This window comes from Pseudomonas tumuqii, assembly GCF_013184545.1.
Taxonomy (GTDB): Bacteria; Pseudomonadota; Gammaproteobacteria; order Pseudomonadales; family Pseudomonadaceae; genus Aquipseudomonas; species Aquipseudomonas tumuqii.
This window is the reverse complement of the sequence record NZ_JAAOJA010000002.1, coordinates 283,952-399,294: the sequence shown is the minus strand read 5'-3', so window position 1 is coordinate 399,294 and position 115,343 is coordinate 283,952. Positions and strand designations below refer to the sequence as shown.

Here is a 115,343-nt window from a genome sequence, read left to right as displayed (position 1 = left end):
GCCAGGTGCGCGCCTTCGTCAGCGTCGCCGGCAACCCGGTGCTGTCCTCGCCCAACGGCCGACAACTGGAACAGGCCCTGGAGCAGCTGGAGTTCATGGTCTCGGTGGACTTCTACCTCAACGAGACCACCCGCCACGCCCATATCATCCTGCCGCCGACCGGGCCGTTCGAGCACGAGCAGTACGACCTGGTGTTCAATCTGTTCTCCGTGCACAACATGGCCAAGTACGCCGAGCCGCTGTTCGCCCACCCGCCGGGCACCCGCTCCGACTGGGACATCTTCAGCGAGCTGAGCAAACGCATCGAACGGCGCAAGATGGCCAACAAGCCGCTGCAGCAGCGCCTCAAATATGAAGTCAACGCGCGACTGGGCGAGTTCCTCACGCCCCAGCGCATCCTCGACCGGGGCTTGCGCACGGGGCCCTACGGCAGCGGCGGCGGCTGGCTGCAGCGGCTCAACCCCTTCGCCCGCAAGGGCCTGTCCCTGGCGCAGCTGAAAAAGCACCCCCATGGCCTCGACCTGGGACCGTTGCAGCCATCGCTGCCCGGCCGGCTGTTCACCAAAGACCAGAAGATCGACCTGGCGCCGGCGCTGCTGGTGGCCGATCTCGACCGGCTGTGCCAGCGCTTCGCCGAGCAGGCGGCCAAGCCCGGCCTGCTGCTGATCGGCCGGCGCGACCTGCGCACCAACAACTCCTGGATGCACAACAGCTACCGGCTGGTGAAGGGCAAGGACCGCTGCGCGCTGTTCCTCCACCCGCAGGATGCCGCCACCCACGGCCTGGGCAACCGCGACCAGGCGCGGCTGGCATCGGCCAAGGGCGAGTTGCTGGTGACGGTGAAGATCACCGAGGACATCATGCCCGGCGTGGTCAGCCTGCCCCACGGCTGGGGCCACCACCGCCCCGGCATGCGCATCGGCATCGCCCAGGCCCATCCGGGCATCAGCATCAACGACATCACCGACGAGCAACTGGTCGACACCTTGTCGGGCAATGCGGTGCTGAACGGGGTGCCGGTGACGCTGCAGCGCTACGAGGAGGCCGAGGCGTGGATCGCCCCCTGAAGAGGATCGGCCGCAGGATCCCGCCCAGCGACCGCTGGTCGGAAAGCTTTCGCCGCGGCATGCTCGCCCCAGATTGGTGCAACCAGCCGCTGCCCAGGCAGTCGCACAGCACCCGGCCCAGGTGCTGCCCCTTGGCCTGACGGCGTTGTCACTCGCTCGAAAGCTGCGGCCGTCATCGTCACGAACACGATAACGGCCATTATCAACGTAACAACCCGGCGCGCACCTGTAACAATGATGAAACAGTCGCCAGCGGATAGCTTCTCAGGCGACGCAACGGCCTCGGCCTTGCCCCGGAAAAGCTTCTACGCTGATTTCAAAGCTGACCGTTATTGTCTGTCGTATGGTGCATTCATGCCTGTTGGGCGGCGCATCATTGCCTGTGGTTGACGGTGTATCACTACCTGTCGTTGCAGTGCATCAGGGAGGCAATTTCCATGCGCCCCATCTGTTTCATGTTCGTGTTGCTCTGGGTGTTCTGCCCCGCCATGGTTCAGGCCCAACCTGCGCCTTCCGCTCCTGAGCGCTATGCCCCGGACCGTGTATTGGTCAAGTTCAAACCCGGTACGGCCGCGGCGCAGATTGCCGAAGCCCATCGGCGCGCCTCCGCAATCGTGCTCGACAGCATTGCCGCTATCGATGTCCAGGTCGTGGGGGTTGCCGCCGGCTCGGTGATCGCCAAGGTGGCGGCCTACCAGGCCAATCCGAACGTGCTCTACGCCGAGCCCGACTACCACCGCCTGCTGGTGGTGCCCAACGAGGAGCCCGGCCCGACACCCGTCGGCGGCGGCAATTATTTCGAGGAACAGTGGTACCTGCATAACACCCGGCAAGCCCACACTTACGTGCAACGCACGCCGTTCGGCGCCAGCCTGCAGAGCACACGCGGCACCGCCGATGCCGATATCGACGCGCCCGAAGCCTGGGACATCAGCCGGGGACTCGCCACCAGCGATCCCGCCGGTTACGCCACGCCCAAGGTGGCGGTGCTGGACAGCGGCGCCGACTGCGCGACCCTGGAACTGAACGGCAAGTGCCTGGAAAAAGTCGACTTCGTCGGCAATCAGGCCTGGGATAGCTGTCCCGCGTCGGAGCCTGCCTGCGACAACCTGGGCCATGGCACCTTCACCGCTTCCGAAATCGTCGCCAACACCAATAACGGCCTGGGCATTGCCGGCGCCGGCTGGCACACCGCGGCGGGTATCTTCAAGGTCTGTTACATGGAACTGCTGACCGATGGCGTGAACCTGTTCTTCGTCGGCCTCTGCCCGGTTTCGGCTTCGGCGGCCGCGATCATCGAGGCGTCCAGCGACCGCATGGCGGACGGTGCGCGGGTCAGAAGCCAGTACCACGTGATCAGCATGAGCTACGGCAGCGACTGGATCGATGAAAATGGCGGGGTCAGCCCCACAACTCCGTCCAATGCCGAATGCGATGCCGTGCTATTTGCCAATCAGCAGGGCGTGGTCGTGGTGGCCGGCGCGGGCAACAATGGCGACACTCAGCGGCTGTACCCGGCCGCCTGTACCGATGCCAACGGCGAATCGACGGTGATCGCCGTGGCCGCCTCGGACCACAACGATTACCGCGCCAGTTTCTCCACCTACAGCCAGATCAACGATCCCTGGGTGTCACTTGCCGCGCCGGGCCAGAGCATCATCGGCATTCTGCCGGATGCCCACTGCGGCCTGGCATCCGGCGTGGACAGCTGCGTCGACTGGTGGGACGGCACCTCGATGGCGGCGCCTCTGGTGGCCGGCGGCGCGGCATTGGTGTGGACGGACCTCTACGCGGCACTGAACGCCAGCGGGCTTTCATCCGAACAGGACCTGAAGCCAGACACTTGCCTGTGGGACGGTCTGCCCTGCAACCAGGTGGTGCGCCAGCGCCTGGAAAACGGGGCCGACAAGACCGGCGCCCAGGGCCAGAACATGCAGGAATGGACCCGCCATGGTCGGCTGAATCTGCACGGCGCGCTGACCACAGGCGACCTGGCGCCACCGCCGGAGCCCGTGATCCCCGCTGCGCCAGCGGCGCTCGGCGTACAGCTGGTGACCCTGGCGCAAGGCAACCAGGCGCTGCAGCTGGACTGGAGCCATGATGGCGTGGACGTCACCGGTTTCGATATCGAGCGCAACAGCCTGCACAAGAGTGGAAGAATCACCTCGACTACCGTCATACCAGTGAGCAGCGGCGCAACACGCAGCTATACCGACGATGTGGGCACCGGCCGCTACAGCTACCGTGTCCGCGCGCGCAATGGCGAGCAGGCGTCAGCCTGGAGCGCCATGTCCGCTGCACTGGCTGTGAGTGACGGTGGCGGCGGTGGCAAAGGCGGCGGCAAGCCCAACAAGTGATAGACGGTGCGGCGTTAAATAAAGGCGGGTTGTCGCTTCGCTCCGAAGCCGCCCTACCGACCGAGCGAGCGAGCCGCTCGATCTGGTGCAATCCGCGGTCCGTAGGGTGTCACTCGCCGCAGGCAGTGCACCATGGGTTCATCGGCGCGGCACAAAGCTGACTATCGCTGCGCTCCTAAGCAACCGCCCGGACCGTCCTACGTCAGCCCTGCGGTAGATTCAGCTCGCCAAAGCGCGCGCCAGAGGAGTTGCTGGCATGAAACCGGCTAGCCTTTACCCATATCCCTTTGCCTTTGTCGAACTCATAACCGAATCGCATGACAACCACCTGACTGCCAGGTCAAATATTTGTTGACCGAAAAGTCAGAAATCTCTAGATTTAGCCCATGCCAAGCCGCGTCAAAACGCCGCACTCACCTGCAATGTCGTTTTGCTAAAGCCTGATACGAGAACAATAAAGTGCCTGGAGGTCGTCCTTGATCCAGTTTTTACTCAACCGGGAGCTGCGCACCGAGCATGCCCTGGACCCCAACGTCACCGTGCTCCAGTACCTGCGCGAGCATGTCGGCAAACCTGGCACCAAAGAAGGCTGCGCCTCCGGCGATTGCGGTGCCTGCACCGTGGTGGTCGGCGAACTGGATGGCGAACGCGTGCGTTATCGCACGCTGAACTCCTGCCTGACCTTCGTCTCCGCCCTGCACGGCAAGCAGCTGATCAGCGTCGAAGACCTCAAGCACCAGGGCCAACTGCACAGCGTGCAACAGGCGATGGTCGACTGCCATGGTTCGCAGTGCGGCTTCTGCACCCCGGGCTTCGTCATGTCGCTGTTCGCCCTGCAGAAGAACAGCAATGGCTTCGACAAGGCCGACACCCTGGAAGCCCTGGCCGGTAACCTCTGTCGCTGCACCGGCTACCGACCGATTATCGATGCCGCCGAGCAGGCCTGCTGCCAAAAGCAACCTGATCAATTCGATGCCGCCGAAGCACAGACCGTGGCCCAGCTGAAGGCCATCGCCCCGCGCGAAACCGCCGAACTCAATAGCGGCGACAAGCGTTGCCTGCTGCCGCTGACCGTCGCCGACCTGGCCGACCTCTACGCCGCCAATCCCGAGGCGCGCCTGCTCGCTGGCGGCACCGACCTGGCGCTGGAAGTTACCCAGTTCCACCGCGAGCTGCCGGTGATGATCTACGTTGGCCATATTGAAGCGATGAAGCGCGTGGAAGTGACCGCCGAGCACATCGAGATCGGCGCCGCCACCGCGCTGTCCGATTGCTACGCCGCCCTAGCCCAGGACTACCCGGACTTCGACGAGCTGCTGCACCGTTTCGCCTCCTTGCAGATCCGCAACCAGGGCACCCTCGGCGGCAATATCGGCAACGCCTCGCCGATCGGCGACGCCCCGCCGCTGCTGATCGCCCTCGGCGCGCAGATCGTCCTGCGCAAGGGCAACGACACGCGCAGCCTGGCGATCGAGGATTATTTCCTCGACTACAAGGTGACCGCTCGCCAGGAAGCCGAATTCATCGAGAAGATCCTGGTGCCGCGCGCCCAACATAATCAGGCGTTCCGCGCCTACAAAGTCTCCAAACGCCTGGATGACGACATTTCCGCGGTCTGCGCCGCCTTCAACCTGCGTATCGAGGATGGCGTGGTGCAAAGCGCGCGCATCGCCTTCGGCGGCATGGCCGCTATTCCCAAACGCGCCGCCGCCTGCGAAGCCGCGCTGACCGGCGCCGCCTGGTATCCGGGGGTGATCGAGCGCGCCTGCGCCGCCCTGGCCGAGGACTTCACCCCGCTCAGCGACTTCCGCGCCAGCAAGGAATACCGCCTGCTCACCGCACAGAACCTGCTGCGTAAATTCTTCCTCGAGCTGCAAGCTCCCGAAGTCGAAACCCGGGTGACCGCCTATGTCTAACCACCACAACACACCGAAAACCCAGGCCGAACTGGCCGAACTGTTCCGCGCCGACATCACCACCGGCGTCGGCCGCAGCGTCAAGCACGAGAGCGCGGACAAACACGTATCCGGCGAAGCCGTGTATGTCGACGACCGCCTGGAATTCCCCAACCAGTTGCACGTCTATGCCCGCATGAGCGACCGCGCCCATGCGCGCATTGTCAGTATCGACACCGCGCCCTGCTATGCGATTCCCGGCGTGGCCATCGCCATCACCAGCAAGGATGTGCCCGGCCAGCTGGACATCGGCCCGGTGGTCGCCGGCGACCCGCTGCTGGCCGACGGCAAGGTGGAATACGTCGGCCAGGTAGTGCTGGCGGTCGGCGCCGACAGCCTGGAAACCGCGCGCAAGGCGGCCATGGCGGCGATCATCGAATACGAAGACCTGGAGCCGGTGCTGGACGTGGTCGATGCGCTGCACAAGAAGCATTTCGTCCTCGACAGCCATCAGCACAAGATCGGCGATGCCGCTGCCGAATTGGCGACTGCGCCGCAGCGCCTGCAAGGCAGCCTGCATATCGGCGGCCAAGAACATTTCTACCTGGAGACCCAGATTTCCTCGGTGATGCCCAGCGAAGACGGCGGCATGATCGTCTACACCTCCACGCAGAACGCCACCGAAGTGCAGAAATTGGTGGCCGAAGTGCTCGGCGTGCCGATGCACAAGATCGTCATCGACATGCGCCGCATGGGCGGCGGTTTCGGCGGCAAGGAAACCCAGGCCGCAGGCCCGGCGTGCCTCTGTGCAGTGATCGCCCACCTCACCGGGCGGCCGACCAAGATGCGCCTGCCGCGCATGGAAGACATGAGCATCACCGGCAAGCGTCACCCCTTCTATGTCGAATACGACGTCGGCTTCGACGACGACGGCCTGCTGCACGGCATCCAGATCGAACTGGCCGGTAACTGCGGCTACTCGCCGGATCTGTCTGGCTCGATCGTCGACCGCGCGATGTTCCACGCCGACAATGCCTACTACCTCGGCAACGCCACCATCAACGGCCATCGCTGCAAGACCAACACCGCGTCGAACACCGCCTACCGCGGCTTCGGCGGCCCGCAAGGGATGGTCGCCATCGAGGAAATCATGGACGCGGTGGCGCGCAAACTGGGCAAGGACCCGCTGCAGGTGCGCAAGCTCAACTACTACGGCAAGACCGAGCGCAACGTCACCCATTACCACCAGACCGTCGAGCACAACATGCTCGCCGAGATGACCGCCGAGCTGGAGGCCAGCAGCGAGTACGCCAAGCGCCGCGAGGAAATCCGTGCCTTCAATGCCAAGAGCCCTGTATTGAAGAAAGGTCTGGCACTGACCCCGGTTAAATTCGGCATCAGCTTCACCGCCACCTTCCTCAACCAGGCCGGCGCGCTGATCCACATCTACACCGACGGCAGCATCCACCTGAATCACGGCGGCACCGAGATGGGCCAGGGCCTCAACACCAAGGTCGCCCAGGTGGTCGCCGAGGTGCTGCAGGTGGACATCTCGCGCATCCAGATCACCGCGACCAACACCGACAAGGTGCCGAACACCTCGCCGACCGCGGCAAGCAGCGGTGCCGACCTTAACGGCAAGGCCGCGCAGAACGCCGCCGAGACCATCAAGCAGCGCCTGGTCGATTTCCTGGTACGCGAATACAAGGTCACCGCGGAAGACGTCGAGTTCCGTAACGGCCAGGTGCGCGTGCGCGGGCTGTTCCTGTCCTTCGAGGAAGTGATCCAGAAGGCCTACTTCGCCCAGGTCTCGCTGTCTTCCACCGGTTTCTACCGCACGCCGAAGATCTTCTACGACCGTGACAAGGCCGCCGGCCGCCCCTTCTATTACTTCGCCTACGGTGCGGCTTGCGCCGAGGTGATAGTCGACACCCTGACCGGCGAATACAAAATGCTGCGCACCGACATCCTGCACGACGTCGGCGCCTCGCTGAACCCTGCCATCGACACCGGCCAGGTCGAAGGCGCCTTCGTCCAGGGCATGGGCTGGCTGACCATGGAAGAGCTGGTGTGGAACGGCAAAGGCAAGCTGATGACCAATGGTCCGGCCAGCTACAAGATCCCGGCCATCGCCGACATGCCGCTGGATCTGCGGGTCAAGCTGGTGGAGAACCGCAAGAATCCGGAAGACACGGTGTTCCACTCCAAGGCCGTGGGCGAGCCGCCGTTCATGCTCGGCATCGCCGTGTGGTGCGCGATCAAGGACGCGGTGGCCAGCCTGGCCGACTACAAAGTGCAGCCGAACATCGATGCCCCCGCCACCCCCGAGCGGGTGCTCTGGGGCGTGGAGCAAATGAAGAAATTGCAGCAAACGGCCAAGGCCGCGGCGGCAGTCGAGATCGAACCGGCGTAACGCCAACCACCTTGGTGGATGTGCTGCGCGACATCCACCCTACGGGCCGCTCCGTAGGGTGGAAAACCGCGAAGCGTTTTCCACCAGGGTCGCGAATGAAGAACAAAGCAGGTGTAGAACAATGACAAAACACACCGAACCGAATAGCCAACCGACCCCGTCGGTACCGGTTCCGATACTGGACCCGTCGCCAAGCAACTGGCGCCTACCGCGCCCGGGACAACTGCCGCCAACCTGGAGGCTGAGCAAATGAGCTGGATCAGCGCCCTCGCCGAGCTGCAGCAGCAAGGCCTGCCTTGCGTGCTGGTGACTATCATCGAAGAGCGCGGCTCGACCCCGCGCAACGCCGGCTCGAAGATGGTGGTCACCAGCGACCGCATCTACGAAACCATCGGCGGCGGTCACCTGGAATACAAGGCGATGGAGCTGGCCCGCGAAATGCTTGCCACGCGCAGCCAGGACACCCGCCTGGAGCGTTTCAACCTCGGTGCCAGCCTCGGCCAATGCTGCGGCGGCGCCACCGTGTTGCTGTTCGAGCCCATGGGCCAACCCCAGGCGCAGATCGCCGTGTTCGGCGCCGGCCATGTCGGCCGCGCCCTGGTGCCGCTGCTCGCCAGCCTGCCGTGCAAGGTGCGCTGGATCGACTCGCGGGAAAACGAGTTTCCCGAGCAGATCCCCGCCGGGGTGGACAAGGTGGTCGAGGAAGAGGTGATCGACGAGGTCGGGCGCATGCCGGCCGGCAGCTACTTCATCGTCATGACCCATAACCACCAGCTCGACCTGGAGCTGACCGCGGCGATCCTCAAGCGCAACGATTTCGCCTACTACGGGCTGATCGGCTCGAAGAGCAAACGCGCCAAGTTCGAACACCGCCTGCGCGATCGCGGTTTCCAACCGGAGGTAGTGCAACGCATGCGCTGCCCCATGGGTTTGCCTGAGGTGAAAGGCAAGCTGCCGATCGAAATCGCCGTGTCCATCGCCGGTGAGGTGATCGCCACCTACAACGTCGCCTTTGGCCAGGACGTGAAAAAAGGCGAGACCAGCGTGGCCAAGCTGCTGCCCCATTCGCGCCGCGCCCAATAACACCGCATTACCCGTGGTGCGCACGGCGCACCCTACACGACCATCTCCGTAGGGTGCGCCGTGCGCACCGAGAGTTACCCGCGCAGCGTTCCTTACGCCAGGATCACGAAATCGAGACACGACAAACATGACCAACACCCTCAAAGCCTACCGCGCCGCCATCCTGCACAGCCTCGCCGACCCCGCCGTGGTCGGCGTCGAGCAGTCCTATGAATATTTCGAGGATGGTGTGCTGCTCGTCGAAGATGGCCAGATCGCCCGCGTCGGCCATGCCGCCGAGTTGCTGCCGACGCTCAAGGGCGTCGAGATCAGCGAATACCGCGACGCCCTGATCACCCCCGGCTTTATCGACACCCATATCCACTACCCGCAGACCGGGATGATCGCCTCCTACGGCGAGCAGCTGCTGGATTGGCTGAATACCTACACCTTCCCCACCGAGCAGCAGTTCGCCGACAAGGCCCACGCCGCGGACGTGGCCGGCATCTTCCTCAAGGAATTGCTGCGCAACGGCACCACCACCGCCCTGGTGTTCGGCAGCGTGCACAAGCAATCGGTGGACGCCTTCTTCGAAGCCGCCCAGGCGCTGAACCTGCGGATGATCGCCGGCAAGGTGCTGATGGACCGCAACGCCCCGGACTACCTGACCGACACCCCGGAATCCGGCTACTCCGAGAGCAAGGAGCTGATCGAGCGCTGGCACGGCAAGGGCCGCCTGCACTATGCCGTCACCCCACGCTTCGCCCCGACCAGCAGCCCGGAACAACTGCGCCTGGCCGGCAAGCTGCTCGGTGAGTATCCGGATCTGTATATGCACACCCACCTGTCGGAGAACCGTCAGGAGATCGAATGGGTCAAGCAGTTGTTCCCCGAGCGCAAGGGCTACCTGGATGTCTACGACCACTTCAAACTGATCGGCCCGCGCGCGGTGTTCGCCCATGGCGTGCACCTGTGCGACGAGGAGTGCCGGCGCCTGGCCGAAACCGGCTCGGCTGTGGCCTTCTGCCCGACCTCCAACCTGTTCCTCGGCAGCGGCCTGTTCGACCTGAACAAGCTGGAGCAGCACGGCGTGCGCGTCGGCCTGGGCACCGACGTCGGCGCGGGCACCAGCTTCAGCCAGCTGCAGTCGCTGAACGAGGCGTACAAGATCATGCAGTTGCAGGGCAGGAAGCTCGACCCGTTCAAGTCGCTGTACCTGGCCACCCTGGGCGGCGCCGAGGCGCTGTACCTGGACGACCAGATCGGCAACTTCAAAAGTGGCAAGGATGCGGACTTCGTGGTGCTCGACTACAACGCCACGCCGCTGATCAGCTACCGCATGCAACAGGCCAAGAGCCTGGCCGAGAAGCTGTTCGCCCTGTGCATGCTCGGCGACGACCGCGCGATCAAGGAAACCTTCGCCGCGGGCGTGTCGGTCCACGCACGCGATTGAGACAACCCGTGGGAGGCGCTTCAGCGGCGACTGTCGCGGCTAAAGCCCCTCCCACAGCGACGCGCCCTACCCGCGTAGTCCGGATGCAATCCGGGGCAAGATCGGCAACGCTCCCCTGACTTCGGGCTACTGCTCAGGCGTCACTCGCCGCCAATGAAAAGCCCCGAGGCTCACGCATCGGAGCTTCTCTTGTCCAAGCCGGAAATCAGCGATTGGCAGCGCCGCGGCCCGGCTTTTTCTTGCCGGTCTGCAACAGGTGCGAGAACACCGCGTGCAGGTCGTCGGAGGCGCTCTCCTCGTCGAGGTTGAGCTTGCTGTCGATATGATCCATGTGATGCATCATCAGGCTCACGGCCTTGGTCGCATCGCGAGCCTCGATGGCATCGATCAGCTGGTTGTGCTCGTCGTAGGAGCAATGCGAACGGCTGCCGCTTTCGTATTGGGCGATGATCAAGGAAGTCTGTGACACCAGACTGCGCTGGAAGCTGATCAGCGGCGCATTCTTCGCCGCCTCGGCCAGTTTCAGGTGGAACTCGCCGGACAGGCGGATACCCGCACCACGGTCACCACGGGAGAAGCAGGCTTGCTCGTCCTTGACCATCTGCCGCAGTTCGGCCAGTTGCTCGGGCGTGGCATGCACCACCGCCAATTCGGTAATCGCACGCTCGACCATGCGCCGCGCGTAGAAGATCTGCCGGGCTTCTTCGACGCTGGGGCTGGCGACCACCGCACCACGATTGGGTCGTAGCAGCACGACGCTTTCATGGCCCAGGCGCGACAATGCGCGGCGGATGATGGTGCGACTAACGCCGAAGATTTCGCCCAAGGCCTCTTCGCTCAGCTTGGTACCAGGCGCCAGGCGCTGTTCGAGAATGGCGTCGAAGATATGCGCGTAGACGACATCGTCCTGAGTCCCGCTATGGCTGCTTTTTCCGGTACCCGGCTGTTTCTTGAGAGGCTGCAATTGCTCGTTCATTCTGGCTCGCGTTAAAGAGGTTCGGCCTGTTTCCCAGACTCTACTGCTGTTCACCCGGTGACTGGCAAGCAGTATGTGGCGAAAAACAGAAAAAATACCGGCGCATTGTACACAATTTGATCAATTCGTATACGACATGTACGACCATCGCGATGCCGCGCAGCAATGCGCGACCAGCCCTGCCGAATGTTGCCTGCGCAGCCAACGCGGCCTGATACCACTAAATTTATTTCTTATAAAAAACGATATTGCTGCAGAAAAATCAGCTTAAGGCGCCATTGATCGCACTTGTAGTCGCGCTGAAAACACTCGCCGCGAGCTGCCGAAAAATCTCGGCCAGGAACTTTATCTGGATGTTTTTAATAGATTTTTAAATATACCAAGGCTGCAAGTGCCGCACTCAAAGCAGTGCAGCACTGCCTGGTATGACATTGATCTGGCATCCGACCGAGAATAGAAAACATTATTTGCTTTTTTTGTATACAACCTCATAATCGCGCCAGTGTAGCTTTCTGACCTTATGGTCAACAAATGAGCCAGTGAGCGCACCTAAACGCACCACCTACCTCAGAGAGCCGAAGCGTGCGCAATAACGACTCTGGGTGGTACACAACAAGAGAGATGAGGAGTACCCACTGTGGAAAGCGCTAAACAAGAACAACAGGCGACTCACGTCCAGGGGTTGGTCAACCCTGGCCTGCTCGAACGGTTTTTCAAGCTGAGCGAGCACCGCACCACGATCAAGACCGAACTGCTCGCCGGCCTGACGACCTTCGTCACCATGGCCTACATCATCTTCGTCAACCCCAGCATCATGGCCAGCGCGGGTATCGATCACGGTGCGGCCTTCGTCGCCACCTGCATCGGCGCGGCCCTGGGTTGCTTCCTCATGGGCCTCTACGCCAACTGGCCGGTCGGCCTGGCCCCCGGCATGGGCCTGAATGCCTTCTTCACCTATACCGTGGTAGGCGAGATGGGCTATAGCTGGCAGATTGCGCTGGGCGCCGTGTTCATCTCCGGCGTGCTGTTCATGATCATGAGCCTGTCACGCATTCGCGAATGGTTGCTCAACAGCATCCCCACGAGCTTGCGCTTTGCCATGGGCGCCGGGGTCGGCTTGTTCCTCGGGCTGATCGGCCTGAAAACCGCCGGCATCGTCGTCGACAGCCCGGCCACCCTGCTGACCATGGGCTCGTTCGGCGAACCGACCGCACTGCTGGCCGCTGTGTGTTTTCTGCTGATCGCGGCGCTCAGCCACCGCAACGTGTTCGGCGCCATTCTGTTCAGCATGCTCGGCGTCACCGCCGTGGGCTGGGCCATGGGCCTGGTCGAGTACAACGGTCTGGTGTCGATGCCGCCAAGCCTGGCGCCGACCTTCCTGGCCATGGACATCGCCGGCGCCTTCAACGTGGCGATGATCAGCGTGATTCTGGCCTTCCTCTTCGTCAACATGTTCGACACCGCCGGTACCCTGATGGGGGTGGCGCACCGCGCCAACCTGGTCGACGAGGACGGCAAGATCCAGAACCTGTCGAAAGCATTGAAGGCCGACAGCACCTCCAGCGTGATCGGCGCCATGGTCGGTTGCCCGCCGGTGACCAGCTATGTGGAAAGCGCCTCGGGCGTTGCCGCCGGTGGACGTACCGGGCTGACCGCGGTCACCGTCGGCATACTGTTCCTTGCGGCGATGTTCTTCGCCCCACTGGCCGGCATGATTCCGGCCTTCGCCACCGCCGGCGCGCTGATCTATGTGGCGATGCTGATGATGAGCGGCATGGCGCATATCGACTGGAAAGACCAGACCGATACCATCCCGGCGATCGTGACCGTGGTGATGATGCCGCTGACCTTCTCCATCGCCAACGGCATTGCCCTGGGCTTCTTGACCTATGCCACGCTGAAGCTGCTGACCGGCCAGCGTGACAAGGTTTCCGTCAGCCTGTATGTGTTGTGCATGATCTTTATCGCCAAGTTCGCCTTCCTTTAGGCTATGCCCCAATCTGTAGGAGCCAGCTTGCTGGCGATGCTTTTGCGCTGCTTGCCGAACCAGATCGCCAGCAAGCTGGCTCCTACAAGGGATTGCTGCATGCAACAGGTAACCATAGCCTTCCTTTAAGGCAAATTAGGCAGCAACGAGCCCCGGCGCAATAGACCGGGGCTTTCCCGTATCTGGAGTGAGTGCAATGAGTCTGGAAACCTGGCTGCTGTTCAGCAGCGCCGCGCTGATCGTGATCCTGATCCCCGGGCCCCTGTCGCTGCTGATGGTCAGCAACAGCCTGAACTATGGCCTGCGCCGCTCGCTGCCGGCGTTTCTCGGCGGGGTATCGGCCTCGATCTGCCTGCTCAGCGCCTCGGCGCTTGGCCTCGGCGCCCTGCTGCTGGCCTCGGAGCAGTTGTTCAGCGCCCTGAAGATCGTCGGCGCGCTCTACCTGTTCTACCTCGCCTGGCAGAGCTGGCAGGCCTCGCGCCAGGCCGCCAAGCCGGTCAGCAGCGAGGAGCAAGCGGTCAATCCGGGCTTTGTCGCCATGTTCTGGAAGGCTTTCGGCCTGGGCGCCAGCAACCCCAAGGACATCCTGTTCTTCGCCGCCTTCCTGCCGCAATTCATGAGCGCCGAGCGGCCGATGCTGACCCAGCTGCTGGTGATGATCGCCACCTGGGCGGTGCTCGATCTGAGCTGCAAACTGTTCTATGGCCTCAGCGCCCATGGCGCGGCGCGCTACCTGCGTTCGGGCAAAGGCCAGGTATGGTTCAACCGGGTCAGCGCGGCCCTGTTTGGCGGTGCTGGTGCGGCCTCGTTGCTGAGTCGCTGATGCCAAACGTGTAGCGGCGCACAGCGCACCTTCTGCCCCCGTGTTACCCAGCAACGCTGCTGGAACCAACCGCACTACCGTCGAAGCAGCGCCATCAACCGGCAAGACGCTGGCGAAACAACGCCTGATGCTCACGGCACTGCTGGGCCGCCAGCAGGAACACGCCATGGCCGCCGCGCTCGAACTCCAGCCAGGTGAAGTCGACTTCCGGGTACAGGGCGCTGACATGCACCTGGCTATTGCCGACTTCGACGATCAGCAAGCCCTTGTCAGTCAGATGATCGGCCGCCTCGGCCAGCATGCGCCGTACCAGATTCAGTCCATCCTCGCCGCAGGCCAGGCCCAGGGCCGGCTCGTGCTGGTATTCGGCCGGCATATCGGCGAAATCCTCGGCATCGACGTAGGGCGGGTTGGATACGATCAAATCGAAACGCTGCCCCGGCAAACCGTCAAAGCCATCACCCTGCACGGTGTAGACACGCTCATCCAGCTGGTGCCGCTCGATATTCTGGTTGGCCACCTCCAGCGCCTCATACGACAGGTCAGCCAGTACCACCTCGGCCTCGGGAAATTCGTAGGCACAGGCGATGCCGATGCAGCCGGAGCCGCTGCACAGGTCGAGAATCCGCGCAGGTTCCTCGGGGAGCCAGGGATAGAAATGTTGCGCGATCAGCTCGGCAATCGGTGAGCGGGGGATCAGCACGCGCTCATCGACGATGAATGGCAGGCCACAGAACCAGGCCTCGCCCAGCAGGTAGGCAGTCGGTACGCGCTCCTCGATGCGCCGCTTGAGCAAGGCTTGCAGATGCGCCTGCTCGTCGTCCTCCAGGCGGCAGTCGAGGTAGCTGTCGGCGATCTCCCAGGGCAGATGCACCGCACCCAGCACCAACTGGCGGGCCTCGTCCCAAGCATTGTCGCTGCCGTGACCGAAGAACAGTTCTTCGCGATTGAAACAGCTGACAGCCCAGCGGATGTAATCACGCAGGGTCCGTAAACGGGTAGGCACTGCAGTCACAAGAGTCTCTCCTGGCAAAAGTTGGCGCAGTTTAGCCGAACCGCCCGCACTGCACGCGGGGACGAAAATAAATCTGTCGAGCCGAGTTCCAGCCACTGCCTGCGCGCCAGGGGCTTCGATATAATTTGTAACGACTTCTTAACCCTTCCCTACCCTTCCTTCCGAGATCCACCCCAAATGGTCATAGAACCCTTCTCGCTCACGGGCTTGCTCGTGCTGGCGATATTCCTGCTTGGCATGACGCTTATCGTTTTTGAAGCACAATTGGAGATGGATAAATTCAAACCGGCCATGTTCATGCTGTCCGGCTTGATCGTAATCGGCGCCCACTACGCCATCAACGACCCCAACGGTTTCCAGTATTTCCTCCACGCGCAAAGCGAGACCAAGGAAGAACTGTTCGGCCTGATCGCCTTCATGGCATTCATGTGGATGGTGGTCGAACTGCTCAACGAGCGGAACGTGTTTACCGCGCTCAATGGCTACCTCATGCGCAAGGGCCTGGGTGCCAAAGGCATGTTCTGGGCCACTGGTGCCCTATCGGCGCTGCTCTCGCCGTTTCTCAACAACATCACCACCGCGATGATCTTCGGTAAAACGGTGAAAAGCATCTCCACCAACCAGCGTTACACCCATGTGGCGCTGTGCAACATCGTCGTGGCGTCCAACAGTGGCGTGTGGTTTCTCGGCACCTCGACCAGCCTGATGGTGGTGCTGGCGGGCAAGATCAGCATCGCCGGGCTGTTGCTGTTGATTCCCTCGGCACTGATCGGCTGGCTGCTGTGCGCCGCCACCCTGCATTTCTTCTATTTGCGCAAGCTTGATGGCAAGGATCTGATCCACCTGGCCGACCCCTCGGAAACCGGCCTCAAGCCCGGAGGCGCAGGGCTGGCCATCGTCGGCTTCTTCGCGGTGGTCGGTGCGGTGCTATGCAACATCCTACTCAAGGTCAGCATCGAATTCGCCATCGGTATCGGCCTGGGCCTGGTCGCACTCTATGCCTGGTTGCTGATGCGCCGCGGTATCGAACTGCCCTGGCAGGATCAACTGCAAAAGGTCGAATGGAACGCCCTGCTGTTCTTTATCGGCATCATCACCTCGGTTGCCTGCCTCAACCATGTCGGCTGGCTGACCTATATCTCGCAACTGTTCGAGGTCATGAGCCCAACCGGGGTCAACGTGATTCTCGGCATGGCCTCCGGGGTCATGGATAACGTGCCGGTCGAAGCCGCGGCCCTGATGTCCAACCCGCAACTGGGTCTCGATCAGTGGGCACTTAACGCCTTGATGGTCGGGATTGGCGGCTCGTTGACCGTGGTCGGCTCGGCCGCCGGGGTCATGGCCATGTCGCTGGACAAGAGCTACAGCTTCGGCGTGCACCTGAAGTTCCTGCCGGCCATCCTGGTCAACTTCCTCGGTTCACTGGGCATCTGGTACCTGCAGTTCCAGCTATTCGGCCTCTATTGACCAAACCGCGCCCGGCGACCTGCCGGGCGCTCACTCCCGGGCGCTCACTCGGTTTTCTTGCGCCGCGGCGCGCGCGCGGATGGCTCATTCGGCTCGCGCTTGAGCTCGCGAAACACCGCGATGGAAATCGCCAGAGCGAACAACAACCAGAAATGTGCGGAAAATAGTGACAACAAATCCATAAGCAACTCCTTTTGCGTAAGACTCCAGCCCCTCTGGATAGGTTCGATTCTGTTCGTCGCCGCGTTAGCGCGCAAGGCTGCGCGCCGAAGAGGTTCACAGCAGCGTCACACAGGCGGACAATGGACACTGTCGTCCGCGCCAGCGAGGAGTTAGGTCATGTCTCATCCGCAAACACTGTTTCAGCTCACAGGGCGCAGCCATGCCCCCGCCACCCTGGGCAATGCGACCCTGCTGATCATCGACGCCCAGGAGGAGTACCGCAGCGGCGTGCTGCAACTGCCAGGGCTCGATCCGGCGCTCGCGGAGATCGCCAAACTGCTGACCGCCGCGCGTAACACCGGCGCCTCTATCGTCCACGTCAAGCACCTGGGCATTCCCGACGGCCTGCTCGACCCCCGCGGCCCTCGCGGCCACCACCTGCCTGAAGTCGCACCGCTGCCCGGTGAGATCGTGGTGGAGAAACGCATGCCCAACGCCTTCTCCGGGACCGATTTACATGACCAGCTGCAAGCGCTTGGTCACCTCGACCTGATCGTCTGTGGCTTCATGACCCACTCGAGCATCAGCACCACGGTGCGCGCGGCCAAGGACTATGGCTATCGCTGCACGGTGGTCGATGCCGCCTGCGCCACCCGCGACCTACCGACACTGGACGGCAAGGTCATCAGCGCCGCCGACATGCACCGCGCAGAGATCATTGCCCTGGCTGACAACTTCGCGGCGGTGGTGGCGCAAGCCAGCTCCCTGATCTGAACCCAGACCAGGTCACAACCTGCGGCCATGCCTGGCATGCCGCCGGAACCACCACACCATCTACCGGTCATACCGCCGATACCCACTGAGGAAATCGGAATGAAATTATCCGATGGTTTCGATGCTCGCCGCCTGCGCCCACGCGGCCCGGGTAACTGGCGCATGCGCCTCGCAGCCATACTGGCAGCCCTGTTTGCCGCCTTCGGCGTGCTGTTGGCGATGGCCGGTGCAGCCAGCCTGCTCGGCCGGGCGCCAGCGCTTGGCGCGCTGAACGATTCGACCGGCGCAGCCGCGGTACTGCTGGTATTCGGTTTGTTCCTGCTGTGGGCCGGCATCGCGGTGTGGCGCCTGTGTCGACGCCGCCTGCGTCGTCCCAGCAACTTGAGCATGGCCCCCCACCTGATGAAGAAACGCGACTGAACCTTCCTTCGATCAAGGCAGCACGAAAGCCTCAGAGGTTGTGAAAATATCGAGCGTCGTAGCCAGGCCGTCTCCAGGTCTTCGCCGTAAGGCGCGTTACGGCGTTTGCAGGCGGCCGCAGTAGGTGAGAGTTTTTTCACAAGCGCCCAGCCTTGGTTACACTAGCGGCCTTCGCGGAGGCCCAGATGCAAGACGACAGCAGAGACGATAACGACAGCGCCCTGTTCAAGGCCGAGTTGCGCGGCGTCAAGCCGATCAAGCACGACCGCGCCGATACCGGCAAAGCCAAGCCCGACCGCAAACAGCTGGCCAGCCTGCGCCAGGCGGCGACCGTGCGCATGGATACGCTCAAGGTCGATGGCCTGTCCGATCAGTTCGTCATCGACGTAGGCGCCGAAGACCCGCTGTACTGGGCCGCCAATGGCGTGCAGGAAGGCCAGATGCGCAAGCTTAAACTCGGCCAGATCAGCTTCGATGGCAGCCTTGACCTGCATGGCATGACCGTGGAAAAAGCCCGCGACACCCTGTGGGAGTTCCTCGCCGAAGCCACCAAGCTGGAAGTGCGCTGCGTGCGCATCACCCACGGCAAGGCCGTGCGCATGGATGGGCGCAAACCGATGATCAAAAGCCATGTCAACACCTGGCTGCGCCAGCATCCCCAGGTGCTGGGGTTCACCTCCTGCGTGGCCAAGCATGGCGGCACCGGTGCGGTTTACGTGATGCTCAAGCGCACCATGATGGATGGCCGCGACGAATAGGCGGCGCAGGCTCTTATAAGGCTCTGCAGCCGTTAGCTGCTGAGCCAGACCGCGACCTTGTACGAGCAGCAGGGCCGACGTTTCGCTGGGCGGCACCCCGCTTTATCCGCGAAAATCTTCGAAACGCTGACACCGCTGTGGCAGTCTGTCGCGCGCGCTCTTGCCAGCGCGGCGGCTGCGCCCTACCCTGCGCCTCTGCTCTCCTCCTTTAAGAAGGCTCACAGGAAGACCCATGTCCCTGGAACAAAACTACACCGCAATCCTCGGTCAACTTGGCGAAGACGCATCCCGCGAAGGCCTGCTCGACACCCCCAAGCGTGCCGCCAAAGCCATGCAGTACCTCTGCCGCGGTTATCAGCAGACCCTGGAAGAAGTCACCAACGACGCGCTGTTCAGCTCCGACAACAGCGAAATGGTGCTGGTCAAGCACATCGAACTGTATTCGCTGTGCGAGCACCACCTGCTGCCGTTCATCGGCAAGGCCCACGTCGCCTACATCCCCAATGGCAAGGTGCTCGGCCTGTCCAAGGTCGCGCGGATCGTCGACATGTACGCCCGCCGCCTGCAGATCCAGGAAAACCTCAGCCGGCAGATCGCCGAAGCCATCCAGCAAGTGACCGGCGCCCTTGGCGTGGCTGTGGTGATCGAAGCCCAGCACATGTGCATGATGATGCGCGGCGTGGAAAAGCAGAATTCCTCGATGGTCACCTCGGTGATGCTCGGTGAATTCCGCGACAACGCCGCCACCCGCAGCGAATTTCTCAGCCTGATCAATAACTGATCAGTTCCACGCCATGAGCAAACCTGGCTAACGACAATCTTCAGCCAGCTGCTGACGACCCGTCTTGTGCAGGATGGGTCGGGCCTAGTGCGCGGCTTCGCTCTGAAAGTCCCCCCATCAACAACGGCGCAGCTTCGGCGAACAAGTGCGGATAGACCGCCGCCAAATGACTGAAGAACAGCGCTTGCGGCACGTCGACGAAGTGGCCATGGTCGGCCAGATACTCCATGTAACGCTGGCCCTGCTGGTTGAATGGATGGAACACGCTGTCGACAAGCCCATCGAACTCCAGCGGCGCCACCTTGAATAGCCGGCACAGCTCCAGATTGAACGCGGGGGTGGCCTTGACCCAGCGCCCCTGCAGATACAACTCGGTATAGCCGTGCATGGCGAACACCTCGCTGCGCAGCAGTTCCAGCAGCCGCGGAGTGGCCAGATGGTTGCGCACATCGGCCAGACCGATTCGCGCGGGAATCCCGCAATGCCGCGCACAGGCCGCCAGCAGCGTGGCCTTCGGCACGCAGTAACTTTCGCCACTGAGCAGCGCATGGCTGCCTTTCAGCGTTTGCGGATCACGACTGAATGTATAAGGGTTGTAGCGAATACCATCGCGCACTGCGTAATACAGCCTGACCGCCTGCTCAACCGGATCGCGACTGCTGCCGCACGACTTTTCAGCGAACTCCACCAGCGCCGGGTGGTCACTATCGATGCAGCGGCCGGGCTCCAGGTATTCACGCATTGGCGGTTCTCCGTGATAGAGCACCCAGTCTAACGGCGCCGCGCGAGCGCGTGTCACGACACTCCGGCCAAGCTCGGCGCCCTAGCGGTCATCTTTGTATGGATGCCGACTAAACTCACCACTGTTCTTTGCAGCCCGTCGTCATGGAGGATTTTGCATGCTCGTTGTCTGGTTACTCGTTCTGCTGGTTGGCACGGCCTACCTGGCCCACCGCCGCACTGCCCCGCTGCCCGCTCTCGGCGGGGTGGCCGCCTACCTAGTCCTGATGGGCCTGTTCAGTCACGCTCCCGGTTGGCTTCTGCTGGTCTTCTGGCTATTGCTCCTGGCGGTGGCACTCCCGCTGGTGCTGCCGGAACAACGGCGAAAACTGTTCAGCGCGCCCATGTTCGCCTGGTTTCAGCGGGTGCTGCCGCCCATGTCGGATACCGAACGCGATGCCATCGAAGCCGGCACAGTCTGGTGGGACGGCGAACTGTTCAGCGGCCGTCCGGACTGGGACAAGCTGCTGGCCTACCCCAAGGCGCAACTGAGCGAGGAGGAACAGGCCTTTCTCGACGGCCCCACCGAAGAACTCTGCGCCATGGTCAGCGACTGGCAGATCGGCCAGCAAATGGACTTGCCCGCCAAGGCCTGGGAACACATCAAGCAGCACGGTTTTTTCGCCCTGATCATCCCCAAGGAATATGGCGGCAAGGGCTTTTCCGCCTACGCCCACTCCCAGGTGGCGATGAAACTGGCCACCCGCAGCGGCGACCTGGCCTCCACCGTGATGGTGCCCAACTCCCTCGGCCCGGCAGAGTTGCTGCTGCATTACGGCACCGACGAGCAGCGCCAGCACTACCTGCCGCGCCTGGCCCGCGGCGATGACATCCCCTGCTTCGCCCTCACCGGCCCGCTGGCCGGTTCGGACGCCGGCGCCATGCCGGACAGCGGCATCATCTGCAGAGGTCAGTGGCAAGGCGAGGAAGTGCTCGGTCTGCGCCTGACCTGGGAAAAGCGCTATATCACCCTGGGCCCGGTCGCGACCCTGCTCGGCCTGGCATTCAAGGCCTACGACCCGGATCATTTGCTCGGCGAGCAGGAGGACCTCGGCATCAGCCTGGCCCTGGTGCCGACCGACACGCCCGGCGTGGAAATCGGCCGCCGTCACCTGCCACTCGGCGCCGCCTTCATGAACGGACCGAACGCGGGGAAAGACGTGTTCATCCCGCTGGGCTACCTGATCGGCGGCCAGGACATGCTCGGCAAAGGCTGGATGATGCTGATGAACTGCCTCTCGGTCGGCCGCTCCATCTCCCTGCCGGCAGTAGGCACGGGCGCGGCCAAATTCACCAGCCTGGTCACTGGCCAGTACAGCCAGATACGCGAGCAATTCAATGTGCCGCTGGCGGCCTTCGAAGGTATCCAGGAGGCCCTCGCACGTATCGGCGGCAATGCCTGGCTGATGGACAGCGCACGCATCCTTACTGCCAACGCGGTAGATCTGGGCGAAAAACCCTCGGTGCTTTCGGCGATTCTCAAGTACCACCTGACCGAGCGTGGCCGCGAGTGCATCAGCCACGCCATGGACGTGCATGGCGGCAAGGGCATCATCATGGGCCCCAACAACTACCTGGCGCGCTCCTGGCAAGGCGCACCGATCTTCATCACCGTGGAAGGCGCCAACATCCTCTCGCGCAACCTGATGATCTTTGGCCAGGGCGCGATCCGCTGCCACCCCTACGTACTCAAGGAAATGGCCCTGGCCGGTCGCGAAGACAAGGAGCAAGCGCTGCTGGAATTCGATCAACTGCTGCTGCAGCACATCGGCTTTGCCGTGAGCAACGCGGCCAGCAGCCTGATCCTCAGCCTCGGTCTGGGCGGATTCAGCGAGGTACCGGGCGACAACCTCAGCCGCCCCTACTTCCGCGCCCTCAATCGCCTGGCTGCCGCCTTCGCCCTGCTTGCCGACCTGAGCATGATGCTGCTGGGCGGCGAACTGAAACGCCGCGAGCGGCTGTCCGCCCGCCTGGGCGATGTGCTCAGCCACCTGTATCTGGCCTCGGCGGCGCTCAAGCGCTACCACGACCTGGATTACCCGGCGCATTCGCGCCCGCTGCTGTGCTGGGCCATGGAAGAAAGCCTGGGCCACGCCGAACAGGCACTCGATGAACTGCTCGGCAACTTCCCGAGCAAACTGCTCGGTTATGCCCTGCGCGTACTGGTTTTCCCCTTCGGCCGCCGGCACAAAGGCCCAAGCGATGCACAGGATGCCCAGGTCGCCGAGATCATCGGACGCAACAGCGGCGATCCGGCCCTGGAAGAGTTGCTCGCCGGTTGCTACCGACCACAGGCGAAAAACGACCCGGTGGCCGCCCTGCAGCAGGCGATGGATCTGCTGCAAAGCGCGCAACCCCTGCAGAAGAAACTGGACAAGGCGCTCAAGCAAGGTCTGGTGCAGGAAGCACCGGGCCAGAGCCTGATCGACCTCGCAGTCGGTGCCGGCATCCTCACTGCAGAAGAAGCACAGAGCCTGCAACAGGCCGAAACAGCGCGGCGCGTGGTGATCGACGTCGACGACTTCGCCAAGGAAGAACTGAAACTCGGCCGCGGCAAGGTGCGCTAGCGCAGTTGTTGTACACGGCCAGGGACAGTGAGCACGCAGAGCCTTATACTTGCGCGCCCGTTTTACCTACAGGATTTCTCTCATGGCCAACGCCCACCTCGATCATCACCTCGCCCTGCTCGCCCATCTGCGCACCATTCTGGTTGCCTTGGGCGAAGCCGAGCAGATTCTCGATGACAGCCACGCCATGTACCTGGAGCGCTATGACGAACTGCTGGCCGATCTGCCAAACGATCCGGAAGCCAGCCTCTACCTCGGCCAGGATCTGATCAGCCAGATCTTCCAGCGCTACCCGCAGATCGCTCATCTGGTCCCGCGCGACCTGTTGTGGTTCTTCGGTGGCGACTGCCTGCACTTCATGCCCGACGAAGAAATCGAGATGTACCAGACCCTGGAAGAACGTCGCTTCGAGGCCCTGGAAAACGACGATCCATTCGACTGGAATCAGGAAAAGCAGTTGCTGGCCATGCCCACCCAAGGCAGCAGGCACTAATAGCTCAGCAGTTAAACGAAAAAGCCCGCACGGCATCACCGGCGGGCTTTTTATTGAGCGGTAAAATCATGCAGCTACAAAAACGCCGCTCAGTGAGCGGCGTTTTTGTTTATTTGGAGCGGGAAACGAGACTCGAACTCGCGACCCCGACCTTGGCAAGGTCGTGCTCTACCAACTGAGCTATTCCCGCAGTGTATCTACAGCAAAAATGGCGTCCCCTAGGGGACTCGAACCCCTGTTACCGCCGTGAAAGGGCGGTGTCCTAGGCCACTAGACGAAGGGGACCTTGAACTTATTGCTTCAGCCGACTGTTTATCGGCTGACCCAGACAGCGCTCTGGACGCACGACTGGAAAATCTGGAGCGGGAAACGAGACTCGAACTCGCGACCCCGACCTTGGCAAGGTCGTGCTCTACCAACTGAGCTATTCCCGCATATACAACAGAAATCTACAACGATAATGGCGTCCCCTAGGGGACTCGAACCCCTGTTACCGCCGTGAAAGGGCGGTGTCCTAGGCCACTAGACGAAGGGGACGCAACCCGGAACCTGAAATATACTTTCCGGCTCCCCGCTCGCTGCAATAAAGCATTGCGCTGGAAGTGGCGCGCATTCTATGGATCCTGCGCAGAGTCGTCAACCTCTCTATAATTTTTTTTTAAAATCAACGACTTCAAGCCAGATTACCAGGCCGCTCTATCAGCACCGTGGCTAAGGCACTACACTCCGACGAAAACCAGCATTCGCGAGGCGGTACCGATGTCCCCACTGGTAATTACCCTGCTGATTGTCGGCGGCATAGCCCTATTGATCGCCATTGCCTACGTCAATCACATGGTCGAGAACAACAAGCTGGAAAAGGCCCGCCTCAGGACCGAGCTCAATGACCGTATCCGCCGTTGCGCCACTGTATCCGAGTCCTTGCCCGGACAGCTGATGACACCCCAGCTGAAACTCATGCTCAGCCGCCTGCAGATGCACTTTACCCAGCGCCTGGTGCAATTGCAGCCAGGCAATGCCGACAGCAAAGCGCAACTGGAAGCGCTGCGCCAGTTGATTGCCCAAGGCGACGCGATACCCGTACAGAATCCATTGCAGCAGATCACCAGCGAAGTCAAAGCCAAGGAAGTACGCTTTCAACTGGAAAACCTGCACGGCCAAATCACCCGCTGCACCCAGGATGGCATCCTGCCTGCCAATGAAGCCAAGCACTGGGTCAATGAAATTCGCCACATGCTGGTGCAACTGCATATCGAGCTGTTCGGCAACCTCGGCCACCAGGCCCTGCAACAGAACCAGCCCGGCCAGGCGCGCCTGGCGTTCGAGCGCGGCGTGCAGTTCCTGCGCAAGCAAGCCGACGGCGCGCGTTACCAGGCGCCGCTGCAAAAATTCGAAAACCAACTCGCCCGCGCCAATGCCATGGTGGTGGACATGGGCAAGCATGCCGCCGACGATACCAGCGAGCTGACCGAGGGCCTGAAAAGCCTGGAAGGCGATGAAGACTGGAAGAAGAAGAATATTTACGACTGAGAGGTTGTGAAAAAACGCTCGCCTAGCGAGGCCACCTCCAGACGCCCTACGCTCCGACCAATCACCTCGAGCAAACCTTGACCCGCAGGGTGACACTCGCCGCAGGCTGTGCACCATGGTTGATCGGTGCGGTACTCATCAGGCGGCCCCCAGCGGGGTCAACAATCACTAAGCTGCAAGAAAATCTCGACCAGCCGTTCGATCCCGACCCGATCCGCTGCAGTAAAGCGGGCCAACTGTGGACTATCCAGATCCAGCACGCCAATCAGCCGCCCGGCCTTCAGCAGCGGCACCACCAGCTCGCTGCGCGAGGCACTGTCGCAGGCGATATGCCCGGCAAAGCTGTGCACATCCTCCACCCGCTGCGTTTGTCGGGTCGCCGCCGCCACCCCGCACACCCCACGCCCCATGGGTATTCGCACGCAGGCCACCCGCCCCTGGAATGGCCCCAGCACCAGCTCATCGCCCCGCGTCAGGTAGAAGCCAGCCCAATTGAGTTCGCTCAGCTCCTGGAACAGCAAGGCGCAGAACTGCGCGGCGTTGGCAATGAAATCCCGCTCATCGGCCAACAGTGCCTGCAGTTGCGCGGCCAGTAGTGAATAGTCATCGGACCCGGAGTCAGCTTGTGCAAGGTCGATCATGATTGGCTTTCCAGGAGTTGCAGCCCGACCCAGTGCCGGGCGAATTGATAGGCACAGCGACCATTGCGATTACCGCGCCCCAGGGCCCAGCGAATCGCCGCTTTTTCCAGCGCCTCGCTCCACTGCCAGTTCAAGCCGGCCTGCGCCGCCTGTACCTCGATCCAATGCCGCACTACATCGAGGAAGTGATCCTGGGTGAATGGGTAGAAAGACAACCACAGGCCGAAACGATCAGACAGCGCGATTTTGTCCTCCACCGCCTCGCTGGGGTGCAGTTCGCCATCGACCATCTGTGAGGTCTCGTTGTCGCTGTGCTTCTCCGGCAACAAATGGCGGCGATTGGAGGTGGCATAGAGCAGCACATTGTCTGGCGAGCGCTCCAGCGAGCCATCCAGCACGCTTTTCAGCACCCGGTAATCACCCTCACCGGCCTCGAAGGACAGATCGTCGCAAAACAGCACAAAGCGCTGTGACAAGCGACTCAGTTGCTCGACCACTCGCGGCAGATCCGCCAGATGATCGCGCTCGATCTCGATCAGGCGCAGCCCGGCGGTGGCATGTTCGGCCAACAACGCGCGCACCAGCGATGACTTTCCGGTGCCGCGCGCGCCCCAGAGCAAAGCGTGATTGGCCGGCAGGCCCTGAATGAATTGTCGGGTGTTGCGCGCCAGCTGCTCACGCTGAGTATCCACTCCGATCAGGTCACTCAGATTCAGGTCGAGGTCGATGCTCAACGGCTGCAAGTAACCGCTGCGCCCCTCACGATGCCAGCGCGCAGCCAGGCTGTGCTGCCAGTCGATGTCGCCACGCTGGGCCGGCAGCAGCGGTTCGAGCCGCGCCAGCACGCTCTCGGCGCGCTGTAGAAAAGCATTTAAACGGGAATCCACGACGTGCTCCTTGGTGTACGCCTTGATGTTACAGCCTGCCAACTGCGCCTGCCGAAAGGAGGAACGGATGGGCTATGCTTGGCAAGCGCACGGACCCGAGATTATTGCCACCCATGGATATATCGCTCACCCAACGCCTGTCGTTCAAACAGGCCAGTTTGACCGTACTGGTGGCGTTTATCCTCGGCACTGCGCTCAGCTTGATTCAAGTGGGCATCGATTATGCCAGCGAGGATGCCTCCATCAACCGCGAGATTAGCGCACTGATGGAGATCAGCCACAATCCCGCCGCGCGCATCGCCTACAACATCGACGCCGAACTGGCCCAGGAACTGGTACTGGGCCTGTTGCGCTCACCGGCGGTGATTCGTGCAGAGATCATAGACAACAGCAACATGACCCTGGCCAGGGTCAGCCGCCCGCCCAGCACAAACCGCTACCGGCTGTTCAGCGATTTCCTCTTCGGCGAACGGCGTCAGTTCGAAACGCAGTTGTTCGTCAGTCACGCGCCCGAGGAAGCCCTCGGCCTGCTGCGCCTGGAAGTCGACACCTATGCGTTCGGCAGTCACTTCCTGCGGCGCGCCATGCTTACCTTGCTGACCGGCTTCGCCCGCAGCCTGCTGCTCTCGTTGATCCTGCTGGTGCTGTTCTATTTCATGCTGACCAAGCCGCTGATCGAGGTGATTCGTGCGCTCAGCGGGCGCGACCTGCACGCCCCGAACCGCAACCGACTGCCCTGCCCGCGCGGTCATGAGCGCGACGAAATCGGCATCCTGGTCGACGTCACCAACCAACAACTGTCCAGCATAGCCATGGAGATCGAGCAACGTCGCGAAGCGGAGAACCGCCTCACCCAGTACCTCGGCGAACTGGAGAACATCGTCTCTGCCCGCACCACCGAATTGAAGGCCACCAACGCGCGCCTGCTCGAATCCAATCAGGAGCTGGAACAGGCAAGGCGCACCGCGCTGGACATGGCTCAAGCCCGCTCGGCGTTTCTCGCCAGCATGAGTCACGAGATCCGTACCCCGCTCAACGGCCTGCTCGGCATGCTCGCACTGTCCCTCGACGGCCCGCTGAGCAACGAACAACGCCAGCAGCTCTCGATTGCCCATGACTCCGGCAAGGTACTGGTCGAACTGCTCAATGACATCCTCGACCTGTCGAAATTCGAAGCCGGTCAGCTCGAACTGGAAAGCATGCCCTTCGACCTCGGCACAATGGTCGAGGACACCGCCAGCCTGCTGTCGCAAAACGCCTTGCCGGGTGTCGAATTGACCTGCCTGATCGACCCCCAACTGCCTGCGCAAGTGCTCGGCGACCCGACACGGGTGCGCCAGATCATCAGCAACCTGCTATCCAACGCCCTGAAATTCACCCGCTCCGGCCGCGTCGACATCCTCGTCGACAGCAGCCCAACAGGCATACGGATCCTGGTGCGAGACACCGGCATCGGCATCGCCGAAGAGGCACGCGCGCGCATCTATCAACCCTTTGCCCAGGCGGGAGTCGGCATTACCCGTCAGTTCGGCGGCACCGGCTTGGGCCTGGCGCTCACCCGCCGCCTGTGCGAAGCCATGCAGGGGCGGCTCGAGCTGGAATCCAAAGAGGGCTTCGGCAGCCAGTTCTGCGCGGAGCTGCCACTGCCCAGCCACACGTCTGCACCCGCCTTGCCTGCATTGACTGGGCGGGTCGTGGCCCTCAGCTCAGCCACTTCAGGCCTCAGCGAACTGCTTGGCAAGCTGCTGCCGGCATGGGGATTGGAGTATCAACGCCTGGATCCCGACACCAACCTGCACGGTGTTGCAGCCGACCTGTTGATCAGCGATCGCCCCGAATGCCTGCCGGGCATGCGCCCGACGTGCCAGATACCGATCCTGCTGGTCACCGCCTACGGCAGCTTCCTGCCCAGCGAGCAGGCGCAAGCCCTGGCGCCGTTCGAGCAGATCGCCCGGCCGCTGTCGCGGCAAACCCTGCTCCAGGCATTGCGCCGCAGCCTCGCCCAGCAGCTGGAAAGCGCGCCTGCGCCAAGCCCCATCGAGCAACAGAGCGGACGCCGAGCACGGGTGCTGCTGGTGGAGGACAATCCGGTCAACCAGCTGGTGGCGAAGGGCATGCTGAGTAAGCTCGGCTGCGAAGTCGTGCTGGCCAACCATGGCGCCGAAGCCCTGAGCCAACTGGCTCAGCACGACATCGACTTGATACTGATGGACTGCAACATGCCGATCATGGATGGCTATGAGGCCAGCCGCAGAATTCGCCAGGGCGGGCACCATCCCGAGTTGCCGATCATCGCCCTGACCGCCAACGCCCTGCCCGACGAACGCGAGCGTTGTCGCGCCGCCGGCATGAGCGATTACCTGGCCAAACCCTTCCGCCGCGAAGAGCTGGAAGCCCTACTCGAGCGCTGGTTGCCGGCGTCAGCAAACCCTAGCGCAACGCCATGAAGCGATCGAGCAACTGACCAACGCGACTGCGCAACTCGGCCAGCTCATCCACCTCGACCCCCTGCTCGCACAGCAACTGCCGGCGCAATGGCAGCACCCGTTCACGCAAGGCGCGGCCCGCCTCGGTCAATGCCAGGTGCACCTCGCGCTCATCCACCGCCGAGCGCTGGCGCAATAGCAAACCAAGTTGCTGCAACCTCTTGAGCAGCGGGGTCAGGGTGCCCGAATCGAGCAGCAAGCGCTCGCCCAGGGCCTTGACCGTTGGCTGTGCCGGCGGGGCAAGCTGCCATTCCCAGAGCACCAGCATCGCCAGGTACTGCGGGTAGGTCAGGTTCAATTGATCGAGCATCGGCTTGTAGGCACGAATCACCGCGCGCGAAGCCGCGTACAGCTTGAAGCACAGCTGGTTGTCCAGCTGCAGGGCGTCTTCCCGCTCGAATGATCCTGGCTTCATTTGAGCAGGGCTTCGATCTCGGCAGTCAGATCTTCCGGCTTGGTGGTCGGCGCGAAACGCTTGATCTGCTTGCCGTCGGCACTGATCAGAAACTTGGTGAAGTTCCACTTCACACCCTGGCTGCCGAGCAGGCCCGGGGCTTGCTTCTTCAGCTTGACGAACAACGGATGGGCATCGCTGCCGTTGACGTCGACCTTCTTGAACAGGGGAAAGCTGACACCGAAGTTCAGTTCGCAGAACTCGGAAATCGCCCCCTCATTGCCCGGCTCCTGCTTGCCGAACTGGTTGCAGGGAAAGCCCAGCACCACCAGCCCCTTGTCCTTGTACTGCTGCCAGAGGTTTTCCAGGCCCTTGTACTGCGGGGTGAAACCGCACTTGCTGGCGGTATTGACCACCAGCACGGCCTTGCCGCCGAAGTCGGCCAGGGTTTTCTGCTCGCCCTTGATGGTGGTGACGGGGATATCGAACAGTTCGTTGCTCATGGTGCTGGCTCTCGCTTGACGGGGGAATGAGCGACAAGATAGCGAGCAATTGAATTGCACACAATCTATCCTCCCCAATATAAGCCGCGCTGATATATGACCGCGGGGTGGGCCGGGCGGCGTTCCGTTCAGCCCCCCATTACCCGACTCGCTCTACAGCGGTCGAGGAACCAGCTTCAGCGATGCCGAATTGATGCAGTAACGCAAACCGGTCGGCGCCGGCCCATCGGGAAAGACGTGGCCCAGGTGGGCATCGCATTTGCCACATTTCACCTCGATGCGGTGCATGCCGTGGCTGAAATCATCCAGGCTGGTAATCGCATCCTTGCTGAGCGGCTGAAAGTAGCTGGGCCAGCCACTGCCGGAGTCGAACTTGGCATCCGAATCGAACAATGCCGTACCGCAGCAGGCGCAGTGATAGATGCCTGGCGTCTTGCTGTCATGGTACTCACCGGAAAAGGCTCGCTCCGTGCCACCCAGACGGCAGACATGGAACTGCGTCTCCGACAGCTCTTCGCGCCAGGCTTCCAGGGGTTTTTCGAGCTTGTCCACAGGCAGGTCTCCTCCACAGAAAAAAGCCCGACCAGTACCTTTGCCAAGGTCAGGCTGCAACGTATCATTCGACCCCAGTCTGTCACCCGCGTTACAACCTGCCAAGGCTCGCCTGATCGAGTCTTTTACACGGTAATTCAACGGCGTTTCACCACTCGGGATCACTTACATGCAGTTCAGCAAATCGAACAAGCTCGCCAATGTCTGCTACGACATTCGCGGCCCCGTGCTCAAGCACGCCAAGCGCCTGGAAGAGGAAGGTCATCGCATCCTCAAGCTGAACATCGGCAACCCGGCGTCGTTCGGTTTCGAAGCCCCGGAAGAAATCCTCCAGGACGTGATCCGCAACCTGCCGACCGCCCAGGGCTACAGCGACTCCAAGGGCCTGTTCAGTGCACGCAAGGCCGTCATGCAGTACTACCAGCAGAAGCAGGTGGAAGGCGTCGGCATCGAGGACATCTACCTGGGCAACGGTGTCTCCGAGCTGATCGTGATGGCCATGCAGGCGCTGCTCAACAACGGCGACGAGGTGCTGATCCCGGCCCCCGATTACCCGCTGTGGACCGCCGCCGTGGCCCTGTCCGGCGGCAAACCGGTGCATTACCTGTGCGACGAACAGGCCGGCTGGTTCCCCGACATCGCCGACATGCGCGCCAAGATCACCCCCAATACCAAGGCGCTGGTGCTGATCAACCCGAACAACCCGACCGGCGCGGTCTATTCGAAGGAAGTACTGGAAGACATCGTCGAACTGGCACGCCAGCACAACCTGGTGCTGTTCTCCGACGAGATCTACGACAAGATCCTCTACGACGAAGCCCAGCACATCTGCACCGCGTCCCTGGCGCCGGACGTGCTCTGCCTGACCTTCAACGGCCTGTCCAAGTCCTACCGGGTGGCCGGCTTCCGCTCCGGCTGGGTGGCCATCTCCGGGCCGAAACATCGCGCGCAGAGCTATATCGAAGGCATCGACATCCTCGCCAACATGCGCCTGTGCGCCAACGTACCGAGCCAGCACGCGATCCAGACGGCACTGGGCGGCTACCAGAGCATCAACGATCTGGTATTGCCACAAGGCCGCCTGCTGGAGCAGCGCAACCGCACCTGGGAGCTGCTCAACGACATTCCCGGGGTCAGCTGTGTCAAGCCCATGGGCGCGCTCTATGCCTTCCCCAAGATCGACCCCAAGGTCTGCCCGATCCACAACGACGAGAAATTCGTCCTCGATCTGCTGCTCTCCGAGAAGCTGCTGATCGTCCAGGGCACGGCCTTCAACTGGCCTTGGCCGGATCACTTCCGCGTGGTCACCCTGCCGCGGGTCGATGACCTGGAACAGGCAATCGGCCGCATCGGTAGCTTCCTCAAGGGCTACCGCCAGTAACCGGAGATCGCCATGACCCAGGGCAAACGCTATCTGCTGACCGGCGCCAGTTCCGGCATCGGCGCCGCACTCGCCCGTGAGCTGGCGAGCAAAGGCTATGACCTGGCTCTGGCGGCGCGTCGCGAAGACAGCCTGCACCTGCTGGCGGCCGAACTGCAGGCGCGCTTCGGGCGCAAGGCAGTGGTCCTGCCGCTGGACGTTACCGACTACGCGGCCTGCCAGGATGCCGTGGGCCTGGCGGCAAACGCCCTGGGCGGCCTGGACGGGATCATTGCCAACGCTGGCATCGCCCTGAACAGCAAAGTCGGTGGCGGCCACTTCCAGCGCGCCAGGCTGACCCTGGAAACCAACCTGATCGGTGCCATCGCCTGCCTGGATGCCGCGGCCGCGCTGTTTCGCCAGCAAGGTCAGGGTCATCTGGTCGCCGTCGCCTCGGTCGCCGGCAAGCGCGGCCTGCCCCATGCCGCGGCCTATTCGGCGAGCAAGGCCGGCCTGATCAGCTATATGCAGGCCACCCGCGCCGAACTGCAGGGCAAGGGCATAGACACCACCCTGCTGCTGCCCGGCTTTATCGATACCCCCCTCAACAGCGACCTGCTCAAGCGGCCCTTTCTCATCGATGTGGAGCGCGGCGCCACGCTGATCGCCCGGCATATCGACAAACGCCACAGTTGCGCCTATGTACCGGGCTGGCCCTGGGCGATTCTCGGCCGCCTGTTGCCACTATTACCCACCTCGATGATTGCCAAATTCTGATGGACCTACAAATCGACGATTTCTACAAGGATGCGGCGGCCGGCCTGCTGCACCTCTATCAGGTCTTCCCGCGCAAGATGGCGCTCTACGTCGAAGACCTGGTCGGCCGCGAGGAACCGGATGAATTCGGCCTGCCGAGCAAGCGTCATGAAAGCTGCCTGGGCGCGCTGCTGTGGCTGGCCGAGGAAGGCTACCTGCGCTTCGACTCGACCATCGCCTACGACGCCCTCGATCAGGCGGTGCTCAGCGAAAAAGGCTTTCTGCGCCTGAGTCGCAGCGTGCCCCATGCCTTGCGCGAAGGCGAAGCGCTGCCCCCCAGCGTGCGCCGGGTGCACGCCACCCTGGCCTTTCAACTGCGCGACGCGCTGAGCCAACAGCATGGTGAACGCCTCGCCCGCCTCACCCGCTTGCTCTTCGAGAGCGCCCTGAGCGGGACCAGCGACACAGTTTGAAATAGTCCCCCGGTTGAAGAGCCGGGGGGCGCGCCCTTATATAGCCAGCATTACGAGCCTGTCCTTTTCCGTGAGGAGTAGTTTCACACCATGATGCGCATTTTGCTGTTTCTGGCTACCAACTTGGCGGTGTTGATCATCGCCAGTATCACTCTCAAGCTACTGGGGGTAGACCGCTATACCGGCCAAAACTACAGCAGCCTGCTGATCTTCTGCGCGGTATTCGGTTTTGCCGGCTCACTGATCTCACTGCTGCTGTCCAAGTGGATGGCGAAGATGAGCACCGGCACCGAGATCATCACCCAGCCGCGTACCCGCCACGAACAGTGGCTGCTGCAAACCGTCGAAGAACTGTCCCGCGAGGCGGGGATCAAGATGCCGGAAGTGGGGATCTTTCCCGCCTACGAATCCAACGCCTTCGCCACTGGCTGGAACAAGAACGATGCCCTGGTAGCCGTCAGCCAGGGCTTGCTGGAACGCTTCTCGCCGGATGAGGTGAAAGCCGTGCTGGCCCACGAAATCGGCCACGTAGCCAACGGCGACATGGTCACCCTGGCGCTGATCCAGGGCGTGGTGAACACCTTCGTGATGTTCTTTGCGCGGATCTTCGGCAACTTCGTCGACAAGGCCATTCTGAAAAACGAAGGCAGCCACGGCATCGGCTACTTCGTCGCGACCATCTTCGCCGAGCTGGTACTGGGCATCCTGGCCAGCATCATCGTCATGTGGTTCTCGCGCAAACGCGAGTTCAAGGCCGACGCAGCCGGCGCGCGCCTGGCTGGCACCGGCGCCATGATCGCCGCCCTGCAGCGCCTGCGCGCAGAACAGGGCGTGCCGGTGAACATGCCCGACAGCCTCACCGCCTTCGGCATCAACGGCGGCCTGAAGCACGGACTGGCCGGCCTGCTGATGACCCACCCGCCGCTGGAAGACCGTATCGAAGCCCTGCGCCAATTGCGCTAACCCCCATGAAAAAGGCGACCCTCGGGTCGCCTTTTTTTGCTGCGCCGCACCCACCAACGCAGGCCGTCCCGGGCGACGATCCGTTCGGAGCGCAGCGACAGCCCGCCTGGCATGTGCGCGACATTACCCGCGCTTGACCAACCGGTATACCACCTCATCCAGCGCCTGCAGGTTGTGCTTGATGAACTTCCAGTTGCCCTGCAGCACATCCAGCCGCTCCAGCGTCTCGACCTGCCAGCCCGCATCGAACAACTCATGCACTTCGGCATCCGTCACCGCGAAGGGCGGGCCGTCCATCTGGCTCTGCTGGTAATCCAGGGTAATCAGCAGGCCCCGGCATCCCGCCGGCAAAATGGCCTGCAGATGGGCCACGTAGCGAACGCGCAGATCCGCCGGCAAGGCGATTAATGCCGCCCGATCGTAGACCCCCTGGCAATCGCCGAGCTGTTCCGCCGTCAGGGCGAAGAAATCGCCGCACCAGAGCTCCACCGCCCCGGCGCGATAGACCTTGAACACCCCCTCCTGGCTGATCTCGGCGTTCAAGCCATGTTCCGCGAAGAAATCCTCGACCGCCTTCTGCGCCAGCTCGACGCCCACTACCCGAAAGCCCTGCCCCGCCAGCCAGGCCAGATCCAGACTCTTGCCGCACAGCGGCACCAGCACCCGCGCGCCCGGCTGCAACGCAAGCGCCGAGCAGTGGCGCTGCAGATAGGGGTTGACCTGATCCAGATGAAAACCGATCTGATCGCGCGCCCAGCGCGCCTGCCAGAATGCCTCGTCCACTCTTACCCCCAAGAAATTCGATCAAATAGCTCAAGAATTTATACTGGAATTCGATAATACCAGCCGCGAAGATAGCCACATCCTACTGCAGGAACCTAGCCCATGCTGCCTTCACTCTTTATCTCCCACGGCTCGCCCATGCTCGCCCTGGAGCCCGGCGCCAGCGGTCCGGCCTTGGCCCGTCTGGCTGCGGCACTGCCCAGGCCACGGGCCATCCTGGTGGTGTCCGCCCACTGGGAAAGCACTGCGCTGCGCGTCACCAGCGCTGCCCAACCGGAAACCTGGCATGACTTTGGCGGCTTCCCCCCGGAACTGTATCAGGTGCAATACCCGGCGCCCGGCCATCCGCAGTTCGCCGCAGACATCGTGCAACTGCTGGGCGCCGCCGGCTTCCCCGCACAACTCGACCCCGAACGCCCCTTCGACCACGGCGCCTGGGTGCCTCTGTCACTGATGTACCCGGCCGCCGACATCCCGATAGCGCAGCTCTCGCTGCCCAGCAGCCAGGGCCCTGAATTACAGACCCGCATCGGTCGCGCCCTGGCCGGCCTGCGTCAGCAAGACGTACTGCTGATCGGCTCCGGCAGCATCACCCATAACCTCGGCGAACTCGACTGGCACGCCGGCCCCGAAGTGATAGAACCCTGGGCCCAGGACTTTCGTGACTGGATGGTGAGCAGGCTCGCCGCCGACGACGAGGCGGCGTTGCACGACTATCGCCAACGAGCCCCGGCGGCCGTACGCAACCACCCCAGCGACGAACATCTGTTACCGCTGTTCTTCGCCCGCGGCGCTGGCGGTCGGTTCAAGGTCGAGCACAGCGGTTTCACCCTCGGCGCCCTGGGCATGGATATCTACAGCTTTGCCTGACACACCCAAGGTGCCGGCAAACCGCGCCAGCGGCTGCCGCCGACACCGAGGCTATCGATCACGGAACCCAAGCAATCTGTGCTTCAATCATCTGCATGACCCTGCCCTTGGAACCGTCGGCCACGAGGCACAGGTGTCACGCAGAAGGTATGAACGATATGAACTCATTCAGGCTTGCAGCCATAGCACTCGTGGTAGTCGGAACCCTGGCGCTGATTTATGGTGGCTTCAGTTATACCAAGGACACCACCGCGGTCAAACTTGGTCCGCTCGAGCTGTCCGTGAAAGAGAAAGAACGGGTCAACGTCCCCATGTGGGCCGGGATTGCCGCCATAGTGGCGGGCGGTCTCATGCTCGTAGTTGGCAGCAAGAGATCATAGCGCCGCTGTAGGCCTTGCCTGCCAGGTGGACGGATACAAAAAAGCCCCGCATCTCAACGATACGGGGCTTCTTATTTAACGCTTAACGCGGATCTTTAGCGCTTAACGCGGATCAATCTTCGCGATAACGACGCAGCTTCAGCGGCTTGCCACCGACGCGGGTGTCTTTCAGCTTGCTGAGCAACCGCTCCAGACCGTCTTCCGGCAGCTCGACCAGGCTGAAGCTCTCGCGCACCTGGATGCGACCGATGGCTTCGCGAACCAGGCCGCCCTCGTTGAGGATGGCGCCCAGCAGGTTCTTCGCGGCGATACCGTCACGCGCGCCCAGCGCAGTCCGGCAACGGGCACGACCTTCGGCCAAAGGCACTGGCGCACGACGCTCACGGCTGTCACCGCGATCCGAACGCTCACTGCTGCGCTCGCTGCGTTCACGCGGCGCACTGGTCGGCACCAGCGGTTGCTCGCGCTCGACTTCAGCCAGGGTCAGGGCCTGACCGTTGGTGGCCTTGCGCAGCAGCGCGGCAGCCAGGGCACGCGGGCTGCAACCGATTTCCGCGGTCAGACGGTCGAGCAGTTCACCATGGCTGGCTTCGGCGTCGGCTACCAGCGGTGCCAGGCTCGAGGTCAGCTTCTTGATCCGCGCGTCCAGCACTTGCTGGCCGTCGGGCAGGCGTACTTCGCTGACTTTCTGCCCGGTGACACGCTCGATCACCTGCAGCATGCGGCGCTCGCGCGGCGTTACCAGCAACAGTGCGCGACCGGTACGACCGGCACGGCCGGTACGACCGATACGGTGCACATAGGATTCCGGGTCGTACGGCATGTCGACGTTCATCACGTGGGTGATGCGCGGCACGTCCAGACCACGGGCAGCGACGTCGGTGGCGACAACGATGTCCAGGCGACCATCCTTGAGCGACTCGATCACCCGCTCACGCTGGTTCTGGGCGATGTCGCCGTTCAGGGCAGCGGCCTTGTAGCCACGGGCTTCGAGCACGGCGGCCAGATCCAGAGTGGCTTGCTTGGTCCGCACGAAAGCGATCAGCGCATCGAACTCTTCGACTTCCAGCAGACGCAATACGGCGGCGTGCTTCTGGTCGGCGTGGACCAGCAGGTGAGCCTGCTCGATGGCAGTCACGGTCTGGGTCTTGGTTTCGATCCTGACGTGTTTCGGCTCACGCAGATGCTTTTCGGCAATGGTGCGGATCGAATGCGGCAAGGTGGCCGAGAACAATACGGTCTGGCGGGTTTCCGGCATGGCCTTGAAAATCACTTCAAGGTCATCCATGAAGCCCAGCTTGAGCATTTCGTCCGCCTCATCGAGCACCAGGTGCTGGATGGTCGACAACACCTTCTCGTCACGACGCAGGTGATCGACCAGGCGACCCGGAGTGGCAACCACAACCTGCGCGCCATTGCGGATGGCTTTCAGTTGCGGGCCCATGGGCGCACCGCCGTAAACGGCGATGACGTTCAGCCCCGGCATTTGCTTGGCGTAGGTTTCGAAGGCAGTAGCGACCTGCAGGGCCAGCTCGCGGGTCGGCGCGAGAATCAGCGCCTGCGGCTGACGCTTGGTCGGATCGATGCGGCTGAGGATTGGCAGGGCAAAGGCAGCGGTTTTACCGGTGCCGGTCTGCGCCTGGCCGATCATGTCGTGGCCGGCGAGAATCACCGGAATTGCCTGCAGCTGAATCGCCGAAGGCTCTTCGTAGCCAGTCGCGATCACTGCGGCAAGGATATTGGGATGAAGATCGAGTGCGGCGAAGCCGCCGATTACCTGGGTCATGGGTCTGCCTCTAGTGCATCCGCAAAGACCCATGCTCCAAAGCTGCGCATGCCGTGTAAGACTCTAAAGTCACCCTGGCAGCCGTGTCGGCGGGGATTTGCGAAAACGTGGTTGTAAATGAATCGTCAAGGATAGTCCGCTACGCAGACTGACTGCCGAAGGTGACCTCCGGGCGAGTTGTGTAACCTGAACGTGGCCATGAATTGACCGGCGCGCACTATACCGGAAAACCTGGCAGTTGTGATGGTTTTCCCACAATTAAAAGACCTGCACCGCCAAGCGGTCACCCAGGTCGCACCTTGAGCGAAGGCCACTCAGCGATTCATATGCCTGCCAGCGCGGCCCGGACGTCAGGGAAAACGCATCCGACAGTTGCAAATGCGACCCGGCATGTGCGCGTTGCAATTGCCCTGCTATACCCTGTGGCATGACATTTTCTGCGCAAGGATTTCTGCCATGACTCAAAGCACCAGCGGTCGCGTCAGCCGTGAGAAGCGCGAGCGGATCATGCTGATCGGCCTGGACCGACCGGCCAAACGCAATGCCGTCGACCTGGATATGCTCAATGACCTGTGCATGGCCTATGGCGAGTTCGAGCGCGACGGCGAGGCGCGCGTGGCCCTGGTCTTCGCCCATGGCGAGCACTTCACCGCCGGGCTGGATCTGGCCAGCGTGACCGCCAGCTTTGCCGCGGGCTGGCAGGTTCCTGCCGGTGGCTGCGACCCCTTGGGCGTGTTTGGCGGCCCACGGGTGAGCAAGCCGGTGATAGTCGCGGCCCAGGGCTATTGCTACACCGTCGGCATCGAACTGATGCTCGCTGCGGACATCAACCTGTGCGCCAGCAATACCCGCTTCGCCCAGATGGAAGTGCAGCGCGGTATTTTTCCGTTCGGCGGCGCCACCCTGCGCCTGCACCAGAGCGCCGGCTGGGGCAATGCCATGCGCTGGCTGCTCACTGGTGATGAGTTCGATGCCCATGAAGCCTACCGCCTGGGCCTGGTGCAGGAAGTGCTGGCCAGCGAAGAGCTGCTCCCCCACGCGCTCAAGCTGGCCGAACGGATCGCCGCCCAGGCGCCGCTCGGCGTGCAGGCCACCCTGGCCTCGGCACGCCAGGCCGTGCGCGAAGGCGAAGCCGCGGCGACGGCCAATCTGTATCCGACCCTGGCCCGCCTGCTGGCCAGCGAAGATGCCCAGGAAGGCCTGCGCGCCATGCTCGAACGCCGCCCCGGCGACTTCAAGGGCCGCTGAGCACCGTCAACTGGCCGGGCGCAGCGCCTCGATCAATGGCTGCAGGGAGTAGCCCAGCTGCGGCGCCAGGGCCGCAGCCCGGGCTTGCAGATCGCCGAGGTCGAGCTGCTGCTCGAGATCGGCCGGCACCAGCAGGATGACATTGCCTTCCTTGACCGGACATTCCCAATAATGCCGATGGTAGAGGCCGCGCAGCAGCGGCGCGCCGAGCGGCTTGCCGTCATTGCCGGCCCACTGGTTGATGATCAGCCAGCCGCCCGGATTCAACTGCTTCTGGCAGTTCTCCAGGAAGCGCCAGGCCAGGTGGCCGACGCCGGGACCATGGTCGGTGTAGAGGTCGACGAAGATCAGATCGGCGCTTTCCGCGGTTTCCAGCAGGTCGAGGGCGTCGCCGATACGGATGGTCAGACGCGGGTCATCCTCCAGACCGAGGTACTGCATGGCCAGACGCGGCACCTCAGGACGCAGCTCGATGGTTTCGACATCGTCCAGCGGCAGGAACTTGAGGCACGCCTGGGTCAGGTTGCCGGCACCGAGCCCGAGAAACAGCGCGCTCTCCGGCGCGGCATGGCACAACGCACCGAGCAGCATGGCGCGTGTGTAGTCGTACTCCAGCCAACTCGGGTCGGCAGTGAACACACAGCTCTGCTCGATCGAGTCGCCGAATTCGAGAAAGCGGTACTCGCCGATCTCGACCACACGGATCACGCCGAACGCATCCTGCACTTCAGCGAGCAGAACCTGGTCTTTCATCTCTTCCACCGGGGGTAAACCTGGCATTCATCGCTCTCCAGCCTGACAGCCCCGACCAGTCGCACCAGGGTAAAGAGGGCAATTGTCAATGAAGCACCCGCGCCGGGTCACGCGATAATTCACTGCGGCGTGCCTGGCCGGTTCCTCTACCAGGCACAAACCAGGGCATGTCCGGGCACTATTCAGTCTCGTCATGCAGTGGCTCTATCACGGCGATCGGCTTGAAGGCACAGGCCGATCGGTTACCATGCCTGTCTGCCTAATAAATTGCCTGAAGCCGAGAATCATCATGTCGCAAGCCTGGAGTCCCGAAAGCTGGAGAAGCAAGCCGATCCAGCAACAGCCGCACTACCCCGACGCCGCCCACCTGGCCAACGTCGAGCGCACCCTGGCCGGCTACCCGCCACTGGTGTTCGCCGGCGAAGCCCGTGAGCTGCGCCGACAGTTCAGCGAGGTGACCCAGGGCCGTGCCTTCCTGCTGCAGGGTGGCGACTGCGCCGAGAGCTTCGCCGAGTTCAGCGCGGCGAAGATCCGCGACACCTTCAAGGTGCTGCTGCAGATGGCCATCGTCATGACCTTCGCCGCCGGCTGTCCGGTGGTGAAAGTCGGGCGCATGGCCGGGCAGTTCGCCAAACCGCGCTCGGCCAACGACGAGACCATCGGCGAGGTCACTCTGCCGGCCTACCGCGGCGATATCGTCAACGGCATCGGTTTCGACGCCAAGAGCCGGGTACCGGATCCGGAGCGCCTGCTGCAGGCCTACCATCAATCCACCGCCAGCCTCAACCTGCTGCGCGCCTTCGCCCAGGGCGGCTTCGCCGACCTGCACCAGGTGCACCAGTGGAACCTCGACTTCATCGCCAACTCGGCGCTGGCCGAGAAGTACAGCCACCTGGCCGACCGCATCGACGAGACCCTGGCGTTCATGCGTGCCTGCGGCATGGACAGCTCGCCGCAACTGCGCGAGACCAGCTTCTTCACCGCCCACGAGGCGCTGCTGCTCAACTACGAAGAAGCCTTCGTGCGCAGGGACAGCCTCACCGGCGGCGACTACGCCTGCTCGGCGCACATGCTCTGGATCGGCGACCGTACCCGCCAACTGGATGGCGCCCACGTCGAGTTCCTGCGCGGCGTCGGCAACCCGATCGGAGTCAAGGTCGGTCCGAGCATGGATCCGGACGAGCTGATCCGCCTGATCGACATTCTCAACCCGGACAACGACCCCGGCCGCCTCAACCTGATCGTGCGCATGGGTGCGGACAAGGTCGAAGCCCATATGCCGCGCCTGGTGCGCAAGGTGCAGGGCGAAGGCAGGCAGGTGCTGTGGAGCTCCGACCCGATGCACGGCAACACCATCAAGGCCTCCAGCGGCTACAAGACCCGCGACTTCGCGCAGATCCTCGCCGAAGTGAAGCAGTTCTTCGCCGTGCACCAGGCCGAGGGCAGCTACGCCGGCGGTATCCACATCGAAATGACCGGGCAGAACGTTACCGAATGCATCGGCGGCGCCCGACCGATCACCGAGGACGGCCTGTCGGATCGCTACCACACCCACTGCGATCCGCGGATGAACGCCGACCAGTCGCTGGAACTGGCCTTCCTGATCGCCGAGACGCTCAAACAGGTAAGACGCTAGAACGAAAAGCCCTCTGTAGGAGCCAGCTTGCTGGCGATCTTTGCAGGTCAAAAGCATCGTCGGAGTGCCGAACCACAGCAAGCTGGCTCCTACAGGGTTTCCTACGCACCCCGTCGAAGGCGGCGGGGTCGCGTGGCGCGCCGAGGCAGGTCTACGCCGTCAGGCGCTCGCGCAGGCGACCCAACATCCCCAGCAAACTGCCGACCTTTTCCCGTTCACGCTCCTCGCGCGGCATCTCCGGCAAACGGCTGACTACCTGTGTCGGCTGCGCGCGCCACAGCTGCGCCTGTTCGGCAGCGGCCTGCAGGCCTTTCTCGAACAGGCCACGGCGGATCGGCTTGGGCAGGTAGCGGAATATCTGCGCCTCGTTGATCAGCTTGAGCAGCGCCTGGGTGTCACAGAACGGCGTCACCACCAGGGTCAGCAAGCGCGGATGGGCCTGAGCCAGGCTTTTCAGCAAGGGCGCGACCTCCTCGCCGGCCAGTTTCAGGTCGCTGACCAACAGATCCACCGGCAGCTCGTTGAGCACGCCCAGCGCCTCACCCAGGTTGTTCACGCGCAACAACCGGTGGCCGCCAGCCACGCAAAAATCGCCGACCACGGCCAGCGTTTGCGGATCCTCATCGAGCAGCAACACATTGAGCTGCGCGGCCAGCAGGCTGGCGCTCGGCACCACCGGCGCCTGCACCTGGCGCGCGGCGATCTGCGCCGCCTGGCGCAGGGTGAAGGCCATTTCCTGCTGATCCCAGGGCTTGGTCAGGTAACGGAAGATGCCGCCGCCGTTCAGCGCCGCCACCGCCGCATCCAGATCGGAATAGCCGGTAAGGAGGATGCGCAGGGTCTGCGGGGCGATCTCGCGGGCCTGGGCGAGCAGCTCGGCGCCGCTCATCTGCGGCATGCGCTGGTCGCTGACCAGGATATGCACCGCCTCGCTTTTCAGGCGCTGCAGGGCGCGGTGCGGATCGCTCTCGGTGAGCACCTCATATTGGCGGCGAAACTGCAAAGCCAGGCTGCGCAGGATGCGCTCTTCGTCGTCGACAAACAGGATGCGAATCGGTGCTGCAGTCATTTCAGGCGCTCCGTTGCAGTGCGGCCGCCTGGGGGCGCGGCAGGCGGATCAGGAAGCGCGTACCGCGCCCCGGCTCGGAGGCCACGCGTATCAGGCCGCCATGATCCTGGATGATCTTGAAGCTGATCGACAGGCCCAGGCCGGTGCCCTGGCCGACCGGTTTGGTGGTGAAGAAGGGGTCGAAAATCCGCGCCAGCACCCCCGCAGGCATGCCGCGGCCGCTGTCCTGTACCGAGATGAACACCGCCGTTTCCTCGGCCCAGGTCTTCACCCGAATCTGGCCGAAGCCCTCGATGGCCTGGGCGGCGTTGGTGAACAGGTTGAGCAGCACCTGATTGATCTGCGACGGTGCGCAGGGAATGCGCGGCAGTTCGCCGAGCTGCAGAATAGCCTCGGCCTTGTCCTTGATGCTGTTGCGGGCGATCACCAAGGCGCTGCGAATACAGTCGTTGAGGTCGACCTCCTCGCTCATGGCGCGATCCAGGCGGGCGAAGTCCTTGAGGCCGACCACCAGCTCGGCGATCTGTTGCAGCCCATAGAGGGTGTCGTCGAACAGCTGGTTGAGATCCTCGACCAGCAACTCCGGCGTGGCCTGCTCGCGGGCCTTGGCGGCGTTGTCCAGGGCCACGGCCAGGCGCACTTCGGCACAGTGCGGGTCAGCCAGGCAATCGGCCAGGGCCGCCTGGGCTTCGGCCAGTTCGAACAGCGGTGCGCTCAGCTCACGCAGCAGCTGCACATTGTTCTTCACGTAGCCCAGCGGCGTGTTCAACTCGTGGGCGACGCCGGCGACCATCTGCCCGAGCGAGGCCATCTTCTCCGACTGCACCAGTTGCGCCTGTGATTCCTTGAGGTCGACCAGCGCCCTGCGCAGCACTGCATTGCGCTGTGCGATGCGCGCCTCCATGGCCTTGAGCAGATCGAGCACGGTGCCCAGGCCGCGGTATTGGCCCTGTGCATCGACCAGAATGAAGTCTTCGGTGATCGGGTATTGCAACTGCCCGGTGATCTGCTTGGCCGCCTCCTCCAGACTGGTGTCCAGGCTGACCACCAGCGGCGCCGGGTTCATTACCTCCTGCACCGGGTGACGGCCGCGCAGGTCGCGGCCGAAGCGCTGCATGAAGATATCCTGCAAGGCGCTGCGACTGACCAAGCCCAGCGGATAGCCCGCCGCATCGACGATCGGCAGCGAGAGGAAGGCCTTGTGCTCCGGGGTCAACAAGCGATCCGCGACATCCGCGATGCTCATCCCCGGCGCCAGCGGCATGACCGGTTTGAGCAGGCGTGCCAGAGCGCTGGTTGTGGTCATTGGCAGAAGCTCCCGGTAGATTGAAAGTCGCCATTCAATCAGCGCCAAGTTGCCGTCTTGTGACACTTCTCACGCCTCGAGCGAATGCTTCGTCGTCAGTCATCGCCTTGTCATCTTGGCCTAGGCCCGTGCCCTCATGCGTGAGCCGGCCAACCGACGCACCAAAATGAATCAGAGCATGGCGCAACGTCGGTCGTTCAAGCTTGCCAATGCCTTGCGTGGAGCGCCTGCCAGGTCAAACATCAGATGTTGGCATGGGCACTGCAATAGCAAGGGGTTGCCGCTGAGCGCCCTCAGCCGTTTGCGAGTTGGAGTGCAGCCCGTATGCCCTATCAGACCACTGTCGGCGCCATGCTCTATCGCTTCGCCGACCTCAAGACCCTATTGGCCAAGGCCAGCCCGGCGCGCTCCGGCGACTACCTGGCCGGGTTGGCGGCGGCCACCTACGAGGAACGAATGGCGGCCAAGCTGGCCCTGGCCGACGTGCCCTTGCAGACCTTTCTCAATGAAGCGCTGATCCCCTACGAAAGCGACGAAGTCACCCGGCTGATCGTCGACCGTCATGACAAACAGGCCTTCGCCCTGATCAGCCACCTGACGGTCGGCGACCTGCGTGACTGGTTGCTGCTGGACACGACCGACAGCAGCATCCTCGCCGCCGTCGCCGCCGGTATCACCCCGGAGATGGCGGCCGCAGTGAGCAAGCTGATGCGCAACCAGGACCTGATCCTGGTGGCGCGCAAGTGCCGGGTGGTCAGCGCCTTTCGCAACACCCTGGGATTGCCGGGCCATCTTTCCGTGCGCCTGCAACCCAACCACCCCACCGACGACGTGCGCGGCATCGCCGCCAGCCTGCTCGACGGCCTGCTGTATGGCGCCGGCGATGCCACCGTCGGCATCAACCCGGCCAGCGACTCGCTGCCGACCCTGATGCGCCTGTGGCAGATGATGGACGAGGTCCGCCAGCACTTCGAGATTCCCATGCAGAGCTGCGTGCTGACCCACGTCACCACGCAGATCCAGGCGATCGAAGCCGGCGCGCCGATCGACCTGGTGTTCCAGTCGATTGCCGGCAGCGAGAAGACCAACAGCAGTTTTGGCGTGTCCCTGAGCATTCTCCGCGAAGCCCATGAGGCCGCGCTGTCACTCAAGCGCGGCACGGTCGGCGACAACTGCATGTACTTCGAGACTGGCCAGGGCAGCGCGCTGTCGGCCGGTGGTCACTTTGGGCTCGACCAGCAGACCTGCGAGGCCCGTGCCTACGCCGTGGCCCGCGAGTTCAAACCGCTGCTGGTGAATACCGTGGTCGGTTTCATCGGTCCGGAATACCTCTACGACGGCAAGCAGATCATCCGCGCCGGCCTGGAGGATCACTTCTGCGCCAAGCTGCTCGGCCTGCCGATGGGTTGCGACGTCTGCTACACCAACCACGCCGAAGCCGACCAGGACGACATGGACAGCCTGCTCACCCTGCTCGGCGCGGCCGGGATCAACTTCATCATGGGCATCCCCGGCGCCGACGACATCATGCTCAACTACCAGAGCACCTCGTTCCACGATGCCCTCTACCTGCGCAGCGTGCTCGGCCTCAAGCGCGCGCCGGAATTCGACGCCTGGCTGACGCGCATGGCCATCACCGAGCCCTGCGGCAAGCTGCGCGAAATCGGCCGCGGCCATCACCTGCTGCAACAACTGCCGCATGTCTCCGGCGCAGCCTGAGGAGCACCAAGCATGAGTGAAGAACAGACCCGCCTGGCCCAGGCCAAGATAGAGCTGGCCCAGCACAACCCCTGGGACGAGTTGCGCGCCCACACCTCGGCGCGCATCGCCCTCGGCCGCGTCGGCTGCAGCCTGCCGACCCGCGAGGTGCTGAAGTTCGGCCTGGCCCACGCCCAGGCCCGCGATGCGGTGCACCGGCCGCTGGATTTCAGTGAGCTCAAGCATCAGCTCAAGGGCGAAGGCTTTCGCACCCTGCAGGTGCACAGCAACGCCGAAGACCGGCAGACCTACCTGCTCCGGCCCGACTATGGCCGCCACCTGCACGACGACTGCCGCGCCCACCTGCTGCACGAACTGGCCGCACCCGAGCTGGTCATCGTCATCGCCGACGGCCTGTCGTCCATCGCCGTGCAACGCCATGCCTTGCCACTGCTGCTGGCGTTTCGCCAACGCTTCGACACTGACTGGGCCAATACCCCGGTGGTACTCGCCGAACAAGGCCGGGTGGCAATCGGCGACGGCATCGCCGTGGCCCTGCGTGCGCGCCTGGTAATAGTGCTGATCGGTGAACGGCCGGGGCTGACCTCACCGGACAGCCTGGGCCTGTACCTCACCTACCAGCCGCAGGTCGGCAGCATGGACAGCCAGCGCAACTGCATCTCCAATGTGCGCCCCGAAGGTTTGCCCTACGCCCTGGCCGCACACAAGCTCGACTACCTGACGCGCGCAGCGCTGCGCCTGCAACTCTCCGGGGTTACGCTCAAAGACGACAGCAACCTGCAGGCCGTGGCGCAATTACCAACCTGACAAGCCCGGCCAGGCGCGCTAAGGTGAAGGCTCCACTTCACGCCCCGAGGAGCCGACCATGCCTTGGTATATCTGGCTACTGATAGTGCTTGTTCTCGGCTCTATCGTGGCCGGCTTGATGGTGCTGCTGCGAACCGCCAAACCCTTGCCGCTAACCGAAGAGCAACTGCAGAAAATCCGTGAACGTAAAGTCGAGATGGAAGCCCAGGACGCCAAGGACGCTGATCAGCGCTAGCCTGCTGGCGGGGCTAGTGGTGGGTTGCGCACATGAGCCGGCCGCACCGGCTGACAACTGCGCGGTGCTGTTCAGCCAATTGCCGGAGGCCACCCAGGCCCATCGGGATGCGCAGTACCATCGATTACCCGGTTTCATCGGTCTGCGCAGCGATAGAGTCCTCGCCGCCCTTGGCGCCAGCGCAGACAGCCCGCAGCAACGCCGCCAGTGGCTGCGCTACCTGGCCGCCCGCGACGCCGAAGCCAGCCGGATCGAAATCGCCCAATTGCCCGCCACCCAGCGCCGCGACTGGCACAGCCCGGCCCGGCAAGAGGCCCTGGGCGCCTGCCGCGCCCGCCAGGTCGAACGCCTGAGCGCCGACCCCAAGGCGTTTACCCGTGCAGTCGAGGCTGCACAGGTACCCGACGATTATCGCGACTGGGCGCGCAGCCTGGGCCTCTACCCGCTGTTCAAGCCGATCTTGCGCCGAGGCATTGCCGCCTGGCAGCAGGCCGACGCCCAGGCCACGGCGCCCACGGACGGCGCGCACTGGTTGAGCTACCAGCCGATTGCGCAGGAAGCGTTGCCGCTGCCGCTGAGGTTGGCGGAGGATGACCTCGGCCTGCCGCAGGCGGATGCACAGCAACTCGACGCACTGTTCGCCCGCCACGCCCCCTCGCTGAAAATCGCCCAAGCCAGCCGCAGTGACCGTATCGGCAGCCCGTTTTACCGGCATGACGGCAGCCGGGATTTCAATCCGCTGCATGCGCGTCTTTACCAGCACAGCAGCTGGAGTCAATTGAACGGCCGCTGGCACCTGCAACTGATCTACCAGCTCTGGTTCAGCCAGCGCCCCAAGCCCCATGCCCTGGATCTGTACGGTGGCGAGCTGGACGGTTTGCTCTGGCGCGTCACCCTCGACCAACAGGGCAAGGCTCTGCTCTACGACAGCATCCACCCCTGTGGCTGCTGGCACAGTTTCTACCTGCCAGCGGACTCGCCCCTGCAAGTGCGCCAGAACGTCGATGAAGAAGCGCGCCGGACCCAACGCCTGAGCTTCAACGGCGATACGGCGGCGACCCTGTGGTTGAGCGCCGGCGAACATCGCCTGCACTGGGTCGATGCCCGCCGCACGCCCTACCCGCCCGTGCACTACCAACGCCAGACGCTCGACCAGTTACGCGAGCTGCCTCACCCACAAGGCCGGCGCAGCCTGTACGCCAACGACGGTCTGGTGCCCGGCAGCGAGCGCCTGGAACGCTGGCTGCTGTGGCCATCCGGCGTCGCCTCGCCTGGCGCCATGCGCCAGTGGGGCAAGCATGCCACGGCCTTTATCGGCCGCGCCCACTTCGACGATCCGCACCTGCTCGGGCGCTATTTCGAGTAACCCTGCACCGCGCTCCAGCGCTAAACTGCGGCCCCGACAAGGAGCCGCCGTGCCATTACACCTTCGTCTGTTGCTGCCGATCCTGGGCCTGGGGCTGGGCTTTGGCCTGGGTTTTATCCAACCCATAGGGCTGGCCGTCGGCCTGCTGTTCATCGCCCTGCTGCTGACTGCCGACAAAGCACTGCCCGAGCGCCTGTGGTGGTGCCTCAGCCTGCTCGCCAGCATCGCCCTCGCCGCTCACCTGGTACCGGGTTTCGCGCCCTGGCCATTGTCGATGCCACGGCAGATCAGCAGCGATGCCGCGCCCTACACCGTGCACCTGTCCTGGGACAAATTACTGGTCGGCTTAACCTTGCTGGCCTGGTGGCTAGGCCAGGCCCGGGGGCGCGCACCACGAGCGCAACAAGCCTGGGCGGTGGTGCTGCTGACCCTGGCCGGCATACCACTGCTGGCCTTGGCCCTGGATCTGGTCGCCTGGCAGCCAAAATGGCCGGAGCAGTTGTGGCTGTGGCTGGCGGTCAACCTGGGTGTGGCGGTCTTGGCCGAAGAGCTAGTGTTTCGCGGCCTGCTGCAGACTCACCTGGTCGGCTGGCTGGGTATCTGGCCGGGCATGCTGCTGACTGCCGTGCTGTTCGGCGCCGTGCATGTACCCTTCAGTCCGTTATTTGCCGTGGTCGCGACTATCGCAGGCCTGGGTTACGGCCTGGCGTTCCACTACAGTGGTCGACTGCGCGTGGCCGTTGCCCTGCACGGCGCGGTCAATCTGTCACACCTGCTGTTACTGAGCTATCCGCTACGCCTGGCCTGACCGCGATCTGCGAAGGCGCGAAGATCGCGGCCAATTGGCCATTGCGACGTAGCTGCTCGAATAACCGGCCAAGTTGCGCCGCACTGATCGGGGCTGCGGGGCGCAGCAGCGCCTGATGCAGGTAGCGCTGGTCGACCCGCTGGGAAATCAGCAACTGCCCGGCGTATTGCCGATGACGCTGGAGAAAATCGCTGACATAGGAACGCGTGGCCAGGGCGATATCCGCTCGCCCATGCAGCACCATGAGCAGGTTGCTGTCGTGGGAATAGCTCAGGACCGCATTGAAGTTTTTCGCGAGGAAATGCGGATCGGCGTTGAAGTCGGCGAAACCATAATGGTAACCATTGAACAGCGCCAGACGCTTGCCTCGGAGCCGCTTGAAATAACCCTGTCCGCGCCCCGACTCGACCCGCGCGACGAACACTTCGGCATCTTCCAGGCCCATGTCGACGACGCTGTGGGCAATACCCTGCCAGCCCCAGGCCGGGTTTTCGAACATCGACATATCAATCCGCCCATCCTCGAAATCCCGATAACGCCGGGGAATCGAAGTAGGTCGCACAATGAAGCGGAAATCGCTCTGCGCCCGGTTAAGCGCATCGAGCAATTGCGGCAGCAAGCCGGCATGCTGCGACTGCTCCGCCTTGAGCACATATGGCGGAAAAAAAGCGCCGCCGACATGCACCACTTGCTGGGCTGCAAGCGGCCCGGCAGCCAACAGCGCCACGCCTAATGCACAACCCCTGACCACCCTGTGCAGCAACCGCGACATATACCCCCCGATATCCCTATTGGCGCGTGGAAAACAGCCTACCCCAGGAAAAGCTGACCGAACAGGGTGGTATCAGTCATCCGTCAGACGCTCCGGCACCACCAACTGGTAGCGATGGAGCAAGGCATCCAGTTGCCCATGGCGGTTCAGCGCCAGCAGCAGCGTGGCGAACGTCTCTGGCGTCAGTGGTGACTGGGTACGGAACAATGCATGGTGCTGGTAAAACTGATCGACCCGCTGCGATACCAGCAAAGCCTTGCTGCGCTCGGGATGACGACGCTGGTAGCTCTGCAGATAAGAACGGGTAATCACGGCGATATCCGCCCGCTGACGGATGAGCATCAACAGGTTGCTGTCATGCGAGTAGGTCAGCACCGCGGAAAAATTCTCGCGAAGGAATTGCTGATCCGCATTGAAGCCGGCGAAACCGTAGTGATAGCCGTTGTATAGCGCCAGCCGTTTGCCCTTGAGCTGATCGAAATAGCCCTGGTCACGCCCCGGCTTGGCGAGCGCGACATAGACTTCGGCATCTTCGATATGCAGATCCAAAGCGACATGCGCCGTGTCCTGCCACCCCCACCCCGGCGACTCGAACAGGATCAGATCGAAACGGCCACTTTCCAGGTCACGGTAACGACGGGTCACCGAGGTCGGCACCAGAGTGAACTGATAGTCGCTCTGCAAAGCATTCAGGGCCGCCAGCAACTCCGGCAGCACGCCCCCGGGCGCGGCGCTTTCCGGTTTAACCACATAGGGAGGGAAATGGTAGGCGCCGACCCGCACCTGCTCGCCTGCCAGCACCGGCAAGGCGGTCGACAGACCCAGCGCAATCAGCAGTCCCCTGAATAGCACGCGCAAATCACCCACCTCGAAAGCGACACCAGGCCGCAAGCGGCTCCTTGTGTTAGCTGGGCGGAAATTCCCTAACCGCGAAAGTGCTACCAAAAGGCCATTAGCGGGTATTGAACGCTCAAACCTCTTTGAGCACCAGCGAAAGTGCCTCTTCAGCCAGCTGATCCAGGCTCATCGGCCCTTCGGGTCGGAACCAGGTCGTGGTCCAACTCAAGGCGCCAGTGAGGAAGCGGCGGAGGATAAAGGGATCGGCCTTGAAATATCCCTCTGCCCTGGCCTCGCTCAGGACATCCAGCCACAACTGCTCGTAAGTGTCACGCAACGCCAGGATAAATTGCTGGCTGGGTTCAGAAAGCGAACGCCATTCGTAGACCAGCACCGCCATGGCCTCGCCGGTGCCGCCCATGATCGACTGCAATTCGCAGCGGATCAGCGCCAGCACTCGCTCACGCAAGTTGCTCGCCTCGGCTAATGAAGCCTGCATCAGGGCGGTGTTGTAGCGGATGGTTTCCTCCATCACCGAACGCAGGATCTCGTCCTTGCTCTTGAAGTGATGAAAGATGCTGCCGGACTGAATACCCACGGCGCTGGCCAGGTCGCGCACCGTGGTGCGCTCGTAGCCCTTGCTGCGAAACAGGTGCGCCGCGGTTTGCAGCAGCTTGCCGCGCGCGCTGTCCGGGTCGGTGATCTGCCCACTGGCCACCAGATCGCGCATCACCGCCTGAGCTTGTTGATCATCCACGCTAAATACTCTCCGGCTCTCTATAGGCCTTGGACAAAAACGCGATTACCGGCCATCTCCCGGATTATTTGCCCAAGTGCTTGTCGTTATTGGTGAAATTTATGCTGCGCGAGCTACCCAAGCAAGCGCTTGGGCGTACTTTGCTTGAGAAAGATCGACTTCGGGGCTTTTCAACCAAGCGCTTGCTTGGTAGCCTTCGATTCATCCCATTTCCGTCTTGCGGACCTTTCCCATGAGCAAAACCGTACGCATCGGCTGCGCCTCAGCCTTCTGGGGTGATACCTCCACCGCAGCGGCCCAGTTGGTGCGCGGCACCGAGCTGGATTATCTGGTGTTCGACTACCTGGCCGAAGTGACCATGTCGATCATGGCCGGCGCGCGGATGAAGAAGCCGGATGCCGGCTACGCCAGCGATTTCGTGGAGACCCTCGCGCCGCTGTTGCAGGACATCGCGGCGAAGAAGATCCGTGTCATCAGCAACGCCGGCGGAGTCAATCCCAGCGCCTGCGCTGCAGCCTTGACCGCCGCCTGCTCGGAGGCCGGGGTCAACCTGAAGATTGCCGTGCTGCATGGCGACAACCTGCAGCCCCAGCTCGGCGAACTGGCCAGGGCCGGTAGCGTGGAGATGTTCAACGGCGCACCGCTGCCGCCCTTCTGCGTCTCGGTCAACGCCTACCTAGGCGCACCGGGCATAGTCGAGGCGCTGGAACTGGGCGCGGACATCGTCATCACCGGCCGCGTGGTCGACAGCGCGGTGGTCAGCGCCGCCCTGGTGCATGAGTTCGGCTGGCGCTGGCAGGACTATGACCAGCTGGCCCAGGCCGCGCTGGCCGGGCATATCATCGAATGCGGCGCGCAGTGCACCGGTGGCAACTTCACCGACTGGGACAGCGTGCCGGACTACGAGCACATCGGCTTCCCGGTGGTGGAAGTCGCCGCCGACGGCAGCTTCGTGGTGAGCAAACCTGAGGGCTCCGGCGGCCTGCTCACCCCCTTTAGCGTGGGCGAGCAGATGCTCTACGAGATCGGCGACCCACACGCCTATCTTCTGCCCGATGTGGTCTGCGACTTCACCCGGGTCACGCTTACCCAGGTCGGCGACAACCGCGTCGAACTGCACGGTGCCAGGGGCCTGCCACCCACCGACCAGTACAAGGTCAGCGCCACCTACCCGGATGGTTTCCGCTGCACCGCCAGTTGCCTGATGGCGGGCATCGATGCAGTGAGAAAGGCCGAGCGGGTCAGCCAGGCGATTATCAACAAGACCGCTGAACTGTTCGCCGAACGCGGCTGGGGCCCCTATAAGGAAGTCAGCATCGAACTGCTCGGCGCCGAGGCCACCTACGGCCGCCATGGCCGGCGCACGGACAGCCGCGAGATCGTGATCAAGATCGCCGTGCGCCATGCCAAGAAGGACGCCTTGATCCTGTTCTCCCGCGAGATCGCCCAGGCTGCCACCGGCATGGCGCCGGGCCTGACCGGGATAATCGGCGGCCGCCCGAGCGTCTACCCGGTGATCCGCCTGTTCAGCTTCCTCACCGCCAAGAGCACCTGCGCCCTGGAAGTGGAAATCGATGGCGCACGTCGCCCGGTGGCCCTGCCGCGGCTCGATGCTTTCGATGCGACCCAGGTCGCCGCCGATATCGCCGCCCCGCTCCCAACCGGCCAGCCCGAGACCCGCGTGCCGCTGATCAAGCTGGCGGTGGCCCGCTCCGGCGACAAGGGCAACCACAGCAATATCGGCGTCATGGCCAGAAAGCCCGAGTACTTGGCCTGGATCGCCGCTGCGCTGACCGAGGCTAGCGTGGCCGAATGGATGCAGCACACCCTCGACCCGCAGAACGGCAAGGTAACCCGCTGGTATCTGCCGGGCAGCCACAGCCTGAATTTTCTGCTGGAAAATGCCCTGGGCGGCGGTGGCGTCGCCAGCCTGCGCATCGACCCGCAAGGCAAGGCCTTTGCCCAACAGCTGCTGGAATTCCCGGTGCCGGTGCCCAGGGCTCTGGCGAAGACCTTGTAGGGTGGATGACGCTTCACCCATCCACCAGCTTTTGGTGGAAAACGCTTCGCGGTTTTCCACCCTACGACTAGGACGATAAGAACAATGACATACAACTCGATCTTCAAACCCGACCTGTTTAGCGGCCAGACCATCGTGATTACCGGCGGCGGCAGCGGCATCGGCCGTTGCACCGCCCACGAGTTGGCCGCCCTGGGCGGCCATGTGGTGCTGGTCGGGCGCAAGCTGGAAAAGCTCCAGGCCACCTGCGAGGAAATCCGCGAGGACGGCGGCAGCGCCAGCCTGCAGGTCTGCGATATCCGCGACGAGGAGTCGGTCAAGGCCATGGTCAAGGCGGTAGTCGACGAACACGGGCAGATTCACCACCTGGTCAACAACGCCGGCGGCCAATACCCCTCACCGCTCGCCTCGATTAACCAGAAAGGCTTCGAGACCGTGGTGCGCACCAACCTGGTCGGCGGCTTTCTGGTGGCCCGCGAGGTGTTCAACCAGAGCATGAGCCAGCATGGCGGCAGTATCGTCAATATGCTCGCCGACATGTGGGGCGGCATGCCCGGCATGGGCCACTCCGGCGCGGCGCGCGCCGGTATGGAGAACGTCACTAAAACCGCCGCCGTCGAGTGGGGCTATGCCGGGGTGCGAGTGAATGCCGTGGCGCCGGGCTGGATCGCCTCCAGCGGTATGGACACCTACGAAGGCGCGTTCAAGGCGGTGATCCCGACCCTGCGCGAGCACGTACCACTGAAACGCATCGGCAGCGAGTCGGAAGTTTCCGCGGCCATTGTCTTTCTGCTGTCGCCGGGCGCTGCCTTTATCAGCGGCACCACGGTGCGCATCGACGGCGCCGCCAGCCAGGGCAGCCGCGCCTTCCCGCTGTTCAAGGCCAAAGCGGGACAGAGCCGGGCCTACAACGGCTTCCATCGGGCCTACCTGCCCGATGTTCTGAAAGAGCAGGGAGAGTGATGCGATGCCGGTAATTCAGTCGGATATCGACGTGCACGGCGAGGACTTCGCCAGCAACCGCGCCGCCATGCTCGCCGCGGTGGCGAGCTTTCGCGAGATCGAACAGAACTGCCTGAACAAGGCGCAGGCGGCCAAGGCCAAGTTCGAGAAACGCGGCCAGTTGCTGCCGCGCGAACGCCTGAACCTGCTGCTCGATCCCGGCGCGCCCTTTCTCGAACTCTGCTCCCTGGCCGGCTACAAGCTGCACGACGACAAGGACGGCAGCCAGGCCGGCGGCGGCATTATTTCCGGCATCGGCTATGTCGCCGGGGTGCGCTGCCTGGTCAGCGCCAGCAACAGCGCAATCAAGGGCGGCACCATTTCCCCGAGCGGGCTGAAGAAAACCCTGCGCCTGCAGCAGATCGCCGTCGAGAACAAACTGCCGCTGGTGGCCCTGACCGAAAGCGGCGGCGCCAACCTCAACTACGCCGCGGATATCTTCGTCGAAGGCGCGCGCGGCTTCGCCAACCAGGCGCGCATGTCGGCCATGGGTCTGCCGCAGATCACCGTGGTGCACGGCTCTTCCACTGCCGGCGGGGCTTACCAGCCGGGCCTGTCGGACTACGTGGTGGTGGTGCGCGGCAAGGCCAAGCTGTTCCTCGCCGGCCCGCCGCTGCTGAAAGCCGCCACCGGCGAGATCGCCACCGATGAGCAACTCGGCGGCGCCGAGATGCACGCCCAGATCGCCGGCACCGCCGAATACCTGGCGGAGAACGACGCCGATGGCGTGCGCATCGCCCGCGAGATTCTCGCCATGCTGCCGTGGAATGCGCAGCTGCCGGCACGATCGCAGAGGACCTGGCGCGAACCGCTGTACCCGATCGACGAACTGCTCGGCCTGGTGCCGGCCGATGCCAAGAAGCCCTATGACGTGCGCGAAATCATCGCCCGCATCGCCGACGGCTCGCTGTTCCTCGACTTCAAGAACGAGTTCGACAACCAGACCGTCTGCGGCCACTTGCAGATCGAAGGCCAGCCCTGCGGCTTTATCGGCAACAACGGCCCGATCACCCCGCAGGGCGCGGCCAAGGCGGCGCAATTTATCCAGCTGTGCGAGCAGAGCAACACGCCGCTCCTGTTCTTCCACAACACCACCGGCTTTATGGTCGGCACGGAAGCCGAGCAGGCAGGCGTGATCAAGCACGGTTCGAAGATGATCCAGGCGGTGGCCAACGCCACTGTGCCGAAACTGACCATTGTGGTCGGCGGCTCCTACGGCGCTGGCAACTACGCCATGTGCGGCCGCGGCCTCGACCCGCGCTTTATCTTCGCCTGGCCCAACAGCAAGACCGCCGTGATGGGCGGTGCCCAGGCCGGCAAGGTGCTGCGCATCGTCACCGAGGAAAAACACCTGAAGGAAGGCAAAGAGGCCGACCCGAAGATGCTCGACATGCTGGAAACCGTCACCGCGCAGAAACTCGACAGTCAGTCCACCGCGCTCTACGGCACCGCCAGCCTGTGGGACGACGGCCTGATCGACCCGCGCGATACGCGCAAGCTGCTCGGCTACCTGCTGGATATCTGCGCCGAAGCCGCCGTACGGCCGCTAAAACCCAATAGTTTCGGGGTAGCGCGATTCTGAACGTAGGGTGCGCCATGCGCACCACATCACTGATCTGGTGCGCACGGCGCACCCTACAAGGAGAGCAACAATGATCTTCACCCAGGAACACGAAGAACTGCGCCGCACGGTCCACAATTTTGTCGACCGGGAAATCAACCCGCACGTCGAGCAATGGGAGAAGGACGGCCGTTTCCCGATCCACGAGATCTTCAAGAAAGCCGGCGACCTGGGTCTGCTGGGCATCTCCAAGCCGGAGAAATTCGGCGGCATGGGCCTCGATTACAGCTATTCGATAGTCGCCGCCGAAGAGTTCGGCACCATTCATTGCGGCGGCATCCCGATGTCGATTGGCGTGCAGACCGACATGTGCACCCCGGCCCTGGCCCGTTTCGGTTCCGATGAGCTGCGCGAGCAGTTTCTCCGCCCCGCCATCACTGGCGAGATGGTCGGCTGTATCGGCGTCTCCGAAGTCGGCGCCGGCTCCGATGTAGCGGGTTTGAAGACCACCGCCAAGAAAGACGGCGACGACTATGTGATCAACGGCAGCAAGATGTGGATCACCAACTCGCCATCGGCGGATTTTATCTGCCTGCTGGCCAACACCTCGGATGACAAGCCCCACGTCAACAAGTCGCTGATCATGGTGCCGATGAACACCCCGGGCATCAGCGTCAGCCCGCACCTGGACAAGCTCGGTATGCGCAGCTCGGAAACCGCCCAGGTGTTCTTCGACGAGGTGCGTGTGCCGCAGCGCTACCGCATCGGCCACGAAGGCGCCGGTTTCATGATGCAGATGCTGCAGTTCCAGGAAGAGCGCCTGTTCGGCGCGGCCAATATGATCAAGGGCCTGGAGCACTGCATCGAGGCCACCATCGCCTACTGCAAGGAGCGCAAGACCTTCGGCAACGCGCTGATCGACAACCAGGTCATCCACTTCCGCATGGCCGAGCTGCAGACCGAAGTCGAGTGCCTGCGCGCCCTGGTCTACCAGGCCACCGAACAGTACGTGCGCGGCAAGGATGTGACCAACCTGGCGTCCATGGCCAAGCTCAAGGCCGGGCGCCTGGGCCGCGAAGTCACCGACAGCTGCCTGCAGTACTGGGGCGGCATGGGCTACATGTGGGACAACCCGGTGTCCCGCGCCTACCGTGACGTGCGCCTGGTGTCGATCGGCGGCGGCGCCGACGAAATCATGCTCGGCATCATCTGCAAGCTGATGGGCATTCTGCCGGGCAAGAAGAAGGGTTGAGAGCGGAAACACCGTAGGGTGGATGTCGCTTTTTACATCCACCATGGCACCGCTCGGTGGATCGATGAAGCGCGATCCACCCTACGGCCGCCATCCCCTTGCGAATACATCAAGGAGCCTGCCATGGCCGATCTACCGAACACAGAAACCCTGCAGCTAAGCCTCGACGCCGGCGTGCTGAACGTCACCCTGAATCGCCCGGACAGCCGCAATGCCATGAGCCTGGCCATGGTCGGCGAACTGCGCGCGGTGCTGGCGGCCGTGCAGGGCGACCTGAGCGTGCGTGCCATCGTGCTGCGCGGCGCCGGCGGGCACTTCTGCGCCGGCGGCGACATCAAGGATATGGCCGGTGCCAGGGCCACCGGCGCCGACGCCTACCGCGCACTTAACCGCGCCTTCGGCAGCCTGCTGGAAGAAGCGCAGCGCACGCCCCAGGTGCTGATCGCCGTGCTGCAAGGCGCGGTGCTCGGCGGCGGTTTCGGCCTGGCCTGCGTCTCCGATATCGCCATCGCCCGGCAGGACGCCAGGTTCGGTCTGCCGGAAACCACGCTGGGAATTCTGCCGGCGCAGATCGCGCCCTTCGTGGTGGGGCGTATCGGCCTGACCCAGACCCGCCGCCTGGCCCTCACCGCCGCCCGCTTCGATGGCAGCGAGGCCGAGCGCTTGGGGCTGGTGCATTTCAGCGAGCCGGACGATGCGGCCCTCGAAGTGCGCTTGCAGCAGGTACTCGGCCAGGTACGCCAGTGCGCGCCCCAGGCCAATGCGGCGACCAAGGCATTGCTGTTGGCCACGGAAGGCCAAGCACTCGGCCCCTTGCTCGATAACGCCGCCGAACAGTTCGCCGCAGCGGTGACAGGGGCCGAAGGTGTCGAAGGTACCCTGGCCTTTATGCAGAAACGCGCGCCCAGGTGGGCCGCAGAATAAACCGGTGGGAGGGGCTTTAGCCGCGACGGGCATTGCTATGTCGCGGCTAAAGCCCCTCCCACAAGTCGCCCGTTGGCCACGCTTACGAACCAGACCCATCAGGCAGCCGCCAGAGCTACGCAAAGCAGGAGCACCGAATGCCCGCCTTCAACAAAATCCTGATCGCCAACCGCGGCGAAATCGCCTGCCGGGTGATATGCACCGCCCAAGCCCTGGGCTATCGCACCGTGGCGGTCTACTCCGAGGCCGATGCCGAGGCGCGCCATGTGCAGCAGGCCGATGAGGCCGTGTGCATAGGCCCGGCCCAGGTCAATCAGTCCTATCTGCTGATCGATGCCATCATCGCCGCGGCGCAGAAAACCGGGGCCGATGCCATCCATCCCGGCTACGGCTTTCTCTCGGAGAATGCCGACTTCGCCCGCGCCTGCGAGGCCGTCGGCATCGTGTTTATCGGCCCGACCGTGGAAGCCATCCACCTGATGGGCAGCAAGCGCCTGTCGAAGATCGCCATGCTCGAAGCCGGCGTCCCTTGCATCCCCGGCTACGAGGGCGCGGCGCAGGACGACGACACCCTGGCCCGCGAGGCCCAGCACATCGGCTTCCCGCTGATGATCAAGGCCAGCGCCGGCGGCGGCGGCCGTGGCATGCGGCAGGTAGCAGAGGCCGGCGAACTGTTGGCGCAGATCCGCACCGCCCGCTCGGAAGCGCAGAACGCCTTCGGCTCGGGCGAGTTGATCCTGGAGCGGGCGATGATCCAGCCGCGCCATGTGGAAATCCAGGTGTTCGGCGACCAGCACGGCAATATCGTTTATCTGGGCGAACGCGACTGCTCGGTACAACGCCGCCACCAGAAAGTGGTCGAGGAAGCGCCCTGCCCGCTAATGACGCCAGAGCTGCGCCAGGCCATGGGCGCAGCGGCGGTCAAGGCGGCTGCCTCGGTGAACTACGTCGGCGCCGGCACCGTGGAGTTTTTGCTGGACCGCAGCGGCGAGTTCTTCTTTCTGGAAATGAACACCCGTCTGCAGGTCGAGCACCCAGTGACCGAGCTGATCACCGGCCAGGACCTGGTGGCCTGGCAGATTCGCACAGCCTCCGGCCAACCGCTGCCGCTCAAGCAGGAGGAAATCCGCCTGACTGGCCACGCCATGGAAGTGCGCCTGTACGCCGAGGATGCGAGTCGCAATTTCCTGCCGCAGACCGGCCGCGTGCTGCGCTGGGAGCCGGCACTGCTCGACGGCATCCGTATCGACCACGGCCTGCTCGAAGGCCAGGCCATCAGCCCGTTCTACGACCCCATGCTGGCCAAGGTCATCGCCTATGGCGCGACCCGCGAGGAAGCCCGGCGCAAGCTGCTGCGCGCGGTGGAGGATTGCGTGCTGCTGGGAATCAATGGCAACCAACGCTTTCTCGCCAACCTGCTGGGGCATCCCGAGTTCGCCTCCGGCAAGGCCACCACGGCCTTTATCGCCGAGCATTTTGCCAACGATCCGAGCCTGAGCCCACAGCCGCCGGCCGCCTGCGAACTGGCGGTGGCCGCCGCCCTGCTCTACCAGCAATCGGCCAATGCCCGCGCCCACCAGAGCGGCCTGGCCGGCTGGCGCAATGCCGGCAGCGCGCCTTGGCGTTTTGTTCTGGAACAAGGCGAGCAGCAGCATAGCGTCGAGCTGGAGGTGCTGGCGGACGGCGCACAACCCAGCCTGCTGGCCAAGGTCGGCGAGCAGTCGGTCAGCCTCAGGCTGCTGTCCTGCGACGGCCGCTGGGCCACCCTGCAACTGGACGGCATTCGCCAGCGTCTGGCCTATCATTTGCTGGGCGGCAAGCTCTGGCTGTATGGCCATAACGGTAATCTGGAGTTCACTGACATTACCCACCTGCCAGTCAGCAGCGCCGCAGGTACCGGCTCCGGCAACATCAAGGCGCCGATGGATGGCGCCATAGTCGAAGTACTGGTCGAGCAAGGCAGCCAGGTCAGCAAGGGCCAACTGCTGCTGGTGCTGGAGGCGATGAAGATGGAACAGCCGCTCAAGGCCAGCATCGACGGCGTGGTCCGGCGGGTTGGCGTAAGCCGCGGCGATCAGGTGAAGAACCGTCAGCTATTGGTAGAAATCGAAGCCGTCGCGCCATGATCCCGTAGGGTGCGCCATGCGCACCACTGATCGCCCACGGTGCGCACGGCCTAGGCGGCCCCGCACCCCCTATGCAATGCACGAGGAGCCTCACCATGTCACTGCAAGGTAAAACCCTGTTCATCACTGGCGCCAGCCGTGGCATCGGCCGCGAAATCGCCCTGCGCGCGGCCTGCGACGGTGCCAACATCGTCATCGCGGCGAAAAGCGCCGAGCCCCATGCCAAGCTGCCAGGCACCATCCATTCGGTGGCCGCCGAGGTCGAAGCCGCCGGCGGCAAGGCCCTGGCCCTGCAGCTGGATGTGCGCGACGAGGTGGCGGTAAAGGCCGCCATGGCCCGGGCCGCCGAGCACTTCGGCGGCATCGATGGGCTGGTCAACAACGCCGGCGCGATCAAGCTGGTGGGGGTGGAACAACTCGAACCCAAGCGCTTCGACCTGATGTTCCAGATCAACACCCGCGCGGTGATGGTCTGCAGCCAGGCCGCACTGCCCTTCCTTAAGCAGAGCGCCAGCGGGCATATCCTCAACCTGTCGCCGCCGCTGAATATGCACAGCAAGTGGTTCGCCCAGCACGGTCCTTACACCGTGACCAAATACGGCATGAGCATGCTTACCCTGGGCATGAGCGAGGAATTCAGGAAATACGCCATCAGCGTCAATTCACTGTGGCCCAAGACCATGATCGCCACCGCCGCCATCGAGTTCGAGCTGGGCAGTCGCGAGGCGTTCAAACGTGCACGCACCCCGGCGATCATGGCCGATGCCGCCCACGCCATCCTGACCAGTAGCGGGCGCAGCATCAGTGGACGCCTGTTGATCGACGAGGACATCCTGCGCGAACAGGGCCAAAGCGAGTTCGAGCAGTACCGTTTCGATCCCGCTGGCGGCACGCTGATCCCTGATCTGTTTGTCGACTGACAACCATCCCTGACCGCCTCCAGACGCCCGCTACTGACGTTGCGAACGCCTGGAGACGGTCTCGCCACGGCGCTCGATATTTTCACAACCTCTGAGCGCTAACCTGCACCGCCTGGGGATTTCGCCAGTGCGCCTTGCCTCGATCCCTGGCAGTGGGGTGAATTTGCCGCTTACAACGCGAAGAACCTAAAAAGCCCTGGACCCGTCAAGTGTTGGGCCTGCCCAAAAACAGAGCTATCAACAGTTAACGGGTACATCGCCTAAAAAAAACCGCGACCCAAGGGCCGCGGTTTCTTAGTGCTGCGCCTGTCTGTCAGGCCTTGTTACGCAGCTTCTCCGGGTTGATCAGGAAGCGCGCCAGTGCCGGCAGCAGCCAGATCGCGCCGATCATGTTCCAGAGGAACATGAAGGTCAGCATCAGGCCCATGTCGGCCTGGAACTTGATCGCCGAGAAGATCCAGGTCGCCACACCGATCGCCAGGCAGACACCGGTGAACAGCACGGCCTTACCAGTCGATTTGAGGGTCTCGTAGTAGGCATCCTGCAACGACAGCCCCAGGCGCAGGTAGGTTTCCATACGGCTGTAGATGTAGATGCCGTAGTCGACACCGATGCCGACGCCCAGTGCGATCACCGGCAGGGTCGCCACCTTGACCCCGATGCCCATGTAGGCCATCAGCGCGTTGCCCAGGATAGAGGTCAACACCAGCGGTAGCATCACGCACAGGGTGGCGGCAATCGAGCGGAAGGTCAGCAGGCACATGATGCTCACGGCGGCATAGACCGCCACCAGCATGGTGGTCTCCGACGCGGCGATCACCTCGTTGGTGGCCGCTTCGATACCGGCGTTACCGGCCGCTAGGATGAACTCCAGGCCTTCCTTGTTGGTTTCCTTGGCGAATTCTTCGACCACCGCGACCGCACGTTCCAGGGTTTCGGCCTTATGGTCGTTGAGGAACACCAGCACCGGCGCTACCGAGCAATCGGCGTTGTACAGACCGTCGGCCCGCGCAATCGAGTTGTTCAGCACGTCCTGATTACGCGACAGGGTTTCCCATTTCAGGTTGCCCTCGTTCATGCCCTTGATCACCTGACGCGACACCGTGACCATGGAGATGGCCGACTGCACGCCCTCGGTGTTCTCCATGGTCCACATCAGCTGGTCCATGGCCGACAGGGTCTGGTAGGTCGAACATCCTTCCGATCCGGTCTTGACCATCACCACCAGCACGTCGGAGCTGGTCGAGTAGTTGCGGATGACGAAGTCGTTATCCAGGTTGTAGCGCGAGTCCGGATGCAGCTCGGGTGCGCCCTGATCGAGGTCGCCGATCTTCAGATTCTGGCCATACCAGATGCCGCCGGCCAGAGCCACCACGGCAATCAGCACGGACACCGGCGCCACCATCGGGTGGGCGAAGTTGGAAATCAGACGCCAGATCGGATGATCCTGAGACGCCTCTTCACGGCTGATCCTGACCGCCTTCTTGCTGATGCCGATGTAGGAAATCATCACCGGCAGCAAGATCAGGTTGGTCAGGATGATCACCGCCACACCCATGGACGCGCCGATGGCCAGCTCACGGATCACGCCGATATCGATCAGCAGCAAGGTGATGAAGCCGACCGCATCCGACAGCAAGGCGACCAAGCCGGGAATGAACAGTTGGCGGAACGCCATGCGCGCGGCAGCCAACGGGCTCGTCGCCTCCCCCGAGGCCATGGCGATGCCGTTGATCTTTTGCACCCCATGGGAAATACCGATGGCGAATACCAGAAACGGCACCAGCATCGAATAAGGATCCAGACCGAAACCCAGGGTATGCAGCAAGCCCAACTGCCAGATCACCGCGATCAGGGTGGTGACGACCACCGCCATGGTGCTCTTGAAGCAATGGGTGAACCACAACAGCAGGGCGAAGGTGATGCCAATGGCCACGGCAAAGAACAAGGCCACACCGACCAGACCATCGATCAGATCGCCAACTTTCTTGGCGAAGCCGATGACATGCACCTTCACGTTAGGGTTCTGTGCCTGGTACTTCTCGCGAATTTTCTCTTCCAGCTCGTGGGAGAATTTCTGGTAATCCAGCGGGATCAGCTTGCTCTGGTCCTCAGGGTCCGGATAGGACTCCAGCAGCGGCACGTCGACGATGCTCGACTTGAAGTTGTTCGCCACCAGCCGGCCGATCTGCCCGGACTTGAGAATATTGCTACGCAAATCTTCCAGGCTGTCACTCGAGCCGTCGTAGGTCTGCGGAATCACTTCGCCGCCGGCGAAGCCCTCTTCGGTCACCTCGGTCCAGCGTACGCTCGGACTCCACAGCGATTTCAAGCCGGAACGATCGACACCAGGAATGTAGAACACTTCGTCGTTGATCTGGCGCAGCGTCTCCATGTACTCCTTGGTGAAGATGTCGCCATCGACCGCTTCCACCGAGATACGCACGGTGTTGCCCAGGTTCGCCAGGTCGTTGCGATGCTCGAGCATCTTCTGGATATAAGGATGACCCAGCGGGATCATCTTCTCGAAGCTGGTTTGTGGGCGCACCTGGGCAGCTTGATAGAACAGAAAAACACTGATCAGCAGGCACAGCACAATGACGGCCGGGCGATTATTGAAGATCAACCGCTCGAGGACAGACGCAGGTTGTTGTTGATGCTTACTCATGCAAACTCTCCCGGCTTATTATTGTTGGCCCAGATCGGCGCCAGTCGGCGAAGCGACGTGGACGCCGCCCTGCCCCACCAGAATCAGGTTGCCGTTATCCAGTGCAGTGACGCCCGCTAGCGAGAGCCGGTCGACGCGATTGAGCAGACTGAAGGTGCGCCCGTCATCGCTGCTTTTCAGCACGGTGCCGCCATGCCCAACCACCATGATCGAGCCGTCGGCAAGTCGATTGCCATCGGCCAGGCCAAACTCCAGCGGACCGTTATGCGGGGTATTCAGCTCGATCCGCTGCCAGCTATTACCGAAATCAGCGGAGCGGAACAGGTGGCCACGCAGGCCATAGACCAGCAGACTGCCGGTTTCGCCGGTGCCAAGAGCGCCAAACAGTGAGCCCTCATAGGGCCCCTCGAGGGTTTCCCAGGTTTGCCCCCAGTCGGGCGAACGGAACATGCCGCCCAGTTCGCCGACGACAAACAACCCGGAATCCTTGACCGCGACGATGGCGTTCAGGTGATAACCGTCTTCGTTATCAAGACGGTCGCTGACATCCGCCCAGTTCGCCCCACCATCGGTGGTTTCCAGCAGAGCACCGTATGCGCCCACGGCATAACCGCTGTTGCGATCCTTGAACCAGACGTCAAGCAGCGGTGCTTCGCGCTCCAGGTCCTCGAACTGTTTGACCCAGGTAACGCCGCCATCGTTGCTGGAGAGAATCTGTGCGTCATGACCAACCGCCCAACCGTGCTGGTCATCGACAAAGAACACCGCGGTGAGCATCTGCCGGGTCGGCACCTTGGCCTGGCTCCAGCTGGCGCCGTTGTCGTCGGAGTAGAGGATATGACCACGATCACCCACAGCCACCAGGCGCGAGCCAGCGCGCGTGACGTCCAACAGCAGTTTCTCCACTGCTTTGGGCGATTCGATCGAGTAACGGACGGCGGAATCGGTGGCAGTTTGTGCCTGCAATGGCGCGGCAGCGAAAATCACAATGGACAGCACACTGCAGAGCGAGAGCGCTTTAGCCAGCGGCGAGTAGAAACGCAACGCCGGTACGTTGAACAGACCGGCCCGGGTGCGCCGCATGACGGGCTCACTCATATACCTTCCCCCTTGTTGTTATCGGTGGTCCTGCTTTTTAGCAGACCCCCTATGCTAGCGAGCTTTCGAAAGGCCTGACAATCGGCGTGACGTTATGTTTTGTTAAGGCCGGCCCGCGTGATTGAGCATTTATACGGCGCAGTGATGCGTAAGGACCGCCCTCACTGTAGCGGCCTTTCGCCAACACTACACGAACATCCGAGTGTGCCGCGACGACGCAGGGCCGCCGGCTTGAAGTAACCGTCATGCGCAACTGGCTGACTGAAGTCGATGCTGCTCGACGCTTGGCGCACTGCCTGCGGCGAGTGACGCCCTACGGATCACGGTTTGCTCCAGAGCGCAGGACGGCGCGCATGCACGCCATCTTCACTCTGCTGCCGCGGTGACCCCCACGGGTCATGAAGGAGAGTTGCAAATACCACTACTGCCCTGCCGATTGCCATCGGGCAAAAAACACAGTGCCGATCAGCGACCGGCACCCTGTTTCAGGGAGGCACCATAGGTACTACGCGAGGCTTTTGCTGACCACCTCGAACACGTCGCTGGATAGCTCGCCAGACGCGAGAATCCGTTGCAGCTCGGCCTTCATCAAGGCCTGACGCGCGTCGTCGTATTTGCCCCAACGGGTTAACGGCCCGAGCAAGCGCGAGGCGATCTGCGGGTTGAGGGCATTCAGGGTAATCACCTGATCGGCCAGGAAGCGGTAGCCGCTGCCGTCGGCCTGATGGAAATTGACCGGATTCTGCCCGCTGAACGCGCCGATCAGGGCGCGCACCTTGTTCGGGTTTTTCAGGGTAAAGGCCGGGTGCGTCATCAGGTGCTGCACGCGCGCCAAGGCGCCCGGCAGGCTGCACGCCGCCTGGACGCTGAACCACTGGTCCATGACCAAGGGGTTGTCCTTGAAGAACTCGGCAAAGCTGGCCAGGGTCTTGGCCTTTTCCGCTTCGAACGGCGAATTGACCAGCACCGCCAGGGCCGCCAGGCGCTCGGTCATGTTGTCGCACACCTCGAACTGCTCCAGGCAAGCCGCCAGCACCTCGGGCTTGCCGCTGAGCATCAGGTAGGACAGCGCGATGTTCTGCAGGCTGCGCCGGGCGAAGTGTTCGGCCTCGGCGACATAAGCGGTGCTGCGCGAAAGCTCGCGATTGGCCTGGTAACGCTGCCAGAGCAGATCGAACAGCGCCTCGGCCAACTGTGCGCGGGCGAACTCGCGGGCGGCATGGATGGCATCGACATCGGCCACTTCGCTGATTTCGCTGAGGTAGGCCTCACCCGGCAACGAGAGCAGCTCGGCGACCATGGCCTGATCCAGCGACGCGTTCTCCAGCACGCTGCGCAGTGCGCCGACCAGGCGCGGATCCAGCTGCAAGGTATCGCCACGCTGATGCTGGCCGATCAACTCCTGCAACACCTGCACGGACAACTGCTGACCGGCTTCCCAGCGGTTGAAGCCGTCGGCGTCGTGCTGCATGAGGAACATCAACTGGTCGCGGCTGTACGGGAAGCTCAGCTTGACCGGTGCGGAGAAGCCGCGCAGCAACGAGGGCAGCGGCTGTTCGGCGACATCGACAAAGGTCACCAGCTGCTCGGCTTCGGTGATCGAGATCACCCGCGACGTCGCCCCTGCGCTGGCTTCACCGCCCAGTCTCAGCGGCAAGGCCTGGCCCTGCGCGCCGAGCAGACCCAGCTCCACGGGAATCACGAAGGGCTGCTTGTCGCGCTGTCCCGGGGTGGCCGGACAGCTCTGGTGGAAGCTCAGGCTGTAGGTCTTGGCGGCGGCATCGTAGGCCTCGCTGACGGCCAGGCGCGGCGTACCGCCCTGGCTGTACCAGCGTTTGAACTGGCTCAGGTCGACGCCATTGGCGTCTTCCATGGCCTTGATGAAATCGTCGCAGGTCACCGCCTGGCCATCGTGGCGCGCGAAGTACAGATCGCTGCCCTGGCGAAAGCCCGCATCGCCGACCAGGGTGCGGATCATGCGCACCACTTCCGAGCCCTTCTCGTAGACGGTCAGGGTGTAGAAGTTGGAAATCTCCATGAAGGCCTCGGGACGCACCGGATGGGCCATGGGGCCGGCATCCTCGGCGAACTGGTGAGTGCGCAGGTAGGCCACGTCCTCGATGCGCTTGACCGTGCGCGAGTTCATGTCGGCGCTGAACTCGGCGTCGCGGAACACGGTGAAGCCTTCCTTGAGCGACAGCTGGAACCAGTCGCGGCAGGTCACCCGGTTGCCCGACCAGTTGTGGAAGTACTCGTGCGCCACCACCGCCTCGACCCGCTGGTGGGCGGCATCGGTGGCGGTCTCGGCCTTGGCCAGCACGCAGCTGGAGTTGAAGATGTTGAGGCCCTTGTTCTCCATGGCGCCCATGTTGAAGTCGTTGACCGCGACGATCATGAAGATGTCCAGGTCGTACTCGCGACCGTAGACGTCTTCGTCCCACTTCATCGCCTTCTTCAGGCTGTCCATGGCGTGCTGCACCTTGTCGATATTCTCCGGCTCGACATAGATGCGCAGCGCCACTTCCCGCGCGCTCATGGTGGTAAAGGTATCTTCCACGCACCAGAGGTCGCCGGCGACCAGGGCGAACAGGTAGGCCGGCTTCATGAACGGGTCCTGCCAGGTCGCCCAGTGCCGACCGCCCTCTTCCGGGCCGCTGGCAATCGGATTGCCGTTGGACAACAGCACCGGGTAGCTGTGCTGCTCGGCGCTCAGGGTGGTGGTGAACTTGCTCATCACGTCCGGGCGATCGAGGTAATAGGTGATCTTGCGGAAACCCTCGGCCTCGCACTGGGTGCAGAACATGCTGCCGGACTTGTACAGGCCTTCCAGGGCGGTATTGCGCTCCGGGTGGATGCGCACGCTGCTGTCGATGACGAAGCTGGCACTCTTCGGCTGCAGGCTCAGGTGGCTGGCGTCGAGCTGGTAATCGTCGGCCGCCAGCGCCGCACCATCGAGGGACAGGCTGAGCAGCTCCAGTTCCTGGCCATCCAGCACCAGCACCGGCAAGCCGGCGCCCGGAGCGCCGGCCGCACATGCCGGGTTGCGCCGCATCACCAGTTGCGCATGCACCAGGGCGTGATCCTCGAACAACTCGAAGGTCAGGTGCGTCTCGTCGATCAGGTAGTCCGGCGCCTGATAGTCCTTGAGGTAGATCATCTTCGGTTGTTCGGTGCGCATGGGGAGCCTCTTCGCGGCAGCTGCAAGCGAGACGCTTCAAGCTGCTAAGTGGTTGCGGTCGTCACGACTTCAAGCGCGCGGCTTATGCCGGGCAGCTTGCCGCTATCTGATAGCTGGTGTACTTGCGGATATTGATCACGCCGGTGTCGAACATCAGGTACTGGCCCTTGATGCCGAGCAGGGTCCCTTCGGCAATCGGGTTCTTGTCCAGGTTGAAGCTGCTGATCTTGGCCGGGTAGGCCTCGATCGGGTAACGGATGTCCACCGGCTGCTGATCGCTCAGCGGCTGAATCGCCTGAATGCCGAAGCGCTGCTGCAACTCGGTGAGCCCGGCGCCACAGCTGGCGAACAGCTGGTCACGAATCGCCGGCAGGTCGACCGGCACCGCGTCGCCCTTGAGCAAGGCGCGCCAGTTGGTCTTGTCCGCGACCTGACTGCGCAGTAGGTCTTCGACCAGGCCCGACTGCTGACGGGTCGCCACCCGCAGGATCGGCAAGGCCTGGCTCGCGCCCTGGTCCATCCAGCGCGTCGGAATCTGCGTGGCACGGGTGATGCCGACCTTCACGCCCGAGGAGTTGGCCAGGTAGACCACATGGTCGGTCATGCAGAACTGCTCGCCCCAACTCGGTTCGCGGCAGGTGCCGGCCTCGTAGTGGCAGCGCTCCGGGCTCATGATGCAGATATCGCACTGCGCCAGCTTCTGCATGCAGGGGTAGCAGTAGCCCTGGCTGAAACTGGTCTTGGTCTTGCGCCCGCAGTGGCTGCAATGAATGGCGCCCAGGTATTCGAGGCGCAGGGTCTTGCCGATCAATGGATTGACCGCGACTTCCTGCTCGTCCAGGCGAAAGGCGTACTGCACGGGCGCATCCAGGCGCGCCGCCATCTTGCTCAGGGCACCGCGTGCCAATTCGGCCATCAGTGCAGGGGATCCGCGGACACGGGATCCAGGGACGTGAACAACAGGTTGGGTGCCGGCTCGGACTTGGAGCCACAGGCCTGCTCGCCCATGTAGCCGATGCGTTGATCCTCGGGGAGGTTGCGCGATTCCCAGGCGATCAGCGCCTGCAGGGTCAGCTCCTTCTGCTCCTGGGTCAGCTTGCGGCCATCGGGCCACTTGCCGATTTCCAGGGCCAACTTCAGGTTCTGGTGAATGTCCGGGGTGATATTTTCAATGGCTTGGAGAAAGGACGACATGGATACCTCCGAATACAAAGCCGCAGTTTACCGGCTGCGCCCGGCGCCCGCGAGCGCTTGGCGCAAGCCCGTGCAATCATCTGTCGGCACGCTGGCGCGCCAGGGCCCCACCCAGCAGCCCGGTAGTGCAGCCGGCAAGCAATCCGCCGACATGGGCGGCATTGGCAATCGCACCGAACTGCAGCAGCTCGAAGATGCCGGTCATGCAGATCAGCAGCCAGGCCAGCATCATCACCAGCACGCCACGCGGCAACTGATACTCGGCAGTGGGGGCCAGGCGCTGGAACAGCCAACAGTGCCCCAGCAGGCCGTAGAGCACGCCGGACAAGCCGCCAAACAAGGCCGGCCCGGAAAAGCTGTACTGGGCCAGATTGGAGGCCAGGCTGAACAGCAGCGTCAGGCCGAGCAGCGTCCACGGCCCCTGGCGCGCCTCGATGCGTTGCCCCAGCACCCAGTACCAGAGCGCATTCATCGTCAGGTGCAGCAGACCGAAATGAATCAGCATCGGCGTGATCAGGCGCCACCACTGCCCCTTTTCGAGCATTTCGGCCAGGTAACCGAAATAGATGTAATCGCCCTGAATGCGGAAATCGACGAAGCTCAACCAGCGGATCGCCGCGAAGTTGTCGCCCAGCGCGGTCAGCACGGCCACCAGCAGGGTCAGCCCGAGCATGCCGGCCGTCAGCGGACTGGCGCGCAACTGCTGGACGAACCCCACGGCGGCCTGCGGCGGGGTAGCCGGCTGCAGCGCCGCATCGCCCTGCGGGTAGCGCAGATACAGGTCGCACACCTGCTCGGCCAACTCGCCCGGCACCCACAGCAGCTGTTCGCCGGCTTCCTCGGAAACCCGGTGCGGTACCTGCAAGCGCTGCAACAGGGCGATGAAGCCACTGAGGTCGGTCTGGATCGGCAGACGCATGGCAACCACCGCGCTCATGGCTGTACCTCGACCCAGACGAACTTGTGCGGATCCAGGCGCGTCTCCTGATCCAGCCGATAGGCCACCAGCTTGCCGTTCAACACCGCGCTGTAATCCAGACAGGCCAGGTTGGGGCGAATCGGTGCCGGCTTGCCGCTGCACCAGTAATGACCGACGAACAGCAGTGGCTGATCGGCGCCATAGCGCAGCAGCTCGTTTTTTTGCAGTTCGCTCAGCGGCGTTTGGGCGGCCAGCTCCGGCAAGGCATCGGGCTGGAAGACGATATCGCCGTAGGTCTGCGGATCCTCCTCCCAGAACTTGGTGCGAAAATGCGCACGGGTGAAACCCTCGCCACTGGTCAAGGTCAAGCCGTGCGGCAGGCGCATGTCGGTGCCGCGCAGCAGACGATCGAGGGCGGTATTGGCAAAACTGCCCGGCACCGCCGAGGCCTGGAGGAAATGCTCGTCGATGCAGGCGTCGGCAAACTGCGCGCGCAACGGCTCGATCAGGCCGGCGTCCCAGCAGGCATGCACCACGCGGAAATGCCCGGCATCGATGAACAACGGCAATTCGTAGAACCAGGCGAGAAACTCGGACCATTCCGCGGGATAGGCCGCGAACTGCTCCAGGGTCTCCTTGATCAGCCGGGCATGCCGCGGCGTGTGCTCGCGCACATAGTGCTGGCCGCTGCCGGGCGCGGCCAGGGTGCTCCAGCCGAGGGCATAGAATTCGTGATTGCCCATGATGCACAACGCCTCGCCGGCCCGGACCATGTCATGCACCAGATGCAGGGCTTCGCGGATACGCGGACCGCGGTCGACCAGGTCACCGAGAAAAATCGCCATGCGCCGCGGATGGCGCCAGACACCGTCCTGGCGCCGATAACCGAGGGTATCGAGCAAGCGTTCGAGGGTCAGTGCACAACCATGAACATCGCCAATCAGGTCATAGCCACGCGCGGGATCGAGGTGCATCAGTCACTCCCGCCCCCGAGCCGACTGCCCCAACCCAGCTTGTTGCGGCAGACCTCGTAGTAGTTGTGATCGAGCGGATGGATCAGACACAGCTTCTGCGGCTTCTTGCTCACCGTGACGGTATCGCCGGGGGCGCAGGTGAAGTGATTCTGGCCATCGCAGGAAACCTGCGGGTAGATCTGCAGATCCTTGGACACGACGATTTTCAGCTCGCTGTTGCCATCCACCACGATCGGCCGGCTGGACAGCGTATGCGGGTACATCGGCACGATGACCATGGCATCCAGCTTGGGGTGCATGATCGGCCCGCCGGCGGACAGCGCATAGGCGGTGGAGCCGGTCGGTGTGGCGACGATCAGGCCATCGGCCTTCTGGCTGCAGACGAACTGGCCATCGATGTACAACTCGAATTCGATCATCCGCGTCGACTTGCCCGGGTGCAGCACCACGTCGTTGAGCGCATCGCCCTGGCCGATCGCTTCGCCATGCCGACGCACTTCAGCCTCCAGCAGGAAACGGTTCTCGGTCAGGTAGTTGCCTTCCAGCACCTGGGCGACCTTGAGCTCCAGTTCATCCGGGCGGATATCGGTGAGAAAGCCCAGGCTGCCGCGGTTTACCCCCAGCACCGGCACCTTGTGCCGCGCCAGTGCGCGGGCCGCGCCGAGCATGCTGCCGTCGCCGCCGACGACGATGACCAGGTCGCAGACCTCGCCGAGAATCTTGCGCGAGGAGGTTTGCAAGCCATGACCCGGCAATACTTCGGCGATGGTGTCTTCGAGAATCACATGCAGGTGACGGTCGATCAGAAACCTTTTCAACCGGCGGATGGTATCCAGCACCTGGGTGCTACCCAGACGGCCGATGATGCCGATATTACGAAATTGGTCCATGGTGCTCCCGCAGGCTCTGGATCTAGAGAGGCTCGATTATGGGCGAAAGCCTGCGGCAGCAGCAAACTCGCGGCATTTGCGCCGAGCCAAAGCGTGCAGGGTCACCACCGCCTGAGCACGGATTTGGCGCTATGCTCGAACGATGACGCCTTTTCCCGCGCTTACCGACCTGCAGCAGCAACTGCGCCAACCCGTGGTGCGGGATCTGGCCTGGGTACTGCTTTCACCGCCGCTGCTGAGCAGCCTGCCGTGGCCGCAACGCCACCCGCTCAGCGCCAGCCAATGGAGCCGTGCGCCGGGCATGCTGGCCGACTGGCTGGCCCGCCTCGACCAGGATCCAGGCAGTCTGCTGGACTGGCTGGCGCAGAGTTCGGTGCGGCGCCTGGGCCTGTATTACGAACGTCTCTGGCAATTCGCCCTGCACGCCGCCCCCGGTATCGAGCTGCTGGCGGCCAATCTGCCGATCCGCCAAAACGGCCAGACCCTCGGCGAACTCGACTTGCTGCTACGCGACGAGGAAGGCGTGCACCACCTGGAACTGGCGATCAAACTCTACCTCGGCCCGCAACAGCAAAGCGGTGCCGAACTCGCCCACTGGATCGGCCCGGGCAGCCACGACCGCCTGGATATCAAGCTCGATCATCTCAGCCAGCACCAGCTGCCCATGTCGGCCCGCGGCGAAGCCCGCCCGGCGCTGGCCGAACTCGACCTGGGCAATGCCCAGGCGGCACTCTGGCTCGGCGGTTACCTGTTCTATCCCTGGCCGAAACCGTGCCTGCCGCCTCCCGGCGCCAATCCGCAGCACTTGACCGGCCGCTGGCTGTACCGGCGTGACTGGCCGACCTTCGCCGCCCAGAACAGCGACGGCTGCTGGCAGCCTTTACCACGCGCAGCCTGGCTGGCACCGGCGCGAATTGGCCGGGCCGAGCTGTGGCCCGCCGAGAAGTTGCAAGACTGGTTACACGCCCTGCAGCCGCAGGCCAAGGCGCAATTACTGGTGAAGCTGCAGCACAGCCCGCAGGATGACTGGCAGGAGGCGGAGCGGGTGTTTCTGGTCAGCGATGACTGGCCGGCAGCCATGCCCGCACCCGCCGAGCAATAGCGCCGCGGACAGCCGTCAGCCGCTGCGCTCGGTACGCCCGCCCGACCGCGCCAGGTAACCCGAGCCGCTTTCGCACAGCAAGGCATCGCGCTGCACCGCCGGCAGCACGTCCAAACCGTCGCGCAGGACATAGGCCGTGAAGCCCAGCTGCGCGAGCAAGAACACCGCACTGGCGCTGCGCTTGCCACTGTCGCAATAGCACAGATAGGTGCGCGCCTTATCCAGCAGCCGCGCCTTCAGGCGCAGGAGCTGCAACGGCATATGCAGGGACTCCAGGGCATGGGCCTGCTCGTATTCCTCTTGCAGGCGCACGTCCAGCCACTGTGCGCCGGCCGCCAACAGGCGAGCCGCCTCGCCCAGGGCAACGTCGTCGACCACCGGAGCCTTGAGCAACGAGAAGAAATCCTGACGCGCGAGGCGCAACACCACGCCATCCTCGATCAGCGTCACCGTGGCATTGCGCGGGCGGTCGGCGAGCAAGGCCTCTTCACCGAAACAGGCGCCCACCTCCAGCTCGGCCAACACCTGCTGCTCGCTGCCGGCGCCGCGAATCACTTCGGCGCGACCGCTTTCGAGGAAATAACAGCAATCGCCGGACTCCCCTTCACGCAACAGGGTTGTGCCCGCGGCCAGTTCGATGCGCTGCAGACGCTCAAGCATGGTGCGCACATTGCTCGGTGGCACCTTGGCGAATACGGGATTCTCCAGAAGACGCTCCAGCCACGCCACATCGGCATGGTTCTGGCCAAGCTCGAGGAGCAAATCCTGATAGGCCAGACGCCAGGTCAGCAGCCGGTCAAGGGTGGCCGTGTCCACCGCCAGCAGGCTGGCATCGGTGACGGCACGCACTTCATGCAGACGCGGCAAGCTGGGCGACAGCGGGTGGCAACTGGCCGCACTGCCGGCGAGCAGACGCTGCTGCTGGCCATCGGCCGTCTGCAGCAGCAATTCGCCGGCGAGCAGGTAGTAGGTCAGGCCCGCCTGGTCGCCGTGGCGAAAGAGCAGCTGCCCGGCCAGTAGCGGCTGCGGTACCAACTGACTGCGCAGCTCCCGCCACTGCTGATCGGACAGTGCATTGAGCGGCGTAAAACTGCGCAACTGTTCGGGATTCAGGGGGTCACTCATGGGTATCCAGGCTCCGCTGGTCAAGACTCGGAGGGCGCGCAAATAGCGCGTGTTCACAACCGTTCATACTGGCGCAACGCCGCGGCGCGTCCCTGCAAGCCGCCGGTATGCACGAACACCAGGCGACTGCCGCGCTCAAAGTAACCGGCCTCGACGCGCTGACGCAACGCCATTAGCGCCTTGGCCGTATACAGCGGTTCCAGCGCCAGCCCACTGGCCGCTTCGCTGGCCAGGAGAAACTCCAGCAGCGCCGCATCGACCTTGGCAAAACCGCCGCGGCTGGCATCCAGCAACTGGTAGGTGCAATCCGGTGCCTGCGCCTCATCGAGAATCGCCCGCACCTGGTGCGCCACGCCATGATCGTCCGGCACCGCCACCGCGCCGTAGACCGGATGAGCGCCCGCTTCGCCCAGCACCAGCCCCGCCAGGGTCGTTCCCGTGCCCGCAGCCAGCCACCAGCCGTGATAATCCACCCAACCGAGCGCGCCCAGTTGTTCCTGCACCTGACTCACCAGCCCGCTACAGCCCATGGCCCCCGGCAAACCGCCGCCGCCCTCGGGCACCGGATGCAGGTTGCGGTAGCGCTCACGCCACGGGCCCCAAAAATCCGCCTGATGGCGGGCACGATAACCGCCATAACCGAGCCAGTGCAGCTGCATGCCGAAGCGCTGCAGATCGCGCACGGTAGGCGTGTCCTGCGGCGTGCCGCGGAGCAAACCAACCGTGGGAAAGTCGAAGCGCTTGCCCGCAGCGGCCAGTGCATGCAGGTGATTGGAATGGGCGCCGCCAAGACTGATCAGCCCCTCGGCGCCGACAGCGCAGGCCGCTTGCAGGTAGGGCGCCAGCTTGAACCATTTGTTGCCGCTGATCAGCGGATCGATCAGATCCAGGCGTAACACCGCCAGTTCGACCTCGGCCGCCGCCAGCCAATCCAGGCGCAACGGCTCGAGCGGCGCCCTCGGCGCCCAATCGGGGTCAACCAGCGGCAAGTCTTAACCGACTGTGCGCAAGCGGCTACCAGCCTTGTGCCGCTCGCAGCAGTTGGAGTTGCCGACGGTGAAACGGCTCGGGGTGTCGACCCGGTCGATCGGAATGGCGCAGCGCTGACCGCTGGGCAGCGCCGCCTCGCAATTCGGTTGCTGGTAGTGCGCCAGCCACTGGCGGTACTGCACTTCGGAAACGAAACACTTGGCCGCGGCATAGGCCATGGGATTGGCCCGATAACTGCCGATGTCCTGCAAGGGAATGGTCAGGTGCCCGGCGCCAGGGTGATAGACCACGAAGACCACACCGAGCGAGGCCAAGCGCTCGAGAATCTGCTCGCCACCCTGGCCGGCCAGTTCGTCGCGCTCATGCTTGAGCCGCTCGACTTCCTCGTGCAACTGCGCGTCCTGTTCATTGCGGTAGGCAAGTTCGACATCGCGAATGGCGACTTGCTCCTTGTACTCGGCCACCGCCGAGGCGATCTTGGCTTGCAGTTCATTCTCGAACTGGACGCGCAGAATCTCGCTTTCGGTCCGATCATGACGCTCCAGCTCGCGCATCTGCTCGGTCATTTCCTCGCGGAACGACTGCATGCTGGCCGCCTGAGCGGCCAATTGCGCCTTGAGGGTGGCATTCAACTCCTGTTGCTGGCGCAATGCCTGACGCAACTCGCTCGCCTGCGCCTGAAGACTCTTGCCCTGCTGTTCATGGGCCAACTTGAGCTTGGCCACTTCCTCTTCGTGTTGCTGGCTCAGACTGCTGATGCGCAAGCGCTGCTGCTTGATCAGTTGCGCGGTCTTCAGGCGGTGTTGCTGATCCATCGTCTCGGCGACTTTACCGGCCATGTCCGCGGCCGCATCGGGCGCATACCACTTGTCTTCCGACGCCATGTGCAAGCGCTCGGGAGCAACCGCCTGGGTGCTGTCGTCCTCGACCAGCAAGCCCAGGTTGTTGCGCTTGACGGCATCACGCAGCAATACCAGGTCATTGTGTCCAGGGGCCAGGTTCGGATCCCACAGATGCATCTGGTGCCAGGACACCGGGCACTGACTGCGGCAGGCCAGCCGAATCGGCCCGGCACCGAGGTCGGGGCCACGGCCGGCACGCTCGGACAGGTGCTGCAGGGGAATATTCCAGCCCGAGTCCGGCGCGCCTTTCTCGTCGAAGTCCAGATAGAAGAACACCGCCGCCCGGATCAACAGGCGCGGATTGATCGCCACATAGGCAATGCGCATCTGCTGATCGGCGAACTCCGGCATGTTGACCACGCCATCGAGCAAGGCCTCGAACTCGGCAAAGAACATCTGCTTGCAGACGCCACCGCGTTCACTGAAGAACATCACGGCCTCAACCATCTGCGGCTTGTTCTGCATGCTCATCGGTTTCCCTCTAGGCCAATACGGTGGAATCAGCTAACGCAGGAAACGAGCGATCATACGAACGCTCTGCTCACAACCGTCTGCCACGGTTCAGCGAGATACCCCACAGCGAAGAGGAAGCCCGCACTACAGCCGTCATTCCTTTGTTCAGGCAAGTCTAGGGGAAAAGCCGATAGCGGCAATGTGACTGGGTTGGCAGTCACTCGGCCGCCACGCTCGAACGAGCCGGCGACAGAGCGAAAATGTGATGGGTTTGGTGCAATCGGTTAAGACGTTTGACCGGACAGCAACGGCGCCAAACGTCTGGCCATTTCATCGCCCAACACTTGCAAGCCGCTCATTGGCCGGATCATCACCTCGAACTCGACGATCTTCCCCTGCTCATCGAAGCGGATCATATCGATACCCTTGAGCTCGCGTCCAGCCACCTTGGCCGCGAACTCCAGCACCACATCGAGGCCATCGACGCTGACCAGTTGGCGATGGTAATGGAAGTCTTCGAAGACCTTGACTACCGTGCCGAGAATCAAGCTCACCAGCGGAGCGCCCAGATAGGGCTTGAAGGCCATGGGCGAGCGGAATACCGCCTGCGGATGCAGCAGCGCCGGCAACCCACGCAGATCACCGGAGGCAATCATTGCGTGCCATTTATCCAGTGCCTCGGCCACCGCCGGTTGCACTGCCAGCGCTGCAGTCGTGTTCGGCGCGCCCGTCATAGCTGCGCCGCCAGACGCGAACCCTGATCGATCGCCCGCTTGGCGTCCAGCTCGCTAGCCACATCGGCGCCGCCAATCAGGTGCACGCGTTGCCCGGTCGCGACCAGCCCGTCCTGCAACTCGCGCAGCGGATCCTGACCGGCGCACAGGATCACGGTATCCACCGCCAGCACCTGCGGCTCACCCTCGCCGATACGGATGTGCAACCCCTCATCGTCGACCTTGAGGTACTCGACCGCATTGAGCATCTGCACGTGCTTGTTCTTCAGGCCGGCGCGGTGAATCCAGCCTGTGGTCTTGCCCAGGCCGTCGCCGACCTTGGACTTCTTCCGTTGCAGCAGGAACACCTGGCGCGCCGGGGCATGGGGTGCGGCCTGGATCCCGGCGACGCCGCCGCGGGCTTCCAACCGGGTGTCGATGCCCCACTCCTTCCAGAATGCCTCGCGATCGAGGCTGCTGGCCTCGCCCTGGTGAGTGATGAATTCGCAGACGTCGAAGCCAATACCGCCGGCACCGATCACGGCGACCCGCTGACCAACCGGCTTGCGCTCGAGAATCGCATCCAGGTAGCCGATCACCTTGGGGTGCTCAACGCCCGGAATGCCCGGCGTGCGCGGGGTGATACCGGTGGCCAGGATCACCTCGTCGAAGCCGCCCCTGGCCAATTCCTCGGCACTGACCCGGGTATTCAGGCACAGCTCCACGCCGGTGGTCTGCAGCTTGCGCTTGAAGTAGCGCAGGGTTTCGAAGAATTCCTCCTTGCCCGGCACCCGCTTGGCTACGTTGAACTGACCGCCGATCTCGTTGCCTGCGTCGAACAGGGTCACGCTGTGGCCACGCTCGGCGGCGACGGTGGCGGCAGCCAGGCCAGCCGGGCCAGCACCGACCACGGCGATCTTCTTCACCTGGGTGGTGGGGATGTAATTGAGCTCGGTCTCGTGACAGGCGCGCGGGTTGACCAGGCAACTGGTCAACTTGCCGCCGAAGGTGTGATCCAGGCAGGCCTGGTTGCAGCCGATGCAGGTGTTGATCTCATCCGCCCTGCCGGCGGCGGCCTTGTTGACGAACTCCGGGTCGGCAAGGAACGGACGGGCCATGGAGACCATGTCGGCGTCGCCTTCGGCCAGCACCTGCTCGGCGATTTCCGGGGTATTGATGCGGTTGGTGGTGATCAGCGGGATCTGCACTTCGCCACGCAGCTTGGCGGTGACCTTGGTGAAGGCCGCGCGCGGCACCTTGGTGGCGATGGTCGGAATGCGCGCCTCGTGCCAGCCGATGCCGGTGTTGATGATGGTCGCGCCGGCCCGCTCGATGGCCTTGGCCAGCAGCACGATCTCGTCCCAGCTGCTGCCGCCCTCGACCAGATCGAGCATCGACAGGCGATAGATGATGATGAAGTTCGGCCCCACCGCCTCGCGCACGCGACGAACGATCTCCACCGGCAGGCGCATGCGGTTGGCGTAGCTGCCGCCCCAGCGGTCGCTGCGCTGGTTGGTGTGGGCAGCGAGGAACTGGTTGATGAAGTAGCCTTCCGAACCCATGATCTCGACGCCGTCGTACTCGGCCTGCTGGGCCAGCAGCGAGCAGGTGACGAAGTCCTGGATCTGCTTCTCGATGCCGTCTTCATCCAGTTCTTTCGGCTTGAACGGGTTGATTGGCGCCTGGATCGCGCTCGGCGCCACCGACTTGGGGCTGTAGGCATAGCGCCCGGCATGCAGGATCTGCATGCAGATCTTGCCGCCCGCTTCGTGTACCGCCTGGGTCACGACCTGGTGTTTTTGCGCCTCTTCGACGGTGGTCAGCTTGGCCGCCCCGGCATACACCCCGCCCTCCTCGTTCGGCCCGATACCGCCGGTGACCATCAGGCCGACGCCACCCCGTGCACGCTCGGCAAAATAGGCGGCCATGCGCTCGAAGCCACCCGGCTTCTCCTCCAGGCCCGTGTGCATCGAGCCCATCAGGGTGCGGTTGCGCAGGGTGGTGAAGCCCAAATCCAGCGGGGCGAGCAGGTGCGGGTACTGAGCAGTCATGGAGGTCTCCACAGCGAACGTGTGCATTTCACGGAATGCCGCGGTCTCAACTGGACCACGATCGGTATGGGCTAGACAATAATCAGCTGGCCACGGTGCCTCAATGACCCAAAATCACAACTTGATGATCAAAATTAACGCCAGCCCTTGGCAAGCACCCACCCGACAACCTACCCTGCAGCCATGAAGCGCAAACTCTCGATACTCCTGATCGCCCTGCTCGCCGGCAGCTGCCTGGTTGCCTTTCTGATCTGGGCCGAACGGCGCCCGGCCGCCCATTACCTGTCCGACCTGCGCAGCTCGATCAGCAGCGAGCCGGCGCCGGCGCATACGCGTGGCAACCTGCTGCTGATCCGCCCGCAACTCTATCCCATGGATTACCAGAGCCCGGCCCATCTGCGCCTGAAGCTCGCCGCCGCGCTGGATAACGCCCGGGATGCCGGCCTGCTCGGCCCCGGCACCCTGGTGGCGCTGCCCGAGCATATCGGCACCTGGCTGCTGGCGCGTGGCGAGAAGGTCGAGTTCTATCAGGCCCGCAGCCGTCAGGAAGTGCGCGACTGGCTGCTGCTCGGCAACCCGCTGCTGGCCATCGAGGCGCTGCTGCTGAATCTGGATGCCGAGCGCCTGGACGAAGCCCTGCTGCGGATGAAAGCCGAGCAGATGGCCGAGGACTACCAGCAACTGTTCGGCGGACTCGCCCGCGAGTACCAGGTCACCCTGCTGGCCGGCTCCATCCTGTTGCCCGAACCGCGCGTGGAAGATGGCCGCCTGCACAGCGGCGCAGGCCCGCTGCGCAACCTCAGCCTGGTGTTTTCCCCGCAAGGCGAGATCCAGGGCAGTCCGCACCTCGAGCCCTGGCCCTGGCGAGCCGATGCCACCCCGGCGCAACGCCTCAGCGTCGGCGCAGTGGCTTACCGGGTCGAGCGCGACTGGCGCCCCGGCTATCCGCAGAGCAGGGTGCATCTGATCGACGGCGACCTGAGCAGCCCGGCGCTGTTTCTGCGCGGCAAGCTGGACTGGCCGATTGGTGGCGCCTCGCGGGACATCCTGCTGATCCCCCGCGAGGTCGAGCAAGCCAGCCAGGCGCCGGGCAGCCACCTGCTGAACCTCTGGATCAGCGCCGAGTGAAAGCGCAACGGGTGCGCCTCGGCGACCTCTCGGTCGGCTTCATTCACAGCCTGGCCGACGCCGTGCAGCACCTTGGACGGGATCCGCTGCCGCTGCTCGAGCAGTTCGGCCTGGATGCCGCACGCCTGGGCGAACCCGGCGCACGGCTGTCGATCCCGCGCTACATGCGCCTGGGTCACGCCGCGATCCAACTGACCGGCGAGCCCGGCCTCGGCCTGCTGATGGGTCGCCTGAGCCGCCTGAGCCAGGTCGGCCTGGCCGGCGTCACCGCGGCCCAGGCGCCCACCGTGCGCGAAGCGGCCCGCGCCCTGATCCGCTTCGAGCCGCTGTATGCCTCCAACTACCGCGGCCAGTCCAGCCTGCACGAAGATGCCCGCGGCGCCTGGTTGCGCTTCTATTCGATCAGCCCGTACAACGCCTACAACCGTTTCGTGGTCGACTCGGTGCTGGCCGGCTGGACCCAGCAACTGGGCAACCTGGCCAGGCAACGCCTGCGCGTGGAAAAAATCCAGATCGAGTTTCCCGCGCCCGCTTACGGCGCGCAGTACGGCGAGCTGTTCGACTGCCCCGTGGAGTTCGCTGCCGAATACAATCAACTGCGCCTGCAGCAGAGTACGCTCAACCTGCGCAATCCCGAGCACTGCCCGAGCACCTGGCACCAGCTGCTGGCAATCTGCGAACGAGAACTCGAGCACCTGACCCGCACCCGCAGCCTACGCGAGCGTATCACTCGCATGCTCGGACCACTGCTGCACGGCCGCGAGCCGGACCTGCAGGAAGTCGCCGCGAGCCTGCAGTTGCCGACCTGGACCCTGCGGCGCAAGCTGGCCGAGGAAGGCACGCAATTCCGCAGCATCCTCAACGAAACCCGCCGCGACCTGGCCATGGCCTATATCCGCGACACCGAGCTGGCCTTCGGCGAAATCGCCTACCTGCTCGGCTTCGCCTCGGCCGAAGCCTTCCAGCGCGCCTTCAAACGCTGGAACCAGCAGACTCCGGGCGAATTCCGCCGCGCCCAACGCCGGGCCGGCTAACGACCTGTGACGGACGAGCGGGATTCAAATCTCGGTGGCGTCTTCAACCGGCTCGGCGTCGTCCTGGTCAAAGGCACGGGACTCGAGCAGCTCTTCTTGATAGTCATCCATTGGTGGTTCCTCCCGCTTGACGCTGTGGCCGATAAATGCACATGCCAATCAAGCTAAAGGGCACAGATGAATACAAGATGACAGTTTGTCGCGGACACTAAAAAAAACGGGAGCCCAATCGGGCTCCCGCACTCATTCTCAGAGAAAAGTCGCACCCGGCTCGCACCACGCGCAACAACAACCTCACCTGCGTTCCCGAAGCAACGCGGCCGCTAGTCTGACAAAGATCCACCGCCCCATGGGTTTAGCTTTGTTGTCGCTGTGCAAAGAAATGTAACCGTGCCTGCTGCTGGCAGGCCGCCGCGGCAACCGGCAGAATGCCGGCATGAGCGACCTCTACCTGCCCCCCTGCTGCACCGCGCTGAGCGATCACTGGCCGCTGCCCCGGGCACTGCCCGGCGTGCAACTGATCAGCACGCGTTTCGATGCCACCCGGCTCGCCTCCGGGGACTTCGACCGCTGCGGCATCGCCACCGTCAACGGCGTGGCCAAACGCCAGACCGAATACCTCGCCGGCCGCCTGTGCGCGCGCGAAGCCCTGCGCCGGGTGACCGGCACGGCCGCGGTACCGGCGGTCGGTGCCGACCGTGCACCGCAGTGGCCTGCCGAGGTCAGCGGCTCGATTACCCACGGCAACGGCTGGGCCGCCGCCATGGTTGCGCACGCCAGCGCCTGGCGCGGCCTCGGCCTCGATGTGGAGCGTAGGCTGGCGCCAGCGCGCGCCGAACGCCTGGCCGGAGAAATCCTCACCCCCGGCGAACTGCAGCAGTTGCAGGACCTGGCACCCGAGCAACAGGCCTGGCGCATCAGCCTGAGCTTCTCGTTCAAGGAAAGCCTGTTCAAGGCGCTCTACCCCCTGGTATTGCAGCGCTTCTACTTCCAGGACGCCGAGCTGCTGAGCTGCCACACCGACGGCAGCGCGCGCCTGCGCCTGCTGATCGACCTGAGCGGCGACTGGCCGGCGGGCAGCGAACTGGATGGGCAGTTCACCGAGTTCGACGGCCATCTGCTCAGCCTGGTCGCCATCCCGGCCTGATCTATCGAAGCGCGCGGCCCAATGCGCCGGCCAATTCCGATAAACTCCGGGCATTGCCGCCAGGAGTGCCCCATGCGCGAAGAACTCAATCAAGGCCTGATCGACTTTCTCAAGGCCTCGCCCACCCCCTTCCACGCCACCGCCAGTTTGGCCAAGCGCCTCGAAACCGCGGGTTTTCAACAGCTCGACGAGCGCGCGCCCTGGCATACCGCCGCCGGCGGCCGCTATTACGTGACCCGCAACGACTCCTCGCTGATCGCCTTCAAGCTGGGCCAGCGTTCGCCGTTGGAAGGTGGCCTGCGCCTGGTCGGCGCCCATACCGACAGCCCCTGCCTGCGGGTCAAGCCGCAGCCTGAGCTGCAGCGCCAGGGCTTCTTCCAGCTCGGCGTGGAAGTCTACGGCGGCGCCCTGTTCGCCCCCTGGTTCGACCGCGACCTGTCGCTGGCCGGGCGAGTGACCTACCGCCGAGACGCCAAGGTGGAAAGCCAGCTGATCGATTTCCAGCTGCCGATTGCAGTGATCCCCAACCTGGCCATCCACCTCAACCGCGAGGCCAACCAGGGCTGGCCGATCAATGCGCAGAACGAACTGCCGCCGATCCTGGCCCAGCTGGCCGGCACCGAGGCAGCGGATTTCCGCGCGCTGCTGGCCGAGCAACTGGCCCGCGAACACGACTTCAACGCCGACGCGGTGCTCGACTTCGAGCTGAGCTTCTACGACACCCAGGCCGCCGCGGTGATCGGCCTGAACGGCGACTTCATCGCCGGCGCGCGCCTGGACAATCTGCTGTCCTGCTACGCCGGGCTGCAGGCGCTGCTGGCCGCGCCGGACGCGGAAAGCTGCGTACTGGTGTGCACCGACCACGAGGAGGTCGGCTCCAGCTCGGCCTGTGGCGCCGATGGGCCGATGCTCGAACAGGTGCTGCGCCGCGTGCTGCCGGAAGGCGACGGATTCGTGCGCAGCATCCAGCGCTCCTTGCTGGTCTCCGCCGACAACGCCCACGCCGTGCACCCCAACTACGCCGACAAGCACGACGGCAACCACGGGCCGAAGCTCAACGCCGGCCCGGTGATCAAGATCAACAGCAACCAGCGCTACGCCACCAGCAGCGAGACCGCCGGCTTCTTCCGCCACCTGTGCCTGGAAAACGAGGTGCCGGTGCAAAGCTTCGTCACCCGCAGCGACATGGCTTGCGGCTCGACCATCGGCCCGCTCACCGCCAGCCAGCTCGGCGTGCGCACCGTCGACATCGGCCTGCCGACCTTCGCCATGCACTCGATCCGCGAACTGGCCGGCAGCCACGACCTGGCGCACCTGGTCAAGGTGTTGAGCGCCTTCTATGCGAGTGCCGAGTTGCCCTGAGCACTGCTAGCAGGCTGTTGGAAAACTACCTGCTAGTGCTTGAACTGCTGCCGATAGGCCGCCGGGGTCATCCTGGTGACCTGCTTGAAGGTCCGGCGGAAACTGGATTCATCGCTGTAACCCAGTGCATCGCTGATACGGCTGATCGACTCGCTTGTCACGATCAGCCGCTCCCCAGCCTGATTGAGCTTGATCAGGCGCACCTGATCCGACACCGCATTGCCCGTCAGCGTCTGGACCTTGCGCGCCAGCGTGCGCGCGCTAACTGCGAGTTCGTCGGCAAGGCGCTGCACGCTCAGTTGCTGCGCCGGCAACCGCTCCACCAACAGGTGCAATCGGCGTAACAAGGGATCGGCGTTCTCCATCAAATCGATGCTGCGCAACACCGAGGTGGCCGGTTCAGGCCGTGGCAACACCATCAGCCTGGCGATATCGCGATAGATCGCCTCGCCCATCTGTTGCTCTATCAGCGCGCGGGCAATCGGCAAGTAACCGCTGACGCCGGATGCCGTCATGCTCAGGCGATTGGCAACCTGGGTCCGCTCGAACAGCCAATCCACCTTGGGAAACTGCTGTTGCAGGCTCGGCGCCAGCCACCAGGTGGCGGTCGCTGGCTCGCCATTCAAACGCCCGCTCTGCGCCAACAGGCATACGCCGGTGCAGTAGCTCCACAGTTGTGTCGTGCGCGGTAACTGAGCGAGGGCGCGTATCAAGCCGCTATTGGCTTCCAACGCCCGGACTATCCGCGCCTGCGAATCCGCCCAGAGCCCGGGGATCAGCACCGCCGTGCAAGCCGCCTGCGCCAGGCTGCTTTGCGGCTGCAAGCGCATGCCCTGGGCGCAATCCACCGGTTGGCTATCGAGCCCCACCCAGCACAGCTGAAAAAGCTGCTGACCAACACGCCGATTGGCGGCCACCAGCAGATCGGCGAAGGCGAACAGGCCCGCAGGCATGCAACCGGGATAGAGCAACAGACCGATTTTCTGGATAGGCATGAAATGTCCGATTTATGGCAATCCTCGCCATCTTTATCTCCCGCCGCGATTTTTACAATGGTCACTCCTATGCCGGAGTTCGCCATGAAAATCACTCAACTGCGTAATGCCACCCTGATCGTCGAGTTTGGCGAGGTGCGTCTGCTGGTCGACCCCATGCTGGCCGCCAAGGGCCAATTGCCAACTCTCAAGTACCTCGCCCGCCGTCGGCGCAACCCGCTGGTCGAACTGCCGGACAATGCCGACGAACACCTACAACGCGTGACCCACTGCCTGATCACCCATTGTCAGAAAGGCCATTTCGACCACCTCGACCGCGCCGCCATTCACTGGCTACGCGCAGGCGATATCCCCGTGCTGTGCATGGCGGAGGATGCGGACTACCTGCGCAAACGCCGGCTGAATGTACAGGTGCTGCCCAGCCAGGCAGGCGGTGCCTTCTTCAACGGCAGCATCCAGGCGATTCCTTGCCTGCATGGCGAGGGCTGGATCGGCCGCCTGATGGCTCATGGTTACGGTTATTTCATCCAGATACCCGGAGAACCCAGCCTTCATATAGCCGGCGACACCCTGCTCACCGCCAAGGTGCGCCAATGCCTGACCGAGCTGGCACCGGAGGTCAGCGTACTGCCGGCCGGCGGGGCCTGCTTCGACATTGGCGGCGAGATCATCATGGGCCAAGCGGACGTCCTCGCGGCGCTGCAATTGAGCCAGGGCATCGTCATCGCCAACCACCTGGAAGCCCTCGACCACTGCCCTACAACCCGCGCCGGGCTGTTGCAAGCGGCCGAGAAACAGGGCCTTGGCAAGCAGTTACGGGTGCCGCTGGATGGGCAAACCCTGGAGTTCTCGGTGCAGGCGCAACAGCGGGTTGCGGTATAACCGGATCACTCCGGCACCTCGACGCTGACGTGCAAGGCGTCGTGGCGCCAGAACTCCAGGTCACAATCGATGATGCGGCCATGTTGATCGCGGTTGACCCGCACGATGCGCAGCGCCGGGCTACCTACTGCAACCTTAAGGGCCGCCGCCGCTTCGTTGTGTAGCGCGGTGGGCACCATATCGAAACGCACCCGACCGTAATGGATGGCGTATTCGCTGGCGTACAGCTCGGTCAGCGACAGCGTCAGGTCGAAATCGAGAATGCCGGGGAAGTAGGTCGGATTTAGGTAATGCTCGACATACAGCACCAGACGCCCGTCGATGCGCCGCGCACGGCGGATCTGGTAAACGCTCGATAACGCCGGCAGCGACAGTATCTGGCAGATTTCTGCGCTGGCCGGCATCAGCCGCGCGCTCAGCACCTCGGTCGCCGGTACCCGCCCCTGTTCGCCGACCATGGCATGGAAGTGCGAGCGCACCAGCGGGTTGTAGGTGATCCGCGCCGGCGAGACGAACCAGCCGCGGCGCTCCTCGCGGTAGATCAGCCCCTGGGCCTCCAACTGACCGAGGGCTTCGCGCAATGTGATGCGGGTGGTGTCGAAGACTTCGCTGAGCTTGCGCTCGGCGGGCAATTGGCTGCCGGACGCCAACAGACCGTGCTCGATCTGCTCTTGCAGGGCCCGGCAGATAGTGGTGACCGCACGCGGCGCTTCATCGCGCATCAATACTTCCCCCTATTGGACTAGTCCAGCCCCATTCCAGGGCATGAGCCTGCGGGTTAAACCGCAATCAATATGTTGCAAGACTAGGCAATCCAGATGACCAGTCGATGACAGAAGACTAGCAAGCACGCCCCATGCCAGCGGAAAACCACAGTGTGACACTACGAAATCAGCCACTTATCCATGGTCTACGCTTGTTCTGCGCGGGCTTGGCAAAGCGCCTGGACACCCGCAGGAACCGACAATCATAAAACTGTCATTTGTCGGGCCTAGATTGGCGTGGGTCTTGCTGATCTAGACCAACACTCTCACCGCAAAGGAGTTTCCAATGAAACAACTGCTGCTGGCTTCATTGATGGGCTCGGCCATCGCCCTGGCGACCTCGGCCATGGCTGCCGACACGGATCTGCAGGCGCTGGAACAAGCCGCGCGCGCCGAAGGCGCGGTGAACAGCGTGGGCATGCCCGACAGCTGGGCCAACTGGAAAGACACCTGGGTCGACCTGGAGAAACTCTACGGCCTCAAGCACATGGATACCGACATGAGTTCGGCCCAGGAGATCGCCAAGTTCGCCGCCGAGAAGGACAACGCCAGCGCCGATATCGGTGACGTCGGTGCCGCCTTCGGCCCCATCGCGGTACAGCAAGGTGTTACCCAAGCCTACAAACCGAGCACCTGGGAACAGATCCCGAGCTGGGCCAAGGACGCCGACGGCCACTGGATGCTCGCCTACACCGGCTCCATCGCCTTTATCGTCAACAAGCAGTTGGTCAAGGATGTGCCAAAAAGCTGGGCCGACCTGAAGACCGGCAAATACCGTGTCGCCATCGGCGATGTCAGCGCCGCGGCGCAAGCGGTCAACGGCGTGCTGGCGGCAGCCATCGCCAACGGCGGCGACGAGAAGAATATCCAGCCGGGCCTGGACTACTTCGCCGCCATCGCCGAACAAGGCCGCCTGTCGCTGGCCAACCCGACCATCCAGACCCTGGAAAAAGGCGAAGTGGAAGTCGGCGTGGTCTGGGACTTCAACGGTCTGTCCTATCGCGACCAGATCGACCCGAGCCGCTTCGAGGTGCTGATCCCGTCCGACGGTTCGGTGATCTCCGGCTACAGCACCATCATCAACAAGTACGCGAAGAACCCCAACGCCGCCAAACTGGCGCGCGAGTATATCTTGAGCGACGCCGGGCAGATCAACCTGGCCAAAGGCAACGCCCGGCCGATCCGCGCCGAGCACCTGACCCTGCCGGCCGAGGTGCAGGCCAAGCTGTTGCCCAACGAGCAATACGCCAAGGTGCAGCCGATCAAGGATGCCGCCGCCTGGGAAGCCACCTCCAAGGCCCTGCCGCAGCAATGGCAGGAAAACGTCATCATCAATATGGAGTAACAGCTCCACAGCGATGCCTCCTGTAGGAGCCAGCTTGCTGGCGATCATCAGTTCGGCGGATCGCCAGCAAGCGGGCTCCTACACAGCTCCATGCCAATCCGTAACGCGAGGAAGATGCACCCCCATGAAGCACAACGTCATTCTGGTGGTACTGGATGGCCTGAACTACGAGGTGGCCCGGCATGCGCTGGGGCACCTGCAGGCCTATTGCGGCGCCGAGCGCGCGGCGCTGTACAAGCTCGAATGCGAGCTGCCGTCGCTGTCCCGTCCGCTGTACGAATGCATCCTCACCGGCGTCGCGCCGATCGACAGCGGCGTGGTGCATAACCAGGTGGTGCGCCTGTCCAACCAGCGCAGCATCTTTCACTACGCCCGCGCCGCCGGCCTCTGCACCGCCGCCGCGGCTTATCACTGGGTCAGCGAGCTGTATAACCGCGCGCCTTTCGAGGCCGCCCGCGACCGTCATACCGACGACCCCGATCTGCCGATCCAGCACGGGCATTTCTACTATGCCGATCACTACCCCGATTCCCACCTGTTTGCCGACGCGGAAAGCCTGCGTCGGCGCCACAGCCCGAATTTCCTCCTGGTGCACCCGATGAACATCGACGACGCCGGCCACAAGCACGGCCTCGACAGCGCGCAGTACCGCAACAGCGCGCGGGTCGCCGACATCATTCTGGCCGACTACCTGCAAGGCTGGCTCGATGCCGGCTACCAGGTGCTGGTCAGCGCCGACCACGGCATGAACAACGACCGCAGCCACAACGGCCTGCTCGTCGAAGAGCGCGAAGTGCCGCTATTCGTACTGGGTTCGGCCTTCAGTCTGAACCGCGACGCCCAGCCCAAGCAGACCGAGCTGTGCGGCACCATCTGCGAGCTGCTCGGCGTGGCCCACGACAAACCCGTTTGCAGAGAACTATTGAAATGAGCGCGCCACTCGAACAAAGCGCCAAGCTACCCGGCGATGCGCAGCCAATCGCAAAGCCACGGGCGCGGCTGTCGCCGCAGCTCCGGGGCAAATGGCTGGCGGCGCTGTGCCTGCTGCCCTTTGCGCTGTTCTTCGTGGTGTTCCAGATCGCGCCGCTGGTATGGGTGGCGATCAACAGCCTGAACAGCGCCGAGGGCTGGGGCCTGGCCAATTTCGCCAAGGTATTCGGCTCCAAGTTCTACCTGCAGGCGATCAAGCACAGCCTGCAGATTGCCTTCTGGTCGAGCCTGTTCGGCATGGCTATTGCGATCCTCGGCAGCTATTCGCTGCATCAGGTAGATTCCAAGTTACGCGATTTCGTCATGGCCTTCTCCAACATGACCAGCAACTTCGCCGGGGTGCCGCTGGCCTTCGCCTTTATCATCCTGCTCGGCTTCAACGGCGCGCTGACCCTGCTGCTGATCAAGATCGGCCTGATCGAGAGCTTCAACCTCTACTCGAAAAACGGCCTGATCGTGCTCTACACCTACTTCCAGATCCCCCTCGGCGTGCTGCTGCTCTACCCGGCCTTCGACGCCCTGCGCGAAGATTGGCGCGAATCGGCCGCGCTGCTCGGCGCCAACACCTGGGACTTCTGGCGGCATATCGGCCTGCCGGTGCTGACCCCGGCGCTGCTCGGCACCTTCGTCATCCTCCTGGCCAACGCCCTGGGCGCCTACGCCACCGTGTACTACCTGACCACCGGCAACTTCAACGTGATGCCGATCCGCATCGCCGGCCTGGTTTCGGGCGACATTTCCCTCGACCCGAACCTGGCCAGCGCCCTGGCGATGATCCTGGTCGGCCTGATGGCGGTGATCACCGTGGCCCATCAACTGCTGCTGAAAAGGAGCCAGCATGTCTCTCGCTGACCGTGCGCCCGCCGCGCTCTACCACCGCGTGGTGGTCTGGCTGCTGTTCCTGATCCTGCTCACGCCGCTGGCCGGCACCCTGCTCTATTCGCTGTCCACCAGCTGGTCGGCGAGCATCCTGCCCGACGGCCTGACCCTCAAGTGGTACCTGGAGCTGTGGAGCGATCAACGCTTCCTCGATGCCTTCGGCCAGTCGCTGCTGGTGTGTTTCGGCGCCCTGGCGCTGTCGGTGCTGTTGATCCTGCCACTGCTGTTCGTGGTGCACTACCACTTCCCCAAGCTCGACGGGCTGATGAATATCCTGATCCTGCTGCCGTTCGCCGTGCCGCCGGTGGTGTCCTCGGTGGGCCTGTTGCAACTGTACGGCTCGGGGCCGCTGGCGATGACCGGCACGCCGTGGATTCTGATCGGCTGCTACTTCACCATCGCCCTGCCCTTCATGTACCGCGCCATCACCAACAACCTGCAGGCGATCAATCTGCCGGACCTGATGGACGCCGCCCACCTGCTCGGCGCCAGCACCTGGAAGGCGGCGTTTCTGGTGGTGCTGCCGAACCTGCGCAAGGGCCTGATGGTGTCGCTGTTTCTCTCGTTCAGCTTCCTGTTCGGCGAGTTCGTGTTCGCCAACATGCTGGTCGGCACCCGCTATGAAACCTTGCAGGTCTACCTCAACAACATGAAAAACAGCAGCGGCCACTTCAACAGCGCCCTGGTGATCTCCTACTTCTTCTTCGTGCTGGTCTTCACCTGGGCCGCCAACCGCCTGAACAAGGACAAGTCATGAGTTATTTGAGCCTCCGCGGCCTGCACAAGAGCTACGGCGCCACCTCGATCTTCAGTGATATCGACTGCGAGATTGGCAAAGGCGAATTCGTCACCCTGCTCGGCCCCTCGGGCTGCGGCAAATCCACCCTGCTGCGCTGCATCGCCGGGCTCACCGAGGTCAATGGCGGGCAGATCCTCCTCAATGGCGAAGACCTGGTGCCGCAAGCGCCGCAGAAGCGCGGCATCGGCATGGTGTTCCAGAGCTACGCGCTGTTCCCCAATATGACCGTGCAACAGAACGTCGCCTTCGGCCTGCGCATGCAGAAGGTCGCCAAGGAGGAAAGCGCCGAGCGTGTGCGCGAAGCCCTGGCCATGGTCGAACTCGGCGACTTCGCCGCTCGCTACCCGCACCAGCTCTCCGGCGGCCAGTGCCAGCGCGTGGCCCTGGCCCGTTCACTGGTTACCCGCCCGCGCCTGCTGCTGCTCGACGAGCCGCTGTCGGCGCTGGATGCACGGATTCGCAAGCACCTGCGCGAGCAGATCCGGCAGATCCAGCGTGAGCTGGGCCTGACCACTATTTTCGTCACCCATGACCAGGAAGAAGCCCTGGTGCTGTCCGACCGCATCTTCCTGATGAACGCCGGACAGATCGTCCAGAGTGGCGACGCCGAGACCCTCTACACCGCCCCGGTAGATGTCTTCGCCGCCGGCTTTATCGGCAACTACAACCTGCTCGACGCCGAAACCGCCAGCCGCCTGCTCGGCCGGCCGATCGGCAGCCGCGTCGCCATCCGCCCGGAAGCCATCCAGATTGGCAGCCAGGGCAGCATCGAGGCACAGATCCGCAGCCACAGCCTGCTCGGCAACGTCATCCGTTACCGCATCGAGGCCCGTGGCGTCGAGTTGCTGGTCGACGTGCTGAACCGCTCGGCGGACGACATGCACGTCAACGGTCAGCGTATCGCGCTTAACATAGATGCCAATGCAATCCGTGAGGTGGCCTGATGGCACTGGCAATTTTCGACCTGGACGAAACCCTGATCGGCGGCGACTGCGCCAGTCTGTGGGCGCGGGAAATGGTCAAGCTCGGCTGGGCCGATGGCGACAGCTTTATCGCCCGCGAGCAAGAACTGATGCGCCAGTACAGCGCTGGCGAGCTGGCCATGGAAGACTACATGGCCTTTACCCTCTCCCCTCTGGTGGGCCGCACGGCCGAGGAGGTCGCCCATGTGGTCGAACCCTTCGTCGAGGAGGTGATCGAACCGATCTTCTACAGCGATGCCACCCGCTGCCTGGCCACCCACCGCGCCGCCGGCGACCGTATTCTGCTGATCTCCGCCTCGGCGCATTTCCTGGTCAGCGCCATCGCCGCCCGCCTGGGCATCCAGGAGGTACTGGCCATCGATCTGGAACTACAGCACGGCGGCTACAGCGGTAACACCCAGGGCGTACTGACCTACCGCGAAGGCAAGGTCACCCGCCTTAAGGCCTGGCTCGAAGAACAGGGCGAAAGCCTGGACGGCGCCTACTTCTACTCCGACTCGCGCAACGACCTGCCGCTGCTGCAACTGGTCAGCCAGCCCCTCGCGGTCAACCCCGACCCGGTACTGCGCCAGCATGCCGAACAGGCCGGCTGGCCGATTCTGAGCTGGCGCTGATAAAGCCGTTACCGCACAGCAAGATGACCCGGATAAACCAATGGCGCCAGAAGGCGCCATTGGTATGGGGCAACGAGTTGAAAGCGCCCTGGCTTTTTCAGCCGTCTGTCAGAGCGCCGCCAAACCGCGTGCCAGATCGGCCTTGAGGTCGACGATGTCCTCCAGACCCACGGCCACCCGAATCAGATTGTCGCGGATACCGGCGTTGGCCCGCTCGGCCGGCGACAGACGACCGTGGGAAGTGGTCGCGGGATGAGCGATGGTGGTTTTGGTATCGCCCAGGTTGGTGGTGATCGAAATCACCCGTGTCGCATCGATAAAGCGCCAGGCCGCATCCTTGCCGCCCTTGACTTCGAAACTGACTACCGCGCCGAAGCCGCTCTGCTGACGCTTGGCCAACTCATGCTGCGGGTGGCTGGGCAGCCCCGAATAGTAGACATGCTCGATACCCGGCTGCTGCTCCAGCCACTCGGCCAGCTGCTGGGAGCTGGCGCAATGCGCCTGCATGCGCACGCGCAGCGTTTCCAGGCCCTTGAGGAAGATCCAGGCGTTGAACGGGCTGAGCGTCGGCCCTGCGGTACGCAGAAAACCGACCACCTCCTTCATCAACTCCGCCTTGCCGGCGACCACGCCGCCCATGCTGCGACCCTGACCGTCGATGTACTTGGTCGCCGAATGCATGACGATATCCGCCCCCAGCTTGAGCGGCTGCTGCAGCGCTGGCGTGCAAAAGCAGTTATCCACCGCCAGCAGAGCGCCTTTGCCGTGGGCAATTTCCGCCAGCGCGGCGATATCCACCAGTTCGGCCAGCGGATTGGACGGTGACTCGACGAACAGCAGCTTGGTGTTGGGCTTGAACGCAGCGCTCCAGGCGTGCAGATCGGCCAGCGGCACATAATCGACCTGCACGCCGAAACGCTTGAGGTATTTCTCGAACAGGCTGATGGTCGAACCGAACACACTGCGCGATACCAGTACATGGTCGCCGCCACTGCACAGACTCATGACCATGGCCAGGATCGCCGACATGCCGGACGAGGTTGCCACAGCTTGCTCGGCACCTTCCAGCGCCGCGATGCGCTCCTCGAAGGCGCGTACCGTGGGGTTGGTGTAACGCGAGTAGACGTTCCCCGGCACTTCCCCGGCAAAGCGTGCGGCAGCATCGGCAGCGGTGCGGAACACATAGCTGGAGGTCGGATAAATCGCCTCGCTGTGCTCGCCCTCAGGCGAGCGATGCTGGCCGGCGCGTACCGCCAGGGTGTCGAAACCCACACCGTCCAGATCACTATCCAGGCGACCTGCTTGCCATTCTTCGGTCATGCTGAAAACCTCATAACGACCGACTGCGTCGGTCTTGCCGCGTAGGGTGCGCCGCGCGCACCAGCCAAATACCGGTCAGGCTGACCCTGACCCTGACCCTGACCCGCCTGCCGTCAGTCGTTGTACAGATCGATAATCGCGCTGACCGCCTGGGACTTGACCTTGGAAAGATCGTTACGCGCCTGCTCGATCTTGTTCAGATAACACTCATCGACATCGCCGGTGATGTACTGGCCATCGAATACCGCGCAGTCGAAGTGCTCGATCTTGATCTTGCCGCCACCGACAGCCTCGATCAGATCGGACAGGTCCTGGTACACCAGCCAATCGGCGCCGATCAGCTCGGCGACCTCTTCGGTGCTGCGGTTATGCGCAATCAGCTCGTGGGCGCTCGGCATATCGATGCCGTAGACGTTGGGGTAACGCACGGCTGGCGCGGCCGAGCAGAAATAGACGTTCTTCGCTCCGGCCTCACGGGCCATCTGGATGATCTGCTTGCAGGTGGTGCCGCGCACGATGGAATCGTCTACCAGCATCACGTTCTTGCCGCGGAACTCCAGTTCGATGGCGTTGAGCTTCTGCCGCACCGATTTCTTCCGTGCAGCCTGGCCCGGCATGATGAAGGTACGACCGATATAGCGGTTCTTGACGAAGCCTTCGCGGAACTTCACGCCCAGGTGATTGGCCAGTTCCAGCGCCGAGGTACGGCTGGTATCGGGAATCGGAATGACCACGTCGATATCGTGATCCGGCCGCTCGCGGAGGATCTTGTCGGCCAGCTTCTCGCCCATGCGCAGGCGCGCCTTGTACACCGAGACGCCGTCCATGATCGAATCCGGACGCGCCAGGTAGACATGCTCGAAGATGCACGGCGAGAGGTGCGGATTGCTCGCGCACTGGCGGGTCGACAGCTTGCCGTCCTCGGTGATGTACACCGCCTCGCCCGGCGCCAGATCGCGCATCAGGGTGAAGCCGAGCACGTCCAGCGACACGCTTTCCGAGGCGATCATGTACTCCACGCCTTCATCGGTGTGGCGCTGACCGAAGACGATCGGGCGAATGCCATTGGGGTCGCGAAAACCGACGATGCCATAACCGGTGATCATCGCCACCACCGCGTAACCGCCGATACAACGCTGATGGACCTGGCTGACCGCGGCGAAGATGTCCTCCTCGGTTGGCTGCAGCTTGCCGCGCTGGGCCAGTTCGTGGGCGAATACGTTGAGCAGCACTTCCGAGTCGGAGTTGGTGTTGACGTGACGCAGGTCGGATTCGTAGATTTCCTTGGCCAACTGTTCGACGTTGGTCAGGTTGCCGTTGTGCGCCAGGGTGATGCCGTAGGGCGAGTTGACGTAGAAGGGTTGCGCCTCGGCCGAGCTGGAACTGCCGGCGGTGGGATAGCGCACATGACCGATGCCCATATGGCCGACCAGACGCTGCATATGACGCTGATGGAAGACATCGCGCACCAGGCCATTGTCCTTGCGCAGAAACAGCCGCCCACCATGACTGGTCACAATACCGGCAGCATCCTGGCCGCGGTGCTGAAGGACGGTTAGGCCGTCATACAGCGCCTGATTGACGTTCGATTTACCGACGATACCGACAATGCCACACATGTGACGCAACCCCTACTGAAGTGAAACAGGCTAATTCTGAATGCGTTTAAGGCAGTTTATGCTGCATCAGCGCTTCTTTGAACGGCAGCTCAGCAGGTGCGCTGATGCCGCTGGCAAGCCACTGGCTGGACACCCCCAGAATGAGGTTCTTCGACCAGTCCGCAACCATTAAAAAATGCGGCAACAGCGTCGATTGCTGCCACCACGGATCCTGCTGCACCGGTGCCAGGCTGAGCAGGCCGACCAGCACGACGACCAGCAAGCCACCACGGGCGGCCCCGAAAACCATGCCGAGCAAACGATCGGTGCCGGAAAGTCCGGTGACACGGATCAGCTCACCGATCAGGTAATTGACCAGCGCGCCAACCAGCAAGGTGACGATGAAGAGCAAGGCGCAGGCCGCTATCACCCGCGCCGAAGGGGTTTCGATCCATTCGCCGAGGTGCTCGGACAACGCGCCACCAAACATCCAGGCAACCACGCCGGCAATGATCCAGGTGAGCAAGGACAAGGCTTCTTTGACGAAACCACGGCTCAAACTGATCAAGCTCGATACGGCGATGATGGCGATAATCGCCCAATCAACCCAAGTGAATGCCACGATGCAGGTTACCGACGGAAAAGGCGCTGCATTTTAACAGAGCCCCTCGCATGGGGTAAGCAAAGGATTATCAGGCCACAGGAAAATTACCCTGTGCGGTGACGCCAGGGCTGTGGGCGCACGCGCGTAAATCCCGCTTACCACGACGGCGCCGACCGCTTGCAGCGCGTACGCGTGGCACCATGCGAACGCCGCGGGTCGCCACCGCGACAAGCCGTTAACTGCGCTCAGGTTGAAAGCGCACGACAAAGCCGCTGAGCTTGTGCTGCCGGTTCAACTGCTCACGCAGGCGATCGGCTTCGGCTCGTTCGATCAATGGGCCGACGAACACTCGATTCATCCCATCCACGCTACGGATATAGGCGTTGTAGCCTTGACTGCGCAGGGTTTTCTGCAGAGCTTGCGCCCCCGTGCGACTGGACAGGCTGGCCAACTGCACCGACCAACTGACCGGCAAGCTGTTGGCATCCAGGCGACTGGCGGGAGTTTGTGTCGGGGCACTGGTCGGCGCAGGAGGCGCCACCACTGGTTCTGGCTGTGGTTCTGGCACGGACGCCACTTCCGCCGGGGGCGGGGCCTCGGCAATGGGTTCCAACTCCTCGGGCAATTCCTGAGGTTCCGCCACGATCACCGGCTCTGGCACGATTACGGGCTGCATTTCAATCTGCGGCATGGTCGGCGCCTGCGGCATCGCCGGTGCATCGACCACCACAGGCTGCAACTCGTCTTGGCGCGACAGCAACATGGGCAGAAAAATCACCGCCAAGGCCAGCAACACCAACGCGCCGACAATGCGCTGCTTCAATCCTTTATCCAGCAAAGCCATCCTGCACATCCCCCTTGGCATGGCGGGCCAGCCAGTCCAAGGCCTCGGCCACGCAGTAAAAAGACCCGAACAGCAGTATTTCATCCCCAGCCGCCGCCCGCGTACATTGCGCCTGCAACGCCGTCTGCACATCGGCATAGGCCGTCACCTGCGCCCCACGATTATGCAGATACGCCTGCAACTCGCCAGCCGGGCGCGTGCGACTGGTCGGTAGCGGCGCCACTGCCCAATCCACGACCTCATCGAGCAAGGGTGCTACCACCCCGGCCAAGTCCTTGTCGGCCAGCAGGCCGAACACCGCAAGTCGCCTGCCTGCCAACGGCCTGGCAGACAACCGCCGCGCCAAATACTCGGCCGCGTGGGGATTATGCCCAACATCCAGCAGCAGCGTGAGTGGCTTACCCTGCCAATTCAGCATTCGGCGATCCAGGCGACCGGTGACCCGAGTACGCGACAAGGCCCTGACGATTTGCTCAGCCTGCCAGGGCAGATCGAGCAACACATAGGCCTGCAGGGCCAGCGCGGCGTTTTCCATCGGCAGGTCGAGCAAGGGCAACTGCTCCAGACGCACGACCTCACCCTTGCCGTTCAAGCCAGACCAGGACCAGCTTTGCCCTTCGATGCGCAGATCGTAATCGCGACCGCGCAGAAAAAACGGCGCATCCAGCAGCGCCACTTGCTCCAGCAACGCCTGCGGCGGATCGAGATCACCGCACAAGGCTGGCTTGCCCGCGCGAAAGATACCGGCCTTTTCGAAGGCCACCGACTCACGGTTATCGCCCAGCCATTCCGCGTGATCGATGCCGATACTGGTCACCAGGGCCAGATCGGCGTCGATCAGATTGACCGCATCCAGTCGCCCGCCCAGTCCAACCTCCAGCACCACAGCGTCCAGCGCTGCGCGCTGAAACAGCCAGAAAGCTGCCAGGGTACCCATCTCGAAATAGGTCAGGGAAATCTCGCCGCGCGCGGCCTCGATCGCGGCGAAAGCCTGGCAAAGCTCGGCATCGCTGGCTTCGACACCGGCAATCTGCACACGCTCGTTATAACGCAACAGGTGAGGCGAGCTGTACACACCGACCTTGAGGCCCTGCTCTTGCAGCAAGGCGGCGAGAAACGCACAGGTCGAGCCCTTGCCATTGGTGCCGGTGACCGTAATCACCCGCGGCGCAGGCCTGGACAAGCTCAGGCGCTGCGCCACAGCCCTGGAGCGTTCCAGCCCCATATCGATGGCACTTGGATGCAAGTGTTCCAGGTACGCCAGCCACTCGGCCAGGGAGCGTTCGGTCATGCAGTGACCGGCAACGCAGCGGCAACAGGCGACGGCAGCCTCATCAGCTGAGCCAGCAGCCTGGCCAGGCGCGTACGTAACTCTTCGCGAGGGATGATCATGTCGATGGCACCGTGCTCGATCAGGAACTCGCTGCGCTGGAAACCTTCCGGCAGTTTTTCCCGCACCGTCTGCTCGATCACCCGCGGACCGGCAAAACCGATCAGCGCCTTGGGCTCGGCGACGATCACATCGCCGAGCATGGCCAGGCTGGCGGAAACGCCACCATAAACCGGGTCGGTCAACACCGAGACAAACGGGATACCTTCTTCACGCAGACGCGCCAGCACTGCAGACGTCTTGGCCATCTGCATCAGGGAAATCAGCGCTTCCTGCATGCGCGCACCGCCCGAAGCGGAGAAGCACACGAACGGGCAACGCTGCTCCAGCGCCACGTTGGCCGCACGCACGAAACGTTCGCCAACGATCGCCCCCATCGAACCGCCCATAAAGGAGAATTCGAAGGCACAGGCCACCACCGGCATCGACTCGAGCGTGCCGCGCATGGCGATCAGCGCGTCTTTCTCGCCAGTCTGCTTCTGCGCGCCGGCCAGGCGATCCTTGTATTTCTTGCTATCGCGGAATTTCAGGCGATCGACCGGCTCCAGCTCTGCGCCGATTTCTTCGCGGCCTTCGGCATCAAGGAAGATATCCAGGCGCGCACGTGCGTTGATGCGCATGTGGTGGTTGCACTTGGGGCAGACATCCAGAGTCTTTTCCAGCTCGGGCTTGTACAACACCGCATCGCAAGACGGGCATTTGTGCCAGAGGCCTTCGGGCACCGAACTCTTTTTGACTTCGGACCGCATGATCGATGGGATCAGTTTGTCTACCAACCAGTTGCTCATGCTCTTGATTCTCCAAAACTGTGGGCTCGAACAGGCGTCTGGCACAGGGCCTTGCCGGCACATCCAAGCAAATTCACGAGGGCAGTCTCAATAGGGGCCGGCATCAGCAAGCCAAAAAAGCCCGCCACCTTGACCTCGACTGCCCAAGGTGGTCACTGCATTGCATCAGGGTTATGGACGGCCAAGCCTGCAGCGCCGTCACATCGCACGGTCATCGCCTCAGACACTCCTGACCGCACGCACGAACGCATGAATCTTGTCACTGTCCTTCAGGCCCTTGCTCGCCTCGACGCCGCCGCTGACGTCCACCGCATAGGGTCGCACCTGCTCGATAGCCGCGCGCACATTCTCCGGCGTCAAGCCTCCGGCCAGGATGATCGGTACAGACAAACCCTGCGGCACCAACGACCAGTCGAACGCCTCGCCGGTCCCCCCCGGCACGCCCGGCACAAAAGTATCCAGCAACACGCCGGCGGCAGAGCCGTACAAGCCGATCCGGGCAGCAATGTCGTCGCCCGGCTTGACCCGCAACGCCTTGATATAGGGCCGGCGAAAACCCTCACAGGCCGCCGGAGACTCATCGCCGTGGAACTGCAGCAGATCAAGCGGTACGGCATCGAGGATGGCGTTCAACTCGCTGCGCTGGCAATCGACGAAAAGCCCCACCGTAGTCACGAACGGTGGCAACGCCGCCAGGATCGCCTGCGCTTGCTGCACAGTTACGGCGCGCGGACTCTTGGCATAAAACACCAGGCCAATCGCATCGGCACCGGCGTCAACAGCGGCCAATGCGTCTTCTACGCGAGTAATTCCACAGATCTTGCTGCGAACGACTGACAACGGACAAATACCTCCACTAAAGGATCGATGGTAGCAAAGGAACGCCTAGGCGTCTGCCGCCACATCCGGCAGCCCCGAGAGGAAGTGCGGCCCGAGATAACGCCTGGGCAAGTCGAATTCCTGCGGGTAATCGACTTGCACCAGGTACAACCCATAAGGATGCGCGGTCACCCCGCCAGTACGCCGCACTCCGGTCTCCAGCACCGCACGCGCCCACTCCACTGGCTGCTCGCCAGCGCCAATGGTCATCAGCACCCCGGCAATGTTACGCACCATGTGGTGGAGGAACGCATTGGCACGAATATCCAGAACGATAAAGCGGCCATGCTCGATCAACTTCAGGTGGTGCACCGTCTTGATCGGCGATTTGGCCTGGCACTGACGCGCACGAAAGGCACTGAAGTCATGGGTACCGACAAAGGCTTGCGCCGCTTCGCGCATGCGCTCGATGTCCAGTGGCCGATGATTCCAGGTCACCTCCTCGGCCATGTGCGCCGGGCGAATCTGGTCACTGTAGATCACATAGCGATAACGCCTGGCCATGGCACAGAAGCGCGCATCGAAATGCGCCGGCATCAGTTTGGCCCACACCACACTGATATCGGCCGGCAGATTCCGGTTGGCACCCATGACCCAGGCGAGCATGGAACGCTCGACCGCCGTATCGAAATGCACCACCTGGGCACTGGCGTGCACCAGCGCATCGGTGCGCCCGGCACAGCTCAAGGTGACAGGCGCGCCACCAGCAACTTTCGACAAGGCTTTTTCCAGGGATCCTTGGATGGTCGGCACGCCGGCACGCTGGCGCTGAAAGCCACGGTAACGCGAGCCTTTGTATTCGACACCGAGGGCGACTCTGTAAATGCCAACGGCAGCCGATTCGGCTGCCGCTGCGGGTAATGCATCAGACATGTATCAAACCAAGTTAGCGATCAGCTCACGCGCTTCTTGCTGCTGATCATCGTTACCTTCGGCGATCACTTCATCGAGGATGTCACGCGCACCCTCTGTATCGCCCATATCGATATAGGCTCGCGCCAGGTCAAGCTTGGTCGCGGTTTCATCGGTCCCGGAAAGGAAGTCGAAATCATCGTCGTCGCCATCCAGATCCGCCCCTTGCAGCGTAGCGACAGGCGCCGGCTGATCCAGACGATCCGACAACTGATCCAGTTCCGCGGTCACTTCATCGAGCTGGGCAGCGAAGCTATCGCTGCTGGGCTGAACCGGAGCCTCGTCGCTTAGCGACAGATCGAAATCGTCGGACAGGTCGAAATCGCCCCCCATGGATTCGTTCGGCAAGTCGAGACTCAACCCGGCCAGCTCATCAGTAGCGGACTCGGCTGTCGGCTCGTCGTCCAGGCTCAACAGAAATTCATCATTCTCAGCCTCTGTTGCTGCCGGCTTGCTCTCGGCATCCAGATCCAGGCTGAAATCCGCCAGATCCTCACCCAGCTCGAAGCTGTCGGCGGGCGTATCGTCAAGGCTCAGATCGAACTCCAGCCCATCGTCTTTGTCCGCAACCGGCTCGGCCGGGGCAGTCAGATCCAGGTCAGTGTCCAAAGACAGGCTGTTCAGGTCAGCCAGCGCAGCATCGGTAGCCGGAGCATGCAGGTCACGTTCAAGATCGGCTTCAAGGTCGGACTCAAGATCATCCAGGCTCAGATCGAAGGCATCATCCAGATCACCTGCTGCAGCCGGCTGGTCAGGCTCATCCAGGGTCAGGTCGTCCAGGCTGAAGCTGGAAAAATCATCATCGGCCAAGGTAGCGGCAGCCACACCAGCACCAGCAACAGCCGCTATTGCCGGATACTTGCCTTTCAATTGCTCGACTTCGGCGGAAGCACCACCAATTTCACCCAATTCGCTTTCCTGACGGGCGAAGCCTTCACGATCACCCAACTCGGCGTAGACCTCCATCAGCTTGAGCCGCAGGTCACTGCGCTGCGGTTCGTCATTGATGGCATTCTGCAACAATTCGGCGGCCTGATTGAAACGACCATAGGCGATATAGATGTCAGCCTCGCCCAGCGCATCGCTGGTCTGAGCAATCACGCGCTCATCGCCTGGTTCAGCACCGAGATCGCTGCCGAGGGGCTGATCGGCGAAACTGTCGGCAGGCAGTTCCATGTCGCTGGCAAAATCATTGCCGCCACTCTCGGCGGCCTGGCTTTCGTGCAACTCGGCTTCCTTCAATGCATTGCGCCGCGACAACATCATCAACCCGATCAACAGCACCAGCAAAGCGCCCCCCCCGACAAGCCCGAGAAGCATGGGATTGGCGAGCAGTTCATCAATAGTGCCGAGTTGTGGCGGCTGCTCAGCAGGTTTGGCCGGAGTCACTGGCGCAGCCGGTTTTTTTTCTACCGGGGCTGGTGTCGCTGCCGGCTCAACGGCTGGAGCAGACTGAGCGACCGGCGGCTGGGGCTCAGCTTCTGTAGCCGCTGGCTCCTCGCTGTAGTTAAAGTCAGGGGTCTCGGCTTCTGCGGGAACAACCGGCGCAGTAGCGGGCTCGGCTGGCACTGCCGCTACGGCCGGGGCTTCCACGACAGGCGCCTGCCCTTGCGCGGCGAGATCCGCCTGCAGCTTGGCCAACTGATCATCTTTCAGTTGAATCAAACGCTGCAATTTATCGAGCTGACCTTGCAGGTCACTCATGCGCCCTTTCAGCTCTTCGTTCTCGCGGCGAGTGGAATCCAGGCCTTCCTGGGTCACCGCCAACTTGTCGCTCAGCGCCTTGCTGTCGGCGGCACCTGCGTCACTGCCACTGGTTGCCTTGCCGGTATCGGCGGAGACCAGCTTCAGGCTGTCTTGAGCTTTCGCCTCGGCGGGAGCTGCGCCGGCGACACTGCGCCTGGTCGCATCCATTTGCCGTGCGCTGGCCGCAACGTCACGCCCCTCGCGCCAGGCGGCATTCTGTTCGCTAACCTGGGTCACGGCTTCGGCCTGAGCACGGCTTTTGATCTGCTGCTCTTGAGGCAGACGCAACACCTGGCCGTTCTTCAGGCGATTGATATTGCCGCCAATAAAGGCATCAGGATTCAGATCCTGAATGGCCAGCATGGTTTGCTGCACGCTGCCGTCACCGCGCACACGCTGGGCGATTTCCCACAGCGTGTCATTGGCAGTGGTCTTGTATTCGTCGCCTTGCAAGGTACTTGGCGCAGCGACAGGCGCACGCGCTACCGGCGCACTGGCCTGCGCGGCTGAACGCTGAATGGGGGCACTGGCTTGCGCGCGTGGCGCCGGGGCAGCTACTGGCAACTGCGGCGCCGCGGCGGCAGCGGTCTGCGGCGAGTAAAGGGGCGGATCGAGCAGCAGTGTGTACTCGCGCAACAGACGGCCATTGGGCCACAGCACCTCGACCAGGAAATTCAGATAAGGCTCGCGTACCGGCTTGCTCGAGGTCACGCGAATGACGCTCTTGCCATTAGGCTTGAGGATCGGGGTGAACTTGAGGTCGGTGAGAAAGTACTGGCGATCTACCCCGGCCCGGGTGAACTCTTCAGGAGACGCCAGGTTCGGCAGCAACTCGCTGGAAGCCAGGTCGCGCACCTCCAGCAATTCGATCTCAGCCACCAACGGTTGATTCAGCGCTGACTGCAGGGTCACTTCACCCAGCCCCAGCGCGTGCGCCATACCGGAGGACAGTGCCGAAGCAGCTGCGATTGCCAGCACCAGTTTGCGAACCCGAACCATAGCGTTATCCCTTGTTTTATCTTTTTTCTCGATATCCGAGAGGGTCTTGATAGCTGCTGCCTGCATCCACCCGAAGGTGGCTCCCCATTCAGCAATCAACTCAGCCAATATTGCTAAGCTCGAAAGATTATTCAGATTTCTAGCTAAGTATCTTTTACAGATAGTGTTTTATCAATAACTCAGCCAGTTGCACAGCGTTCAAGGCGGCGCCTTTCCGCACATTATCAGACGCAATCCACAAATTGAGCTCAGCGGGATCATCCTGCCCACCACGAACGCGGCCTACATACACCACATCCTGCCCCACCGCATCGCCCACAGCCGTCGGATAATCGCCCGGCTCGATGTACTCCAGGGCGGGGCATGCCTGCAAAGCCGTACAAATCGCCGGCAGATCAACAGCAGCATCTGCCTGCAGCGACACACTGAGGCTATCGCCAAAGAACACCGGTGCCTGAATACAGGTTGCCGAAACCTTTAACTGCGGCCGAGCAAACAACTCTTTGAGCTCACTGGCCAGGCGTTTTTCCAAGACACCATGGCCGGCGCTATCCACTGCATCCACCTGAGCCAGCAGATTAAAGGCAACTTGGCGGTCGAACAACTGCGGCTCGAATGAACGACCGTTAAGCAGCTCGGCGGTTTGCCGCGCCAACTCGGACACGCCTTGACGCCCGCGGCTGGAAACGGCCAAACACGCCGTGACCGCCACACGCAGCACATTGATCTGCTCGCGCAGAGCGGCCAGCACCACCGCCACCGCAATCGCCGAGGGACTCGGACTGGTCAATTGATAGGGCGCGCTGAGCGCTTTCAAGACCTCGGGATTTACTTCAGGCACAACGCGAGGCGCTTGCTCGGTCGGCAAAGCGGCGGTCAGATCGATCAGCGCACAACCGGCCGCATGGACCTTGGGCGCATAGCTGCGGGTAATCGCCTCGCTGGCGGCAAAGAAAACCAGGCCGACACTGGAGAAATCGAAGGATTCCAGGGTACGCACCCGCAGATTCTTGCCTTTGAACGACAGCGAACGCCCGGCCGACTCGCCACTGGCCAGCAGGTGCAGATTGGCCACGGGGAAATCGCGCTCTTCGAGCAGTTGCACGAGGGTTTCGCCAACACTGCCGGTGGCGCCGATCACGGCAATATCAAGGGTACGGGTCATGGACAGGCTTCTGACGGAATAAGCACCGCACTGTATAGCGCAGCCCCACAAATGCAAAGGAGCCAGCGGTACCAATGATCGCTCAACAGCTCGATCATCGACACCACTCGCTCCTATTCATTCCAGCTGGGCACGCTCAGGCCAAACTCACTGCAGTCGCTATCAACGCTCCAGCAGAATCCGCAGCATGCGGCGCAACGGTTCGGCGGCGCCCCACAGCAGCTGGTCACCGACAGTGAAGGCTCCCAGGTATTGCGAGCCCATGTTCAGCTTGCGCAGACGCCCGATCGGTACGCTCAGGGTGCCCGTGACGGCAGTTGGCCCCAGCTCACGGATACTGGCCTCACGCTGGTTCGGCACCAGCTTGACCCAGGGGTTGTGCTGGCTGATCAGCCCTTCGATATCGGACAGCGGCACATCTTTGTTCAGCTTGATGGTCAACGCCTGGCTGTGGCAGCGCATGGCACCGATGCGCACGCAGAGGCCGTCCACGGGAATCGGGTTCTTGAAGCGGCCGAGGATCTTGTTGGTCTCCGCCTGGCCTTTCCACTCTTCGCGGCTCTGGCCGTTGGGCAGTTCCTTGTCGATGTAGGGAATCAGGCTGCCGGCCAGCGGCACACCGAAGTTATCCACCGGGAAAGACTCGCCGCGCATGGCTTCGGCCACCTTGCGGTCGATATCCAGAATGGCGCTGGCCGGGTCAGCCAGATCGTCGGCGACTGAGGCGTTGATCGCACCCATCTGCTTGATCAGCTCGCGCATGTTCTGCGCACCGGCGCCGCTCGCGGCCTGATAGGTCATGGCACTCATCCACTCGACCAGACCGGCTTCGTAGAGACCACCCAGGGCCATCAGCATCAGGCTGACGGTGCAGTTGCCGCCGATATAGTTCTTGGTGCCGGCATCCAGCTGCTGGTCGATCACCTTGCGGTTGACCGGATCGAGCACGATCACCGCGTCATCAGCCATGCGCAGCGAGGACGCGGCATCGATCCAGTAACCCTTCCAACCCGCCTCGCGCAGTTTGGGGAAGACTTCGCTGGTGTAGTCGCCACCCTGACAGGTGAGGATCACGTCCAGGCCCTTCAGCTCGTCGATGCTGTAGGCATCCTTCAGCGGGGCAATGTCCTTGCCGATGGCCGGACCCTGACCGCCAACATTGGAGGTGGTGAAGAACACCGGTTCGATCAAGTCGAAATCCTGCTCTTCCAGCATGCGCTGCATCAGCACGGAACCGACCATGCCACGCCAACCGATCAGACCTACACGTTTCATAACCACTACACCTATATGAACAGACCGCCGGAAACTCGCCGGAGAACCTGGAAGATTACAGACTACGCAACGCCTCGACTACCGCATCACCCATGGCGGCGGTGCCGACCTTGGTCGTACCGACGGAATGGATGTCGCCGGTGCGCAGGCCCTGATCCAGCACCTTGCTGACCGCCTGCTCGATGGCATCGGCAGCCTGGCTTTGGCTGAAGCTGTAGCGCAGCATCATCGAGACCGAAAGGATGGTCGCCAGGGGATTGGCGATGCCCTGCCCGGCGATGTCCGGCGCCGAACCATGGCACGGCTCGTACATGCCCTTGTTGTTGGCATCCAGCGAAGCAGACGGCAGCATGCCGATAGAACCGGTGAGCATGGAAGCCTCATCCGACAGAATGTCGCCGAACATGTTGTCGGTGACCATGACATCGAACTGCTTGGGCGCGCGCACCAGTTGCATGGCCGCGTTATCCACGTACATGTGGCTGAGTTCGACGTCCGGGTAGTCCTTGGCCACTTCATCGACCACGGTGCGCCACAACTGGCTGGAAGCCAGCACATTGGCCTTGTCCACCGAGCACAGCTTGCTGCCGCGCACACGCGCCATGTCGAAACCGACCCGGGCGATCCGGCGGATCTCGCTCTCGCTGTACGGCAGGGTGTCGAACGCCATGCGCTCGCCATTCTCCAGCACGCGCGATTCACGCGGGCTGCCGAAATAGATGCCGCCGGTCAGTTCGCGCACGATCAGGATATTCAGACCGGCCACCACTTCAGGCTTCAGCGACGAGGCATCGGCCAGCTGCGGGTAGAGAATGGCCGGGCGCAGGTTGGCGAACAGGCCCAGTTGCGAACGGATCTTCAACAGGCCGCGTTCCGGGCGCAGGGCCGGATCGATGGCATCCCACTGGGGGCCACCCACCGCGCCGAGCAGAATCGCATCGGCGGCGCGGGCGCGCGCCAGGGTCTCGTCGGCCAGCGGCACACCGTATTGCTCATAGGCGGCGCCGCCCAGCTGGTCGAACGACAGCTCGAGCCCCAGGTCGAACTTCTCGTTGGCCAGCCGCAGCACCTTGACCGCCTCGGCCATGATTTCCGGGCCGATACCGTCGCCGGGCAGAATCAGAATCTGTTTGCTCATCTTGTCCTCAAATACACCGTAGGGTGCGCCGTGCGCACCATCAACTCGGTTAACGGGTGCGCGCGACCTAGGCGGCCCCGCGCACCCTATTTATTTAATCGCGCCGAACAGCCAGGGGCTGCGCTGCTGGTAATCGACTTCGAAGGCCTTGATCGCCTCGGCATCCTGCAGGGTCAGGCCGATGTCGTCCAGGCCGTTGAGCAGGCAGTGCTTGCGGAAGGCATCCACCTCGAAGCCGTATTGCTTGCCGTCTGGCCGAGTCACGGTCTGCGCCGCCAGGTCGACGGTCAGTTGATAGCCTTCGCTGGCTTCGCTCTGCTGGAACAGTTCATCGACATCGTTTTCGTCGAGGACGATCGGCAGCAGGCCGTTCTTGAAGCTGTTGTTGTAGAAGATATCGGCAAAGCTCGGCGCGATGATCGCACGGAAGCCGTATTCTTCCAGCGCCCAGGGCGCGTGCTCGCGGCTCGAGCCGCAACCGAAATTCTCCCGTGCCAGCAGCACGCTGGCGCCCTGGTAACGCGGGAAATTCAGCACGAAATCGGGGTTCAGCGGACGCTTGGAGCTGTCCTGGTTGGGCTGACCGACATCCAGGTAGCGCCACTCGTCGAACAGATTGGGGCCGAAGCCGCTGCGCTTGATCGACTTGAGGAACTGCTTGGGAATGATCTGGTCGGTGTCGACGTTGGCGCGATCGAGCGGCGCAACCAGGCCGGTGTGTTGAGTAAAAGCTCTCATGTTCGGACTCCTCAGGCCTGGATCAATTCGCGCACATCGATAAAGTGACCGGTCACCGCCGCCGCCGCCGCCATGGCCGGACTGACCAGGTGGGTACGGCCGCCGGCGCCCTGACGACCTTCGAAGTTGCGGTTGGAGGTGGACGCGCAATGCTCGCCACTGCCGAGCTTGTCCGGGTTCATCGCCAGGCACATGGAGCAGCCCGGTTCGCGCCACTCGAAACCCGCCTCGATAAACACCTGATCGAGCCCCTCTCGCTCGGCCTGGGCTTTGACCAGGCCGGAGCCTGGCACCACCATGGCCTGCTTGATGGTCGCCGCGACCTTGCGGCCCTTGGCCACCGCGGCGGCGGCGCGCAGGTCTTCGATCCGCGAGTTGGTGCAGGAACCGATGAATACCCGGTCGAGCTGAATGTCGGTGATCGCCTGATTGGCCTTCAGACCCATGTACTTGAGGGCCCGCACGATGGAATCGCGCTTGACCGGATCGGCCTCGACCGCCGGATCCGGCACGTGCTGATCGACGGCCAGGACCATTTCCGGCGACGTGCCCCAACTGACTTGCGGCTTGATGTCCTCGGCACGCAACTCGACGATCTTATCGAAATGCGCATCGGCGTCGGACACCAGGTCTTGCCACTGGGCGACCGCCTTGTCCCAATCCGCGCCCTTGGGTGCGAAAGGACGACCCTCGACGTAGGCGATGGTCTTCTCATCCACCGCCACCAGACCGACCCGGGCACCCGCCTCGATCGACATGTTGCAGATGGTCATGCGCCCTTCCAGCGACAGCTCGCGGATCGCGCTGCCGGCGAATTCCAGGGCATGGCCATTGCCACCGGCGGTGCCGATCTTGCCGATCACGGCGAGGACGATGTCCTTGGCAGTCACGCCGAAGGGCAGTTGGCCCTCCACGCGAACCTGCATGTTCTTCATCTTCTTCGCCACCAGGCACTGGGTGGCGAGCACATGCTCGACCTCGGAGGTGCCGATGCCGTGGGCCAGCGCGCCGAAGGCGCCGTGGGTCGAGGTGTGCGAGTCGCCGCAGACCACGGTCATGCCCGGCAGGGTCGCGCCCTGCTCTGGGCCGACCACATGGACGATGCCCTGGCGCACATCGTTCATCTTGAATTCGAGAATGCCGAAGTCGTCGCAGTTCTCGTCGAGGGTCTGCACCTGAATGCGCGAGACCTCATCGGCGATGGACTCCAGACCGCCCTGACGCTCGGCCTTGGTGGTCGGCACGTTGTGATCCGGGGTGGCGATGTTGGCGTCGATGCGCCACGGCTTGCGCCCAGCCAGACGCAGCCCTTCGAAGGCCTGCGGCGAGGTCACTTCGTGGAGGATATGGCGGTCGATGTAGATCAGCGACGAACCATCGTCACGGCGCTTCACCTCATGCATTTCCCAGAGCTTGTCGTAGAGCGTTTTGCCGGCCATCAGCGGTTCCCTCATCAGCGTGTTTCTATCCAAGGACGAATAGCCCTTTATTTATAGGGTGATCCTATGAGCTTGAATCGAATTACTCAAATTCATATTTTTTATCCAACGAATTCCTGATAGGAATAGTCGTAAGCCGCAAGCAAGGCTCGCGGCTTTCCTCTGGCAGCTTGTGGCTTACCGTTTGGAGCTATTGCGTTATGGATCTTGCGACTCTCAATGCCTTTATCGCCATCGCCGAGCTTGGCAGCTTCTCCGAGGCCGCCGAACGCCTGCACCTGACCCAGCCGGCCGTGAGCAAGCGCATCGCCAGCCTGGAACAGCAGCTGAATGTACGCCTGTTCGACCGCCTGGGTCGTGAGGTAAGCCTGACCGAGGCCGGCCGCGCCCTGTTGCCGCGCGCCTACCAGATTCTCAATGTGTTGGACGATACCCGCCGCGCCCTGAACAACCTCAGCGGCGAGGTCAGCGGCCGACTGACATTGGCCACCAGCCACCACATCGGCCTGCATCGTTTGCCGCCCTTGCTGCGCGCCTTCACCCGCGCACACCCGCAGGTGGCGCTGGACATCCAGTTTCTCGACTCCGAAGTGGCCTACGAGGAAGTCCTGCATGGCCGCGCCGAGCTGGCGGTAATTACCCTGGCCCCGGAAACTCGCGAACCGGTGCATGCGGTAGCGGTATGGGACGACCCGCTGGATTTCGTTGCCGCGCCCGAACACCCGCTGGCACGCAGCGGCGTGATCAGCCTGGCCGATGTAGCCCGTCACCCGGCGGTATTTCCCGGCGGCAATACCTTTACCCACCACATCGTGCGGCGCCTGTTCGAAGCCCAGGAACTGACGCCGAATATCGCCATGAGCACCAACTACCTGGAAACCATCAAGATGATGGTGTCGATCGGCCTGGCCTGGAGCGTATTGCCGCGCACCATGCTCGACGAGCAGGTCGCCCGCCTGCCGCTGCCCGGCATCCAGCTGACGCGACAGCTCGGCTATATCTCGCACACCGAGCGCACCCTGTCGAATGCCGCGCGAGCCTTCATGCAGTTGCTCGATGCGCAGCGCGAGAGCCTTGCACTGGCGCCCGCGCAAAGGCTAACGTGAGGCGCATAACGATAACAAAGGGCCCGTTACATGACCCTGCACCGCAGTCATCTCGCGCCTCAACACAGCTCACCCCCTAACCAAAAGGCCGCCGATGGCCAACGCCAGTGACAACCGGCCCCCGCTGCCGCACATTCCTGCCCTGGATCCAGCCGTATTCGAGAAAACCTGGAACGACGCCCCGCGTCTGCTGGCGGCGCTGAACGGCGCGCAACTGGGCGCCTGGTACTGGGATGTGGCAAGCGGCCAGGTCAGTTGGTCGCGGGGTGCCCAGGCCTTGTTCGGCCTGGACCCGACCCGCCCCGTGCGCACCCGGGTCGACTACATCGAACTGATCCCGGAAGAAGACCGCCGCGACGTGCTGCAGATGTTCCAGGCCGTGCTCGACGGCGTACCGAGCCGCCACGCCCTGCAGCATCGCATCCGCTGGCCGGATGGCAGCCTGCACTGGCTGGAAATCAGTGGCAGCCTGCAGGCCGACGCCAGCGGCAAGCAGCAGATGTTCGGCGTCATCCGCGACATCAGCGCCCAACAGCAGCGCGCCCAGGCGCTGCGCAACTCCGAGCAGCGCTTCGCCAACCTGTTCCAGCTCAGCCCGGACGTGATCCTGCTGGTGCGTTTCGCCGACAGCATGATCACCGAGGCCAACCAGCATTTCGCCAGCACCTTCGGCTGGCCGACCGACGAAGTCATTGGCCGCTCGACCCTCGACCTGGATCTCTGGGTGCATGACCAGCAGCGCGACTACCTGCGCCGCACGGCACCGAACAGCCGCGAACCGATCACCCAGGAAGTGCAGATGCGTGCCCGCGACGGCCGCATTCTCGACGGTGTGATGTCCAGCCAGTACATCGAACTGGACGGCCAAGCCTTCCTGCTCTGCACCTTCCTCGATACCAGCGAACGTAAGCGCGTCGAGGCCGCATTGCGCAGCAGCGAGGAGAAATTTGCCCAGGCGTTCCGCCACACCCCCGACGCGGTGGTGATCACCGACAAGGAAACCGGGCGCTTTATCGAGGTCAACCCGGCTTTCGAGCGGCAATTCGGCTGGAAAAGCAGCGAAACCCTGGGGCTCACCTCGCTGGGACTGGGTCTCTGGGCCGACCCCAATGACCGCCAGCGCATGCTCGAGGCGCTGAGCCTGGGCAGCCTGAACGAGCTGGAAGTATGCCTGTACAGCCGTGACGGCAGCGTCAGCAACAACCTGTTGTTCGGCGGAGAAATCGAACTGGACAGGCGTACCTGCCTGGTCCTGACGGTGCGCGACATCACCCAGCAGCGCGCCCAGGAACAGGCCCTGAAAAACAGCCAGGAACGCCTGAACCTGGCCCTGGAGTCTGCCGATCTGGGCACCTGGGACTGGCACATTCCGAGCAACATGCTGTTCGCCTCGACCCGCGCCTCAACCCTGCTCGGCCTGAGCCAGGAGCCCTTTCATGGCGATTTTGACGAGTTCTTCAGGCATGTGCCGCTGGATGACCGGCGTGCCGTGCGCCGGACCTACCACAGCCTGACGCAGGGCACCGAGCAGGACTTTCAAGTCACTTATCGGGCGATCTACGGCAATGGCAAAGTACATTTCCTGGAAAGCACCGCCAAGCTCTACCGCGACGAACAGGGCCAGCCCTTGCGCATGGCCGGCATCCTCATCGACATCAGCGAACGGGTACAGCGCGAACAACGCCTAACCGCCTCGGAGGAGAAATTCGCCACCCTGTTCCAGGCCAGCCCCGACCCCATCTGCGTGTCGCGTATCCGCGACGGCATGTTCGTCGAGATCAACGGCAGCTTCAGCGCGGCCTTCGGCTGGACGCCGGAGGAAATCGTCGGCCGCAGCGGCCCGGAGCTCAGCTTCTGGGTCGACCGCGACGAACGCCGGCGCCTGTATGACAAGCTCACCGCGCAACAGGGCCTGGACAACGAGCAGGCCCGTTTCCGCACTAAAGCTGGCGCTGAACTGACCTGCGTGGTGTCCAGCCGCTTCATCCGGGTCGACCGGCAATTATGTATTCTCACCACCTTGCGCGACGTCGGCGAACGCCTGCAAGCCGAGGCCGCGCTCAAGGCCAGCCAGGAAAAATTCGCCAAGGCCTTTCACTCCAGCCCCGACGCCATCACCATCACCGAACGCGATACGGCTCGCTATATCGAGGTCAACGAAGGCTTCTACCGCCTCACCGGCTATCACGCCGAGGAAGTCATTGGTCACACGGCCCTGGAAATGAATATCTGGGCCGACCCCAGGCAGCGCCAGGAGATGCTCGAAATGCTCCAGCGCGACGGTCGCGTGACGCATCGGGAGATGCTCGGCAAGCACCGCAGTGGCAATATCAAGACGGTGGAGGTTTCGGTCGAGCCGATCGACCTCAACGGCCTCGATTGCCTGCTGCTGACCGCCCGCGACGTCAGCCTGCTGAAGGAAGCCCAGGCGCAGATCCAGCACCTGGCCTACCACGATTCGCTGACCAACCTGCCCAACCGCGCCCTGCTGATGGACCGCCTGACCCAGCAGATCGCCCTGCTCAAGCGCCACGACCTGCGCGGTGCCCTGCTGTTTCTCGATCTCGACCACTTCAAGCACATCAACGACTCGCTCGGCCACCCGGTCGGCGATAGCGTGCTCAAACTGGTCACCGCCCGCCTGGAAGCCAGCGTGCGCGAGGAAGACACGGTCGCCCGCCTCGGCGGCGACGAGTTCGTCATACTGCTCTCCGGCCTCGAAGGCAGCCGCTCGGCCGTCACCCGCCAAGCCCGCCTGGTTGCCGAAAAACTGCGCATGCTACTGGCCGAACCCATGCTCATCGACGGCCATCGCCTGCAGGTCACGCCGAGCATCGGCATCGCCCTGATCCCCGACCACGGCGCCACCCCGGCCGACCTGCTGAAACGCGCCGACATCGCCCTCTATCGCGCCAAGGACTCCGGGCGCAATACCGTCCAGCTGTTCCGCCGGACCATGCAGGAAGCCGCCAGCGAGCGGTTACGCCTGGAAAATGACCTGCGCCTGGCGCTGGCACGCGGTGAGTTCGAGCTGTACTTCCAGGCCCAGGCGGATGCCCGCAGCGGCCAGATCATCGGCGCCGAGGTACTCCTGCGCTGGCTCCACCCAACCCTGGGCGCACAGTCGCCCGCACTGTTCATCCATGTCCTGGAAGAAAGCGGGCTGATTCTCGAAGTCGGCGGCTGGGTACTCGCCGAGTCCTGCCACGCCTGTGCGCAACTGCTCGAAGAAGGGCTGATCGATGCGCAGAACTTCAGCCTGTGCGTCAACATCAGCCCGCGCCAGTTCCGCCACCACGACTTTGTCGAGCGCGTGGAAAGCAGCCTGCGCAGCAGCACCTTGCCCGAACCTATGCTCAAGCTGGAGATCACCGAAGGCATCGTCATCCAGAACATCGAGGACACCATCGCCAAGATGAATCGCCTGAAGAAGCTCGGTGTCAGCTTCGCCATGGACGATTTCGGTACCGGCTATTCCTCGCTGACCTACCTCAAACGCCTGCCGGTGGACCTGCTGAAGATCGACCAGTCCTTCGTCCGCGACGCCCCCCATGATGCCAACGATGCGGAAATCATCCGTGCCATCGTCGCCATGGCGCGCAGCCTTGGCCTGGCGATCATCGCCGAAGGGGTCGAACAGCAGGAACAGCTGGATTTCCTCCAGCAACAAGGCTGCCACCTGTACCAGGGCTACCTGTTCAGCAAGCCGCTGCCGCTGCCCGAGTTCCGCGCGCTGCTGGCCCACACCCGACAGCGGCCGGCGATTTGCTGAAGCGCGCCGAACGCCGCCCCCATGGAACAGCCCCGGAGACCCGCCCCATGCGTAAAGTCATGCTGATAACCGGTGCCAGCCGCGGCATCGGCGCTGCCACCGCCAGGCTGGCAGCGGCCCAGGGCTATGCCCTGTGCCTCAATTACTGCCGACATGCCGAGGCCGCCGAAACCCTGGTCAGACAGATCGTCGAGGCTGGCGGCGAGGCCATCGCCGTGCAGGCCGACGTGGCCGATGAAGCCCAGGTCCTGCGACTGTTCAACAGCGTCGACCAGCACTTCGGCCGCCTCGACGTGCTGGTCAACAACGCCGGCATACTGGAACAGCAGATGCGCCTGGAACAGATGGACCTTGGCCGCTGGCAGCGCGTCTTCGCCGTCAACGTATTCGGCAGCTTTCTCTGTGCCCGCGAGGCGGTGAAACGCATGTCGACCCGCCATGGCGGCAGCGGTGGCGCCATCGTCAACCTGTCGTCGGCGGCCGCCCGCCTCGGCGCGCCCGGCGAATATATCGACTATGCCGCCGCCAAGGGCGCCATCGACAGCCTGACCCTGGGCCTGGCCAAAGAAGTCGCCGGCGAAGGCATTCGCGTCAACGCCGTGCGCCCCGGGGTGATCGACACCGAGATCCACGCCAGCGGCGGCGAACCGGCACGGGTCGCGCGGGTCAGCCAGAGCGTCCCCATGGGCCGTGGCGGCCTGGCCGAGGAAGTCGCCCAGGCGATTCTCTGGCTGGCCAGCGAACAGGCGTCCTACACCAGCGGCGCACTGCTGGATGTCAGCGGCGGACGCTGAATACGCCGCCTGACTCTTATCAAACTAAATATAACTCATTGTTTTATATATAGAAATTAAATAAGTACAAAGCCTTGTAGGAGCCAGCTTGCTGGCGATGCTTTTGACCTACAAAGATCGCCAGCAAGCTGGCTCCTACACCGTTTGCTGCGCGACAGCGCGGCGTCGAAGACGGGGCGGGATCTCCTACAAGAATCTTGTTCTCAAGCGATGGCCAGTTGGTCCTGGCCCTTGCTCAGCGGAAAATCGATGCCGAGCAAGGCATCGATCCGGCTGCAATCGTTCTCCCGGCGCAGCGAATTGAACAACGCGAAGGCCTCGGGATAGCTGCGGGTGAGCATCGCCAGCCATTGTTTCAAGCGTCCCGGGGCATAGCGCGGGGACATCTTGCGCCGCGCCTGCAGCCAGAAATCGGCGAGCACGGGTTGCAGCTCGGCCCAGTCCATTGCGACCACCGCCTGCCCGGCCCGCGCCGCGGCGATCTGCCGGGCCAGGTCCGGCCGCGCCACCAGGCCGCGGCCGAGCATGATGTCTTCGACGCCGCTGATTTCGCGGCAGCGCCGCCAGTCGTCCAGCGTCCACACCTCGCCATTGGCGAACACCGGCACCTTGACCGCCTCCTGCACCCGCGCCACCCACTCCCAATGAGCCGGTGGCTTGTAGCCCTCGACCTTGGTTCGCGCGTGCACCACCAGCTGCGCGGCCCCGCCTTCGGCCAGGGCCTGGGCGCATTCCAGGGCATAGTCCTTATGCTCGAAACCCAGGCGCATCTTGGCCGTTACCGGAATCCCAGCCGGCACCGTGCGACGCACCTCGCGGACGATGGCATGGAGCAGTTCCGGTTCCTTCAACAGCACCGCGCCGCCACGGGACTTGTTCACGGTTTTCGCCGGGCAGCCGAAGTTGAGGTCGATCACCGGCGCGC

At 63.2% G+C, this 115,343-nt stretch carries 98 protein-coding genes, 4 tRNA genes and 1 pseudogene (2 of these 103 running past the window's edge); 52 read left to right on the top strand and 51 right to left on the bottom strand.

Going from position 1 to position 115,343, the window contains the following annotated elements; genetic code table 11:
- From G9C89_RS25110 to guaD, 6 genes are all read left to right on the top strand, one after another.
- A protein-coding gene (locus tag G9C89_RS25110; protein ID WP_315852795.1) for a molybdopterin oxidoreductase family protein crosses the window boundary here: on the top strand, positions 1-1,067 show its 3' end. The gene continues 1,138 nt to the left of window position 1, outside the view; 1,067 of the gene's 2,205 nt are visible here — the last part of the coding sequence; its start codon lies beyond the left edge, outside the window; the stop codon is at positions 1,065-1,067.
- 437 nt (positions 1,068-1,504) lie between these two features.
- Complete coding sequence (locus G9C89_RS05725) at positions 1,505-3,424, top strand: S8 family peptidase (RefSeq protein WP_172145972.1); 1,920 nt, start codon at positions 1,505-1,507, stop codon at positions 3,422-3,424.
- Between the two features lie 476 nt (positions 3,425-3,900).
- A complete protein-coding gene (gene xdhA / locus G9C89_RS05720) occupies positions 3,901-5,340 on the top strand; it encodes a xanthine dehydrogenase small subunit (protein ID WP_172145969.1) in 1,440 nt (479 codons plus the stop codon).
- Positions 5,333-7,732 (top strand): xanthine dehydrogenase molybdopterin binding subunit, encoded by a 2,400-nt coding sequence (gene xdhB / locus G9C89_RS05715; RefSeq protein ID WP_172145967.1) that lies wholly within the window; start codon positions 5,333-5,335, stop codon positions 7,730-7,732. The genes xdhA and xdhB overlap by 8 nt, the downstream gene beginning before the upstream one ends.
- 249 nt (positions 7,733-7,981) lie before the next feature.
- Entirely contained in the window at positions 7,982-8,815 is an 834-nt protein-coding gene (gene xdhC, locus G9C89_RS05710; protein ID WP_172145964.1) for a xanthine dehydrogenase accessory protein XdhC, read from the top strand.
- A 127-nt stretch (positions 8,816-8,942) separates the two neighbouring features.
- Positions 8,943-10,247: a guanine deaminase gene (gene guaD, locus G9C89_RS05705; protein WP_172145961.1), complete on the top strand. Its 1,305-nt coding sequence runs from the start codon at positions 8,943-8,945 to the stop codon at positions 10,245-10,247.
- Between the two features lie 205 nt (positions 10,248-10,452).
- Here guaD and G9C89_RS05700 read toward each other — a convergent pair whose 3' ends face one another.
- The gene (locus G9C89_RS05700; RefSeq protein ID WP_172145958.1) at positions 10,453-11,223 is read right to left on the bottom strand and encodes a GntR family transcriptional regulator; all 771 of its coding nucleotides are present in this window, start codon (positions 11,221-11,223) and stop codon (positions 10,453-10,455) included.
- A gap of 637 nt (positions 11,224-11,860) precedes the next feature.
- On the opposite strand from G9C89_RS05700, the gene G9C89_RS05695 reads away from it, so the two are divergent.
- Together G9C89_RS05695 and G9C89_RS05690 are read left to right on the top strand one after the other, a co-directional pair.
- Positions 11,861-13,210, top strand: coding sequence for an NCS2 family permease (locus G9C89_RS05695; protein ID WP_172145955.1), 1,350 nt, complete (start codon positions 11,861-11,863; stop codon positions 13,208-13,210).
- 196 nt (positions 13,211-13,406) lie between these two features.
- A complete protein-coding gene (locus tag G9C89_RS05690) occupies positions 13,407-14,033 on the top strand; it encodes a LysE family translocator (protein ID WP_172145952.1) in 627 nt (208 codons plus the stop codon).
- Positions 14,034-14,127: 94 nt separating this feature from the next.
- Here G9C89_RS05690 and prmB read toward each other — a convergent pair whose 3' ends face one another.
- Positions 14,128-15,048, bottom strand: a complete 921-nt coding sequence (prmB, locus tag G9C89_RS05685) for a 50S ribosomal protein L3 N(5)-glutamine methyltransferase (RefSeq protein WP_172145949.1) — start codon at positions 15,046-15,048, stop codon at positions 14,128-14,130.
- A gap of 177 nt (positions 15,049-15,225) precedes the next feature.
- Between prmB and nhaD the strand changes: the two genes are divergently transcribed.
- A complete protein-coding gene (gene nhaD / locus G9C89_RS05680; protein ID WP_315852791.1) occupies positions 15,226-16,515 on the top strand; it encodes a sodium:proton antiporter NhaD in 1,290 nt (429 codons plus the stop codon).
- 44 nt (positions 16,516-16,559) lie between these two features.
- On the opposite strand, the gene G9C89_RS05675 is transcribed toward nhaD, so the two are convergent.
- The gene (locus G9C89_RS05675) at positions 16,560-16,697 is read right to left on the bottom strand and encodes a hypothetical protein (RefSeq protein WP_172145928.1); all 138 of its coding nucleotides are present in this window, start codon (positions 16,695-16,697) and stop codon (positions 16,560-16,562) included.
- Positions 16,698-16,854: 157 nt separating this feature from the next.
- Between G9C89_RS05675 and G9C89_RS05670 the strand changes: the two genes are divergently transcribed.
- The 4 genes from G9C89_RS05670 (at position 16,855) to folE (ending at position 19,410) form a co-directional block, all read left to right on the top strand.
- Complete coding sequence (locus G9C89_RS05670) at positions 16,855-17,451, top strand: cysteine hydrolase family protein (protein ID WP_172145926.1); 597 nt, start codon at positions 16,855-16,857, stop codon at positions 17,449-17,451.
- 99 nt (positions 17,452-17,550) lie between these two features.
- Entirely contained in the window at positions 17,551-17,871 is a 321-nt protein-coding gene (locus G9C89_RS05665) for a hypothetical protein (RefSeq protein ID WP_172145923.1), read from the top strand.
- Positions 17,872-18,056: 185 nt separating this feature from the next.
- Positions 18,057-18,629 carry a Smr/MutS family protein gene (locus G9C89_RS05660; RefSeq protein WP_172145920.1) on the top strand — a complete coding sequence of 191 codons (573 nt, stop codon included), beginning with the start codon at positions 18,057-18,059 and terminating at the stop codon, positions 18,627-18,629.
- A 232-nt stretch (positions 18,630-18,861) separates the two neighbouring features.
- Positions 18,862-19,410, top strand: a complete 549-nt coding sequence (gene folE / locus G9C89_RS05655) for a GTP cyclohydrolase I FolE (RefSeq protein ID WP_172145917.1) — start codon at positions 18,862-18,864, stop codon at positions 19,408-19,410.
- Positions 19,411-19,494: 84 nt separating this feature from the next.
- On the opposite strand, the pseudogene G9C89_RS05650 reads toward folE, so the two are convergent.
- A pseudogene (locus G9C89_RS05650) lies at positions 19,495-20,152 on the bottom strand (transglutaminase-like domain-containing protein).
- Positions 20,153-20,309: 157 nt separating this feature from the next.
- On the opposite strand from G9C89_RS05650, the gene G9C89_RS05645 reads away from it, so the two are divergent.
- On the top strand, positions 20,310-22,757 hold the full coding sequence (locus G9C89_RS05645) for an acyl-CoA dehydrogenase (protein WP_172145911.1): 2,448 nt from the start codon (positions 20,310-20,312) through the stop codon (positions 22,755-22,757).
- Between the two features lie 82 nt (positions 22,758-22,839).
- Positions 22,840-23,250 carry a PA2817 family protein gene (locus tag G9C89_RS05640; protein WP_172145908.1) on the top strand — a complete coding sequence of 137 codons (411 nt, stop codon included), beginning with the start codon at positions 22,840-22,842 and terminating at the stop codon, positions 23,248-23,250.
- A 114-nt stretch (positions 23,251-23,364) separates the two neighbouring features.
- Here the strand turns inward: G9C89_RS05640 and G9C89_RS05635 are convergent.
- The 4 genes from G9C89_RS05635 to G9C89_RS05620 all read right to left on the bottom strand — a co-directional run bounded on the left by G9C89_RS05635 (position 23,365) and on the right by G9C89_RS05620 (position 23,787).
- Positions 23,365-23,440 (bottom strand) — tRNA-Gly (locus G9C89_RS05635).
- A gap of 19 nt (positions 23,441-23,459) precedes the next feature.
- Positions 23,460-23,535, bottom strand: a tRNA-Glu gene (locus G9C89_RS05630).
- Between the two features lie 73 nt (positions 23,536-23,608).
- A tRNA-Gly gene (locus G9C89_RS05625) sits at positions 23,609-23,684 on the bottom strand.
- A gap of 27 nt (positions 23,685-23,711) precedes the next feature.
- Positions 23,712-23,787 (bottom strand) — tRNA-Glu (locus G9C89_RS05620).
- Between the two features lie 222 nt (positions 23,788-24,009).
- On the opposite strand from G9C89_RS05620, the gene G9C89_RS05615 reads away from it, so the two are divergent.
- Positions 24,010-24,780, top strand: coding sequence for a hypothetical protein (locus G9C89_RS05615; protein ID WP_172145905.1), 771 nt, complete (start codon positions 24,010-24,012; stop codon positions 24,778-24,780).
- Between the two features lie 158 nt (positions 24,781-24,938).
- Here the strand turns inward: G9C89_RS05615 and G9C89_RS05610 are convergent, their stop codons facing one another.
- Both G9C89_RS05610 and G9C89_RS05605 read right to left on the bottom strand, forming a co-directional pair.
- Positions 24,939-25,421 carry a GAF domain-containing protein gene (locus tag G9C89_RS05610; protein WP_172145902.1) on the bottom strand — a complete coding sequence of 161 codons (483 nt, stop codon included), beginning with the start codon at positions 25,419-25,421 and terminating at the stop codon, positions 24,939-24,941.
- Entirely contained in the window at positions 25,418-26,308 is an 891-nt protein-coding gene (locus tag G9C89_RS05605) for an ATP-binding protein (protein ID WP_172145899.1), read from the bottom strand. Before G9C89_RS05605 ends, G9C89_RS05610 begins: the two co-directional genes overlap by 4 nt.
- 113 nt (positions 26,309-26,421) lie before the next feature.
- On the opposite strand from G9C89_RS05605, the gene G9C89_RS05600 reads away from it, so the two are divergent.
- On the top strand, positions 26,422-28,755 hold the full coding sequence (locus tag G9C89_RS05600) for a response regulator (RefSeq protein WP_172145896.1): 2,334 nt from the start codon (positions 26,422-26,424) through the stop codon (positions 28,753-28,755).
- Here the strand turns inward: G9C89_RS05600 and G9C89_RS05595 are convergent.
- From G9C89_RS05595 to msrB, 3 genes are all read right to left on the bottom strand, one after another.
- Positions 28,739-29,209: a MarR family winged helix-turn-helix transcriptional regulator gene (locus G9C89_RS05595; protein WP_172145893.1), complete on the bottom strand. Its 471-nt coding sequence runs from the start codon at positions 29,207-29,209 to the stop codon at positions 28,739-28,741. The two genes, G9C89_RS05600 and G9C89_RS05595, sit on opposite strands and share 17 nt — an antisense overlap.
- Entirely contained in the window at positions 29,206-29,691 is a 486-nt protein-coding gene (locus G9C89_RS05590; RefSeq protein ID WP_172145890.1) for a glutathione peroxidase, read from the bottom strand. The genes G9C89_RS05595 and G9C89_RS05590 overlap by 4 nt, the downstream gene beginning before the upstream one ends.
- Positions 29,692-29,844: 153 nt before the next feature.
- On the bottom strand, positions 29,845-30,243 hold the full coding sequence (msrB, locus tag G9C89_RS05585) for a peptide-methionine (R)-S-oxide reductase MsrB (protein ID WP_172145887.1): 399 nt from the start codon (positions 30,241-30,243) through the stop codon (positions 29,845-29,847).
- Between the two features lie 169 nt (positions 30,244-30,412).
- On the opposite strand from msrB, the gene G9C89_RS05580 reads away from it, so the two are divergent.
- The 4 genes from G9C89_RS05580 (at position 30,413) to htpX (ending at position 33,795) form a co-directional block, all read left to right on the top strand.
- Positions 30,413-31,624 (top strand): pyridoxal phosphate-dependent aminotransferase, encoded by a 1,212-nt coding sequence (locus G9C89_RS05580; protein WP_172145883.1) that lies wholly within the window; start codon positions 30,413-30,415, stop codon positions 31,622-31,624.
- A gap of 12 nt (positions 31,625-31,636) precedes the next feature.
- The gene (locus tag G9C89_RS05575) at positions 31,637-32,380 is read left to right on the top strand and encodes an SDR family NAD(P)-dependent oxidoreductase (protein ID WP_172145880.1); all 744 of its coding nucleotides are present in this window, start codon (positions 31,637-31,639) and stop codon (positions 32,378-32,380) included.
- Positions 32,380-32,832, top strand: a complete 453-nt coding sequence (locus G9C89_RS05570; RefSeq protein ID WP_172145877.1) for a hypothetical protein — start codon at positions 32,380-32,382, stop codon at positions 32,830-32,832. The genes G9C89_RS05575 and G9C89_RS05570 overlap by 1 nt, the downstream gene beginning before the upstream one ends.
- Positions 32,833-32,922: 90 nt before the next feature.
- The gene (gene htpX / locus G9C89_RS05565) at positions 32,923-33,795 is read left to right on the top strand and encodes a protease HtpX (protein ID WP_172145861.1); all 873 of its coding nucleotides are present in this window, start codon (positions 32,923-32,925) and stop codon (positions 33,793-33,795) included.
- Positions 33,796-33,918: 123 nt separating this feature from the next.
- Here htpX and G9C89_RS05560 read toward each other — a convergent pair whose 3' ends face one another.
- Positions 33,919-34,578 carry a thiopurine S-methyltransferase gene (locus G9C89_RS05560; protein ID WP_172145859.1) on the bottom strand — a complete coding sequence of 220 codons (660 nt, stop codon included), beginning with the start codon at positions 34,576-34,578 and terminating at the stop codon, positions 33,919-33,921.
- A 102-nt stretch (positions 34,579-34,680) separates the two neighbouring features.
- On the opposite strand from G9C89_RS05560, the gene G9C89_RS05555 reads away from it, so the two are divergent.
- Entirely contained in the window at positions 34,681-35,448 is a 768-nt protein-coding gene (locus G9C89_RS05555) for a DODA-type extradiol aromatic ring-opening family dioxygenase (RefSeq protein ID WP_172145857.1), read from the top strand.
- A gap of 149 nt (positions 35,449-35,597) precedes the next feature.
- Positions 35,598-35,828, top strand: coding sequence for a hypothetical protein (locus tag G9C89_RS05550; protein ID WP_218575912.1), 231 nt, complete (start codon positions 35,598-35,600; stop codon positions 35,826-35,828).
- A gap of 112 nt (positions 35,829-35,940) precedes the next feature.
- Here G9C89_RS05550 and G9C89_RS05545 read toward each other — a convergent pair whose 3' ends face one another.
- On the bottom strand, positions 35,941-37,647 hold the full coding sequence (locus G9C89_RS05545; RefSeq protein ID WP_172145855.1) for a DEAD/DEAH box helicase: 1,707 nt from the start codon (positions 37,645-37,647) through the stop codon (positions 35,941-35,943).
- A 423-nt stretch (positions 37,648-38,070) separates the two neighbouring features.
- Between G9C89_RS05545 and G9C89_RS05540 the strand changes: the two genes are divergently transcribed.
- Complete coding sequence (locus G9C89_RS05540; RefSeq protein ID WP_172145853.1) at positions 38,071-38,862, top strand: crotonase/enoyl-CoA hydratase family protein; 792 nt, start codon at positions 38,071-38,073, stop codon at positions 38,860-38,862.
- Between the two features lie 6 nt (positions 38,863-38,868).
- Here G9C89_RS05540 and G9C89_RS05535 read toward each other — a convergent pair whose 3' ends face one another.
- Positions 38,869-39,642 (bottom strand): spermidine synthase, encoded by a 774-nt coding sequence (locus tag G9C89_RS05535; protein WP_178115458.1) that lies wholly within the window; start codon positions 39,640-39,642, stop codon positions 38,869-38,871.
- Positions 39,643-39,904: 262 nt separating this feature from the next.
- Here G9C89_RS05535 and G9C89_RS05530 point away from each other — a divergent pair, with 262 nt between their 5' ends.
- On the top strand, positions 39,905-41,251 hold the full coding sequence (locus tag G9C89_RS05530) for a class II 3-deoxy-7-phosphoheptulonate synthase (protein WP_172145851.1): 1,347 nt from the start codon (positions 39,905-39,907) through the stop codon (positions 41,249-41,251).
- Positions 41,252-41,402: 151 nt separating this feature from the next.
- Here G9C89_RS05530 and G9C89_RS05525 read toward each other — a convergent pair whose 3' ends face one another.
- Entirely contained in the window at positions 41,403-42,320 is a 918-nt protein-coding gene (locus G9C89_RS05525; protein ID WP_172145849.1) for a response regulator, read from the bottom strand.
- Position 42,321: 1 nt separating this feature from the next.
- Positions 42,322-43,626 (bottom strand): ATP-binding protein, encoded by a 1,305-nt coding sequence (locus G9C89_RS05520; protein WP_256674114.1) that lies wholly within the window; start codon positions 43,624-43,626, stop codon positions 42,322-42,324.
- A gap of 324 nt (positions 43,627-43,950) precedes the next feature.
- Here G9C89_RS05520 and G9C89_RS05515 point away from each other — a divergent pair, with 324 nt between their 5' ends.
- From G9C89_RS05515 to G9C89_RS05495, 5 genes are read left to right on the top strand one after another with little or no spacing between them, the layout of a single operon-like run.
- Positions 43,951-45,345, top strand: a complete 1,395-nt coding sequence (locus tag G9C89_RS05515) for an ethanolamine ammonia-lyase subunit EutB (protein WP_172145847.1) — start codon at positions 43,951-43,953, stop codon at positions 45,343-45,345.
- A gap of 12 nt (positions 45,346-45,357) precedes the next feature.
- Positions 45,358-46,152, top strand: coding sequence for an ethanolamine ammonia-lyase subunit EutC (gene eutC, locus G9C89_RS05510; RefSeq protein WP_172145844.1), 795 nt, complete (start codon positions 45,358-45,360; stop codon positions 46,150-46,152).
- A 58-nt stretch (positions 46,153-46,210) separates the two neighbouring features.
- Positions 46,211-46,387, top strand: a complete 177-nt coding sequence (locus tag G9C89_RS05505; protein ID WP_172145841.1) for a DUF2897 family protein — start codon at positions 46,211-46,213, stop codon at positions 46,385-46,387.
- Between the two features lie 19 nt (positions 46,388-46,406).
- Positions 46,407-47,753 (top strand): hypothetical protein, encoded by a 1,347-nt coding sequence (locus G9C89_RS05500; RefSeq protein ID WP_172145838.1) that lies wholly within the window; start codon positions 46,407-46,409, stop codon positions 47,751-47,753.
- A gap of 49 nt (positions 47,754-47,802) precedes the next feature.
- The gene (locus tag G9C89_RS05495) at positions 47,803-48,561 is read left to right on the top strand and encodes a CPBP family intramembrane glutamic endopeptidase (protein ID WP_172145835.1); all 759 of its coding nucleotides are present in this window, start codon (positions 47,803-47,805) and stop codon (positions 48,559-48,561) included.
- Here G9C89_RS05495 and G9C89_RS05490 read toward each other — a convergent pair.
- The 3 genes from G9C89_RS05490 to G9C89_RS05480 form a co-directional block, all read right to left on the bottom strand.
- Positions 48,512-49,333, bottom strand: a complete 822-nt coding sequence (locus G9C89_RS05490) for a transporter substrate-binding domain-containing protein (protein ID WP_256674113.1) — start codon at positions 49,331-49,333, stop codon at positions 48,512-48,514. The genes G9C89_RS05495 and G9C89_RS05490 overlap by 50 nt on opposite strands.
- A 72-nt stretch (positions 49,334-49,405) precedes the next feature.
- Complete coding sequence (locus tag G9C89_RS05485; RefSeq protein WP_172145832.1) at positions 49,406-50,191, bottom strand: substrate-binding periplasmic protein; 786 nt, start codon at positions 50,189-50,191, stop codon at positions 49,406-49,408.
- A 112-nt stretch (positions 50,192-50,303) separates the two neighbouring features.
- Positions 50,304-50,927 carry a TetR/AcrR family transcriptional regulator gene (locus tag G9C89_RS05480; RefSeq protein WP_315852789.1) on the bottom strand — a complete coding sequence of 208 codons (624 nt, stop codon included), beginning with the start codon at positions 50,925-50,927 and terminating at the stop codon, positions 50,304-50,306.
- Between the two features lie 232 nt (positions 50,928-51,159).
- On the opposite strand from G9C89_RS05480, the gene G9C89_RS05475 reads away from it, so the two are divergent.
- The 7 genes from G9C89_RS05475 (at position 51,160) to G9C89_RS05445 (ending at position 60,732) form a co-directional block, all read left to right on the top strand.
- A complete protein-coding gene (locus G9C89_RS05475) occupies positions 51,160-52,947 on the top strand; it encodes an acyclic terpene utilization AtuA family protein (protein ID WP_172145829.1) in 1,788 nt (595 codons plus the stop codon).
- 84 nt (positions 52,948-53,031) lie between these two features.
- A complete protein-coding gene (locus tag G9C89_RS05470) occupies positions 53,032-53,910 on the top strand; it encodes an SDR family oxidoreductase (RefSeq protein ID WP_172145826.1) in 879 nt (292 codons plus the stop codon).
- Between the two features lie 4 nt (positions 53,911-53,914).
- Positions 53,915-55,531: a geranyl-CoA carboxylase subunit beta gene (gene atuC / locus G9C89_RS05465; RefSeq protein ID WP_172145823.1), complete on the top strand. Its 1,617-nt coding sequence runs from the start codon at positions 53,915-53,917 to the stop codon at positions 55,529-55,531.
- 70 nt (positions 55,532-55,601) lie between these two features.
- A complete protein-coding gene (atuD, locus tag G9C89_RS05460) occupies positions 55,602-56,762 on the top strand; it encodes a citronellyl-CoA dehydrogenase (protein ID WP_172145820.1) in 1,161 nt (386 codons plus the stop codon).
- Positions 56,763-56,885: 123 nt separating this feature from the next.
- Positions 56,886-57,686, top strand: a complete 801-nt coding sequence (locus G9C89_RS05455) for an enoyl-CoA hydratase/isomerase family protein (RefSeq protein ID WP_172145817.1) — start codon at positions 56,886-56,888, stop codon at positions 57,684-57,686.
- Between the two features lie 137 nt (positions 57,687-57,823).
- Positions 57,824-59,812, top strand: coding sequence for an acetyl/propionyl/methylcrotonyl-CoA carboxylase subunit alpha (locus G9C89_RS05450; RefSeq protein ID WP_172145814.1), 1,989 nt, complete (start codon positions 57,824-57,826; stop codon positions 59,810-59,812).
- A 95-nt stretch (positions 59,813-59,907) separates the two neighbouring features.
- Complete coding sequence (locus G9C89_RS05445; RefSeq protein ID WP_172145812.1) at positions 59,908-60,732, top strand: SDR family oxidoreductase; 825 nt, start codon at positions 59,908-59,910, stop codon at positions 60,730-60,732.
- 313 nt (positions 60,733-61,045) lie between these two features.
- On the opposite strand, the gene G9C89_RS05440 is transcribed toward G9C89_RS05445, so the two are convergent.
- From G9C89_RS05440 to G9C89_RS05405, 8 genes are all read right to left on the bottom strand, one after another.
- Complete coding sequence (locus tag G9C89_RS05440; RefSeq protein WP_172145809.1) at positions 61,046-63,400, bottom strand: efflux RND transporter permease subunit; 2,355 nt, start codon at positions 63,398-63,400, stop codon at positions 61,046-61,048.
- A gap of 18 nt (positions 63,401-63,418) precedes the next feature.
- Entirely contained in the window at positions 63,419-64,498 is a 1,080-nt protein-coding gene (locus tag G9C89_RS05435; RefSeq protein WP_172145806.1) for a WD40/YVTN/BNR-like repeat-containing protein, read from the bottom strand.
- A gap of 505 nt (positions 64,499-65,003) precedes the next feature.
- Positions 65,004-67,676, bottom strand: a complete 2,673-nt coding sequence (gene pepN / locus G9C89_RS05430; RefSeq protein ID WP_172145803.1) for an aminopeptidase N — start codon at positions 67,674-67,676, stop codon at positions 65,004-65,006.
- Positions 67,677-67,758: 82 nt separating this feature from the next.
- Complete coding sequence (locus tag G9C89_RS05425; RefSeq protein WP_178115456.1) at positions 67,759-68,592, bottom strand: DUF2797 domain-containing protein; 834 nt, start codon at positions 68,590-68,592, stop codon at positions 67,759-67,761.
- The gene (locus tag G9C89_RS05420; RefSeq protein WP_172145800.1) at positions 68,592-68,870 is read right to left on the bottom strand and encodes a YeaC family protein; all 279 of its coding nucleotides are present in this window, start codon (positions 68,868-68,870) and stop codon (positions 68,592-68,594) included. The genes G9C89_RS05425 and G9C89_RS05420 overlap by 1 nt, the downstream gene beginning before the upstream one ends.
- A 76-nt stretch (positions 68,871-68,946) precedes the next feature.
- Positions 68,947-69,807: a rhomboid family intramembrane serine protease gene (locus G9C89_RS05415; RefSeq protein WP_172145797.1), complete on the bottom strand. Its 861-nt coding sequence runs from the start codon at positions 69,805-69,807 to the stop codon at positions 68,947-68,949.
- On the bottom strand, positions 69,804-70,763 hold the full coding sequence (locus G9C89_RS05410) for a metallophosphoesterase (RefSeq protein WP_172145781.1): 960 nt from the start codon (positions 70,761-70,763) through the stop codon (positions 69,804-69,806). The genes G9C89_RS05415 and G9C89_RS05410 overlap by 4 nt, the downstream gene beginning before the upstream one ends.
- Positions 70,763-71,653 carry an NAD(+) kinase gene (locus tag G9C89_RS05405; protein WP_172145779.1) on the bottom strand — a complete coding sequence of 297 codons (891 nt, stop codon included), beginning with the start codon at positions 71,651-71,653 and terminating at the stop codon, positions 70,763-70,765. Before G9C89_RS05405 ends, G9C89_RS05410 begins: the two co-directional genes overlap by 1 nt.
- Before the next feature lie 142 nt (positions 71,654-71,795).
- Here G9C89_RS05405 and G9C89_RS05400 point away from each other — a divergent pair, with 142 nt between their 5' ends.
- Complete coding sequence (locus G9C89_RS05400) at positions 71,796-72,755, top strand: DUF1853 family protein (protein WP_172145777.1); 960 nt, start codon at positions 71,796-71,798, stop codon at positions 72,753-72,755.
- Positions 72,756-72,770: 15 nt separating this feature from the next.
- Here G9C89_RS05400 and G9C89_RS05395 read toward each other — a convergent pair whose 3' ends face one another.
- From G9C89_RS05395 to G9C89_RS05375, 5 genes are all read right to left on the bottom strand, one after another.
- Positions 72,771-73,880 carry a cyclic nucleotide-binding domain-containing protein gene (locus tag G9C89_RS05395; protein ID WP_172145775.1) on the bottom strand — a complete coding sequence of 370 codons (1,110 nt, stop codon included), beginning with the start codon at positions 73,878-73,880 and terminating at the stop codon, positions 72,771-72,773.
- A gap of 53 nt (positions 73,881-73,933) precedes the next feature.
- Positions 73,934-74,869 (bottom strand): 1-aminocyclopropane-1-carboxylate deaminase/D-cysteine desulfhydrase, encoded by a 936-nt coding sequence (locus tag G9C89_RS05390; protein ID WP_390623767.1) that lies wholly within the window; start codon positions 74,867-74,869, stop codon positions 73,934-73,936.
- A 3-nt stretch (positions 74,870-74,872) separates the two neighbouring features.
- Entirely contained in the window at positions 74,873-76,243 is a 1,371-nt protein-coding gene (locus G9C89_RS05385) for a chromosome partitioning protein ParA (protein ID WP_172145773.1), read from the bottom strand.
- 266 nt (positions 76,244-76,509) lie between these two features.
- A complete protein-coding gene (locus G9C89_RS05380; RefSeq protein ID WP_172145770.1) occupies positions 76,510-76,959 on the bottom strand; it encodes a nuclear transport factor 2 family protein in 450 nt (149 codons plus the stop codon).
- Positions 76,956-78,989, bottom strand: coding sequence for an NADPH-dependent 2,4-dienoyl-CoA reductase (locus tag G9C89_RS05375; RefSeq protein WP_172145767.1), 2,034 nt, complete (start codon positions 78,987-78,989; stop codon positions 76,956-76,958). The genes G9C89_RS05380 and G9C89_RS05375 overlap by 4 nt, the downstream gene beginning before the upstream one ends.
- 183 nt (positions 78,990-79,172) lie before the next feature.
- Between G9C89_RS05375 and G9C89_RS05370 the strand changes: the two genes are divergently transcribed.
- The 4 genes from G9C89_RS05370 to G9C89_RS05355 all read left to right on the top strand — a co-directional run bounded on the left by G9C89_RS05370 (position 79,173) and on the right by G9C89_RS05355 (position 83,660).
- On the top strand, positions 79,173-80,117 hold the full coding sequence (locus G9C89_RS05370; RefSeq protein WP_172145764.1) for a hydrolase: 945 nt from the start codon (positions 79,173-79,175) through the stop codon (positions 80,115-80,117).
- Positions 80,114-81,151: an AraC family transcriptional regulator gene (locus G9C89_RS05365; RefSeq protein ID WP_172145762.1), complete on the top strand. Its 1,038-nt coding sequence runs from the start codon at positions 80,114-80,116 to the stop codon at positions 81,149-81,151. The genes G9C89_RS05370 and G9C89_RS05365 overlap by 4 nt, the downstream gene beginning before the upstream one ends.
- A 436-nt stretch (positions 81,152-81,587) precedes the next feature.
- Positions 81,588-82,298, top strand: a complete 711-nt coding sequence (locus G9C89_RS05360) for a 4'-phosphopantetheinyl transferase family protein (protein ID WP_172145760.1) — start codon at positions 81,588-81,590, stop codon at positions 82,296-82,298.
- A 72-nt stretch (positions 82,299-82,370) separates the two neighbouring features.
- Positions 82,371-83,660, top strand: a complete 1,290-nt coding sequence (locus G9C89_RS05355; protein ID WP_172145758.1) for a M18 family aminopeptidase — start codon at positions 82,371-82,373, stop codon at positions 83,658-83,660.
- A 32-nt stretch (positions 83,661-83,692) separates the two neighbouring features.
- On the opposite strand, the gene G9C89_RS05350 is transcribed toward G9C89_RS05355, so the two are convergent.
- On the bottom strand, positions 83,693-84,655 hold the full coding sequence (locus tag G9C89_RS05350) for a GlxA family transcriptional regulator (RefSeq protein ID WP_256674112.1): 963 nt from the start codon (positions 84,653-84,655) through the stop codon (positions 83,693-83,695).
- Between the two features lie 84 nt (positions 84,656-84,739).
- Between G9C89_RS05350 and G9C89_RS05345 the strand changes: the two genes are divergently transcribed.
- Entirely contained in the window at positions 84,740-85,537 is a 798-nt protein-coding gene (locus G9C89_RS05345) for an MBL fold metallo-hydrolase (protein ID WP_172145756.1), read from the top strand.
- Positions 85,538-85,542: 5 nt separating this feature from the next.
- Here the strand turns inward: G9C89_RS05345 and G9C89_RS05340 are convergent, their stop codons facing one another.
- Positions 85,543-86,259, bottom strand: coding sequence for a UTRA domain-containing protein (locus G9C89_RS05340; RefSeq protein ID WP_172145754.1), 717 nt, complete (start codon positions 86,257-86,259; stop codon positions 85,543-85,545).
- 328 nt (positions 86,260-86,587) lie between these two features.
- On the opposite strand from G9C89_RS05340, the gene G9C89_RS05335 reads away from it, so the two are divergent.
- The 6 genes from G9C89_RS05335 to G9C89_RS05310 all read left to right on the top strand — a co-directional run bounded on the left by G9C89_RS05335 (position 86,588) and on the right by G9C89_RS05310 (position 91,911).
- Positions 86,588-87,646 carry an ABC transporter substrate-binding protein gene (locus G9C89_RS05335; RefSeq protein ID WP_172145752.1) on the top strand — a complete coding sequence of 353 codons (1,059 nt, stop codon included), beginning with the start codon at positions 86,588-86,590 and terminating at the stop codon, positions 87,644-87,646.
- A gap of 124 nt (positions 87,647-87,770) precedes the next feature.
- On the top strand, positions 87,771-88,577 hold the full coding sequence (locus G9C89_RS05330) for an alkaline phosphatase family protein (RefSeq protein ID WP_172145750.1): 807 nt from the start codon (positions 87,771-87,773) through the stop codon (positions 88,575-88,577).
- A complete protein-coding gene (locus G9C89_RS05325) occupies positions 88,574-89,488 on the top strand; it encodes an ABC transporter permease (RefSeq protein ID WP_172145748.1) in 915 nt (304 codons plus the stop codon). The genes G9C89_RS05330 and G9C89_RS05325 overlap by 4 nt, the downstream gene beginning before the upstream one ends.
- On the top strand, positions 89,475-90,272 hold the full coding sequence (locus G9C89_RS05320) for an ABC transporter permease (protein WP_172145746.1): 798 nt from the start codon (positions 89,475-89,477) through the stop codon (positions 90,270-90,272). The genes G9C89_RS05325 and G9C89_RS05320 overlap by 14 nt, the downstream gene beginning before the upstream one ends.
- The gene (locus G9C89_RS05315) at positions 90,269-91,258 is read left to right on the top strand and encodes an ABC transporter ATP-binding protein (RefSeq protein ID WP_172145743.1); all 990 of its coding nucleotides are present in this window, start codon (positions 90,269-90,271) and stop codon (positions 91,256-91,258) included. Before G9C89_RS05320 ends, G9C89_RS05315 begins: the two co-directional genes overlap by 4 nt.
- Positions 91,258-91,911, top strand: coding sequence for an HAD family hydrolase (locus G9C89_RS05310; RefSeq protein WP_172145740.1), 654 nt, complete (start codon positions 91,258-91,260; stop codon positions 91,909-91,911). The genes G9C89_RS05315 and G9C89_RS05310 overlap by 1 nt, the downstream gene beginning before the upstream one ends.
- Before the next feature lie 108 nt (positions 91,912-92,019).
- Here the strand turns inward: G9C89_RS05310 and G9C89_RS05305 are convergent, their stop codons facing one another.
- From G9C89_RS05305 to leuC, 14 genes are all read right to left on the bottom strand, one after another.
- Positions 92,020-93,231 carry an O-succinylhomoserine sulfhydrylase gene (locus tag G9C89_RS05305; RefSeq protein WP_172145737.1) on the bottom strand — a complete coding sequence of 404 codons (1,212 nt, stop codon included), beginning with the start codon at positions 93,229-93,231 and terminating at the stop codon, positions 92,020-92,022.
- Between the two features lie 113 nt (positions 93,232-93,344).
- Complete coding sequence (purF, locus tag G9C89_RS05300) at positions 93,345-94,850, bottom strand: amidophosphoribosyltransferase (protein ID WP_172145734.1); 1,506 nt, start codon at positions 94,848-94,850, stop codon at positions 93,345-93,347.
- Positions 94,851-94,896: 46 nt separating this feature from the next.
- A complete protein-coding gene (locus G9C89_RS05295; RefSeq protein WP_172145731.1) occupies positions 94,897-95,451 on the bottom strand; it encodes a CvpA family protein in 555 nt (184 codons plus the stop codon).
- A gap of 217 nt (positions 95,452-95,668) precedes the next feature.
- Positions 95,669-96,277, bottom strand: a complete 609-nt coding sequence (locus tag G9C89_RS05290) for an SPOR domain-containing protein (protein WP_172145728.1) — start codon at positions 96,275-96,277, stop codon at positions 95,669-95,671.
- Positions 96,261-97,568, bottom strand: coding sequence for a bifunctional tetrahydrofolate synthase/dihydrofolate synthase (gene folC / locus G9C89_RS05285; RefSeq protein ID WP_172145725.1), 1,308 nt, complete (start codon positions 97,566-97,568; stop codon positions 96,261-96,263). The genes G9C89_RS05290 and folC overlap by 17 nt, the downstream gene beginning before the upstream one ends.
- Positions 97,565-98,455 carry an acetyl-CoA carboxylase, carboxyltransferase subunit beta gene (accD, locus tag G9C89_RS05280; RefSeq protein ID WP_172145723.1) on the bottom strand — a complete coding sequence of 297 codons (891 nt, stop codon included), beginning with the start codon at positions 98,453-98,455 and terminating at the stop codon, positions 97,565-97,567. Before accD ends, folC begins: the two co-directional genes overlap by 4 nt.
- A gap of 219 nt (positions 98,456-98,674) precedes the next feature.
- Entirely contained in the window at positions 98,675-99,295 is a 621-nt protein-coding gene (locus G9C89_RS05275; protein WP_172145720.1) for a phosphoribosylanthranilate isomerase, read from the bottom strand.
- A gap of 45 nt (positions 99,296-99,340) precedes the next feature.
- On the bottom strand, positions 99,341-100,207 hold the full coding sequence (gene truA, locus G9C89_RS05270; protein WP_172145717.1) for a tRNA pseudouridine(38-40) synthase TruA: 867 nt from the start codon (positions 100,205-100,207) through the stop codon (positions 99,341-99,343).
- 3 nt (positions 100,208-100,210) lie between these two features.
- Positions 100,211-102,991 carry a FimV family protein gene (locus tag G9C89_RS05265; protein WP_172146392.1) on the bottom strand — a complete coding sequence of 927 codons (2,781 nt, stop codon included), beginning with the start codon at positions 102,989-102,991 and terminating at the stop codon, positions 100,211-100,213.
- Positions 102,992-103,145: 154 nt separating this feature from the next.
- Positions 103,146-104,156, bottom strand: a complete 1,011-nt coding sequence (locus G9C89_RS05260) for an aspartate-semialdehyde dehydrogenase (protein WP_172145714.1) — start codon at positions 104,154-104,156, stop codon at positions 103,146-103,148.
- A gap of 162 nt (positions 104,157-104,318) precedes the next feature.
- On the bottom strand, positions 104,319-105,431 hold the full coding sequence (asd, locus tag G9C89_RS05255) for an aspartate-semialdehyde dehydrogenase (RefSeq protein WP_172145711.1): 1,113 nt from the start codon (positions 105,429-105,431) through the stop codon (positions 104,319-104,321).
- A 55-nt stretch (positions 105,432-105,486) separates the two neighbouring features.
- The gene (gene leuB / locus G9C89_RS05250) at positions 105,487-106,569 is read right to left on the bottom strand and encodes a 3-isopropylmalate dehydrogenase (protein WP_172145708.1); all 1,083 of its coding nucleotides are present in this window, start codon (positions 106,567-106,569) and stop codon (positions 105,487-105,489) included.
- 90 nt (positions 106,570-106,659) lie between these two features.
- Positions 106,660-107,307 (bottom strand): 3-isopropylmalate dehydratase small subunit, encoded by a 648-nt coding sequence (gene leuD / locus G9C89_RS05245; protein ID WP_172145705.1) that lies wholly within the window; start codon positions 107,305-107,307, stop codon positions 106,660-106,662.
- An 11-nt stretch (positions 107,308-107,318) separates the two neighbouring features.
- A complete protein-coding gene (leuC, locus tag G9C89_RS05240) occupies positions 107,319-108,746 on the bottom strand; it encodes a 3-isopropylmalate dehydratase large subunit (protein ID WP_172145702.1) in 1,428 nt (475 codons plus the stop codon).
- 200 nt (positions 108,747-108,946) lie between these two features.
- Between leuC and G9C89_RS05235 the strand changes: the two genes are divergently transcribed.
- The 3 genes from G9C89_RS05235 to G9C89_RS05225 all read left to right on the top strand — a co-directional run bounded on the left by G9C89_RS05235 (position 108,947) and on the right by G9C89_RS05225 (position 114,418).
- Positions 108,947-109,852, top strand: a complete 906-nt coding sequence (locus G9C89_RS05235) for a LysR family transcriptional regulator (protein WP_172145699.1) — start codon at positions 108,947-108,949, stop codon at positions 109,850-109,852.
- A gap of 94 nt (positions 109,853-109,946) precedes the next feature.
- On the top strand, positions 109,947-113,624 hold the full coding sequence (locus G9C89_RS05230) for a sensor domain-containing protein (protein ID WP_172145696.1): 3,678 nt from the start codon (positions 109,947-109,949) through the stop codon (positions 113,622-113,624).
- Between the two features lie 47 nt (positions 113,625-113,671).
- Positions 113,672-114,418: an SDR family oxidoreductase gene (locus G9C89_RS05225; protein WP_172145693.1), complete on the top strand. Its 747-nt coding sequence runs from the start codon at positions 113,672-113,674 to the stop codon at positions 114,416-114,418.
- Between the two features lie 203 nt (positions 114,419-114,621).
- Here the strand turns inward: G9C89_RS05225 and G9C89_RS05220 are convergent, their stop codons facing one another.
- Positions 114,622-115,343: the 3' portion of a tRNA dihydrouridine synthase gene (locus G9C89_RS05220; RefSeq protein WP_172145690.1), read on the bottom strand. 262 nt of this gene lie beyond the right edge of the window; the window shows 722 of its 984 coding nt (coding positions 263-984); the start codon falls outside the window, past its right edge — the gene reads right to left on this strand; the stop codon is at positions 114,622-114,624.

What these genes read in the sequence shown, in the direction of transcription:
- G9C89_RS05725 (WP_172145972.1), top strand. Translation starts at nt 1,505, where the DNA reads ATGCGCCCCATCTGTTTCATGTTCGTGTTGCTCTGGGTGTTCTGCCCC.
- xdhB (WP_172145967.1), top strand. Translation starts at nt 5,333, where the DNA reads ATGTCTAACCACCACAACACACCGAAAACCCAGGCCGAACTGGCCGAA.
- xdhC (WP_172145964.1), top strand. Translation starts at nt 7,982, where the DNA reads ATGAGCTGGATCAGCGCCCTCGCCGAGCTGCAGCAGCAAGGCCTGCCT.
- guaD (WP_172145961.1), top strand. Translation starts at nt 8,943, where the DNA reads ATGACCAACACCCTCAAAGCCTACCGCGCCGCCATCCTGCACAGCCTC.
- G9C89_RS05700 (WP_172145958.1), bottom strand. Translation starts at nt 11,223, where the DNA reads ATGAACGAGCAATTGCAGCCTCTCAAGAAACAGCCGGGTACCGGAAAA.
- G9C89_RS05690 (WP_172145952.1), top strand. Translation starts at nt 13,407, where the DNA reads ATGAGTCTGGAAACCTGGCTGCTGTTCAGCAGCGCCGCGCTGATCGTG.
- nhaD (WP_315852791.1), top strand. Translation starts at nt 15,226, where the DNA reads ATGGTCATAGAACCCTTCTCGCTCACGGGCTTGCTCGTGCTGGCGATA.
- G9C89_RS05675 (WP_172145928.1), bottom strand. Translation starts at nt 16,697, where the DNA reads ATGGATTTGTTGTCACTATTTTCCGCACATTTCTGGTTGTTGTTCGCT.
- G9C89_RS05670 (WP_172145926.1), top strand. Translation starts at nt 16,855, where the DNA reads ATGTCTCATCCGCAAACACTGTTTCAGCTCACAGGGCGCAGCCATGCC.
- G9C89_RS05665 (WP_172145923.1), top strand. Translation starts at nt 17,551, where the DNA reads ATGAAATTATCCGATGGTTTCGATGCTCGCCGCCTGCGCCCACGCGGC.
- G9C89_RS05660 (WP_172145920.1), top strand. Translation starts at nt 18,057, where the DNA reads ATGCAAGACGACAGCAGAGACGATAACGACAGCGCCCTGTTCAAGGCC.
- folE (WP_172145917.1), top strand. Translation starts at nt 18,862, where the DNA reads ATGTCCCTGGAACAAAACTACACCGCAATCCTCGGTCAACTTGGCGAA.
- G9C89_RS05645 (WP_172145911.1), top strand. Translation starts at nt 20,310, where the DNA reads ATGCTCGTTGTCTGGTTACTCGTTCTGCTGGTTGGCACGGCCTACCTG.
- G9C89_RS05640 (WP_172145908.1), top strand. Translation starts at nt 22,840, where the DNA reads ATGGCCAACGCCCACCTCGATCATCACCTCGCCCTGCTCGCCCATCTG.
- G9C89_RS05615 (WP_172145905.1), top strand. Translation starts at nt 24,010, where the DNA reads ATGTCCCCACTGGTAATTACCCTGCTGATTGTCGGCGGCATAGCCCTA.
- G9C89_RS05610 (WP_172145902.1), bottom strand. Translation starts at nt 25,421, where the DNA reads ATGATCGACCTTGCACAAGCTGACTCCGGGTCCGATGACTATTCACTA.
- G9C89_RS05600 (WP_172145896.1), top strand. Translation starts at nt 26,422, where the DNA reads ATGGATATATCGCTCACCCAACGCCTGTCGTTCAAACAGGCCAGTTTG.
- G9C89_RS05595 (WP_172145893.1), bottom strand. Translation starts at nt 29,209, where the DNA reads ATGAAGCCAGGATCATTCGAGCGGGAAGACGCCCTGCAGCTGGACAAC.
- G9C89_RS05590 (WP_172145890.1), bottom strand. Translation starts at nt 29,691, where the DNA reads ATGAGCAACGAACTGTTCGATATCCCCGTCACCACCATCAAGGGCGAG.
- G9C89_RS05580 (WP_172145883.1), top strand. Translation starts at nt 30,413, where the DNA reads ATGCAGTTCAGCAAATCGAACAAGCTCGCCAATGTCTGCTACGACATT.
- G9C89_RS05575 (WP_172145880.1), top strand. Translation starts at nt 31,637, where the DNA reads ATGACCCAGGGCAAACGCTATCTGCTGACCGGCGCCAGTTCCGGCATC.
- G9C89_RS05570 (WP_172145877.1), top strand. Translation starts at nt 32,380, where the DNA reads ATGGACCTACAAATCGACGATTTCTACAAGGATGCGGCGGCCGGCCTG.
- htpX (WP_172145861.1), top strand. Translation starts at nt 32,923, where the DNA reads ATGATGCGCATTTTGCTGTTTCTGGCTACCAACTTGGCGGTGTTGATC.
- G9C89_RS05555 (WP_172145857.1), top strand. Translation starts at nt 34,681, where the DNA reads ATGCTGCCTTCACTCTTTATCTCCCACGGCTCGCCCATGCTCGCCCTG.
- G9C89_RS05550 (WP_218575912.1), top strand. Translation starts at nt 35,598, where the DNA reads ATGAACGATATGAACTCATTCAGGCTTGCAGCCATAGCACTCGTGGTA.
- G9C89_RS05545 (WP_172145855.1), bottom strand. Translation starts at nt 37,647, where the DNA reads ATGGGTCTTTGCGGATGCACTAGAGGCAGACCCATGACCCAGGTAATC.
- G9C89_RS05540 (WP_172145853.1), top strand. Translation starts at nt 38,071, where the DNA reads ATGACTCAAAGCACCAGCGGTCGCGTCAGCCGTGAGAAGCGCGAGCGG.
- G9C89_RS05535 (WP_178115458.1), bottom strand. Translation starts at nt 39,642, where the DNA reads ATGCCAGGTTTACCCCCGGTGGAAGAGATGAAAGACCAGGTTCTGCTC.
- G9C89_RS05530 (WP_172145851.1), top strand. Translation starts at nt 39,905, where the DNA reads ATGTCGCAAGCCTGGAGTCCCGAAAGCTGGAGAAGCAAGCCGATCCAG.
- G9C89_RS05525 (WP_172145849.1), bottom strand. Translation starts at nt 42,320, where the DNA reads ATGACTGCAGCACCGATTCGCATCCTGTTTGTCGACGACGAAGAGCGC.
- G9C89_RS05520 (WP_256674114.1), bottom strand. Translation starts at nt 43,626, where the DNA reads ATGACCACAACCAGCGCTCTGGCACGCCTGCTCAAACCGGTCATGCCG.
- G9C89_RS05515 (WP_172145847.1), top strand. Translation starts at nt 43,951, where the DNA reads ATGCCCTATCAGACCACTGTCGGCGCCATGCTCTATCGCTTCGCCGAC.
- eutC (WP_172145844.1), top strand. Translation starts at nt 45,358, where the DNA reads ATGAGTGAAGAACAGACCCGCCTGGCCCAGGCCAAGATAGAGCTGGCC.
- G9C89_RS05505 (WP_172145841.1), top strand. Translation starts at nt 46,211, where the DNA reads ATGCCTTGGTATATCTGGCTACTGATAGTGCTTGTTCTCGGCTCTATC.
- G9C89_RS05490 (WP_256674113.1), bottom strand. Translation starts at nt 49,333, where the DNA reads ATGTCGCGGTTGCTGCACAGGGTGGTCAGGGGTTGTGCATTAGGCGTG.
- G9C89_RS05475 (WP_172145829.1), top strand. Translation starts at nt 51,160, where the DNA reads ATGAGCAAAACCGTACGCATCGGCTGCGCCTCAGCCTTCTGGGGTGAT.
- G9C89_RS05470 (WP_172145826.1), top strand. Translation starts at nt 53,032, where the DNA reads ATGACATACAACTCGATCTTCAAACCCGACCTGTTTAGCGGCCAGACC.
- atuC (WP_172145823.1), top strand. Translation starts at nt 53,915, where the DNA reads ATGCCGGTAATTCAGTCGGATATCGACGTGCACGGCGAGGACTTCGCC.
- atuD (WP_172145820.1), top strand. Translation starts at nt 55,602, where the DNA reads ATGATCTTCACCCAGGAACACGAAGAACTGCGCCGCACGGTCCACAAT.
- G9C89_RS05455 (WP_172145817.1), top strand. Translation starts at nt 56,886, where the DNA reads ATGGCCGATCTACCGAACACAGAAACCCTGCAGCTAAGCCTCGACGCC.
- G9C89_RS05450 (WP_172145814.1), top strand. Translation starts at nt 57,824, where the DNA reads ATGCCCGCCTTCAACAAAATCCTGATCGCCAACCGCGGCGAAATCGCC.
- G9C89_RS05445 (WP_172145812.1), top strand. Translation starts at nt 59,908, where the DNA reads ATGTCACTGCAAGGTAAAACCCTGTTCATCACTGGCGCCAGCCGTGGC.
- G9C89_RS05440 (WP_172145809.1), bottom strand. Translation starts at nt 63,400, where the DNA reads ATGAGTAAGCATCAACAACAACCTGCGTCTGTCCTCGAGCGGTTGATC.
- G9C89_RS05435 (WP_172145806.1), bottom strand. Translation starts at nt 64,498, where the DNA reads ATGAGTGAGCCCGTCATGCGGCGCACCCGGGCCGGTCTGTTCAACGTA.
- pepN (WP_172145803.1), bottom strand. Translation starts at nt 67,676, where the DNA reads ATGCGCACCGAACAACCGAAGATGATCTACCTCAAGGACTATCAGGCG.
- G9C89_RS05425 (WP_178115456.1), bottom strand. Translation starts at nt 68,592, where the DNA reads ATGGCCGAATTGGCACGCGGTGCCCTGAGCAAGATGGCGGCGCGCCTG.
- G9C89_RS05420 (WP_172145800.1), bottom strand. Translation starts at nt 68,870, where the DNA reads ATGTCGTCCTTTCTCCAAGCCATTGAAAATATCACCCCGGACATTCAC.
- G9C89_RS05415 (WP_172145797.1), bottom strand. Translation starts at nt 69,807, where the DNA reads ATGAGCGCGGTGGTTGCCATGCGTCTGCCGATCCAGACCGACCTCAGT.
- G9C89_RS05410 (WP_172145781.1), bottom strand. Translation starts at nt 70,763, where the DNA reads ATGCACCTCGATCCCGCGCGTGGCTATGACCTGATTGGCGATGTTCAT.
- G9C89_RS05405 (WP_172145779.1), bottom strand. Translation starts at nt 71,653, where the DNA reads ATGGACCAATTTCGTAATATCGGCATCATCGGCCGTCTGGGTAGCACC.
- G9C89_RS05400 (WP_172145777.1), top strand. Translation starts at nt 71,796, where the DNA reads ATGACGCCTTTTCCCGCGCTTACCGACCTGCAGCAGCAACTGCGCCAA.
- G9C89_RS05395 (WP_172145775.1), bottom strand. Translation starts at nt 73,880, where the DNA reads ATGAGTGACCCCCTGAATCCCGAACAGTTGCGCAGTTTTACGCCGCTC.
- G9C89_RS05385 (WP_172145773.1), bottom strand. Translation starts at nt 76,243, where the DNA reads ATGAGCATGCAGAACAAGCCGCAGATGGTTGAGGCCGTGATGTTCTTC.
- G9C89_RS05380 (WP_172145770.1), bottom strand. Translation starts at nt 76,959, where the DNA reads ATGACGGGCGCGCCGAACACGACTGCAGCGCTGGCAGTGCAACCGGCG.
- G9C89_RS05375 (WP_172145767.1), bottom strand. Translation starts at nt 78,989, where the DNA reads ATGACTGCTCAGTACCCGCACCTGCTCGCCCCGCTGGATTTGGGCTTC.
- G9C89_RS05370 (WP_172145764.1), top strand. Translation starts at nt 79,173, where the DNA reads ATGAAGCGCAAACTCTCGATACTCCTGATCGCCCTGCTCGCCGGCAGC.
- G9C89_RS05360 (WP_172145760.1), top strand. Translation starts at nt 81,588, where the DNA reads ATGAGCGACCTCTACCTGCCCCCCTGCTGCACCGCGCTGAGCGATCAC.
- G9C89_RS05355 (WP_172145758.1), top strand. Translation starts at nt 82,371, where the DNA reads ATGCGCGAAGAACTCAATCAAGGCCTGATCGACTTTCTCAAGGCCTCG.
- G9C89_RS05350 (WP_256674112.1), bottom strand. Translation starts at nt 84,655, where the DNA reads ATGCCTATCCAGAAAATCGGTCTGTTGCTCTATCCCGGTTGCATGCCT.
- G9C89_RS05345 (WP_172145756.1), top strand. Translation starts at nt 84,740, where the DNA reads ATGAAAATCACTCAACTGCGTAATGCCACCCTGATCGTCGAGTTTGGC.
- G9C89_RS05340 (WP_172145754.1), bottom strand. Translation starts at nt 86,259, where the DNA reads ATGCGCGATGAAGCGCCGCGTGCGGTCACCACTATCTGCCGGGCCCTG.
- G9C89_RS05335 (WP_172145752.1), top strand. Translation starts at nt 86,588, where the DNA reads ATGAAACAACTGCTGCTGGCTTCATTGATGGGCTCGGCCATCGCCCTG.
- G9C89_RS05330 (WP_172145750.1), top strand. Translation starts at nt 87,771, where the DNA reads ATGAAGCACAACGTCATTCTGGTGGTACTGGATGGCCTGAACTACGAG.
- G9C89_RS05325 (WP_172145748.1), top strand. Translation starts at nt 88,574, where the DNA reads ATGAGCGCGCCACTCGAACAAAGCGCCAAGCTACCCGGCGATGCGCAG.
- G9C89_RS05320 (WP_172145746.1), top strand. Translation starts at nt 89,475, where the DNA reads ATGTCTCTCGCTGACCGTGCGCCCGCCGCGCTCTACCACCGCGTGGTG.
- G9C89_RS05315 (WP_172145743.1), top strand. Translation starts at nt 90,269, where the DNA reads ATGAGTTATTTGAGCCTCCGCGGCCTGCACAAGAGCTACGGCGCCACC.
- G9C89_RS05310 (WP_172145740.1), top strand. Translation starts at nt 91,258, where the DNA reads ATGGCACTGGCAATTTTCGACCTGGACGAAACCCTGATCGGCGGCGAC.
- G9C89_RS05305 (WP_172145737.1), bottom strand. Translation starts at nt 93,231, where the DNA reads ATGACCGAAGAATGGCAAGCAGGTCGCCTGGATAGTGATCTGGACGGT.
- purF (WP_172145734.1), bottom strand. Translation starts at nt 94,850, where the DNA reads ATGTGTGGCATTGTCGGTATCGTCGGTAAATCGAACGTCAATCAGGCG.
- G9C89_RS05290 (WP_172145728.1), bottom strand. Translation starts at nt 96,277, where the DNA reads ATGGCTTTGCTGGATAAAGGATTGAAGCAGCGCATTGTCGGCGCGTTG.
- folC (WP_172145725.1), bottom strand. Translation starts at nt 97,568, where the DNA reads ATGACCGAACGCTCCCTGGCCGAGTGGCTGGCGTACCTGGAACACTTG.
- accD (WP_172145723.1), bottom strand. Translation starts at nt 98,455, where the DNA reads ATGAGCAACTGGTTGGTAGACAAACTGATCCCATCGATCATGCGGTCC.
- truA (WP_172145717.1), bottom strand. Translation starts at nt 100,207, where the DNA reads ATGTCTGATGCATTACCCGCAGCGGCAGCCGAATCGGCTGCCGTTGGC.
- G9C89_RS05265 (WP_172146392.1), bottom strand. Translation starts at nt 102,991, where the DNA reads ATGGTTCGGGTTCGCAAACTGGTGCTGGCAATCGCAGCTGCTTCGGCA.
- G9C89_RS05260 (WP_172145714.1), bottom strand. Translation starts at nt 104,156, where the DNA reads ATGACCCGTACCCTTGATATTGCCGTGATCGGCGCCACCGGCAGTGTT.
- asd (WP_172145711.1), bottom strand. Translation starts at nt 105,431, where the DNA reads ATGAAACGTGTAGGTCTGATCGGTTGGCGTGGCATGGTCGGTTCCGTG.
- leuB (WP_172145708.1), bottom strand. Translation starts at nt 106,569, where the DNA reads ATGAGCAAACAGATTCTGATTCTGCCCGGCGACGGTATCGGCCCGGAA.
- leuD (WP_172145705.1), bottom strand. Translation starts at nt 107,307, where the DNA reads ATGAGAGCTTTTACTCAACACACCGGCCTGGTTGCGCCGCTCGATCGC.
- leuC (WP_172145702.1), bottom strand. Translation starts at nt 108,746, where the DNA reads ATGGCCGGCAAAACGCTCTACGACAAGCTCTGGGAAATGCATGAGGTG.
- G9C89_RS05235 (WP_172145699.1), top strand. Translation starts at nt 108,947, where the DNA reads ATGGATCTTGCGACTCTCAATGCCTTTATCGCCATCGCCGAGCTTGGC.
- G9C89_RS05230 (WP_172145696.1), top strand. Translation starts at nt 109,947, where the DNA reads ATGGCCAACGCCAGTGACAACCGGCCCCCGCTGCCGCACATTCCTGCC.
- G9C89_RS05225 (WP_172145693.1), top strand. Translation starts at nt 113,672, where the DNA reads ATGCGTAAAGTCATGCTGATAACCGGTGCCAGCCGCGGCATCGGCGCT.